The organism is Pseudomonas sp. NFPP28 (assembly GCF_900115535.1).
In the GTDB taxonomy this organism is placed as follows: Bacteria; Pseudomonadota; Gammaproteobacteria; order Pseudomonadales; family Pseudomonadaceae; genus Aquipseudomonas; species Aquipseudomonas extremorientalis.
The window spans coordinates 168,730-282,356 of sequence record NZ_FOWT01000001.1; the positions used below are offsets into that span (position 1 = coordinate 168,730).

Below are 113,627 nucleotides of genomic sequence, written 5' to 3' on the forward strand. Positions count from 1 at the left end.
AGACCTTTGAAAAGTACTACGACTCCAAGCTCAATTTCGTCGAACTGGACTGCCTGCACGGCCAGTACCAGCTCACCCATAATCTGAAGGCCGAAGGCTACAAGACCGCCGAAAAACTCTGGATGACCGGCAAGTCTCAACCGGCTGCCTGCGATGTCACCTTTGGCCAATGGGCGGCTGACGGCCAACTCACCGAACAGAAGATCTGGGACCGCGCCAAGCTCGCCGCCGAAGCACGCAACTACGCGCTGGCCAACAGCCTGGTAAAAACCCTGCGCACGCTGGGCCCTCAAGGCCGCCTGATGGTGGACGTGGCGCAAAAGCCCGACATGCTCAGTGACCCATCGCGCTTCCTGCCGGCCACCGAGGCCATGTCTGACGCCGTGGGCCTGGGCCTGCGTCGCCTGGCACGCCAGGATCCGGACAAGGCCATGGCCCTGCTCGATGGCTACGCCAGCAGCATGCACTTCTCCCGTGACGAAAAAGTGTCGATCGCCCGGGAAATCGGTCTCACCCTGGCCAAGCGCTATGACCCGCGCGCCCTGGAGGTGATGACCAAGTACGATCCCGAGTTGCGCGACAACACTGTGTCCGAGTGGCGCCTGCGCCTGCTGCTGCGCCTGGCCCGCTGGGAAGACGCCTACCAGTTGACCCGCAAACTGCCACAAGACCTGGCCACCACCAATCGCTGGCGCTACTGGCAGGCCCGCAGCCTGGAACTGGCCGAGCCGAAGAACCCGCAAGCGCTGGTCCTGTACAAGCACCTGGCGCAGGAGCGTGACTTCTATGGGTTCCTGGCCGCTGATCGCTCCAAGGCGCCGTACCAGTTGAAGAACAAACCGTTGCTGATGAGCCAGGCGCTGGTCAACAAGGTACGCAATACCCCGGGCGTGCGTCGTGCACTGGAGTTCTACGCACGTGGCCAGGTGGTGGATGGCCGCCGTGAGTGGTACCACGTCAGCCGTCACTTCAACCGTGACGAAATGGTCGCCCAGGCCAAGCTGGCCTACGACATGAAGTGGTACTTCCCGGCCATCCGCACCATCAGCCAGGCGCAGTACTGGGACGACCTGGACATCCGCTTCCCGATGGCCCACCGCGATACCCTGGTGCGTGAAGCCAAGGTGCGCGGCCTGCATTCCAGCTGGGTGTTCGCAATCACTCGCCAGGAAAGCGCCTTCATGGACGACGCCCGCTCCGGCGTCGGCGCCAGCGGCCTGATGCAACTGATGCCCGGCACCGCCAAGGAAACCGCACGCAAGTTCAGCATCCCCCTGGCCTCCCCGGCCCAGGTGCTGGACCCGGATAAAAACATCCAGCTCGGCGCCGCCTACCTGAGCCAGGTGCACAGCCAGTTCAACGGCAACCGCGTGCTCGCCTCCGCCGCCTACAACGCCGGACCGGGTCGCGTACGCCAGTGGCTGCGCGGCGCCGATCACCTGAGTTTCGATGTGTGGGTGGAGAGCATCCCGTTCGACGAAACCCGTCAGTATGTGCAGAACGTGCTGTCTTACTCGGTGATCTACGGGCAGAAGCTCAACTCACCGCAACCGCTGGTGGATTGGCATGAGCGGTACTTTGATGATCAGTAACAGGAGAAGCTTCAAGCGGTAAGATTGAAGTTTCGATAGAAATGCCCGCATTGAGAGATGCGGGCATTTTTTATGGGGCGCCAGGACGTTCACTTTGCACAGCTTCGGCTAAAGCCAGGTTCAACGCCTGCAGCATGAACTCAACGAACGGGGTCGCTTCCGCTTGCTGGTCGGCTGCCGACAGCGCGGCGTAGTAAGCATCCTGTTGTTCCCGAATCACAGCTTCCACCGGCAGGTAAGCCAATACAGGACGCCACTGGCTAAGAATCAACGTTTGCCAGAGTCGTCCCATCCGCCCATTTCCGTCGGCAAATGGATGGATAAACTCGAATTCATAATGAAATACGCAACTGGCGATCAACGGGTGCCAATTGGAAACAGCCAGCCATTGCAGCAAATCGTCCACAAGATGTGTGACACGGCTGGCGGGCGGTGCCATATGAACCAATTGCTCACCACGATAGATGCCGACTCCTGACTGCCGGAATCGACCCGCATCATCGATCAATCCAAACATCAGCAATTCATGCGCCTTGAGAAAGTCAACTCGATCGCTCGGACTCCACTGCGTCATAGCCTCGTAAGTGGCAAATGCATTACGCACTTCCTGGATTTCCCGAGGCAGGCCCAACACTCGTTTACCTTCCAGAACGGCAGTCACTTGCTCGACGCTGAGAGTATTGTTCTCGATAGCCAATGAGGCCTGGATGGTGCGAATGCGATTGCCACGCCTGAGCTGAGGCGTTTGGCGATTATCATCACCGACTGAAAGTTGACCTATCTGCTCACTGATATCGGCTACCAGGGTGAGCATCTTTGTAGTCAGGGTCAACGGAGGTTGATAACGGCTCATGTCCTCATCCAGCTCAATCACGAAAAAACACATGATGCCTCAAGGGCGCCGCATTGCGCAGCTTCAATCAATTTCCACCCCATCATTGAACTGCAACGCCGCCAACCTTGCATACAACGCATTGCTCGCAATCAACTGCTGATGCGTCCCCACTGCCACCAGCTTGCCCTGGTCCATCACGGCAATGCGGTCGGCGTTCTTCACCGTGGCCAGTCGATGGGCGATCACGAGGGTGGTGCGCCCTTGCATCAGTTGCGGCAGCGCTTGCTGGATCAGGTGTTCACTCTGGGCATCGAGGGCGCTGGTGGCTTCGTCCAGCAGCAGGATCGGTGCGTCCACCAGCAAGGCGCGGGCGATGGCCAGGCGCTGGCGTTGACCGCCGGAGAGGCCCATGCCGCCGTCGCCCAGGTGGGTCTGGTAGCCGTCGGGCATTTGCAGGATGAAATCGTGGGCGTGGGCAATGCGCGCCGCCGCTTCGACCTGTTCCTGGGTGGCCGTCGGGTGGCCGTAGCGGATGTTCTCTTCGACGCTGCCAAAGAACAGCGCCGGGCTCTGGGACACCAGGGCGAAGTGGCGGCGCAGGTCCATGGGGTCGAGTTCGGTCAGCGGGTGGCCTTCAATCAGGATGCGGCCTTGCTGGGGGTCGTAGAAGCGCAACAGCAGGTCGAAGATCGTCGATTTGCCCGCACCGGATGGGCCGACCAACGCCAGGGTTTCACCAGGATTGATGGTCAGGTTCAGGCCGTCGATGGCGTAGCTGTCCGGCCGTGAAGGGTAGGAAAAGCGCAGGTCCTGCAGTTCCATGCGCCCGCTGACCCGGGCCGGCAGTCGGACAGTACCGGCGACCGGCGCCTGGATGTCGTTGCTCGACTGCAGCAACTCGCCAATGCGCTCGGCGGCACCGGCGGCACGTTGCAGCTCGCCGAGCACCTCGCTGAGGGTGCCGACCGCACTGCCGACGATCAGGCTGTAGAACACAAACGCCGCCAGTTCACCGCCGGAAATGCGCCCGCTGATCACGTCCATGCCGCCGACCCACAACATCACGCCCACGGCACCGAGTACCAGCATGATCACCAGGGTAATCAGCCAGGCCCGCTGGGTGATGCGCTTGCGCGCGGTGGTGAAGGCGTCTTCCACGGTCACGGCGAAGCGCTGTTCGTCCTGCACCTGGTGGTTGTACGCCTGCACGGTCTTGATCTGGCCGAGGGTCTCGGACACATAGCTGCCCACATCGGCGATGCGGTCCTGGCTCTGACGCGACAGACTGCGCACCCGGCGGCCGAAGATCAGGATCGGCGCCAGCACCAGCGGCAGCGCCACCACCACGATGCTGGTGAGCTTGGGATTGGTGACAAACAGCAGCACGATACCGCCGATGACCATCAAGGCATTGCGCAGGAACAACGACAGCGAGGAACCGATCACCGATTGCAGCAGCGTGGTATCAGTGGTCAGCCGCGACTGGATTTCCGAACTGCGGTTGTTCTCATAGAAGCCCGGATGCAGGTAGATCAGGTGGTTGAACACCTGCCGGCGAATATCCGCGACCACCCGTTCGCCGATCCACGACACCAGGTAGAACCGCGCAAAGGTGCCGACCGCCAGGCCCAGCACCAGGATCATGAACAGCCCGATGGACTGATTGAGCAGGTGCGGTGACTGCGTCATGAACCCCTGGTCCACCAGCAGGCGGATGCCCTGCCCCATGGACAAGGTGATGCCAGCCGTGACGATCAGCGCCAACAGGGCGCCAAGCGCCTGCCAGCGGTAGGGCGCGATGAAGCGACTGGCCAGGCGAATGGCACGGCGTTGGCGGACTGAGAACATGGAGGGCATCACCGATAAGGAGTCTGTATACCTACATGGGGGGAACTTGGGCGAATAGCAATGAGTCAGGTTAATTATGCCCGCCGATGCTGATCCCTAGAGGCTATCGGTCTAACCCCCGGCTGGAAATATGTATCGGTTTCTGGTGGACTGGGTGTTCGAACCGCTGACCTGGCAGGGAGTTGTAACAGCCTGGTCACGCGCGGGTTTTAGAATAGGTACACAACCTGATGAGGAGACAGGCCATGACCTTGCAGAACAGCAGCGATGCCAAGATTGAAGTGATCCGCCAGCAGCAGCAGTTGCCTTGCTCGTACATCGATGCCCAGGGCCGCGAAGTGCAGATCACCGAAAAGATGATCCAGCAAGCGTGCAGCGAACTGGAACAGCGACTGGTCAAGCCTGCACAGCAAGGCTGAAGCGCCCACGCTCGTTCAAACCCGGCCCTGGTGGCCGGGTTTTTTATCGGGTATCTAAACCGCTACTGCGCCCAACGCGGACACGATGCTGGACAACACCGCCGACTCACCCTGGATGCGCACCTTCAAACCATCGATCTCGCGGCGCTCGGGGTAGTGCTTGCGCAGCAGGTCAAACGCCTTGCGCTGCTCGTCCACCGTTCCTACGAGGCTGCGGCGGAAATCCGCATCATCCCGGCGTGGGTCGTACACGCTGCGGCACAGGGCCGCCAGTGCCCACGCGGGGTCGGTGGAAGCATTCAACTGCACCTCGGCCAACCACGGTGGCGGCAGCAGGTCACTCAAGTGAATGCTCGGTTCCTGGCCCAGGTGCGCGCAGAACGCCTGATAGATCTGCGCCGTGCCGCGCTGCTTGCCGTCCAGGCTGTAGCCGGCGATATGCGGCGTGGCCAATACACACAGGTCAGCCAGGTCGACGTCCACCTGCGGCTCGCCCTCCCACACATCCAGCACCGCTTGCAGGTCTTCGCGGTCCAGCAGCACTTCGCGCAGGGCGGCATTGTCGACCACCGGGCCACGGCTGGCGTTGATCAGCCAGGTGCCAGGCTTGAGCTGCTCAAGACGCTGGCGGTCGAACAGGTGCCAGGTGGAGCCGTTGCCGGACTTGGTCAGCGGGGTGTGCAGGCTGATCACGTCGCATTGCTCGATGATCTGCGCCAGGCTGACGTAATCGCCGTCTTCGGCGATTTGCCGGGGCGGGTCGCAGACCAGCACGTTCCAGCCCAGGGCCTTGAGTACCTTGACCAGTCGCCCGCCGACTTCACCGGCACCCACTACGCCATAGGTGCGCTGGTTGAGGTCAGCGCCCTCGATCTCGGCCAGGGTCTGCAGGCTGCCCAGCACATAGTCCACCACACCGCGGGCGTTACAGCCGGGGGCGCTGGACCATTGGATGCCGGCCTGCTGGAAGTAGTCGAGGTCCAGATGATCGGTGCCGATGGTGCAAGTGCCGACAAAGCGCACGTTGGTGCCATCGAGCAAGGCACGGTTGACGTTGGTCACCGAGCGCACCAACAACACGTCGGCCTGCTCGACCGTCGCACGGTCGATGGAACGGCCAGGCACACGGCGAATCTCGCCGAAACCCTGGAAGAAGGCATCGAGCAGCGGAATATTTTCGTCGGCAACAATCAGCATGGCAGGCTCCTTAGGCGGACCCGCAGTGTACAGGGATCGCAGCCCTCGCTTACAAATCGCTAACACAGGTTTTTTCCTGACCGATGCGTCAGCGCGTAGAATCCGCCGTCCTGCGCTTGCTTCGACTGGACACCTGCACGTGAACACTGCCGCCGCCCCCCTTACCCGCCCCGCCCGCATCCGCCGGGAAGTGCGCGGCCTGCTGACGCTCGCCCTGCCGATCATGATCGGCCAACTGGCCACCACGGCGATGAGCTTTGTCGATGCAGTGATGGCCGGACGCGTCAGCCCCCAAGACCTGGCGGCGGTGGGCCTGGGCAACTCGATCTGGATTCCGGTGTACCTCTTGATGACCGGCACACTGCTGGCCACCACGCCCAAAGTCGCCCAGCGCTACGGTGCCGGGCAGTTCAGCGAGATCGGCCCGCTGGTGCGCCAATCACTGTGGCTGGCGCTGGTGGTGGGTATCACGGCAGCGCTGTTGCTGCTCTGCGCCGAGCCCATCCTGCATGCCATGAAAGTCGAACCCGACCTGATCAAACCGTCCATGGGCTACCTGCACGGCATCGCCGCGGGCATGCCGGCCATCGCGTTCTACTACGTATTGCGCTGCTTCAGTGATGGCCTGGGCCGCACCCGGCCCAGCATGGTCATGGGCCTGTGTGGTTTGGCGCTGAACATTCCACTGAACTACATCTTCATCTACGGCCACCTGGGCGTACCGGCCATGGGCGGCGTGGGCTGCGGCTGGGCCACGGCCATTGCGATGTGGGTGATGATGCTCGGCCTGGCCGGATGGACCCGCTGGGGACCGGCCTACCAGAGCAGCGAACTGTTCAAGCGTTTCGACTGGCCGCAGTGGGCGGTGATCAAGCGCGTGCTTGGGATTGGCTTGCCGATTGGCATCGCGATCTTTGCCGAATCGAGCATTTTTGCGGTCATCGCCCTGCTGATCGGCAGCCTCGGCGCCACGGTGGTCTCGGGCCATCAGATCGCGCTGAACGTCAGCTCGCTGGTGTTCATGATTCCCTACTCCCTGAGCATGGCCGTGACAGTGCGTGTCGGCCAGGCCCTGGGCCGTGGGGAACCGCGTGAAGCGCGTTTTGCCGCAGGGGTCGGCATGGGCACGGCGCTGGCCTACGCCTGCCTGTCCTGCAGCCTGATGTTGCTGCTTCGCGAACAGATTGCCGCGATCTACACCCCGGACCCGATCGTCATCCACCTGGCCTCCACGCTGATCGTGTTTTCAGCGCTGTTCCAATTCAGTGATTCGATCCAGGTCACTGCTGCCGGTGCCTTGCGTGGCTACCAGGACACCCGTGTCACCATGGTGCTGACCTTGTTCGCCTACTGGGGGGTGGGCCTGCCGGTGGGTTATGCCCTGGGCCTGACCGACTGGCTCGGCGAACCGAGTGGCCCGAGCGGCTTGTGGCAGGGGCTGATCGTGGGCCTGAGCTGCGCGGCGGGGATGCTGCTGGTGCGCCTGGCGCGCAGTGCACGCCGGCGCATCCGCGCAGAAAAAGCGCAGGGTTAAGCAGACTTCTTACGGATCCAGTACAGGTACGTACCCGCCTGTTCCTGCTGATCCACCAGTTCGTGGTCCAGGAACACGCAGAACTTGGGGATATCGCGACGCGTGGACGGGTCGGTCGCGATCACCTTGAGCAGGCCGCCGGGCGGCAGGTCGCGGATATGCTGGTGCAGCATCATCACCGGCTCCGGGCAGTTGAGGCCGGTGGCGTCGAGGGTGGCATCGACGGGCAAATCGAGGTTCATACATCACTCCTGAAACGGATGCCGCTCCAAAGGTGGGAGCGGGCTTGCCCGCGAAGACACGGGCACATTCAACATTAGTTTTGACTGTTATACCGCTTTCGCGGGCAAGCCCGCTCCCACAGGGGTCCTGTGGTGATTTCAACTGTTCAGCGAGCCTTGGGTTTCTTCGCTGTTTCCAATCGACGCAAATGGCAGGTCACTTCCTCACGGTCGTGGTACAGCTGCTTGCAGCCGATCTCCACGCGAATGCCACGCGCCTTGAAGCCGTCCTCGATGCGCTCCAGCAAACGCTTCACTTCGGCGTAGCGCTGCTTCATCGGCAACTTCAGGTTGACCACCGCCTCGCGGCAATGCCCTTCGCCGATCCAGGTTTCCAGCAGCGCGGCGTTACGCGCCGGCTTCTCGACGATGTCGCAGACCATCCAGTCCACCGGCTGTTTGGGCACGAAGGTGAAGCCGTCGGCCATCAGGTGCTGGACCAGGCCGGTGTCCATCAGGCTTTCGGCCATGGGGCCGTTGTCGATGGCGGTCACCAGCATGCCGCGGTTGACCAGTTGCCAGGTCCAGCCGCCTGGCGCCGCGCCGAGGTCGACACCGGTCATGTCGCCGTGCAGGCGCTCGTCCCACTGGTCGCGGGGGATGAAGTGGTGCCAGGCCTCTTCCAGCTTCAGGGTCGAGCGGCTGGGCGCCTCGCGGGGGAACTTGAGGCGCGGGATGCCCATCGGCCACATCGCCGAGTTATTCGACTCGGCCAGGCCCATGAACACTTCGCGGCCGCTCTTGAAGGTCAGTAGCAGGCGCGGTTTGCTCGGGTCGTCCACCAGCTTGCCAGCGTTGAGCAACGCCTTGCGCAAGTGCACTTCGAATTTCTTGCAGAAGTTCGACAGCTCCTTGCCGTCGTTGGTATCGACCATCTCCAGCCACAGGCTGCCGCACACCGGGAAGTCGCGCAGGTGGGCGAGGATCACGCTGATGCGGTCGGTTTCCGGCAGGTCGATGAATACCCCGCGCGCCCACTGCCTGGGGAAGATCAGCTCGGCAAAGCGCTGGCCGTGCATCAAGCGCTGGGCGCCGTCTTCTTCGGTGCAGACGAATTCGGCGCAGGCGCTGCCGGTCTTGGCCTTGGCGTAGCCGGAAACGTTCAGGCGCGCGGCGTGTTCCGCGATCTCGGAACAGACTTCGCCTTCAAAACCCGGGCGGCAGTGCATAAAAAGGGTGTTCATTGAATCTCCTGGCAACTGGCTTGCGCTATCGCAATACCTGTCATGAAAACCCGCGCATGATAACGGAGTTCGGAACCTTGGACTTAACGATAGAGTCCAGTTATTAGCCTGCTAATGAAAACAGGGCTAAGTTGATAGCTCTGTTCGTCCCGTCGGGTCCGTAGCCGTGCGGACCATAAGGAGTTGTGTCATGTCATCGCTTGATAGCCTGAGAACCCTTAAAACACTGCAAATCGACAACAAGACCTATCACTACTTCAGTTTGCCGGAGGCCGCCAAGAGCCTGGGTGACCTCGACAAGCTGCCGATGTCGCTCAAGGTGCTGCTGGAAAACCTGCTGCGCTGGGAAGACGACAAGACCGTCACCGGCGCCGACCTCAAGGCCATTGCCGCGTGGCTCAAGGAACGCCAGTCCGACCGCGAGATCCAGTACCGCCCGGCCCGGGTATTGATGCAAGACTTCACCGGCGTACCCGCCGTGGTCGACCTGGCCGCCATGCGCGCCGCCGTGGCCAAGGCCGGGGGCGACCCGCAGCGCATCAACCCGCTGTCCCCGGTGGACCTGGTGATCGACCACTCGGTGATGGTCGACAAGTTCGGCAGCACCAGTGCCTTTGAGCAGAACGTCGACATCGAGATGCAGCGCAACGGCGAACGCTACGCCTTCCTGCGCTGGGGCCAGAGCGCCTTCGACAACTTCAGCGTGGTGCCGCCGGGCACCGGCATCTGCCACCAGGTCAACCTCGAATACCTGGGCCGCACGGTGTGGACCAAAGACGAAGACGGCCGCACCTATGCCTTCCCGGACACCCTGGTCGGCACCGACTCCCACACCACCATGATCAACGGCCTTGGCGTACTCGGCTGGGGCGTGGGCGGGATCGAGGCGGAAGCGGCGATGCTCGGCCAACCGGTGTCGATGCTGATCCCGGAAGTGATCGGCTTCAAGCTCACCGGCAAATTGAAGGAAGGCATCACCGCCACCGACCTGGTGCTGACCGTGACCCAGATGCTGCGCAAAAAGGGCGTGGTGGGCAAGTTCGTCGAGTTCTACGGCGACGGCCTGGCCGACCTGCCGTTGGCCGACCGCGCCACCATCGCCAACATGGCCCCGGAATACGGCGCCACCTGCGGCTTTTTCCCGGTGGATGAGGTGACACTGGACTACCTGCGCCTGTCCGGGCGCCCGACAGAAACCGTGAAGTTGGTCGAGGCGTACACCAAAGCCCAGGGCCTGTGGCGCAACGCCGGCCAGGAACCGGTATTCACCGACAGCCTGGCCCTCGACATGGGCAGCGTCGAAGCCAGCCTGGCCGGGCCGAAGCGCCCACAGGACCGCGTAGCCCTGCCGAATGTGGGCCAGGCCTTCAGCGACTTCCTCGACCTGCAATTCAAACCCACTACCAAGGAAGAAGGTCGCCTGGAAAGCGAAGGCGGCGGCGGCGTGGCCGTGGGTAATGCCGACCTGGTGGGAGAAGCCGACTACGAATACGAGGGCCAGACCTATCGCCTGAAAAACGGCGCGGTGGTGATCGCCGCGATCACCTCCTGCACCAACACCTCCAACCCCAGCGTGATGATGGCCGCCGGGCTGGTGGCGAAAAAGGCCGTGGAAAAGGGCCTGACCCGCAAGCCGTGGGTGAAAACCTCGCTGGCCCCCGGCTCCAAGGTGGTCACCGACTACTACAAGGCCGCCGGCCTGACCCAGTACCTGGACAAGCTCGGCTTCGACCTGGTCGGCTATGGCTGCACCACCTGCATCGGCAACTCCGGACCATTACCGGAGCCGATTGAAAAAGCCATCCAGAAGGCGGACCTCGCGGTGGCATCGGTGCTGTCCGGCAACCGCAACTTCGAGGGCCGGGTGCACCCACTGGTGAAAACCAACTGGTTGGCGTCGCCACCACTGGTCGTCGCTTATGCCCTGGCCGGCACCGTGCGCATCGATATCAGCAGCGAACCGCTGGGTAACGACCAGCAAGGCAACCCGGTGTACCTCAAGGACATCTGGCCGAGCAGCAAAGAAATCGCCGACGCCGTGGCCCAGGTCAGCACCGGCATGTTCCACAAGGAATACGCCGAGGTGTTTGCCGGTGACGCGCAATGGCAAGCGATTGAAGTGCCACAGGCCGCCACCTACGTGTGGCAGAAGGACTCCACCTACATCCAGCATCCGCCGTTCTTCGATGATATTGCCGGCCCCCTGCCGGTGATCAAAGACGTCAAGGGCGCCAACGTGCTGGCCCTGTTGGGCGATTCGGTGACCACCGACCACATCTCCCCCGCCGGCAATATCAAGACCGACAGCCCCGCCGGCCGTTACCTGCGCGAACAAGGCGTTGAGCCTCGCGACTTCAACTCCTACGGCTCACGCCGTGGCAACCATGAAGTGATGATGCGCGGCACCTTTGCCAACATCCGTATCCGCAATGAAATGCTCGGCGGTGAGGAAGGCGGCAATACGCTGTACATCCCAACCGGCGAGAAAATGCCGATCTACGACGCCTCGATGAAATACCAGGCGTCGGGCACGCCGCTGGTGGTGATCGCCGGCCAGGAATACGGCACCGGCTCCAGCCGCGACTGGGCGGCCAAGGGCACCAACCTGCTGGGGGTGAAGGCGGTGATCGCCGAGAGTTTCGAGCGTATCCACCGCTCCAACCTGGTGGGCATGGGCGTGCTGCCATTGCAGTTCAAGCTGGACCAGAACCGCAAGTCGCTCAAGCTGACCGGCAAGGAGAAAATCGACATTCTCGGGCTGAGCGATGTGGAGATCGTGCCGCGCATGAACCTGACGCTGGTGATTACGCGGGAGGATGGCAGTACGGAGAAGGTTGAAGTGTTGTGCCGGATCGATACGTTGAATGAAGTGGAGTACTTCAAGTCGGGTGGCATCCTGCACTATGTGCTGCGCCAGTTGATCGCCAGCTAAAGATCAAAGATGATCAAATGTGGGAGGGGGCTTGCCCCCGATGGCAGTGTGTCAGGCTAAGCATTTTTGCCTGATCCACCGCTATCGGGGGCAAGCCCCCTCCCACATTTCGACCACGTTTAACGTTTCAAATCAGCCGAACAACCACTTCCACAGCAGCACCAGCACGACTACAGCCAACACCGGCCGCGCAATGCGGTAAGCCTTCGGATGCTTGCGCTTCCACTGCTTGACCACGCCACTGAACTTGTCGCTGAAGGTCTTGCTCCAGGCATACGCCTGGTTGATCCCGCCCACGCGCTCGTCATCCAGGTTCTGCGGCGCAGTCGCGCGGCCCAACTGCTTGCTGACCCAGCGATTGACCCGGGTCATCAGGCGGTTACTCAGCGGTCGCTCGATGTCGCAGAACAGGATCACGCGGGTCTGTTCGGTTTCGTTCTTGACCCAGTGCACGTAGGTCTCGTCGAACATCACGTCTTCACCGTCGCGCCAGGCATAGACCTGGCCGTCGACGAAGATGCGGCAGTCGTCGGAGTTCGGCGTGGACAGGCCCAGGTGGTAACGCAGGGAACCGGCAAACGGGTCGCGGTGCGGGTTGAGGTGGCTGCCGCCCGGCAACAGCGCGAACATCGCGCCTTTCACATTGGGAATGCTGCTCACCAAGGCCACGGTTCTGGGGCACAGCGCCTCGGCCGATGGCAGGGGTTTGTCGTACCACTTGAGGTAGAAACGCTTCCAGCCCTTCTTGAAAAACGAGCCAAAACCGGCGTCGTTGTTCTTTTCGGCGGCGCGGATGTAGCCCTCGTCGAACAGGTGCATGGCCTCTTCGCGAATCACTTCCCAGTTGTCCTTGAGCACGTCCAGTTCCGGGAACTTGCTGCGATCCAGGTACGGCTTGGACGGCACGGCCGAAAACAGATACATCAGGGCGTTATAGGGGGCGAACAGCGCCGAATGGTTGACGAACTGGCGCAACATCGGCAAACGCGCCTTGCCGCGCAGGTGCACATACAGCGTGCTGCCGATAAACAACGCCAGCACCGACAGCTTGGCGGCCAAAGAAAAGGTCATGCAGCAACTCCTGGAAATAAGCGCCTGGCCAACAGCAGACGTAGCAGCCGGCCATGATAAACAGTTGGGCCAGTATGCAGAAGGCCTAAGGTATTGGCGCTGACATACATCAAGCCTGGTTTTCCTGCTCGGTAAACAAATCGCTGAACAGCATGCTCGACAGGTAGCGCTCACCGGAGTCCGGCAGGATCACCACGATGGTCTTGCCCTGCATTTCCGGCTTCTCGGCCAGGCGCACGGCCACGGCCATCGCCGCGCCGCAGGAGATACCGCACAGAATCCCCTCCTCCTGCATCAGGCGCAGGGCCATGGCCTTGGATTCGTCGTCGGTCACCAGCTCCACACGGTCAACCATCGACAGGTCGAGGTTCTTCGGCACAAACCCGGCGCCGATGCCCTGGATCTTGTGCGGGCTGGGCTTGATCTCTTCACCGGCCAGGGCCTGGGTGATCACCGGGGAGACCATCGGCTCGACCGCTACCGACAGGATCGGCTTGCCCGCGATGTTCTTGATATAGCGCGACACCCCGGTGATGGTGCCACCGGTGCCCACGCCCGCCACCAGCACGTCCACGGCGCCATCGGTGTCATTCCAGATTTCCGGACCGGTGGTTTTCTCGTGGATCGCCGGATTCGCCGGGTTTTCGAACTGAGCCGGCATAAAGTAGGTGGCCGGATCGCTGGCGACGATTTCGCCGGCCTTTTCGATTGCACCCTTCATGCCCTTGGCCGGCTCGGTCAGCACCAATTCAGCGCCGAGGGCCTTGAGTACCTTGCGACGCTCGATGCTCATGGATGCCGGCATGGTCAGCAGCAACTTGTAGCCACGGGCAGCGGCGACAAATGCCAGGCCGATGCCGGTGTTGCCGGAGGTGGGTTCGACGATGGTCATGCCCGGCTTGAGTTTGCCGGTGCTTTCGGCGTCCCAGATCATGTTGGCGCCAATGCGGCACTTCACCGAGTAGCCCGGGTTACGTCCTTCGATCTTGGCCAGGATGGTCACGCCACGCGGTGCGATCCGGTTGATCTGCACCAGGGGCGTATTACCGATGGAGTGCGCGTTGTCTGCAAAGATGCGGCTCATGACGGGTCCTATTGGCGGTATTCAGGAAGGCAACAAGGGTATGCCTCGTGCTGCAAAGCGTCCAGTCGGAGGAACGTTGCGCCCATCGCAAGAGTCCATCCCCTATACGGAAAGAGGACCCCTCTCATGAAACGTCGCTACAGCTGGCCACTATGGACCGTTGCCGGAGTACTGGTGGTACTGGTCGCCTTGAGCATTGCCCTGCCCTATCTGGTGCGCAACTACCTGAATGACAAGCTCGCTGACATGGGCGACTATCGCGGCCACGTCACCGACGTCGACCTGGCCCTGTGGCGTGGCGCCTACAAGATCAACGGTTTGGAGATCATCAAGGTCGACGGCAAGGTGCCAGTACCGTTCGTCAAGGCGCCGCTGATCGACCTGGCAGTGAGCTGGCACTCGTTGTGGTACGACCATGCGGTAGTGGCCAAGGTGCTGTTCATCAACCCTGAGGTGAACTTCGTCGACGGCGGCGCCAACCAGCAGGCCTCCCAGACCGGTAAAGGCACTGACTGGCGCGAGCAGTTGAGCAAGCTGGCGCCCATCACCCTCGATGAAGTGCGCATCGAAGAGGGCAAGATTGCCTTCCACAACTTCAGCTCCAAACCACCGGTCAATCTCAATGCAACGTCGGTCAACGCCAGCTTCTATAACCTGACCAATGTGGTCGACGTCAAGGGCAAGCGCGATGCCCGCTTCGACGGCAAGGCCCTGCTCCAGGGCCAGGCGCCGCTGGAAGCCAGCGCCACCTTCGACCCGCTGAGCAACTTTGAAAACTTCGAATTCCGCTTCCGCGCCAAGGACCTGCAGCTCAAGCGCATGAATGACTTCGCCTCGGCCTATGGCAAGTTCGACTTCAAGGCCGGCACCGGTGATGTGGTGATCGAAGCCCAGGCGGATAACGGCCAGTTGACCGGCTATATCAAGCCGCTGCTGCGCGATGTCGAAGTGTTCGACTGGCAGCAGGACGTGGAAAACAAAGACAAGAACATCTTCCGCTCGATCTGGGAAGCCGTGGTCGGCGCCAGCGAAACCGTGCTGAAAAACCAGCACAAAAACCAGTTTGCTACCCGTGTCGAACTCAGTGGCAGCGTGCACCAGCAGAATGTCAGCGCGTTCTCGGCGTTTTTGGCGATTTTGCGCAATGGGTTTATCCAGGCGTTCAATGCGCGGTATGAACAGCCCAAACCTTCGGCGGATTGAATGTGACCGGTCATTCAAAGACTGAATATTCCACCTGCGTTCACAGTCGCTGGGGCTGCGCGGTATAGTCCCGGCATTGATGAATGCGAGGAAGCACCGATGAAGTTCGAAGGCACCCAGGCCTATGTGGCTACCGATGACCTGAAACTGGCCGTCAACGCCGCCATCACCCTGGAACGGCCGCTGCTGGTCAAGGGCGAACCGGGCACCGGCAAGACCATGCTCGCCGAGCAACTGGCCGAGTCCTTCGGTGCCAGGCTGATTACCTGGCACATCAAGTCCACCACCAAGGCCCACCAGGGCCTGTACGAGTACGACGCGGTGAGCCGCCTGCGCGACTCGCAACTGGGCGTGGACAAGGTGCACGACGTGCGCAACTACCTGAAGAAGGGCAAGCTCTGGGAGGCCTTCGAGTCCGAAGAACGAGTGATCCTGCTGATCGACGAAATCGACAAGGCCGACATCGAGTTCCCCAACGACCTGCTGCAAGAACTCGACAAGATGGAGTTCTACGTCTACGAAATCGACGAGACCATCAAGGCCAAGAAACGCCCGATCATCATCATTACCTCCAACAACGAAAAAGAACTGCCGGACGCGTTCCTGCGCCGCTGCTTCTTCCACTACATCGCCTTCCCCGACCGCACTACCCTGCAGAAGATCGTGGATGTGCACTACCCGGACATCAAGAAAGACCTGGTCAGCGAAGCGCTCGACGTGTTCTTCGACGTGCGCAAAGTGCCCGGCCTGAAGAAAAAGCCCTCCACCTCCGAACTGGTCGACTGGCTCAAGCTGCTGATGGCCGACAACATCGGCGAAGCGGTGCTGCGCGAGCGCGACCCGACCAAGGCCATCCCGCCGCTGGCCGGTGCGTTGGTGAAGAACGAGCAAGACGTGCAGTTGCTGGAACGTCTGGCGTTCATGAGCCGTCGCGGTAATCGCTGATGTTGCTCAACCTGTTCAACGAGATGCGCGCCGCCAAGGTGCCGGTGTCGGTGCGCGAGCTGCTTGACCTGATCAATGCGCTGAAGCAGCGCGTGACCTTTGCCGACATGGACGAGTTCTACTACCTGGCCCGGGCGATCCTGGTCAAGGATGAACGGCATTTCGACAAGTTCGACCGGGCCTTCGGTGCCTATTTCAACGGCCTGGAAAAGCTCGACGACCACCTGCAGGCGCTGATCCCCGAAGAGTGGCTGCGCAAGGAGTTCGAACGCTCGCTGACCGATGAGGAACGGGCGCAGATCCAGTCCCTCGGCGGCCTCGACAAGCTGATCGAGGAATTCAAGAAGCGCCTGGAAGAACAGAAAGAGCGCCATGCCGGCGGCAACAAGTGGATCGGCACCGGTGGCACCAGCCCGTTTGGCTCCGGCGGCTACAACCCGGAAGGCATTCGCGTCGGCGATGCCGGCAAGCGCCAGGGCAAGGCCGTCAAGGTGTGGGACCAGCGCGAGTACAAGAACCTCGATGACCAAGTGGAACTGGGCACGCGCAATATCAAGGTCGCCCTGCGCCGCCTGCGCAAGTTTGCGCGCCAGGGCGCGGCGGAAGAGCTGGATATCGACGGCACCATCGACCACACCGCCCGCGACGCCGGCTTGCTGAATATCCAGATGCGCCCGGAGCGGCGCAACACCATCAAGCTGCTGTTGCTGTTCGATATCGGCGGTTCGATGGACGCCCATGTGAAGATCTGCGAAGAGCTGTTCTCTGCGTGCAAGACCGAGTTCAAGCACCTGGAGTACTTCTACTTCCACAACTTCGTGTACGAATCAGTGTGGAAGAACAACCAACGCCGCACCTCGGAACGCACCTCGACCCAGGACCTGCTGCACAAATACGGCGCGGATTACAAAGTGATCTTTATCGGCGATGCCTCGATGGCACCGTATGAGATCACCCAGGCCGGCGGCAGCGTCGAGCATTGGAACGAGGAGCCTGGGTATGTGTGGATGCAGCGCTTCATGGCCAAGTACAAGAAGCTGATCTGGATCAACCCGTATCCCAAGGACACTTGGGGGTATACGGCGTCAACGGGGATTGTGCGGGAGTTGGTGGAGGATCAGATGTATCCGCTGACCTTGCGCGGGCTTGAAGAAGGGATGCGTTTCCTCTCCAAATAAACGCCCCCCCTAATACTGTAGGAGATCCAATGTGGGAGGGGGCTTGCCCCCGATAGCAGAGGCCCAGTCACTGATGTGTTGACTGAGACACTGCCATCGGGGGCAAGCCCCCTCCCACATTTTGACCTCAGTGTTTTTCAGGTCGTGGTGAACCGCTTCAGAAAGTCGATGTGCTGCTGGTGCGCCGTCTCCTGCACCACCGGCGCCAACCGCACCGTCTCCCCCGGCAAGCATTGCGCCAGCCGCGCCAGCGACAACGGCGTCAATGCACCCAGGCGCGGATAGCCACCGATGGTCTGTCGATCATTGAGCAACACGATCGGCTGCCCATCCGGCGGAACCTGGATCGCGCCCAGCGGAATGCCTTCGGAAATCAGCGACGGTCCCTGGTATTGCAACGGCGCGCCCAGCAGGCGCATACCCATGCGGTCGGCGCGGCTGTCGAGGGCCCATGCGGTGTTGAAGGCGTCGAATAGGCTCTGGCCGCTGAATTGGCCAATCTGTGCGCCAACGATCACATCCAACGGTTTACCGGATTGCAAATCCGGTGCACTCAGCACCTTCATTGCACCACCTGTACCGGAGTAGACCAAGCGCCCTCCCTCGGCCAACGCCTTGCCGAAACCGTCCACCCCGCCCAACTCTTCACGCACAACCGTGGCGCAACTGCCAAGCACAGCCGGCGCATCAAAGCCGCCCGGTGCCGCAAGATAGGCCCGCGCACCGCTGAACGGCTGGGTGAAGCGCAAACGCTGGCCCTTTTGCAGGATAAAACTGCGGCCCGGGCTGATGGCGCGTTCATCGATGTACGCGCCCAGGTCTGCACCGGCCAGGGCCAGCAGGCAATAATCCTCGGCCTGCACGGTGAAACCGCCCAGGGTGATTTCCACCACCGGCGCGTCCAGTGCATTGCCCAGCAGCCAGTTGGCCCAGGACATCGACACCCAGTCCAGCGCCCCGCCCTGGGTCACGCCCAGGTGGCGTACGCCAAAGCGACCGGCGTCCTGCAACAGGCACAACGGCGTGCTGGCCTCGATCAGTAAGCGACTCATGCCTGCGCCTCCAACGGCGTGTCATCGCCACCCAACTTGATGAATTCAGCACGCTCGACCGCTTCGAAGCGCACCGTGTCGCCGGGCTGCATCAGGCTGTAGCCGTCGCGCCCGCGGTCGAAGAGCCTGGCCGGCGTGCGGCCGATCAGGTTCCAGCCGCCCGGCGACACCACCGGGTAGGCGGCGGTTTGTCGTTCGGCGATGCCGACGCTACCGGCCGCTACGCGTTTGCGTGGGGTATTCAGACGCGGCGTGGCAAGAACTTCATCCACCAGCCCCATAAAGGCGAAGCCGGGCGCGAAACCGAGGGCAAACACCTGGTATTCGTGGGCACTGTGGCGGCGGATCACTTCGTCTATAGCCAAACCGCTGCGCTGGCTGAGCAAGGTCAATTCCGGGCCGACGCTCAAGTCGTACCACACCGGCAGCACATGGCACTGGCCGCCGCCCTGGGCTTGCGGCTGCAGGTCGGCAAGGGCCTGCTCGATCAGTGCTCGCGCCTGGGCCGGGTTCACGCCGCCGAGGTCGTAATGCACCATCAAAGTGGTATAGGACGGCACCAGGTCCACCAACGCCGCGCCGAAGCCACTGCGCAGGCGCTGGGTAGCGGCGAGCATCCACGGCATGTTGGTTTCGGCGATAGCATCAAACAGGCGCACCATCAGGCAGTCGATGGCGACCACTTCAATCCGTGGCTTCATGCTGGCTTCAATGCCTCGCGGATACGCTGTACCGCCGCGACCGAGCTTGCATTGTCGCCGTGCACGCACAGGGTATTGGCTTGCAGGAGCAGCGGGCTGCCGTCGCTGGCAATCAGCGCCTCACCACGGGCAAGGGTCAGGGCTTGCTGCACGATGGTGTCGGAATCATGGTGCACGGCACCCGGCAACTGCCGCGACACCAGGTGCCCGTTGTTGTCATAGGCGCGGTCGGCGAAGGCTTCGAACCACAGGGTGACACCGTATTCGGCGCCCAAGGCCTGGGCCGCACTGTTGTCACGGGTGGCGAGCAGCATCAGCGGCAGTTCGCCGTACGCCGCCACGGCCTGGATCACTGCGCGCAATTGCACGGGGTTGGCCATCATGTCGTTGTACATCGCGCCATGGGGCTTGACGTAGCTGACCCGCCCGCCCTGGGCACGGCAGAGACCATCGAGCGCACCGATCTGGTAGTGCAACAGGTCCTGGATTTCCTGCGGGGTATAAGCCATGGAGCGACGGCCAAAGCCTTGCAGGTCCTGGTACGCCGGGTGTGCACCGATTTGCACGCCATGCTTGAGCGCCAGGCTGACGGTCTTGCGCATGATGCTCGGGTCACCGGCATGGAAACCGCAGGCCACGTTGGCGCAATCGATGAACGGCATGACCTCGGCGTCCAGACCCATGGTCCAGTTGCCAAAGCTTTCGCCGATGTCGCAATTGAGTAAAAGACGGCTCACGGACTGTCGCTCCTGTAGGCTTTGTTTGCTTGTAGTGTGGGATTTTTTACGCAGAACTCGCAACTTGTCCTGACACCCCAACGGCGCTTATCGTGCAATGGCTCGATTTTTGGCGCTGGCCCGGTGCGGCGTCCAACTAATAAAAACCGATCCATGCATAAGAAAAAGTTGATCCCATGAATTTGAAGTTCCTCGAAACCTTCGTCTGGGTGGCCAAGCTCAAGAGTTTCCGCCTGACCGCCGAGAAGCTGTTCACCACCCAGGCCTCGATCTCCAGCCGCATCGCGGTGCTGGAAAGCGAGTTGGGGGTGAAGTTGTTTCTGCGTGACTCACGGGGCGTGAGCCTGACCCCGGAAGGCTTGAAGGTGCTGGATTACGCCGAGCAGATGATGGTGACCATGCAGGGCCTGAAGCAGTCCCTGGAGACCACCAGCAGCAAGGTCGGGCGCATCCGCATCGGTGCGATGGACACGGTGATCCATACCTGGCTCAGCCCCTTGGTGGCGGAATTGATGGACCACTTCCCCCTCGTGGAAATCGAATTGGTCGCCGATACTGCACTGAACCTCAGCGATCAGCTGCAAAAAGGCTTCCTCGACCTGATCCTGCAAACCGACCTGCTGCGCCTGGAAACCGTGCGCAGCCTGGAACTGGCCAGCCACCCCATGGCCTGGATCGTCGCCAGCCAGTCGATCTACAACCGCGACTACGCTTCCCTCGCCGAACTGGCCCAGGAGCGCATCATCACCTACTCGAAAAACTCCCACCCGCACCAGGACGTGATCAGCCTGATGCAAGCCAACGGCGTGGCCGCGCCACGCATGAACTGTGTGAACTCGGTGTCGGCCATCACCCGCCTGCTGCGCGATGGCTTCGGCATCGGCGCACTGCCGCCGGTGCTGGTCAGCGAGGAACTGGCGCGTGGGGAGTTGGTGATGTTGCCGATGGCGCAGAAGCTGCCGAACTTGCAGGTGGTGGTGTCGTGGCGCGTGGGGGTGGAGTTGGTGGAAGAGATTGTGGGGCTGTGCCAGAAGGTGGTTGCACGGTATGCCGAAGAGGTTGGCGTAGAGCGGATGCTACTGAGCACACAACCTCACTGAAGACACAGGATTAAAACTGTGGGAGGGGGCAAGCCCCCCACATTTTGTCTCAGAGGCCCTTGAGGTCGCGCTCTTCGATCGGCCGGCTCTGGCGCAGGCGCTTGCCGCCCAGCACCACCCAGTCGATCAGGCGGAACAGGCATTCCAGACCAAACGACAGCAGCATCGCCCCGCCCAGCCCCCAACCCATGGCCTCGGGCGTCAGCAGGATCTGGTAGCTGTAGCCGTTCCAGGTTTCCAGGCGGATATCCGGGTCAGCCGCCACCGCCACCTGCAGGGCGCGGATGTACCACGGGCCTTGCATGGCCTGGAATTGCTTGTCCAACGCCACCTGGCGGTCAAGCATGGCGCCCAGGCTGTTGGCATCGCTCTGGAACACCGGGTCATCACTGGCGCGGTAATGCGCCACCAACGCTTTCAAATCGCCGTTGAAGAACTGGCGTGCGGTGTTCTCAAACCCGCTGAGGCCGGTCTGGGCCTCGATCAGGTGCGCTTCGACGCGCTTGGCATAGTCGTTGATAAACCCCGGGACTTGCACGCCGATCAGCAGGCCAATCGCAAACAGCACCAACCGCAGATAACTGAGCAACATGGGCGATATCCTTACTCGGTAATGCCCTGGCTGACGCATTCACCGCGTCGCCACAGGCTCCATTGGCCCGGTTCGTAGCGGGTCCAGTTTTCGTTGTCGGTCAAAGGTTCAGTGGCAATCACCGTCACCACATCGTTAGGTGTGGTTTCGGCCTGAAAGTCGACGATCACGTCGACATCTTTCAGGCGCGCCGGGCCGAACGGCGCACGCCGGGTAATCTGTGCCAATTTGGTCGAACAGTAGCAGAACAGCCAGTCACCATCGCTGAGCAGGCAGTTGAACACGCCCTTGCTGCGGTATTCGGCACAGGCGGCGATCAGGTCCGGCAGCACTTTTTCGATGTCCACCGGCTCGGGGAAGGCTTCACGCACGCGGTTGAGCAGGTCGCAGAAGGCCGCTTCACTGTCGGTGTCGCCCACCGGGCGGTAGAACGTGGCGCGGGGATTGAAGTCCGCCAACTGGCCGTTATGGGCGAAGCACCAGTTGCGGCCCCACAGTTCGCGCACGAACGGGTGGGTATTGGCCAGGCTGACCTTGCCGACATTGGCCTGGCGGATATGGCCGATGACCACTTCGCTTTTGATGGGATAACGCTGCACCAGCAGCGCGACTTCCGACTCACTGCTGGCGGCCGGGTCCTGGAACAGACGCAGGCCACGGCCTTCGTAGAACGCGATGCCCCAACCGTCACGGTGGGGGCCTGTGCGCCCACCGCGCTGCATCAGCCCGGTGAAGCTGAACACGATGTCGGTGGGGACGTTGGCACTCATGCCCAATAATTCACACATGCCAGGGCTCTCGCTGCAGGGCGGACGACGTTAAAGGCGCGGTTCGACGCGCATACCGCTCACGGGTGCAGGACGGCGGAAGGGCACGTCGTCTTCATCTTGATCCGGCTCGGCGGCCAGGGCCGCATCGGCGGCGGCCTTGCGCTCGCGACGGGCCTTTGCGGCACGCTCGATGGGCCAGCGGATCAACACGAACACGAGGTACACGCCAAAGGCGATCATGGTGTACATGAACAGATCGGAGATGGCCCGCCAGGCGTTATTGCCGACCTTGAGCACCAGATCGAGGGCGGTGATGGCCACCGCCGGCGCGAACTGGGTCTTGACCGGGTCGACGATGGTCGGGCTCAACAGCAGCACCGCCATCAGCAATTGCAGCGGCTCGCGCAACCAGCGCCAGATCCAGCGGGTCATGCGCCACCACACCAACAGGCAGCCCAAAGCGGCGAAGGCGTAGAGGCCCCAAGCGGTCAGATAGTCGTTCTCGGTCATGGTGTCCATGGCAAGGTTGGCAAACAGGCGGCTATGATAACGGCTTTTGCGTGTCGCGGCTGCAATGCCTGCCACCGTCTGCCAGATAGAGATCAATCCTATGCCTGTATCGACTGCTCCGATTGCCCGCAAGGCCCAAGGCCCCGATCCGTACGCCTGGCTGCAAGAGCGCGACAGCGCCGAGGTGCTCGATTACCTCAAGGCCGAGAATGCCTGGCAGGAAGCGCAACTCGCCGACCAGAAGGCGCTGCGCGACAGCCTGTTCGAAGAGATCAAGGGCCGCATCCTCGAAACCGACCTGTCCCTGCCCTCGCCGTGGGGGCCGTACTTGTATTACACCCGCACCACCGCCGGTGACGAGTACGCCCGCCACTACCGCTGCCGCCGCCCGGCGGATGACAGCAACCAGGTGGATGACAGCAGCGAAGAGCTGTTGCTGGACCCGAACGTACTGGCCAATGGCGGTTTCTTCTCCCTCGGCGCGTTCAGCATCAGCCCCGACCACCAGCGCCTGGCCTACAGCCTCGATACCAGTGGCGAAGAGATCTACACCCTGTACGTGAAGGAACTGGCCACCGGCAAGGTCAGCGAGCTGGAGTTTGAAGACTGCGACGGCAGCATGACCTGGGCCAATGACAGCCTGACGCTGTTCTTCGGCGAACTGGACGACACGCACCGCCCGCACAAACTCTATCGCTATCGCCTGGATGGCACGGCGGCGCAGGAAGTGTTCCACGAGCCCGACGGGCGTTTCTTCCTGCATTGCTACCGTTCCAGCTCCGAACGCCAGTTGCTGCTGTCGCTGGGCAGCAAGACCACCAGCGAAGTCTGGGCGCTGGATGCCGACCAACCGCAGCTGGCGTTCACCTGCCTGGCACCACGGGTCGAGGACCATGAGTACGATGTCGATCACGGTCAGCTTAATGGCGCGTGGACCTGGTTTATCCGCAGCAACCGGGATGGCATCAACTACGCGCTGTTCGTGGCCACCGACATTGGCGACGTGCCGACCGAAGGCGAATGGCAGAACCTGATCCCTCATCGTGAGGACGTGATGCTCGACGGCGTCAGTCTCAACACCAGCGCCATGACCCTGAGCCTGCGCATCGGCGGCCTGCCGGTGATCGAGGTGCACCCGGAAGGATTGCCGGTGTATCGCGTGGAATTGCCCGACGCAGCCTATAGCCTCTACGTACAGAACAGCCTGGAGTTTGTCAGCGACAAAATCCGCCTGCGCTACGAGGCCCTGAACCGCCCGGCCCAGGTCCGCCAGTTGGAACTGGCCAACGGTGCACAACAGGTGCTCAAGGAGACCCCGGTACTGGGCGTGTTCAACGCCGACGACTACGTGAGCCAGCGCCTGTGGGCCACCTCCGCGGACGGCACCCGGGTGCCGATCAGCCTGGTGGTCAAGCGCGACCAGCTCGGCAAGCCCACACCGCTGTACCTGTACGGCTACGGCGCCTACGGTTCGAGCCTCGACCCTTGGTTCTCCCACGCCCGCCTGAGCCTGCTGGACCGGGGCGTAGCGTTTGCCATCGCCCACGTGCGCGGTGGTGGCGAGCTGGGCGAGGCCTGGTATCGCAACGGCAAGCAGGAACACAAGCAAAACACCTTCAGCGACTTTATCGCCTGTGCCGAACACCTGATCGCCGAGGGCCTGACAACATCCAGGCAACTGGTGATCAGCGGCGGCAGCGCCGGCGGCCTGTTGATCGGCGCCGTGCTCAACCAGCGCCCGGCGCTGTTCCAGGCGGCGATTGCCGAAGTGCCGTTCGTCGACGTGCTCAACACCATGCTCGACCCCGAGCTGCCGCTGACCATCACCGAGTACGACGAGTGGGGCAATCCGCAAGAGCCCGAAGTATATGAGCGCATCAAGGCCTACGCGCCTTACGAAAACGTCAGCGCCCAGGCCTACCCGCACCTGCTGGTGATCGCCGGCTACAACGACAGCCGCGTGCAATACTGGGAGGCCGCCAAATGGGTCGCCAAGTTGCGCGACACCAAGACCGACGACAACCTGCTGCTGCTCAAGACCGAACTGGGCGCCGGCCACGGTGGCATGAGCGGTCGTTACCAGGGATTACGTGACGTAGCGCTCGAATATGGATTTGTGTTCAAGGCGCTGGGGCTGGTTTAAGGAACTTAGCCGGGCGGTCCTGTCTGACCACAGGACCGCCTACTGATTGATGGATCAAGATTGCAGCCATGGCACTACCGACATTAATGAATACCGAAATCCGCGACATGCTCATGGATTGCGGCCTGTTCGACCCGCTGTTGCCGGAAGACTTTCACGTCGCCGCCGGCTACTTCAACATCAGCAGCATCGCCCGTGACGAAGCGATCTTCCTCGAAGGGGACGCCGGCACCTTCATGTGCATCATCCACAGTGGCCAGGTGGCGGTGCAGAAAACCAATCATGACGGCCAGCGCCTGACCATCGCTACCCTGCGCAGCGGTCGGGCCTTTGGTGAAATGGCGGTACTTGACGGCGAGCGGCGTTCCGCCAGTTGCGTGGCGGCCAGTGACTGCGTGCTGCTGAACCTGGGCCGGGATTCCCTGGAAAAGATGCTCAACGAAGCGCCCAGGATCGCCGCCAAGATCATCCGCGCGATAGCCATCGCCTTGTCCAAGCGCCTGCGCATGGCCGACGGGCAGTTACTGTCGCAACAGTTTTAACCGCCCGGCGACTTCGGCTTGCTGTCGTTTTGCAGCAGGCCGGGCACCGTCTGGTCCTTCGGCGGCGTGGGCAGCACGATAGGCACCAGTGGTGGCGAACCGTTGGTCTTGGGCACGGCAGGCGGGGTGACCTGCGGGTACAACGTCGGCGTCGGGGTGCCCGGCGCGCCTGGCGTCGGGGCGGGCGCGACCGGTACGGTTTGCAACTCCTGAGCCTGCGTCGCACCACAGGCGAGCGCGCTCAACACAATGACCGTTAGAATGCTGCACTTCATCGATGGCTCCATGGCCTGACCGGAATGTCACAAGGCTACTCCCAACCGCGCAAGAATGCCCTTCCCAATGAGATTTCCATGAAACGTTTCGTTCTGCTCGACACCACCCCGATCCCCGACAACGGCGGTGCCTTGTGCCTGTTCGAATACGGTGAAGATTTTGTCATCAAGATCCAGGGCGGTGACGGCGGCCAATTGATGAACACGCGCATGCATGGCTCCGAAGATGCGCTGGCGGAAATTCCCTGCCGCAAAGTTGCCGGGCGTCCGGATTCGCGGGTGCTGATCGGTGGCCTGGGCATGGGGTTCACCCTGGCTTCGGCGCTCAAACACCTGGGCAAGACCGCCGAGGTGGTCGTGGCAGAACTGGTGCCGGGGGTCGTGGAATGGAACCGTGGGCCGCTGGGAGAAAAATCCGGCCGGCCGCTGCTGGACCCACGCACGGTGATCCGCCTGGAGGATGTCGCCAAGGTGCTGCAGGCCGAACCTCAGGGTTTTGACGCGATCATGCTGGACGTGGACAACGGCCCCGAAGGCCTTACGCAAAAGGCCAACAGCTGGCTTTACTCCGCCGGTGGCCTGGCCGCCTGCGCCAAGGCCCTGCGCCCCAAGGGCGTGCTGGCCGTGTGGTCGGCCAGCGCCGACAAGCTGTTCAGCGACAAACTGCGCAAGGCCGGTTTCAAGGCCGAGGAAGTCCAGGTGTTTGCCCATGGCAACAAGGGCACGCGGCACACCATCTGGATTGCACAGAAGGTGTGATCGGTCAGCGCAGGGAATTGCGGTAATCGATCACGTACGGCACTTTTTTGTCGAAGATCTTTTCCAGTTCGTTACGGTCGAGCCTGGTCATGCCGCCCAGTTGATGGGCGGTAAAGCCGCTGTCGCCGACCTGTGAGCCGGGCGCCAGGCTGACCATGCGCTTGGCGACGGCTTCGATGGCGTCCTTGTAACCACCCTTCTTGTTCAGGTTGTACTTGCCCAAGTCAATTTGAGTGCGCAGCCAATTGCCCCAGTAGAACTCCAGGAACTCCGGTGCGACCTCGCCAGCCTCAGGTTTGCCATAGGCGGCCTTGCGGGTGAAATACACCAGGCTGCGGAACGTGTCGTCCTGCAGGTTCTTGAAACCCAGGTGTGCCGGCAACTGCTCGGGCGGCAGGGTCTGGCCCTGGCTGTCCTTGAGCCAGACCTTGCGCGCCGCTTGCATGCGCAGCCAGAAGCTCTTCATATCCGGGCTGCTGCTGAAGTCATCCGTGACCTTGACCCACATGTTCAAGCGAGGGCCGCCACCAGGGACTTCCCACAAGGTGGTGAAGCTATGGTGACCATCGGTCAGGTACAACTGGCCGCCGGGGCCGACTACCACGGTTTTCATGTCGTCGGGATGGGTGCCGACCGGGTCCTGGCAGGTAAAACTCGACGGCTGGTGCAAGTCCGCGCCCTTGGGCACCTTGTCGGCTTCGCCCTGGCCGTTGGTCTCGCAGTATTCATCGAAGACCTTGGCGGGTTTGTCCGCGAACAGCCCCAGGCTGTAGTAAATCTGGTCGAAGCCCACCACGGCCTGGGTCGGGTGCAGTTGTTCGAGGGCCACCTCGATCACTTGTCCGGGTTTTGGCGTGGAGAACGCTTCGGCGTGGGCAACTACCCCACACAACAACAGTGCAACAGTCCATGGATGCAGACGCATGAGTTTCAGATCCTTATGAGTAAAGTGAAGCGGTTATTTACGTCGCGAGCGGCTAGAATCAACCCTATCCGTGAACCACAAAATAGCCAGGAGCCATGATGAGCTCGACCAACCCGCCCTCCCACACCGCCAAGCTGGATCGCATCCTTGCCGATGCCCAGCGCGACCGGGAAATGGGCTACCGCGACAAAGCCTTGAAGATGTACCCCCACGTGTGCGGCCGCTGCGCCCGTGAGTTCTCGGGCAAACGCCTGAGCGAACTGACGGTACACCACCGCAACCACAATCATGATGACAATCCCCAGGACGGTTCCAACTGGGAATTGCTGTGCCTGTACTGCCACGACAACGAACACTCGCGCTACACCGACCAGCAGTACTTCGGCGAAGGCTCCACCAGCAGCCCGACGATTGCCAAGGCCACGCATAACCCGTTTGCGGCGTTGGCGGGGTTGATGAAGAAAGACGACTGATAGTCCATTGTTGTTAGCACCGGCCTCATCGGGGGCAAGCCCCCTCCCACATTCTGACCGGCGTACGCAGGCCTAGTGTGGGAGGGGGCGTGCCCCCGATGGCGATCGTCCAAGCAACACATCCCCCCAAGGCCGTATAATCGCCGTTTTTCTCCAAGGCACCCTTCCCCGTGGGCAATAAACGCTACAGCTGCATCGGTCTGTACAACCCCAAATCCCCCGAAAACGTCGGCTCGGTCATGCGCGCCGCCGGTTGCTACGGCGTGGCCTCGGTGTTCTACACCGGCGTGCGCTACGAGCGCGCCCGGGATTTCATCACCGACACCAAGAAGGTCCATCACGACATTCCGCTGATCGGCATCGATGACCTGAAAAAGATTCTGCCCCTGGATTGCATCCCGGTCGCCGTGGAGCTGGTGGAAGGCGCCCGCCCGCTGCCTGAGTACACCCACCCCGACCGTGCGCTGTACATTTTCGGCCCCGAAGACGGCTCGCTGGATAAAGAGATCCGCGACTGGTGCGAAGACGTGGTCTACATCCCGACCACCGGTTGCATGAACCTCGCCGCCACGGTCAACGTGGTCCTTTACGACCGCCTGGCCAAGGGCAACAACACCCGTTCAGGCCCCAAGTACTGATATTTCGGGAACATCCGGCGTCTGCGGGCAGTCAGCTAATTATCAATAGCCCTTGTTGGAGACAGATCATGAGCGACAGCAAAACCTTGCGACCTATCATCGAACACACCCCCTTCGAGACTCAGCCAAGGCAGAACGTGCACGGTTGGGAACGCATCGGCTCGGTGGCCGGTGGTGTGATGATGGTGGGCAAAGGCCTGCGCCGGGGTGGGATTTTCGGCCTGATCCAGGTGGCGATCGGCGGCGTGGCGCTGGCCCGTGGCTTCACCGGGCACAGCTCGCTCAAGGACAAGCTGGAACAGGGCCGCAAGGAAATGAACAGCGTGCGTACGAAGATCGAGCGGGCCGGGGCCGAGTTGAAAAACTTGAAGACCAAGGCCGAAGTGGCGGCCGAGAAGGCCACCAAAACCAGCGTCTAACGTAGCAGCTTGCTGTCCAGCACCACCGACGACTCGCCGATGATGCTTTCAGCCAACTGCACAAACTCCGCCGTGGTGATGCGGCTGGCCCGCATCACCGCTTGCGTCAGGTCATCCAGCGACCGCTTGTTATGAGTCTTCACGCGGATCTCGCGATCCAGCTCCTGCAGCAGCACCACCGCCCGTGACACTGTCGCGCCGCTGACGTGCTCGCCACGCAGGCTGGTCACGTCCTTGCCTTCCTTCGCCAAGCGCGCCTGTATCGCCTGGTAACGCTCATCGGTGATGCCGCCGGCGCGGCGCAGCAACTCGATTGCGTAATATTCGCCCAAGCCCTCGCTGATCCAATCACTGGTGTCGTGATCGTTGAAACGCCCTATCGCCTGCACCACTTCACGAATCAGCGGGCTGCCGCCGTTTTCGCTGACCAGCGGCGTGCGGCTGTTGAGGTAGATCGAGTCATGCGCCGAAAACACACCACGGCGCATCGGGTCGCTGGCACCCACCACCAGCAGCTTGGCCGGGTGACGCGGGAACGCCGTTTCCACCTGCGGCCAGACGAAGGTCAGCAACGTCAGCACATCCATACGGCGCATGGCCTGGCCCTTGGGCGAAGCCACGGTGACGTCGGTTTCGCCCAGGCGTACGCGACGACTGCCAAGGTTGCCGGCAAGCATCCAGCCGGTGGGCCGGTCGAACAGGCGCGACACATTGTCGATGCGGAACTTGTTCTTGCCGATCCGGGGCCAGGCGGTTTCGACGCTTTTCCAGCCGGCCGGCAGTTCAAACACCAGGCGCGAGACCAACTCAACGCCGTCCTGCTGGTCAAGCCGCGCCGTCGGCACCAGGTCATCGCCGCGAAACAGCGCCCAGCTTGGTGTCATCCGCGCTTCATAGATACCCGGCTTGCGCGCGTGGGTGAGGCGCACGCGGTAGGTCAGGCTGGCCTTGTCGGCGCTGGGTTGCCACAGGCCACGGTGTTCCTTGACGCTCCACTGGCCGTCGGCCTTGAAGTCGCTGTAGTCACCGTCGCGACCCAGGTCGAAGTTCAGGCTGCGCACCGCCGAGCCCTGGGACAGGCTCAGGCGTACCTCGGCCTGATCGCTCTGGGGCAGCAGTTTGACGTGATAATCCAGGTCGACTTTGTTCGCGCACCACCCAGGCTGACTCAGTAGCAACAACACCAGGCTCGCCGCCAGCTTGGTTCCCACCCTCATACACACTCCCCTTTCAGCCCGCGCGGAAAATCAGGTAATCCTCCCAGTCGTCCTCGGGCACGCTGCCTTCGCTGAGCATGCGCCCGGACTGGGAAATGCGTTCATGGTGCACGGCATCACGGTCGCCGCACACCAGGTGGTGCCACAGCGGCAAGTCCTTGCGCTCGCTGACCAGGCGGTAACCACAGGTGGGTGGCAGCCATTTGAACTGGTCGGCCTGGCCCGGGGTGAGCTGGATGCAATCGGGCACCGATGCACGACGGTTGGGGTAGTCGGTGCACTGGCAGGTCTTGAGATCGAGCAGTTTGCAGGCGATACGCGTGTAATAGACGCTGTTGTCGTCTTCATCTTCAAGCTTTTGCAGGCAGCACAGGCCACAGCCGTCGCACAACGACTCCCACTCCTCCTGGTCGAGGTGTTCGAGGGTTTTGCGTATCCAGAAAGGTTCGACTTTGGCGGCCATGGCTCTACATCAGTATCGGTAGGTGAAAAGGCCGCCAGTCTAGTGCCCACGGCTGCGGGATCCAAGCGCTTACGACTGGCGGCGTTACAACACTTGTCAGTCTAGTGGCTGCGCAGTAGCTTTGAGGGCCGAATTGACGATCAGGAACTGCTCCATGACACGTGTTGCCGACTATCCGATCCACACCCAGTTCACCGACCGCTGGTCGCCTCGCGCCTTCACCGGCGAGAGCATCTCCAAGGAAACCCTGCTGAGCTTCTTCGAAGCCGCACGCTGGGCCCCTTCCGCCTACAACTCGCAACCCTGGCGTTTTCTCTATGCGCGCCGCGACACGCCGGACTGGGAGCGCTTCCTGGGTTTGCTGAATGAATTCAACCGTGGCTGGGCGCAACATGCGTCGGCCCTGGTGATCATCGCCTCGAAAACCGACTTCACCGCCCCCGGCGCCACGGAGGAAACCCCGGCGCTGTGGCACACCTTCGACACCGGTTCCGCCTGGGGCCACCTGGCGCTGCAGGCCAGCCTCAGCGGTTGGCACACCCACGGCATGGCCGGCTTCGATCAGGAACTGACCCGCAAAGAGCTGAAGATCCCGGAGGGCTATGCGCTGCATGCTGCCGTGGCGGTTGGCAAGCTGGGGGACAAATCGAGCCTGCCGGAGTACCTGCAAGGCCGTGAAGCACCGAGCCCACGCAAGCCACTGAGCGAGTTGGTGTCCGAAGGTGACTTCAGCCTGTAGCGCCCGGTGAACACTGCCCCCGAGGGGGCAGTTGTGCGATCTACGCGATCAGCTGACGGAACTGCGCCCTGAGCTTGTCGGCGTCACGCAGGAAGTCATCCCGGTGTATCGCAAACGTCGACTCATCAAAGTGCAGGACATCCTTGGGCGGAAAGTCGAAATCCACGGGGTAGACTTTGTTTTCCTTCGCCGAATACATGAAGTTGGACAACTGCACATCGTTGGGAAACATCTCTTTCTTCTGCAGGTCCGCCAACATCTCATCGAGTGCCTGCTGTGCTTTTTTCGGCAAACTGCGCGGCGCAATGGCATCCAGCGCGACTCCGTCGATCTTTTTCATTTTTATATAGCCGCGGCCGTTTTCGAACAGCGTCATGGCAAACCCTTCGCCGTGATACTCATTCAGGCAAGCCGCTTGCCGCTCGAAGTAATCAGGCACTTTTACATGACCCGGCTCCCGGTTTTCCTTATAGACATGAATGCCGTCGAGACTTTCATAAAGACGGCTCTCGGAGCCCCCGCCCATCATCCGCCCCAGGTCTGATGCAACGCTGGGCGGGTTCCCACCCCTTGCCCCCAAGCGCATCCACTGGTCGCCCTGCACATGCTGCACCAGCAGCGGGGTCTGCCGATTGGCACTGTAGATGCGCGCCTGGACCACGCCTTCAGGCGTGCGGGTGACTTCACGCACTTCATAGACCGCCGCCTGGCCACTGCTGTCGATATGCCGGATATGCGCGGTGTGCCCATCCGCCGCCCTATACACGCCCTGGCTGTTGCGCGTGCGCCCGGCAAGGTTGGATTCAGACACCCTGTACTCGCGAAACAGCGTGTTGCTCAGCTCACGGCCAGGCGCAACTTCAACGGTGGCAATAGCACCGTCCACAGCGCGCGCTTTGGCGGCGAAGTCTTCCAGCGGGCTGCCATAGGCCTGCATCCGGTCCGCATCAAAGCTATACCACTTGCCGTCCTTGAGCACCGCGCCGCCTTCCACTGTCTGGCCGGCCACCTTGAATGTCCCGGTGGCGGCCACGCCATGCTGTTGGCTCGCGGCCTTCAGCACGTCATAGCTTGCGCTGCGCCCCGTAAGCTTATTGAGGCCCCGTAATCCCAGGCGGCCGCCCTTGTACAACAGCCAGCCGCTTCCCACCACCAGATCCCCAAGCCCCGCCGCCGGGTTGAAGGCTTCAATGGCTGTCAGGCCAACAAAACGCAGCGCTTTCGATAGTCCGCGAATGCTGGTCACCCCCTTGGAAAAAGCTTTGCCGGCCTGGGCGGCCTTGCCGGCCCCCAAGGTCAACAGACCGACCACATCCAGCGCCAGGTCAACGGCTCCCTCACCATAGTTACCCTTGATGAAGTTGGCGATGGCCGACCTGAACGGGATCAGGTTCAAGAAGAACTCCCCGACAGCCTGGTTGGTGGCGCGGTTTTCATCGTAGGAGGTGACACCTCTGGCATACGCCAACACGTCTTCGTTTTTCAAGTCCAGGGACCTGGCGAACACTTCGCCGATGGCATCGAATCGGTTGCCACTGGTCCCTTGTCCCGGACTCAAGGTGTCAAAGAGCACGGTTTTACTGACGACGTTCGCGGTCCTGGACTCCATGTTCCTGGCGGTGTAGGGCTCCGTATAGCGCCCCCTCAAGTGGTTCTGTTTTTGTATCGTGCCGCTGCGCGTATCAATCTCATAGACGTTGACCTCCCCACTCCGCGTTGTCTTGACATGCAGGGTATGCCCGCGCGTCTTGAGGGCCAGCGGGGTAAGGAAATCCGTGGCCATGGTGTATTCGTTGGTATGGAAGAACTCGAGCTTGCCGTGCTTGAAGTTGTTCCTGTCTTCCTGCGCCAAGGTGGAAACGAGGTAACTGGCCAGGCCCTTGTGCCCGTCTTCATGGGCTTGGATAGCCAGGTCATACTGGCGCTTGAAATCCTCGGCCACCTTGAAGGTACCGCCTTCATACAGGTGGCAGAACCGTTTGACCGGGATGCGGGCATCCTTGGAAATCCAATGCTCTTCGTGGCCCAGCGGCGCACCCTCCATCACGATATCGAGCATGGAATGCATGCCCGGAAAGAGCCCAGGACGTCCCGGCCTCAGCCAGGCTTTCTGGATATCACGGATCTCGAACACACTCGGGTCCACACCGGGGAAGCATTCCTGGAGTCGAGCCAGGGCCATCGCCCGGCGACTGGGAATCTCGGTCTGCACGGCGGCGCTGGCTTTCATCAGCGTGCTCAATTGGCTGTTGTAGGCGTTGCGCGCGCGTTCCAGGTCACTGTCGGTCAACGTCGATGAGGCATCGAGCACGCCGTTGGCCAGTGCCCAGTCGGTCAACGCCTTACGCTGCACATGCTGGGTATCCAGGCCGTCAGAACCGGTCTGGCCGGCCTTCGCCAGGACTTCGGTATAACTCATAGCGGGCGTGGCCCCAGGCGAATCGGCTTCGACCCTGGCGACCGCCATCGCCAGTTGCGCCCAGATGAGGCTGCCGTAAGTCACATTGGCGGGGATGTCCTTGACCAGAAACTCGGGAGCCCTCAAGGCAAGGAGCAAGCGCGCCGCAAATGTCGCGGTTTGAGGCGTGGCCCGCCCTTGTTCGACCAGATGGGCACCCACGCCTTCGATCACCACTGAAGCTGGCTGCCCCCGGTAGCCGCTTTGCCCCCGGATAAATCCGTGGATCGAGTTCAGCGGATCCAGCCCTAGCTGGAGAGCGGCGATCACGTAATCCTGGTTGCTCGCGTCTGTCGGCAAACCACCGAGTTCACTCTGGATGACCTGCTTCAGTGCCTGAGCTTTGGGTGAAGCCAGCAGTTTTTGCAGGGCAAGTGCCAGGGTTTTCAAGTCGGCGTCGGTCACCGCGCTACCGCTGAGCAAATCCCCCAGCACGCCTTTGCGACTGTCCGGCATCAGGTCGAGGATGGCTTGCCGCTGCGATTCAGTCAGCGGAACCGGCCAGGACAGCGCCCCGCCGAAATTACCCAGTACGGGAGCAGGTGCCGGTGCAGCCGTGGCTGTTTCACTTGGACCGGTGACGGCCGGGAGGGGAGTATTCACATTGCCCGCTTGAACAAGCGGGGCGGAAACGCGGTGAGCAGCGTCGATAGCGGTCATGGTGTTCAGCGTCCGTGGCCAAGGAGTCACTCTTGGTGCTGGAACCTGGCAAAACGGTTCCAGCGGGACGGTGAGGCGTGATCAGTAACCGCGGTCGAAATCCACTTCCCCGCGCAATGCGTTCTTGGCCTGGTACGCCCGCAGGTTTTGCACAAACAGTTCCACCATCAATTCCGGCGAGGTCGGCGCGGAACTGTGCCCGGTCAGCAACAGCCCCCAGGCGGTCCAGAACGGATGCCGTTGCGGCAATGGCTCCTGGCGGCAAACATCGATCACTGCACCGGCCAGGTGTCCTTCCTTCAAGGCTTCGACCAGGTCGGCATCCACCACCGCCACCCCGCGTCCGACGTTGATAAACAGCCCGGTCGGCTTGAATTGCTTGAACAGCGACGCGTCGTACAGGTCGTGGGTGCTCGGCGTGTTGGGCAGCAGGTTGATCACGTAGTCCACCTCGCCCACCAGACGGCCCAACTGGTCGAGCCCGGCCACCTCGATAAACGGCGCCTGCTCACGTGCAGTACTGGCGATACCGTACAGTTTCACGCCAAACGGCACGAGAAACTCGGCAACACGCTGGCCGATATCGCCGGTGCCGACAATCAACGCCTTGCGCCCGGCCAGGCTCTGGCCCATGCGGTTGTCCCATTTGCGCTCGACCTGACTCACCAGGCGCGCCAGTACTTCGCGCTCGTGGCCGAGCATGTAGGTGAGCACGAATTCAGCCATGACCTGGCCAAAGATACCCACGGCACGGGTCAGTCGATAATCCCGCGGCAGGCCCTCGGCCAGCAGCGGGGTGATACCGGCCCAAGTCGATTGCAGCCATTGCGGGTGATGGCCCTGGCGCAGCAGCGTCGCCAACAGGTCCGGCTGGCCCAGCCATACCGGGCAATCGGCGGCCAGGCGCGACAACTCGGCCGAGTCGCCGCTGGTCAGCACTTCAAGGTCCGGTGCCGCTTCGCCGAGCAATTGGGCGTAGAGCGGGTGATCCTGTTCAGCAATCAGAACACGCATGCATAAAACCTTTCAAAAACAGTACGGACGGCCGCCCGCATCCTTACGGCCACCGCCCACTTATACGATTCCATTGAAGCGAGTGCCCCGGATGGGGCACCGGTCGATCACATCGGGTCGTTGCGGCGCAGCAGCTCTTCGGGCAAGTGTTCGATGTACTCGTCCTCGGCCGGCGGCATTTGCAGGTGGTAGCCCTGTTTGTCGAGGTTTTCCAGGACTTGCACGATGTCTTCCTGTTGCAGCTTGCGCTCGGGCGTCAGCACCAGGTCAAACGCGTGGGCCGGCTTGCCGAAAATCGTGATCAGCGCTTCAGGCACACGTTCAAGGGCATCGCTCTTGAGTACATAGAGGTACATACCGGTGCGTTTGGAGCTGCGGTAGATGGAGCAAATACGTTTCAAGGCTGTTCTCCGGCGGTGGCCAGGCTGTCGAGCAGCGCCTGGCCCATCAACTCGCGGCGCCAGCCACGCAGCGAGTCTGGCAATTGGTAAGGCCCATCGGGGTAGCCACTCTTGACCAGGGCTTCGAGGGTTTTCTTGCGCAGCATCAGTTCCGGCGCCATGTCCAGGCGTTCGGCCTCAGCCTGGCCAAGGGCGCGCAGTTGCTTGATCAGTGCGGCGGCATCCACCGGCAAAGGCTCGGCAACGGCGGGCGGCCATTGGTCCATGGGCACGCTGCCGGCACGCTTGATCAGGTCCAGCAGGAACTGGCCGTCCTGACGCACGGTACGCGGGTGCATGTCTTCGATCTTGCCCAGGGCGGCGAGGTTATCCGGCTGGGATTTGGCCAGGGGCCACAGCGAGTGTTCGCGAATGATGCGGTTGCGCGGCAAGTCACGCGCGCGGGCTTGCTGCTCGCGCCAGGCGCACAGTTCACGCAGCACGGCGAGCTGGGCGCGGGACAGTTTCCACGCCAGCTTGGCGTCGCGGTACACCTCGTACGGGTCGACTTCGCGGCGCAGGTTGGCGACCAGCTCGGCACCGTCTTCCAGGACCCAGGCGTACTTGTCGTCGGACAGTTGCGGACGCAGCCGCGTATAGACCTCGGCCAAATGCACCGCGTCTTCGGCGGCGTAGCTGACCTGGGTCTCGGACAACGGCCGCTGCAGCCAGTCCGAACGGGTCTCGCCCTTGGGCAGCTCAATGTCCAGCACGGCTTGCACCAGGCGCGAGTAGCCCATGGAGAAACCGAGGTTCAGGTAAGCCGCCGCCAATTGGGTGTCGAACAACGGCGCGGGCAGGCTGCCGGTCAGGCGCAGCAATACTTCGAGGTCTTCGCTGCAGGCATGCAGCACCTTGATCACCGCCGGGTTCTCCAGCAGCGCAGCCAGGGGTTGCCAGTTGTCGATGGTCAGGGGATCGATCAGGTAAGCGCGCACGCCATCACCGATCTGGATCAGCCCGGCAATGGGGTAAAAGGTGTCGACCCGCATGAATTCGGTGTCGAGGGCGACGAATGGCAACTGCTGCCATTCGGCGCAATGCTGGCCGAGGCTATCGTTGTCGCAGATCCAGTGAATATCGATGGCCACACGGCTCTCCCTTGAAGAATGGCGCGCAGTATATATCGCGAAAGGGGCTAGCGAGCATCCGCAGTGCACAGCCGACCATGAAAACTCAGACAGGAGATGAAGAATAGTCCGACAGGCGGGAGTTATCCTCTCTTACGAAGAACGTAGACCCGCCACAGGTTGGAGCCCGGCATGAACTCGTGATGGCTCAGGACCTTGAAACCGGCCTGGCGGAACTCGTCCTCAACGCTTGTACGAGAAGGCACAGAGACAATCACCGAGTCGCGGCTGACCCGATGAAACTCGCGCAGCAACGCCTGGCGCCCTTCACTGCCGGGCACATGGCGAAACAATTCCAGGCAGAAAATGCAGTCCACCGCATTCGCCGACAAGCCGATGGAAAACGCCGACCCCTGGAATGTCTTGACCCGCTTGAGCAACGCCGCCGCGTGGTGGGTAAGCGCGTGGTCGAGCATGTCCTGGGAGTTGTCCGACGCCAGGATAACCCGGTTGACGTGTTCGGCCAGCACCGGCCAGAAGCGCCCCGACCCGCAGGCCAGGTCGAGGATAAGGCCCGGCTCACCCGCAACCTTCAAGGCCTGACGCACCAACCACTCGCTGCGCCAGGCCGCCAGGCGCTGCGTCAGCCCGGGCGGGCGCGTGTCGCCGCAGACCCTGGCGTGCTCACGACCGCAGCGCTCGGCGTATTCAATCTCGATGGAGGAAGGCGTGTGTGGCGACATCGCGGGCTCATATGGGTGAAACGGCTGTGAACGACCTTGATTTGCAGCTTAACCAGCGCAACGTGAAAAAAAGGTCGAAACCGTGATTGCCACCCGATCGATCACGCCTGATGCAAATACCACCGCCAGTCTTGCTCCCCGACCTCGCCCATGAACTGGCGGTATTCGGCGCGTTTTACCGCCAGGTACACGCCAAGGAACTCACTGCCAAACGCTTCCCGTGCCCAACTGGAAGCCTCCAGTGCGCGCAGGGTGGTCAGCCAGTCGGTGGGCAGCAGCGTCTTGGCCTGGGCATAGCCGTTACCTTCCACCGGGGCGCCGGGGTCACGTTGCTCGCGGATGCCGCGATGGATCCCGGCCAGGATCGCGGCAGCCGCCAGGTAGGGATTGGCGTCGGCACCGCAGATACGGTGTTCGATATGCCGCGAATTGGCCGGCCCGCCCGGCACCCGCAGGCTGACGGTGCGGTTGTCCACTCCCCAGGTGGCGGCCAGCGGCGCGTAGCTGTTGGTCTGGAAACGCCGGTAGGAGTTGGCGTTGGGACAGAACATCAGCAATGAGTCGAGCAAGGTACTGAGCATGCCGCCCACTGCCTGGCGCAACAGCGGCGTGCCATCAGCGGCCTCGCTGGCGAACAGGTTATGGCCCTCGGCGTCCGCCAGGCTCACGTGCATGTGCATACCGGTGCCAGCCAGGTCGTCGAACGGCTTGGCCATGAAGCACGCGGTCATCCCGTGTCTATGCGCCACGCCCTTGACCAGGCGTTTGTAGCGCACCGCTTCGTCCATGGCTTGCAGGGCATCGGTGCGATGTTCCAGGGTGATCTCCACCTGGCCCGGCGCGTATTCGGAAATGGCGGTGCGCGCCGGAATACCTTGCAGCTTGCAGGCGCTGTAGAGGTCGGCCAGGAATGGCTCGATCTGCTCCAGTTCGCGCAGGCCATAGACCTGGGTCGAGCGCGGTCGCCCGCCGTCCACATCGCGTGCCGGTTGCGGATGGCCATTGGCGTCAGGCTTCTGGTCCAGCAGGTAGAACTCCAACTCGGCCGCCATCACCGGGTAGTAACCGTCGGCCTTGAGCCCGTCGATCACCTTGGCCAGCAGGTGCCGTGGGTCGGCCACGGTGGCAGGCAGACCTTCGGTGGGGTGCATGCTGACTTGCACCGCCGCAGTGGGGATCAGCCGCCACGGCATGCGCTGCAGACTGCCACCGATCGGGTAGGCGCGGCAGTCGATATCGCCCACCTCCCAGACCAGGCCGGAGTTTTCCACATCGTCGCCGTTGATGGTCAGGCCGAGGATGGTGCTGGGCAAAGGCCGTCCGCTCTCGTACACCGCCAGCAGTTCGTCGCGGTGCAGCCACTTGCCGCGTGGCACGCCATTGTTGTCGAGGATAAACAGCTCGAACATCTCGATGTCCGGGTGTTGTTCAAGGAAAGACTGGGCTTCCTGCAGGCAGGCAAAGACACTCATGGGCATTCTCATACGTAGGGGTCGGGCAGGCGCGCAGGTGCACGCCATCGAACAGGATGGATCAACGTAGGAATGCGGTATCTGGTGGGCGGGCGTGCCGGCAGTGGAACAGGGCCCAGAACGCGAGGGCAGACGGCAGTATCGCGGAGTGAGTGTCGGAGGAGCCGTCCATGCGGGGGTCACAGTGCAAGAGATAACTACCAGCGTCACACGCCGGCGCAGGGCAATTAAATTCAGGGTTGACGGAGTTTGGTTGCAACTTGGCTAAACATTCAGCGTGCCTTGCCACCCTGCCCCACGCTGGAAATAATGGCCGCCCCGACCATGCCCCAAGGACTCGACCGCATGAAAGCTCTTTTCGCCCTGTGTGTACTCGGCCTGGCCACCAGCGCCGTGGCCGACACCGCGCCCTCGCGCCTTGACCAGGTGCTCGAGCGCGGCACACTCACCGTCTGCACCACCGGTGACTACAAGCCCTACACCTCGCTACGCGCCGACGGCACCTATGAAGGCATCGACATTGCCATGGCCGAATCCCTGGCCAAGAGCCTCAACGCCAAGATCCACTGGGTGCCCACCACCTGGAAAAGCCTGATGCCGGACTTCCTCGCCCAGCGCTGCGACATCGCCGTGGGCGGCATTTCGGTGTCCCTGGAGCGCCAGAAAAAAGCCTTCTTCAGCCAGGCCCTCGGCGTCGACGGCAAGATCCCCCTGGTGCGCTGTGCCGACGTGCAGCGTTACCAGCGTGTCGAGCAGATCAACCAGCCGAATGTGCGCGTGATCGAACCGGCGGGCGGCACCAACGAAGTGTTTGCCCGTGCCCATCTGGGCCAGGCGCAAATCCGTTTGCACGACAACGTGACCATCTTTGACGAACTGCTGGCCGGCAAGGCCGACGTGATGATCACCGACGCCAGCGAAGCGCGTTACCAGCAAAAGCTCAAGCCCGGGCTATGCGCGGTCAACCCGGAACGGCAGATGCAATACAGCGAGAAAGCCTTCCTGCTGCCCCGCGATGACGTGGCGTGGAAGAGCTATGTCGACCAATGGCTGCACCTGAGCGTCGCCACCGGCGTGTACGACGGCATCGTCAATCAGTGGCTGGCGGCGCCTTGATCAACGCGACAAAGGTCCGGCACGCGGCGCTGCGATAGGCGCCCCGGCGACTGAGCAGTGCCACGTTGCGTTGCGGTAACGCAGGTTCAAGGGCGACCGCGCGCAACTCCGGCTGGGCCTGGGCAATCGCACTGGGCAGGATGGTTACCAGGTGGGTGTTGCGCACGATTTCAATGATCGCACTGATGGAGTTGGCCTCCATCGCAATCAACGGCTTTACCCCTTGCTCGCGGCAATAGCCATCGATGTAGCGCCGCGTCGCAAAGCCTGAGTTGAGCAATACCATCGGCTGCTCCAGCCACTGCCGGTCTTCCACCCCTGGATGGCCAGCCCCCACCACCACGCTCAACGCTTCGGCAAACAGCCCTTCGCACTCGATGTCCGGCAGATGCTCGCCGGTAAAACCGATGCCGATATCCAGCAGGTCCTCGGTGAGCGCGGTTTCCATGCGATCCTGGGTCAATTCTTCGATGCTCAGGGTGATTCCCGGATACAGGGCGTTGAACCGCGCCAACAAAGGGCCGATCAGGTACGCGGTGAAGGTCGGCGTCATCGCCAGGCGCAGGCTGCCCCGGCTCAAGTCCTGTACGTCATGCATGGCCCGCGTGCCGGCCTGCAGGTCCTGCAAGGCCAGGCGCGCAAAGCGCACATAGGCGGCGCCGGCATCGGTGAGGCTGACACTGCGCCCGGAGCGGTCCAGCAACGGCGCGCCGAGGGTGTCTTCCAGCTGTTTGATCTGTTGCGACAAGGTCGGCTGCGACACGTGCAGCGCCTCGGCAGCGCGGGTGAAATTACGGTGCTCGGCAACGGCCAGCAGGTAACGGATATGGCGCAACAGCATCGGCGGCCCTCCAGCTATAGGCATGACTTATAGAAACCATAATAAGCCGGTCTTGGACGCTATAGCTGAAAACTTCCATCCTTGCCCCATCAGCGACGCAAGGAGAACCCCATGCAAGACCTCATCAACGGCTTTCGCAAGTTCCAGTCAGAAGTCTTTGGCCAACGCAGCGACCTGTTCAAACACCTGGCCACCACCCAGAACCCCGGCACGTTGTTCGTGTCCTGTTCCGACAGCCGGGTGGTCCCGGAACTGCTGACCCAGCAGGAACCCGGCGATCTATTCGTGATCCGCAACGCCGGCAACATCGTGCCGTCCTACGGCCCGGAGCCGGGCGGTGTGTCGGCCACGGTCGAATACGCAGTGGCGGTGCTGGGGGTGCGCGACATCGTGATCTGCGGCCATTCCGACTGCGGCGCCATGACCGCGATCTCCACCTGCAAATGCCTGGACCACCTGCCGGCCGTGGCCAACTGGTTGCGCCACGCCGAGTCGGCCAGGCTGGTCAACGCCGCCCGCGAGCATGCCTCGGACGCCGCCCGCCTGAGTTCATTGGTGCGCGAAAACGTGATCGCGCAACTGGCCAACCTCAAGACCCACCCTTCGGTCGCCCTGGCGCTCGGGCAAGGCCGGCTGACCCTGCATGGCTGGGTGTACGACATCGAGAGCGGTGCCATCGACGCCCTGGACGAACGCAGCGGTGGCTTTGTGTCGCTGCTGGATCAGATTCACGCTGCCTGACCTATTCCAACCAAAGAGGACACCACCATGTTGCAATCCCACTTCGCCCAAACCCCACGCCTGGCCCTGGCCGATACCGTGATCGAACTCAAGGCGCGCAAGAACCTGTCCTGGCAGGACCTCACCGACGGCACCGGGCTGAGCCTGGCATTTGTCACCGCCGCCCTGCTCGGCCAGCACCCGTTGCCCAAGGAGGCGGCTGATGTAGTGTGCGACAAACTCGGCCTGGACCAGGACGCCAGCCGCCTGCTGCAAAGCGTGCCCCTGCGCGGCAGCTTCCCCGGCGGTGTGCCGACGGACCCGACGATGTATCGCTTCTACGAAATGCTCCAGGTCTACGGCTCGACCCTCAAGGCGCTGGTCCACGAGCAATTCGGTGACGGCATCATCAGTGCGATCAATTTCAAGCTGGACATCAAGAAGGTCGAGGACCCGGACGGCGGCTCGCGCGCTGTGATCACCCTGGATGGCAAGTACCTGCCGACCAAACCCTTCTGAGTGGCCCGCGACCGTCTACGCTCTTGTCACACCAACAAGATCGAGGGACGGGTAATGAAGGCACTGCTTCGAACCACCTGGCTGCTGCTGTTGTGTTTCAGCCAGGTGCACGCCGCGACGGCTCAGGATGAGGACGCCCAGGCCGCCAAGGCGCTGCTGGAAAAAGCCTTGGCTTACTACCAGGGCAATGGCGACAAGGCGTTTGCCGCCTTCAGTCGCCAGGGCGAGTTTGTCGACCATGACCGCTATGTGTTCGTGGTCGACACCCGGGGCGTGCTGCTGGCCAGTGGCGGGCCCTCTTCCGCCTTGATCGGCCGCGACGTGTCCGAGGTGCTCGGGCCGGAGTTGCGCCAGTCATTCAAGGACGCGCTCAAGGTGCCGGAAGGCCAGGGCATCCAACAGGCCGATTACCGCTGGCAGAACTGGAACGACGGCAAGGTCGAGCACAAGCACGTGTTTTATCAACGCGTGGGCGAACGCATCCTGGCGGTGGGTTACTACCTGCCCCGGGCCACTCCGGAACAGGCCCGCGCCCTGCGCAACAAGGCGGTGAACGCACTGCTCAAGGATGAAACCGGCACGCTCCAGGCCATCAATTCCTTGCAGGGCGGTTTCCTGCAGGATGACCTCTACGTGTTCGTGGTCGACCTCGATACCCAGCGCTATGTGGCCCATGGCACCAACCTGCGCCTGATCAACACCGACTTCAGCAAGATCAAGGACCCCGATGGCAGGCCGGTGGGCGAGCCGATCCTGAAGCTGATGGCCGAGCAGGACCAGGGCGAATACAAGTACCGCTGGAAAAACCCGGTGACCGACAAGGTCGAGAACAAGCATGCGTATGTGCGCAAGGCCGGGCATTTCATGGTGGCGGTGGGTTACTACAGCCCGTGAATGGTGTCCTGCCGGCTACTTAGCTTTGTCTTCACGGCCGCGCAGTACCCGGTTGGGCATTGCGACAGCGGCCGCGAGCCCCAGCAGCGACACCGCTGCGCTCACCATCAACAAATGCCGGAAGGTCACCGCCAGTTCCCCGCGCAGGGCGTCCTGCGCCGGGCCGGGGGCTGCGTTGAGACCGTCGAGCAGCACGTTGCCGGAACTGCCCTCGGCCACCAGCGCACCGCTGGCCAGGTGGGCGAAGCTGGAGTCCTGCAATAGCGCCAGCAACAGCGCCGACATGCACGCCACCCCTACCGCCCCGCCCAGGGAACGGAACAGGTTGGTGGTGCTGGTGGCGACGCCGATGTCGCGTTGTTCCACCGAGTTCTGCGTGCCCACCAGCGAAGTGGGGAATTGCATGCCGGCCGCAATCCCGCACAGCAACATGAACATCGCCGTCAGCCCCACCGCCTGGGGCGCGCTCAAGGCCATGCCAAGAATCGCAAAGGGGCTCAGCAAGGCGCCACTGAGGATCATCGGTTTATAGCGGCCGGTCACCGAGGTCATGCGCCCGGCAAAATAGGCGCCCATCGGCAAGCCCATCGCCAGGGGCAGCAGGTGCAGGGCCGCGCTGTCAGCGCCTGAGCCTGTCACCGTCTGATAGCGCAGCGGCATCAGCACCGTCAGGGAAATCGCCTGGAAGCTGGTGAAGAAAATCGTGCACCAGCACAACACCGCGCTGCGGTTGGCGAACAGATGCATCGGCAACAACGGCTCCCGGGCGCGCCGTTCATGCCAGACAAACACCGTTAACGCCACTAGCGCACACGCCAGCAAGCCGAGCACCTGATCGTCGCGCCAATGATGGCCCTGACCGATTTCGGTAATGCCCAGCAACAACGCGGTCAGGCCGATGATCATCAGCAACGTGCCGAGGTAATCGATGATCGGCTTGCGCTGCGGCACCGGCAGCCCCACCAGCGTGCGATGGGCCACGTACCAGGCGCCGGCGCCCAATGGCAGGTTGATCAGGAATACCCAGCGCCACGACAGGTACTCGGTCATGTAGCCGCCGAGCACCGGCCCGGCCACGCTGGCCACCGCGTACATGCTGCTGAAATAGCCCTGGTAGCGCCCGCGTTCGCGGGGCGGGATGATGTCGCCGATGATCGCCTGGCTCACCGAGATCATGCCGCCCGCGCCGATGCCCTGGAGGATCCGCGCCAGCACCAGTTGCTCCATGCTTTGCGCCATGCCGCAGAACAGCGAGGCCAGGGTAAACAGGCCCATGCCGATCAGCATCATCGGCCGCCGCCCGTACAGGTCGCCCAGCTTGCCGTAGATCGGCACCGCCACGGTCATCGCCACCATGTAGCCGGAGATGACCCAGGCCAGCAGGTTGACGTCATGGAATCGAGCGGAGATCGCGGGCATGGACACGGCGACAATCGTCTGGTCCAAGGCCCCCAGGAAGATCGCCATCATCAGTGAGGCGAGGATGCTGCGCACGGCGGGCAGCGGCGGAACGGTCTGATTGAGGTGCGTCACGGCAAGACCTTCGAACAGGGCCCGCGGGAAAAGGCGGCCCGCGGAAATGCTCGATACGATAGCAGGCTATTCGATAGCTTCGTAAGGAAGCCCGACGTAATTTTCGGCGATGGTCTTGCGCCCGGCCTCGGAGTGGATGAAGTAATCGAGTTCACTCTCGGCGATGCGCTGGCTGAAGCCATCCGCCTCGGGAAACTGATGCAGCATCGAGGTCATCCACCAGGAAAACCGCTCGGCCTTCCACACCCGCCGCAGGCAGATGGCGGAATAGCGCTCCAGCAAATCCACCCGTCCTTCACCGTAGACCTTCAGCAGAATCCGATAGAGGGTGCTCACGTCACTGGCCGCCAGGTTCAAGCCCTTGGCCCCGGTGGGCGGCACGATATGCGCGGCATCGCCGAGCAGGAACAGACGCCCGTACTGCATCGGCTCCACCACAAAGCTGCGCAGCGGCGCGATGCTCTTCTCGATCGACGGACCGCTCACCAGGTCGGCTGCCAGGTGGCTGGGCAGACGGGTTTTCAGTTCGTCCCAGAAGCGCGCATCGGACCATTCATCAAGCGGCTCTTGCACCGGCACTTGCAGGTAATAACGGCTGCGCGTCGGCGATCGCATGCTGCACAAGGCGAAGCCACGCGGATGTTTGGCGTACACCAGTTCAGGGTGAACCGGCGGCGTATCGGCGAGGATACCGAGCCAGCCGAAAGGGTAGACCCGTTCGAAGACGTTCAGTGATTCAGCCGGGATCGATTGGCGCGCAACACCGTGGTAACCATCGCAACCGGCGATATAGTCGCACTCCAGGCGAAAGGCTTCGCCCTGATGTTCGAAAGTCAGCCAGGGTCGATCACTTTTGAGGTCGTGCGGTTGCACGTCATGGGCTTCATACAGGGTGATGGCGCCCGCGGCAGCACGGGCGGCCATCAGGTCGCGGGTGACTTCGGTCTGGCCGTAGATCATGACCGTCTGGCCGCCGGTCAGCGCCTTGAGGTCGATGTGGGTCAGCTGGCCATTGAGCGCCAGCTCGAAGCCCTCATGCACCAGGCCTTCGTTGTCCATGCGCTGGCTGACGCCCGCCTGCCGCAGCAGGTCGACCATGCCTTGTTCCAGCACCCCGGCACGGATGCGGCCTTGTACGTAATCGGCGCTCTGGCGCTCCAGGATCAGAGTCTGGATACCGGCGTTGTGCAGCAGTTGGCCGAGCAACAGTCCGGAGGGACCGGCGCCAATAATGGCGACTTGGGTTTTCAGCGTTTTCATTATTTTTATGGTCCGCAAGTTCCACTCGAACGGATTGAGTGAAAGAGTTGTCATTGGTCTTGTTGCTGACATTTTTCACTTGAGTGGCCGGCATAAGAAGGTGAAAACTGAGCCAAAGCCTGCGCTTTTTGCCAATCGGGGCGATTACCGCACCACTCTCCTGAGTATCGGATTGAAACCATGATCAAAACCGCGATTCCGGTCTTCAAGCTTTACGGGGAAAACCAGCAATGGCCAACCCCCGATTTGTTGCACTGCGAAACCATTTCCCGGCGCAGTCGGGAATACCAGTGGGAAATCCAGCCCCACCGGCACGCGGATCTGTGCCAGTTGCTGTATGTGCACAAAGGTCAGGCACAATTGGAAATCGAAGGGCAGCGCACCACGCTGAACGAAGCGACGCTGCAAGTCCTGCCGCCGCTGTGTGTGCACGGTTTTCGGTTTCCCGAGGATGTCGAAGGCTACGTGGTAACCCTCGCGGCGCCGCTGGTCAGCCACCTGCAGACACAACTGGGGGCGACGGTGGACGGTTTGCAGTCCCTGGGCAGTTACCCGGCGGGCAAGGACAGTGATTACCTGAACAGCCAGTTCGCCCGCTTGCAGGATGAATACGCCGACGCACAACCGGCCAGGGACATGATGATGCACGCGCTGGTCAGCGTGCTGCTGGTGTGGATCAGCCGCCAGGCCATCCAGAAGCGCCACCCACGGGCGCCGAGGGGGCGTGAATACTTCCGCCGCTTCACCCAACTGGTCGAGCAGCATTACCGTGAACACCCGAAGATCGAGGATCTGGCCCACAAGCTGGGCATCTCGGTGTCACACCTCAACGGCACATGCCGGGAACTGGGTGGGCAGCCTGCGCTGCAGATCATGCACGACCGCCAATTGCTGGAAGCCAAGCGCCTGCTGACCTACACCAGCATGACCATCAATGAAATGTCGGAAGTGCTGGGTTTTTCCGACCCGACCAACTTCTCGCGGCTGTTCCGCCGACGGGTCGGGTTCTCACCCAAGGCGTTTCGCGAGCAACTCAAGGCTCAACAGCCGATTACCTGAGCGCACTGAAACTGCCGGTATGCGGCACGCATTGGTCCTGATGGCAGCTGATCGCAAAAGTCGGCTGCATGCGGGTCAGTTCAACACGGTAGGCAGCGGTCCCGTAAAGCGCGCTGGCGATGGCGCACAGGGTGACAATCATCAGGTACTTTCTGGTTTTAATGCTCATGGCACAGACCTCTGCGGATCTAAACGGTGCTGTTTAAAGCATAGGTCAACCAGGGCGAGTTGCCATTATCGGGCGACATTCAACAGGTTTATGTCGCCCTACAGACCGACGTCCCACGCAGGCTCCTCCGGGAACCTCAGCACCAGAAAATCCAACAGGCTGCGCAGCGCCGATGGCATGTGCTTGCGCGAGGCGTACACCGCGTAGATGTTCATCTGCCGGGGCTCGGCGTCGGGCAGCAGGCGCACCAGTTCGCCACGGCGGATGTAATCACCGGCCTCGTAGCTAGGTAGCAACGACACCCCCGCTCCGGCAAGCGTCACGCGCAACAAGGTGCTCGACTCATTGCCGGTGATATTGCCGTGAACCGGCACCGAGACAGGCTCACCGCCCTCTTCGAAATGCCAGAGGCTTTTGCCGAAGTAGGCGTGAGTCACGCAGTTGTGCCCGGCCAGGTCTTCGACTTTCTGCGGGGCTGGATGCTCCAGCAGATACGCCGGCGAGGCGCACACCACCGAGCGACACAGGGTCAGGCGGCGCGCAATGAGATTGGGATCCAGGTCGTTACTGGTGCGGATGGCCAGGTCAATGCGCTCATCCACCAGGTTCACCGTGCGGTCGAGCATTTGCAGATCGACGGTTACCAACGGGTAACGCTTGACGTACTCGGCGATGGCCGCGGCCAATTGCGCCTGGCCGAACGAGGTGCTGACGCTCAGGCGCAGCAGGCCACGGGGCGCGTCATCCGGCTCGCTGACGGCGGCTTGCATATCGCAGCACAGCTCCAGCAATTGTCGGCAGCGCGGCAAGGTTTCGCCGCCGGCCGCCGTAAGGCTGAGCTTGCGCGTGGTGCGGTGCAGCAGGCGTGCGCCGACCCAGTCTTCCAGCTCGGCCAGGTAGCGCGACACCACCGGGCGCGACAGGTCCAGATGATCGGCGGCGGCGGACTGGCTGCCCAGGTCCACCACGGTGACAAACACGCGCATTGCTTGGAGACGGTCCATGATTTGCCCGATTTCAGAAACAAACTATGTCCCAGCATCGCATTTTTAGTCTGGTTTTGTGCAACTAAGCTCTGTGCATCCTTTACCGATGCTGGAGCTGCCCGATGTTCTCCCCCCTCAAGCGCCTGACCCTGGCCACCGCCGCCCTGGCCTTCGCCGCCCACGCGGCCGCCGCCGAGCTGAAGCTGGAGGTGTACAACCCTGGCGACGCCGCGATCTTCCCGGTCACCTCGGTGCTGGTCAGCGGCGCCAAGGATGCGGTCCTGGTCGACGCCCAGTTCGGCAAAGGCCAGGCCGAACAACTGGTGCAGAAGATCCACGCCAGCGGCAAACACCTGACCACCATCTACATCAGCCACGGCGACCCGGACTACTACTTCGGCCTCGACACCCTCACCACCGCCTTCCCCGACGCCAAGGTACTGGCGCCGCAACCGGTGGTCGATCACATCAAGGCCACCGTCGCCGGCAAGCTTGAGTTCTGGGGCCCGAAAATGGGTGCGGACAAGCCGGCCAACACTATCGTGCCGCAGGTCCTCGAAGGCCACAGCTTGAGCCTGGAAGGCCAGCAACTGGAGGTAATCGGCCTGGACGGCCCACAGCCGGATCGCAGTTTTGTGTGGATCCCTTCGATCAAGGCCGTGGTCGGTGGCGTGGTCGTCGCCGAAAACATTCATGTGTGGATGGCCGACACCCAGAGCGCGCAGTCCCACAAAGACTGGCTGGCCACCCTGCAACGCATTGAAGACCTGCAACCGCGCACCGTGATCCCTGGCCATTACCTGGGTACGCCATCTGTTCAATCCGTGAAATTTACCGCCGACTACATCAAGGCCTTCGACGCCGAAACCGCCAAGGCCAAGGATTCCGCGACCCTGATCGCGGCCATGAAACAGCGTTACCCGACCCTCGCCGACGAAAGCTCGCTGGAACTCAGCGCCAAAGTCGCCAAGGGCGAAATGAAGTGGTGAACCGTTTCAAACCTTAACCGTACTGGAGAACGTCATGAGCAAGATCGCAATCATTGGAGCCACCGGCCGTGCCGGTAGCCAACTGCTGGAAGAAGCCCTGCGTCGCGGGCATAGCGTTGTGGCCATTGCACGTAACACCGACACGCTGGCGGCGCGCCCTGGCGTCACCGTCAAGCAGGTTGATGCCCTGGACGCAGAGGCCCTGCAACAGGCCATCAGCGGCAGTGACGTGGTGATCAGCGCCGCGCACTTCGCCACCCTACCGGCCAGCGCCGTGATCGGGCCGGTAAAGAAAGCCGGGGTGAAACGCCTGCTGGTGGTGGGCGGTGCCGGTTCGCTGTTGTTGCCGGGTGGCGGTCGGGTGATCGACAGCGCAGGTTTCCCGGCTGAGTACAAAGCCGAAGCCAGTGCAGGTGCCGCGTTTCTCGACACGCTGCGTCAGGAAAAGGAACTGGACTGGACGTTCCTGTCGCCTTCGGCGGAGTTCGTCGAGACCGAGCGCACCGGTCAATTCCGCGTGGGCCAGGACGATCTGCTGGTGAGCAGTGAAGGTCGCAGCTGGATCAGCTTTGCCGACTACGCCATCGCCTTGATCGACGAAGTCGAAACACCCAAGCACCCGCGCCAGCGTTTCACTGTCGGCTACTAACATGTGGGAGGGGGCTTGCCCCCGATACCGGTCGATCAGTCACACCTGTATTGACTGGCACACTGCAATCGGGGGCAATCCCCCTCCCACATTTGATAGATGAATGTCAGGAGATTTTGGCTTGGGTGACCAACCAATCCATCAACGCTTCAAGCCCCGCCGAAGGCTCGGTGCCCGGTGGATACACCAGGTAATAGCCCATCCCCGTCGGCACCCGCAGCTCAAACGGCGTCGCCAACCGCCCGGCCTTCAAATCGTCGCCAATCAACGCGCGGTCGCCTATCGCCACACCGGAGCCTTGCGACGCCACCGTCATCGCCAAATCCAGCGTCTCAAAATGATGCCCCTGGCTCAGGTTACTCAGTCGCGTCTTCGCCGCTTTCAGCCACAACGCCCAGTCCCGTTCATCCCGCGTGGGGTGCAGCAGCACCTGTTGCTGCAAGTCTGCCGGGCTGTGCAGCACACCGAGCAGCGCGGGCGTGCAGACCGGGGTGAGTTGTTCATCGAACAGATGCCGCGCCTCGGCCGACTGCTCGGCGATGGGCGCATAGATCACCGCCGCATCGAATTGCTCGCGGCGAAAGTCCACGGTGTAGGCCACGGTGGTAGTGAGCGCTACCGGCACATCCGGACGCTCCTTCTGCCACTGCATCAGGCGTGGCAACAACCAGCGCATCACACAGGTGGAGGCCTTGAGTTGCAGGACCTGGCGGCGACTGCCGATCTGCTCCACCGCCTCGCCGATCAGACCGAAGACCTGCTGGGCGCGCAACGACCACTCACGCCCCTCCTCGGTCAGGCTCAAGCCCCGCGCCTGGCGTTGGAACAGCGCGTAGCCCAGGTGGCTTTCCAGCCCGGCAACCTGCCGGCTCACGGCACCCTGGGTGATGTGCAGTTGCTCGGCGGCGCGGGTGAAGTTGCAGCATTGGGCCGTGACCCAGAAGGTGTGCAACGCGGGCAGCGGCGGGAGGCGTTTCATCGGGGCGCAGCCATGACGTGAGGACATGGCTAGTATGACTTTTTATCGATTGTTGCCGCTACCGGCCAGCCGGTCCAATAACGCCTTATCTCAACAACAAGAGCGACGTTTATGGCGACCTGCGGCGAAGTATTGGTCAACCTCCTGGAAGGCTATGGCGTGGACCAGGTGTTTGGCATCCCCGGCGTGCATACCGTGGAGTTGTATCGCGGCCTGGCCCGTTCCAGCATCCGCCACGTCACCCCGCGCCACGAACAGGGCGCCGGCTTCATGGCCGACGGTTATGCGCGCACCAGCGGCAAGCCCGGCGTGTGCTTCATCATCACCGGCCCCGGCATGACCAATATCACCACCGCCATGGGCCAGGCCTACGCTGACTCGATCCCGATGCTGGTGATCTCCAGCGTACAGTCGCGCAGCCAATTGGGCGGCGGGCGCGGCAAGCTGCATGAGCTGCCGAACCAGGGCGCGATGATCGCCGGCGTGGCGGCGTTCTCCCATACGCTGATGTCGGCGGCCGAGTTGCCCGGCGTGTTGGCGCGTGCCTTTGCGTTGTTCCAGGCCGGACGACCACGCCCGGTGCATATCGAAATCCCGTTGGATGTATTGGTAGAAAACGCCGACGCACTGCTGGGCAGTGAACCGGTCAGCGTGGCGCGCGCCGGTGCCGCGCCATCGGCGATCAAGCAGATGAGCCAGTTGCTCGCAGCGGCCAGGCAGCCCTTGATCCTGGCCGGTGGCGGCGCCATCGATGCAGCCGCAGAACTCACGCAACTGGCCGAAGCCCTCGGCGCGCCGGTGGCCCTGACGATCAATGCCAAGGGCATGCTGCCTGCCAACCATCCGCTGTTGATCGGCTCGACCCAGACCCTGGTCGCCACCCGCGCCTTGGTCGCCGAAGCGGACGTGGTGTTGGCCATCGGCACCGAGCTGGCGGAAACCGACTACGACGTCACCTTCGCCGGCGGCTTCGGGATTCCCGGTGCGTTGCTGCGCATCGACATCGACCCGGACCAGACCGTGCGCAACTATCCGCCGCAGGTTGCCTTGGTGGCCGATGCACAAATCGCCGCCGAAGCGCTGCTGGTCGAGTTGAACAGCAAACCCTTGCCGCCCCGCAATCGCGCGTGGGGCGCGGCGCGTGTTGCACGCTTGTGGGCCGAACTGAACCCCGGCTGGGACGCCGCCACCCGCGCACAAACCCGGTTCCTCGACACCGTCCTGGAGGAGTTGCCCAACGCTGTGCTGGTCGGCGACTCGACCCAACCGGTGTACAGCGGCAACCTGACCCTGAACCTCGACCACCCGCGCCGCTGGTTCAACTCGTCCACCGGCTACGGCACCCTGGGCTACGCCCTGCCCGCCGCTATCGGGGCGTGGCTGGGGCGTGGCGACGGGCAACCGGTGGTGTGCCTGATCGGTGACGGCGGCCTGCAATTCAGCCTGCCGGAACTGGCCAGCGCCGTGGAGGCGCGCACGCCGATCATCGTGCTGCTGTGGAATAACCAGGGCTATGAAGAGATCAAGAAATACATGGTCAACCGCGCCATCGAGCCGGTGGGTGTGGACATCTATACGCCGGACTTTATCGGCGTAGCCAAGGCGTTGGGCTGTGCCGCTGAAAGCATCCAGGGCATCGCGCATCTGCGGACGGCACTGCGCAGCGCCGCTGATCGCCAAGGGCCGACGCTGATCGAAATCGACCAAGGCCTGTGGATGAAGGAGGTGGCGGTATGAGCGCGGTGTCGAACGGGATCTACATCGACGGCGCGTGGCAAGCCGGCCAAGCCGTACTCGAGGTGATCAACCCGGCCACCGAGGCGGTATTGGCCCGGGTCAGCGTCGGCGATGCGACGGCGGTGACCCAGGCGGTCGACGCCGCCAGCGCGGCCTTCAGCGAATGGTCGAACAGCACCGGCCGTGATCGCGCCGCCCTGCTGCGCAAGATCGCCCAGGGCGTGAGCGAGCAGCGCGAACAGTTGATGCACCTGCAATCGAGCAACAACGGCAAGCCACTGTTTGAAGCCGCAATTGATGTGGACGATGTGATCGCCACGTTCGAGTACTACGCCAGCGTTGCCGAAGAAATGGACGCCGCTCAGGACCAGCCGGTGGCGTTGCCCGGCGATGACTTCAGCGCACGTATGCGCCGCGAGCCCTGCGGCGTGGTGGGGCTGATCGTGCCGTGGAATTTCCCGATGGTGACCACCGCCTGGAAACTCGCCCCGGCCCTGGCCGCCGGTTGCTGCGTGGTGCTCAAGCCCTCGGAAGTCACGCCGTTGGCCGAGTTGCAGTTGGCGCGGATCATCGCCGAGGCAGGCTTGCCCGCTGGCGTGTTCAACCTGGTGTGCGGCACAGGCCTGGATGTCGGCGCGCCGTTGGCGGCGGACCGTCGAGTAGCGAAGATTTCCTTTACCGGCAGTAACGCCGTTGGCGTGCAGGTGATGCAGCGCGCGGCCGAAACCATCAAGGGCGTGAGCCTGGAACTGGGCGGCAAGTCTTCGCTGCTGGTAATGGCGGATGCCGACCTGGACCTGGCGGTGGAACTGGCCTGTGGTGGCGGTTTTTTCAACGCCGGGCAGATGTGTTCAGCCACCAGTCGCGTGTTGGTGGCTGACACGCTCGCCGATGAATTCCTGGTGCGTGTGCAGGCGCGGGCCGAAGCGATTCGCGTGGCGGACCCGTTTGCCGATGACGTGGAAATGGGTGCGCTGATCAACCGTACCCAGTATCAGCGGGTGCTGGGACATATCCAGCGCGCAATCGCGGACGGCGCCCGCTTGCTGTGCGGCGGTGAACGCCCGGCGGACTTGCCCAAGGGCTTTTTCATTCGCCCCACAGTGTTCACCGACGTGCCGCTGGACAGTGCGTTGTGGAACGCAGAGATCTTTGGTCCGGTGCTCTGTGTCCGGCGTTTTACCTGCGAGGCAGAAGCGATCGCCCTGGCCAACGACAGCGACTTCGGCCTGGTGGCGAGTGTGGTCAGCGGCCATGCCGAAACCGCCGAGCGTGTGGCGAATGCCTTGCAGGCCGGGCTGGTATGGATCAACGCGCCGCAAGTGATCTTCCCGCAGACCGCGTGGGGTGGTTACAAGCAGAGCAGCATCGGCCGCGAGCTGGGACCGTGGGGGCTGGCGGCTTTCCAGGAGATCAAGCATGTGATCCGGTCTATCTAATGTGGGAGGGGCCTGACCCCTCTCACATTTTGACCAGCGCAATTTTTAGATAGACCTAGCGACTTTCTCATTTGCCCCCTGCTCCCACCCGTGGCCTGATTCGCCCTTGATCACTCAAGGGCCTCCCATGGAAACCGTTCACGCAAAACCCACCACCGCCCTCTGGCTGATGACCAGCGTCGTGCTGGTCGCCCTCAACCTGCGTCCGTCGATGGCGGCGGTCGGCCCGTTGTTGTCATCGATTCGCGGTGATGTGTCGCTGAGTTTCAGCAGCGCCGCGTTGCTGACCATGTTGCCGGTGATGGCCATGGGCTTGGCGATGTTCTTCGGCATGGGCCTGGCCAAACGCTTTGGCGAGCACCGCAGCATCGTGGTGTCCCTGCTGGTGATCGGCGTGGCCACGCTGTCGCGGTTGTTCCTCGATTCGGCGCTGGAGTTGATCGTCAGCGCCATCGCGGCCGGCGTGGGGATCGCGATGATCCAGGCGTTGATGCCGGCGCTGATCAAGTCGCGGTTCAGTGACAATGTTTCGCTGTTCATGGGTGTGTACGTCACCGCGATCATGGGCGGCGCAGCACTGGCGGCGTCGTTCTCGCCGTTCGTGCAAGTGCAGACCGGCAGTTGGCGCATCGGCCTGGCGATCTGGGCGGTGTTGGCAGTGCTGGCGCTGGTGTTCTGGTACGCGCAACGCTCGGTACTGCCACCGTTGCCGCAAGCCGGCACAGCTCAACAGGCGTCGTTTTTCGGCAATGGCCGGGCCTGGTTGCTGGCGGTGTTTTTCGGCCTGGGTACCGCGTCCTACACCTGCGTACTGGCGTGGCTCGCGCCGTACTACGTGGAGCAAGGCTGGAGCGAGCAGAATGCCGGCCTGCTGCTGGGCTTCTTGACGGCCATGGAAGTGGTGTCCGGCCTGGTCACTCCCGCCATCGCCAACCGTCGCCAGGATAAACGCGGTGTGGTGGCGGTGCTGCTGGTGCTGATCATCCTCGGTTTCTGCGGCCTGATTCTCAGCCCGCACCACCTGAGCCTGTTGTGGCCGTGCCTGCTGGGCCTGGGCATTGGCGGTCTGTTCCCGATGAGCCTGATCCTGTCCCTCGACCATTTGGACAACCCGCGCCGCGCCGGTGGTCTCACCGCCTTTGTGCAGGGTATCGGCTACCTGATCGCCGGGCTGTCGCCGCTGATCGCCGGGATGATCCGCGATCAACTGGGCAGCTTCGAATGGGCCTGGTGGTCGCTGACAGCGGTGATCGGGGTAATGCTGCTGATCGTCACGCGCTTCAACCCCAGGCATTACGCACGACATATCCGCTGACGTCGTATTGCAAACAGTATTTGTCTCAAGCCAAACATAGAAACGCCCTACAGAGCTTTCTAATGGCACGTTCGTTCCGTTAAGCTTTTGTGCTGTCTTGTACTGAGTTCGGTACAAAGGGTTTACGGACGAAACCGATGCTAAACAGTAACTTGCTCAGAAAGCTCGATATGCAGGACTTGATGGTGTTTATCGCCGTCTACGACCAGAGCAGTGTTACCGAGGTGTCCGAAACGCTGTTTGTCAGCCAGTCCACTGTGAGCTACAGCCTGAAGAAGCTGCGCACCAGCTTTGAAGACGAGTTGTTCATCAACACCCGGGCGGGCATGCGCCCAACGTACAAGGCCACCACCATGTACGGGCATGTGCAGAAGATCCTCGAATGCATCAACCTGTGCCACGCCGGTGGCCAGGCCTTCGACCCGACCCAGAAGGCCGTGACCTTCAACGTGTGCGCGCCGGAATACTTCGAACAGTTGATCCTGCCGCGCCTGTTGAAGCACTTCGACCGTGCCGACCTGCCGGTGATCGTCAACGTGCAAAAGCTGGAAACCGACATCCCCGCGGACGACCTGCGCGAAGGCCGCCTCGACCTGGTGATCTGTTTCGGCCCCAACTTCCACCGCGCCCACAAGGACTTGCGTACCCAGATGCTGCTCGAAGACGACCTGGTGTGCGTGTTCGATAAACGCTCGGCGCCACGGGAACCGGCGTTCAGCCTGCAGTCCTTCGTCGAACGGCGCCACGTGTTCCCCACGCCGTGGACCTCCGACACCAACATGATCGACGGCTGGCTGGCGCGCCAGGCCCACAAGCGCCAGGTGATCGCCCGCGCCAACAGCTACAGCGCAGCGTTGAAGATGATCACCGGCACCGACTTCATCGTCACCCTGCCGCGTCGCGTACAAAAGTTGCTGGCGCCCGCCACGACGTTCGGCCACTGCGAAGTGCCCAACGGGTTGCCGGGATTCACCCTGGAGATGCAGTGGAACGAAACCAGCGAACAGGACAGTGCCAATACCTGGTTTCGTGAGCAGGTGGTGAAGGTGTGCGCGGATCAGGGTTTGTTGTAAACCTCAGCCGATGGCGACTTTGCTGTAGCAGTCGCGATCCATGTCGACCAGTTGGACGCTGAGTTGAACCTGGATACCCTCCGGCCAATCGCCCATGTCCTGCAGGGCTGCCAGCAGGCTGTCCGACAGCTGTTTCTTGACCTGGGGTGGGCGCCCGCTGAGCAGCGACAGCTTCACCGCGATAAACCCGCGTGCTTCGAGGGAGGTGCCCACCTGGAACGTCTCGACCTTGACCACACGACTTTTGATGTCCAACTCGGAACTGAACTGCCCGGACGCCATCAGCACGTTGTTGAGCCGCAACAGGGTCTTCTCGACAGCAAGGCCCGTCAGGTTGGCGGTGTATTCCAGGTGCAGGTGCGGCATGGATGGCTCCGAGTCTTTGGTAGGAAGATTTCTAGATATACCACGGATAAAAGCATCAGGCTTTGCTGGCCAGCCCTCTGTCGCTCATAAACGCTTCGAGCCGCGAACGTACCCAGCGCTCAGCCGGGTCGGTGTCCACGTGGCTGAGCCAGACCATCGACAAATCCAGGGTTGGCGTTTCGAACGGGAACGGCTCACAGAACAGGTGGCCCGACACTGCCATGGCCTCGGCGGTGTAGTCCGGCAGGCTGGCGATCAGGTCAGTGCCGGCGAGCAAGGCCGGCAGCGCGCTGTATTGCGGCACCGACAGCACCACATGGCGTTTGCGGCCAATCTCCGCCAGCCACTCATCGGCAAACCCCGACACGTTGGCGGTGTGGGACACCAGCACGTGGGGCCGTGAGCAATATTCATCGAGGGTCAGCGGCGTTTCAGACGCATCGGCGCGCAGGATACGCGGACGGATATGGCGCAGCAGCTTGCGCTTGGCATTCGCCGGCAGGCCACGGGTCTGGGTGATGCCGACGGTGATATCGCCGGAGGCCAGCAGGTCGGGAATGCGCCAGTAGTCCACATGCTGCACCACGAATACCACTTGCGGCGCTTCCTGGCGCAAGGCGCGCAGCAAGGGCGGCAACAGGCCGAACTCCACGTCATCGGAGAGGCCGATGCGAAAGGTCATGGTGCTGATCGAGGGGTCGAAATCGTGGGTCAGGCTCAAGGCCGATGACAACGAATCCAGGGCCGGCGACAGGTGCTGAATGATCTCCTCGGCCCGCGCGGTGGGCTCCATGCGGTGGCCGACGCGAATGAACAGCGGGTCGTTGAACAAGGTACGCAAGCGGTTGAGGGCCGAGCTGATGGTCGGCTGGCCGAGAAACAGCTTCTCCGCCACCCGCGTCACGTTGCGCTCCAGCATCAACGCTTCGAACACCACCATCAGGTTGATGTCGGCTTTGCGTAGTTCATTGCGATTCATCGGCGCCTGCCCTTTTCCCAAGACAAGCCGCAGTTTAGAAAGCCCCGTAGCCGGCGTCTACGTGTAGGACGCTTCGCTGGCCTGCGCACCACGCTCAGGTTCGTGCCCCATGCGCAAGCGCAGGGCCGCCACGGCCGCCACCACCAGCACCAGCGCAATGACTTTCAAGCCGTTCATTGCATTGCCGGTGCTCATCTCGATCGCGCCCATCACCGACGGCCCGACAAAGCCGCCCAACAGCCCGCAGGCGTTGACAAATCCCAGCCCGCCGGCCAGCGCAACGCCCTTGAGGCGCGAAGCCGGGTACAGGAAGATGATCGACTGCACCACAAAGAACATCACCGCCGACAGGCAAAAACCCAGCAGGCTGAACACCGGCCCCGACACCGAGGCAATGCCCAGGCCCAACGCCATGGTCAGCAGGCCGGTGACCAGCAAGCGACGGCAGCGCCCGGGTGTGGTGGCAAAACGCGGAATAAACAATGCCCCGAGTGCCGCCGCGATCCACGGTAATGAAGTCAGCAGGCCGACGTTCATGGTGCTCAGTTCGCCATACTTGCTGATGATGCTCGGCAGGAAAAAGATCACGGTGTAGAGGGTGATCTGGTGACAGAAGTACACGAAAATCGCCAGCAGGATCTGCGGGGTCAGCCAGTTTTTCAACGAGTGACCGTCCTCGCCCGCGCCCTCCTCGACTTCCCGGGCAATGCGCTGCTCGATACCGCGCGCTTCCTCGGCCGACAGCCACGGCGCCTTGCTCGGACGATCCGGCAGTTTGCGCCAGACCACCCAGGCAAACGCCACGGCTGGCAAGCCTTCGAGCAGGAACATCCACTGCCAGCCGTGCCAGCCGAGCAGGCCGTCCATGCGCATCAGGGCCGCACCCACCGGGCCACCGATGATGTTGGCAAAGCACACGCCGAGCAGGAAATACCCGGTGGCCCGCGCCCGTTGCTCACGGTTGAACCAGTAGGTCAGGTACAGCATGACCCCAGGAAACAGCCCCGCTTCGGCGATGCCCAGCAACAGGCGCAACACGTAGAACGAGGTTTCGCCCTGCACAAAGGCCATGGCCGCCGAGATCAGGCCCCAGGTCACCATGATCCGCGCGATCCAGAATCGCGCGCCGACCTTGTGCATTATCAGGTTGCTGGGGATTTCCGACAGCGCATACGTCAGGAAAAACAACCCCGCGCCCAAGCCATAGGCGGCGGCTGAAATGCCCAGGTCGACGTCCAGGTGATGCTTGGCCAGGGCGATGTTGGTGCGGTCCAGGAAGCTCAGGATGTAGGCGATGATCAGCAAGGGCATCAGCTTGACGAACATCAGTTTGTTCAACGCCTGCGGTGTGCGGGCGGCGGTGGCGGTAGTCATCGGCAGTTCCTCTTGGCGCCCCGCCAGGCGGGCTGGGGGGCGCATCGGTGTTGTTCTAGGAGTCGAGTTGCAGCGCCAACGCCTGGGGGCGATGGGAAAACAGTTGCAGCAGCGCGCCGCCGAGGGCACAGCCGGCCATCACGAAGAAACACACGGTGTAGCCGTGCAGCGTGGTCCAGCCGCCGCCCATGGCGATCAGGCTGCCCATCAGCACCGGCGCCAGGCCGCCGCCGATAAACATCGCGGTGGTGATGATGCCGTTGGCGGTGGACGTCGCCGACGGCTCGGCCGAGTCGCAGGCCACCGCGTAGTAGATCGGCCACACCGCGTTGGCCACCAGGCCGAACAGCAGTTGCACGACGATGATCAGGGTCAGGGTGTTGGCGAAGTAGAACGCGCCGACACTCGCCGCCATCCACACCCCGCAGATGATCAGGGTGGTGCGTCGGCCGATGATGTCCGACAGCGACGGCCACACCAGTTGCCCGAGGATGCCGGTGAGGGTGAACACCACGCTCATCCCCGCCGACTCGGCCAGTGACAGTCCGGCGATGTTGTAGAGGTAGGCCGGCAACACGATGTTGACGCCCATGTACACCACCTGGGTGAGCATCGTATTGCCCGCCGTGAGGGCGATATTGCGGTTGCGCAAGGTGGCGACGAAAGTGCGCCAGGCCTCGCCCTTCACCGAACTGGCCGGCGCGTTGTCCGGTGGCGTCATGCCCTTGGCGGCGATGTCGACGTACAACGCGGTGATGCGTTCGGCGGTGGAATAACGCGCCCAGAAAATCATCAGCGGCAACGCCACCACGAAGGCGAAGAAGAACACGTAGCGCCAGTTGTCCTCGCCAAACACGGTGATGACGAAACTGGCGACGATACCGCTGAGCATCGCACCAATCGGATAGCCCGTATGGTGCGCACCCAGGGCGAAGCCGCGCCGCTCCACCGGCCACCATTCGGCGGTGTTGCTCACCCCCACCGGCTCACCCCAGCCGGCGCCGAGGTTGACCCCGACGCGCAGGGCAATGAAAGTGGCGAGGTTGCCGCTCAGGGCCTTGAAGCCGGACAGAAACGAGATCGCTGTGTAGCCCAGCACCAGCGGCACCTGGAAACGTGCACGTTTCCAGCCGCCGCCGTAGCGGTCGCTCCACATGGAGCCGGGTATATCCAGCAACGCCAGGGCCAGCATGACCACCTTGGCCACGGTGCCCCATTGGTCGGCGGATAAATCGAAGTGCTTGGAGATGGTCGGCCCCAGGCGCAACACGATCTCACGGTCGTAGGCGTTGAGAATCCAGATCATCCAACAGACCAGCAGCGACACCCAGGAATGCCGGTGAATGCTGCGCAGCGACGCTTTTTTGATAGTTGCCATGGGCCTCTCCAGGCGCGCGAGGGCGCGCACTGACACAAGGTTGCGAAGGAATATGCCTTGTCACACACACGCGCTAGCTGGCGAACCGTCGCTCGGCTATTCCTTGCACGCCCAACCCGGTAATGGCGAACAGCGCTCCGCGCTGCTGGCCGTCCGCCGGAAAACGCGGCAGCGGCGGCTTGGCCATGGAAGTCACAAACAGGGTGTCCAGGTTCGGCCCGCCAAAGGTCAGGCTGGTGACCTTTTTCACCGGCATCTGGATGATGCGGTCGACGTGACCGTCGGGGGTGTAGCGCACCAGTTTCCCGGCGTAGACCAAGGCTTGCCACAGGCAGCCCTCGGCATCCACCGTGCAGCCGTCGGCAGCGCCGCCGCCCGAGGTGTCGACCCTGGCGAAGGTGCGGCGGTTGCTCACATTGCCGGTGGCCAGGTCATAGTCGTAGGCCCAGATCTCGCCGGACCAGGTGTCGCAGAAATAGAAGGTGTCACCGGACGCGCTCCAGCACGGGCCGTTGGACACGATGATGCCTTCGTCCAGGGTGTGCAGACTCAGGTCGGCGTCCAGGCGGTAAAGCCTGGCGCTGGCGTTGTCCTCCAAGGTGTCCATGGAGCCGAAGATGAAGCGGCCCTGGCGGTCGACCTTGCCGTCGTTGAGGCGGTTATCCGGCAGGTGCGGTTCCGGGTCGATGACCAGGTTGAGCTCACCGCTGTTGAGGTCGAGGGTGTGTACGCCGTTTTGCAGGGCGACAATCGCCGACTCACCGCTATGGCGCAGGGCCATGGAGCCGATTTTCTGGCCGACCTCCCAGGCACGCAGTTCGCGGCCGTCGTCGGTGCAGCGCAGGATGCGGCCGTCGGCGCTGTCGATCCAATACAGGCGTTGTTGTTCGACGTCCCACACCGGGCCTTCGCCCAGGGTGGTCTTGACGTCGACGAGCACTTCGATACGCATGGTGTGATCCCCTTATTGTTGTTGTGCGGGATGCAGGCCGCGCCGTGACGCGGCAGTTGGTCGGGTTAGAAATTGACCTGATCGCGCCCCTTGAGCCCGAGGATTTCCCGCGCTTCATCCGGCGTGGCGACGCGATGGCCGAGCGCCTCGATCACCGTGCGGATACGTCGCACCTGGTCGGCGTTGGACGCGGCCAATTTGCCCGGGCCGTCCCACAGCGAATCCTCCAGACCGACACGCGCATTGCTGCCCATGGACAGGCCCATGGTCGCCAGCGGAATCTGCCCACGCCCGGCGCCGAGGATCGACCACACATAGTCGTCGCCAAACAGGCGGTCGGCAGTACGCCGCATGTGCGCCAGGTCTTCGGGGTGCCCGCCGATGCCACCACGCAAGCCGAACACTGACTGGATAAACAACGGCGGCTTGAGCAGGCCGCGTTCCAGGAAATGCGCGGCGGTGTACAGGTGGCCGATGTCGTAGCACTCGATCTCGAACCGCGTGCGGTTCTCGGCACAGGAATTGAGGATATGGGTGATGTCACGGAAGGTGTTGCGGAAGATCCGGTCGTCACTTTCTTCCAGGTACGGCCGCTCCCAGTCGTGCTTGAAGTCGGTGAAGCGGTTGAGCATTTCGTACAGGCCGAAGTTCATCGAGCCCATGTTCAGCGAGGCCAGTTCCGGCTTGAACTGCATCACCGGTTGCAGGCGCTCTTCCACGCCCATGGTCGGCGCGCCGCCGGTGGTGATGTTGATTACCACGTCGCTGGCGGCCTTGATCTGCGGCAGGAATTCGGCGAACAGCGCCGGGTCCTGGCTTGGGCGACCATCGTTGGGATCGCGGGCATGCAGGTGGACAATCGCGGCGCCGGCTTCGGCGGCACCGATGGCGGCATCGGCGATTTCCTGCGCAGTGATCGGCAAATGCGGCGACATCGACGGCGTATGAATCGCACCGGTAACGGCGCAGGTGATGATGACAGGACGATTTTTGGGCATGACGACTCTCCGACTTTTATTCTTATGAAAAAAATCCTGGGTGCAGCGCGCTGTGTTCTTGCGTGGCTTACAGGTACTCGACGTTACCGTCGACGCTGATCGCCTGGCCGGTCACGTTGCGTGCGGCGGGCGAACAGAGGAACAACGCCATGGCAGCCACGTCTTCGGCGGTGACCATGCGTTTGAGGGAAATTTTGTTGAGGTATTCCTGGCGCATCTCGGCTTCGGGCACGCCGACCTGCTCGGCACGGGCACGAATCACGCCGTCCATGCGTGGGCCTTCGACAATGCCGGGCAGCAAGGCGTTGACGCGGATATCGCTCTCGCCCAGCTCCGAGGCCAGGGATTTCATCAGGCCGACAATCGCCCATTTGGTCGCCGCGTACGGCGTGCGCCACGCGTAGCCCAGGCGCCCCGCCACCGAGGCGATATGCAGCAGGTGGCCGTGGGACGACGCCTTGAGCATCGGCACCGCATGGTGGGCAAAGCGGTATTGCGCGGTGAGATTGATGTTGATGGTGGCCTGCCACTCGGCGTCGCTGATCGCATCGATGCCGCCGGTAGGCCCGGCGATCCCGGCGTTGTTGACCAGCACATCGAGACCGCCGAAGTGCTCGCGCTGCACCTTGAATACCGCCTCGATCTGCACGGCATCGCTGACGTCGGCGCGGGTGGCGACGGTGCCCGGGTACTTGTCGCGAAACGCGGCCAGGGCCGGCTCGCTGACGTCACACACATGCACCTGGGCACCGGCTTCCAGATACGCCGCCGCCAGCACTTCACCAATGCCGGCAGCCCCGCCGGAAATCAACACACGTAACCCAGGATAGGGCTGCAGCCGCTGTAAGACACTCATGCACGTTTACCTCCTGAAGCAGACGGCCGCGAACGGTCGTTCTTGACGAGCAGGCGCGCCAGGGAATCGGCGGCCTGCATGATGTCATCGGTCACCGCTGCGCGTGCACCGGCGCCATCGCGGGCCGCCAGGGCTTCGACGATGCGCGTGTGCGCCTCCATCGAGCGTTGCAGGTGAGCTTTATCCGGGGCGACCAGCGCAAAGCACGGGCCCATGTGCAGCCAGAAGTTTTCCACGGCGGCCATGGTCAACTCGGCCTGGGCCACGGCGTAGATCCGCCGGTGAAACGCAAAGTTGGTCCACAGGTAGCGCGACACGTCGACTTCGTCGGCGGCGTGCTGCATTTGCTGGCAGAGGTCGGTGATTTCGTCGAGGTCGGCCTTTTGCAGGCGCAGCACGGCTTTTTCCGCCAGCAGCCCTTCGAGGGCGACCCGTGCATCACGAATTTCACGCAGGCGTTCGACCGTCATCAAGCGCACGCGCAGACGAGAGGTTTCGGTGACTTCAAAGGCGTTTTCGGCGCTGAGGCGTTGCAGGGCTTCGCGCACCGGCATCGGGCTGGAACCGAGGGCTTCGGCAAGGCCGCGGATGGTGAGTTTCTGGCCAGGCTGGAAACGGCCACTCATCAGCGCTTCGCGGATCTGGCGGTAGACCTGGTCTTGCAAGGTATCGCGGGACACCTGGCGCAGGGTGGGCAGGAGGAGCGGACCATCTGTCATGAGGCAAAACCTGTGTTGTCGTTCTTATGGCCTCAATATGTGATCACAAATCAAATATGTCAAATAGTTTCCTGATTTTGGGAGTTGCACATACAACTGTGGGAGTGGGCTTGCCCACTCCCACAGTTGCAGCGCATTTAACCTGATATCAGGGTTTTAGCGGACGCTCCTGATCCCGCTCTGAAAGCTCGGTGCCATCATCGGGATGTTTCCAGGTCTGCGGTTTTTCTTCCTCCCGCCGCTGGGGCTGCTCACGTTCCGGCTCGTCGCGCCGTTTCTGTTGATCCGTCATTGCCACCTCCCATCCGTAAGAATTGGTCACATCTTCAGCATAGACAGCGAACGCATTTCCGACTGCATTACCGATTGATAGCCAACGAACATCAATCTATCCAAAATTGTCACTTAACATTTCTAAATGTGTCAGCCACTATTCCAGGTCTTAAGCGAAACAAGCACATTCAAAAAGAACGCTGGAGACATAAAACCATGACTAGCCCTACCCGGCCCGACTCTACCCGTTCGAAAGTGGGGGCGGTATTTCGCGTTACTTCGGGCAACTTCCTCGAACAGTTCGACTTTTTTCTGTTCGGTTTCTACGCCACCTACATCGCTGCCGCCTTCTTCCCCGCCGCTAATGAGTTTGCGTCATTAATGATGACCTTCGCCGTATTCGGCGCAGGGTTTCTGATGCGTCCGTTGGGCGCGGTCATCCTGGGTGCCTATATCGATGACGTCGGTCGCCGCAAAGGGCTGATCGTGACCTTGTCGATCATGGCCAGCGGCACCCTGCTGATCGTGCTGGTGCCCGGTTATCACACCATCGGTTTGTGGGCACCGCTGCTGGTGCTGCTCGGTCGTTTACTGCAAGGCTTCTCGGCCGGTGCGGAACTGGGCGGTGTGTCGGTGTACCTGTCCGAAATGGCCACGCCAGGCCGCAAAGGCTTCTACACCAGCTGGCAATCCGGCAGCCAGCAGATCTCCATCGTGGTCGCCGCCGCACTGGGTTATGGCCTGAACGTGTGGATGGAGCCGGCCGTGGTGGCCGATTGGGGCTGGCGCATTCCGTTCGCCCTCGGCTGCGTGATCATCCCGTTCATTTTCATCCTGCGCCGCAACCTGCAGGAAACCGAAGAGTTCGCCAACCGCAAGCATCGCCCGACCATGCGCGAAGTGATGGCGACCCTGGTGAAAAACTGGACCGTGGTCATCGGCGGCATGCTGATGGTGGCCATGACCACTACCGCGTTCTACCTGATCACCGTGTATGCGCCGACTTTCGGCAAGACCGTGCTGCAATTGAGCACGTCCGATGCGCTGCTGGTGACCTTGCTGGTAGCCGTTTCGAACTTTGTCTGGCTGCCGATCGGCGGCACCTTGAGCGATCGTTTCGGTCGCAAGCCGGTGCTGATCGCGATGACCGTACTGACCGTTCTCACGGCTTACCCAGCGCTGTCCTACGTGGTGAACGCGCCAAGCTTCGCCCATATGCTGGAAACCCTGCTGTGGTTCTCCTTCCTCTATGGCATGTACAACGGCGCGATGATCCCGGCCCTCACCGAAATCATGCCGGTGGAAGTGCGCGTGGCGGGCTTCTCCCTGGCCTATAGCCTGGCCACCGCGATCTTCGGCGGTTTCACCCCGGCGATCTCCACCTGGTTCATCCACATCACCGAAGACAAGGCCTCGCCGGCCTACTGGATGATGTTCGCCGCAGCATGCGCGCTGTGCTCGACCCTCGCGCTGTATCGTCGTGCCAACGCCCGTGGGCAAGTGATGCAGGGGGCCGCACAATGAAGGCTCTGCTCAAGACCCTGACGGCCCTGGCCCTGGGCGCACTGGCATTGTCGGCCCAGGCCGAGCAGTTGAAGGTAATGACATCGGGTGGCTTCACTGCCGCCTATAAACTGCTTGGCCCGCAATATGCCAAGCAAAGCGGCGATACCCTCGACACTATCCTCGGCCCGTCGATGGGCAAGGCGCCGGAAGCGATTCCCAACCGCCTGGCCCGAGGCGAACCCGCTGACGTGGTGATCATGGTCGGCTACGCCCTGGATGACTTGATCAAGCAAGGCAAGGTCGACCCGGCCTCCCGCGTGGAACTGGCAGACTCGCGCATCGGCCTGGTGGTAAAAGCCGGCGCCGTCAAACCGGCCATCGGCACCGATGCCGAATTGAAAGCCACCCTGAGCAAAGCCAAGTCGGTCGCCTATTCGGACAGCGCCAGCGGTGTATACGTCGAGAAAGAGTTGTTCAAGAAGCTCGGCATGCCCGCCAAAGGCACCATGATCGAACGCCAGCCGGTGGCCGAACAGGTGGCCAAGGGTGACTACGAAGTCGGCCTGCAACAGGTGGCGGAATTGTTGCCGGTGCCAGGTGTGACCTTCGTCGGCAAGATCCCGGAAGATGTGCAATCGGTGACGCGCTTTGCCGCCGGCATTCCGGTCAACGCGCAACACCCGGAGCAGGCCAAGGCGTTGTTGCAATTCCTGGCCTCACCCCAGGCGCAACCGGTGGTGCAATCCACCGGCCTGGACTCGGTGTCACGCTGAGCGAAACGGCATCTCCCGCAATAACCGCTCCAACTCCAGCGCCGCTGGCGGCAATGTCCGCCCGCGGCGTTTTATCAAGCCCACGTTGCGCATCACCTGCGGTCCCACCAGCGGCACGCCGACCAGGATCGGGTGCTCCAGGGCCGGCATCGCAATCGATGGCACCATCGCCACGCCCAATCCCGCCTCCACCAGGCCGATCATGGTAGTCACATGGTGCGTTTCGCAGACACTCGGCTTTTTCACCCGTATGCCGCGCAAGGCCTGGTCAAGCAGGAGGCGGTTGCCGGAGGTCTTGTCCAGGGTGATGTAATCATGTTCGCAGGCCTCGGCCCAGCTCACGCTGTCGCGCTGGGCCAGCGGGTGATCGCGGCGACAGGCCAGCACGTAGCGCTCCTGCAACAACAGTTCGAATTCCACTTCCTCGGCCAGGCTGCCGCTGAAACTCAAGCCGAAATCCGCTTCGCCACTCTCCACCGCGCTGCACACCTCGCCGGCACTGGTATCCAGCACCCGCAAGCGGATCTTCGGGTACAGCTTGCGGAATTCGGAGATCACGTGGGGCATGAAGTAGTACGCGGTGGACGGCACGCAGGCGACAGTGACATTGCCCATGCGCGTGGACGCGACGTTGCTGATGCCCATCAGCGCCACGTCGAGGTCGTCAAGCATGCGTTCGACTTGTGGCAAAAACGTACGGCCCACCATGGTCAGGCTGACCCGCCGGGTAGTGCGTTCGAACAGCTTCACATCAAGGGCGGTTTCGAGCTTTTCGATGCGCCGGCTGAGGGCCGGTTGCGAGATGCGGATGGCCTCGGCGGCGCCACGGAAACTGCCCTTGTCTACCACGGCGCGGAAGGCCTGGAGGTCGTTGAGGTCGAAGTTGATGATCACGGGAGGGCCAATATGGTCGAAGTGGCGGGCATTATCGTACGCGAGCCGCAGGGTCGCCATCTGTGCGTGACCGATACGCCGTTAAATGACCCGCGTCACTGGCCAAACAGAAGGCCCAAACTATAGTCCCCCAGGGCACTTTTTAAAGTGACGCCCCCCCCGAACGAATCCGCTTGAAACAATTCCAAACAGCTCAATTTAGTATAGATTGCGCGCACCGCATCAATGGCATTCAAGGAGGTTACCGTGGCAACTCTGCAAACGAACACAATCCAGGCCCTGCAAGCTAATCACAGCTCTCTCCTTGACCAATGGAAAGCCCGTCTCGAAGCCTCGGGGGCCACGCGCAATATCAAGCCTGACGACGTGCAAACACAGACCGCCGAGTTCCTGGCTCTGCTGACTGAAGCCCTGCAAAATGGCGGTTCGCAGCACATCGATCATGAAAACTGGGCACAAACCCGCCTATTCCTGGAAAAGCTCTCCCACACCCGCGCCCTCGCCGGCCAGGACTCCCAGCAGACCGCCAGCTTCATTTTTGTCCTCAAGGGCCCGCTGTTCACGCTGTTGCAGCGTGAATATGCCGACCAACCGGCACAATTGGCCGAACAACTGCTGACAGTCTCCGAGCTGCTCGACGCCCTGGGCATGCACACCATCCGCACCTTCCAGAAATCCCGCGAGTCGGTGATCAAGCGCCAGCAGGAAGAGTTGCTGGAGCTGTCCACGCCGGTGGTCAAGTTGTGGGAAGGCGTCCTGGCCCTGCCGATGATCGGCACCCTGGATTCGCAACGCACCCAAGTGGTGATGGAATCGCTGCTGCAACGCATCGTCGACACCGGCGCGGAAATCGCGATCATCGACATTACCGGCGTACCGACCGTCGACACCCTGGTCGCCCAGCACCTGCTCAAAACTGTCACGGCCATCCGCTTGATGGGTGCCGACTGCATCATCAGTGGCGTACGCCCGCAAATCGCGCAGACCATCGTGCACCTGGGTCTCGACCTGCAAGGCGTGGTCACCAAGGCCAACCTGGCCGATGCGCTGGCACTCTCCCTCAAACGCTTAGGCGTTACCGTCACCAAGGCCGTTTAAGCATGGAACGCATCCCTATTTTGCAGATGGGCGAGTTCCTGCTCGTGACCATCCAGGTGGACATGCACGACCAACTCGCGCTGACCCTGCAGGACGACCTGTCCGAGCGCATCAGCCGTACCTCCGCCCGCGGTGTGCTGATCGATATCTCGGCGCTGGACATGGTCGACTCGTTCATCGGACGCATGATCGGCACCATCTCCGGGCTGTCGCGCATCATGGATGCCCAGACGGTATTGGTCGGCATGCAGCCCGCCGTAGCCATTACGCTGGTGGAACTGGGCATGACCCTGCCTGGCGTGGCGACGGCGTTGAATGTCGAGCGCGGCATGAAACTGCTGCGCGACCGGGTAGAACACTCATGACCCAAGCCAGCAATGGCACCCACCCGGTGCTGATCGAACAGGACGTCGTGCTGGCTCGACAACTCGTACGCAAACTGGCCCAGGACTGCGGCATGCGCCTGATCGACCTGACCAAGCTGGTCACGGCGGTCAGCGAGTTGGCGCGCAACACAGTGGTCTATGGCAAGGGTGGCTACATGGACTGGGCGGTGGTCGAAAAAGACCACCGACCCGGCCTGCGCCTGACCTTTCGCGATGAAGGCCCGGGCATTCCCGACCTGAAACTGGCAATGACCGACGGCTGGACCTCCGGCAGCGGCCTGGGCCTGGGGCTCACCGGGGCCAAGCGCCTGGTGGATGAATTTGAACTGGAGACCGCGCCAGGCCAGGGCACCCGCGTGACGATCACCCGATGGGCCTGAATATTCCCAGTGCCTTGACGCATGTGCTGCTGATTGAAGACACCAGCCAGGTCGGCCACGCCCGCCGCACGGCGCAGCAACTCGCCGAGCAGTTGGGCTTCGACGACACCGATGCCGGGCGCGTGGCCCTGGTGGCCACCGAACTGGCCAGCAATGTCCTCAAGCATGCCGAACATGGCCAACTGCACCTGCGCACCACCGGTAATGGCGGCCTCGAACTGGTCGCCATCGACCGTGGCCAAGGCTTCGACCTGAATAGCTGCCTGGTGGACGGTTACTCTACCGGGGGCACCCAAGGGATTGGCCTGGGTGCGATTTCGCGCCTGGCCCAGGTATTCGATGCCTACGCCAATCCACGCGGAACGGCGATCCTGGCCAGGCTGTATCCACGCGGCTCAGTGGCAAAGGACATTCGCTACGGGGTCAGCCAGCACTCACTGCATGATGATCCGCATTGCGGCGATGCCTGGCACCTGGCAATCGAACCCGGTGGTTTCAGTGTGATGGTGGCCGATGGACTGGGCCATGGCGAATATGCCGAGCAAGCCGCCCGGGCAGGTGAGGTGGTATTTGCCCAGAATGCCTTCCTGGATTCGACGGTGCTGATGAACGATCTGCACATTGCCATGAACGGCACCCGCGGTGGCGCCCTCGCCGTGGCCCAATACGATGCCCAGGCCGATAACCTGAGGTTTACCGGCGTGGGCAATATTGGCGCCAGCCTGATCGGGCCGGAAAAGTCCCGTGGCCTGGCCTCCCATCCCGGGATCGTCGGCGTGCAGTTTCGCAAGGCACATGCCTTCGACTACGCTCAAGTGGGCGGCCAGTTGCTGATCCTCTACAGCGACGGCCTGCAGTCACGCTGGAACCTGTCGGACTACCCCGGGCTCGTCCACCGCCACCCTGCCCTGATCGCCGCCGTCCTGCACCGTGACTTCTGTCGCGGCCGGGATGACGTCACGGTCTTCGTGATTGCCCTGGAGGCCATTGATGGCTGATACCCCTGCCGCGCTCGCCGCTGAAATACAACGCCTTCGCCTGGAGGCGGACGCCCTGCGTGCCGAGCTGGACGAAACCAACCAGGGCGTGCTGGCACTGTATGCCGAACTGGACACCCAGGCCGACCAACTGCGCCAGGCGTCGGACCTCAAGAGCCGCTTCCTGTCCTACATGAGCCATGAGTTCCGCACGCCGCTGGGCTCGATCCTGAGCATCACCAGCCTGCTGGCCGATGAGCTGGATGGCCCGTTGAGCGAGGAACAGCACACCCAGGTCGGCTTCATTCGCAACTCGGCCCGCGAACTGCGCGAGATGGTCGATGACCTGTTGGACCTGGCGAAGATCGAGGCCGGACGTATCAGCATTTCCCCGGCCTGGTTCGATATGTTCGACCTGTTCTCGGCGTTGCGCGGCATGTTCCGGCCGATTGTCGATGCGTCCTCGGTGGACCTGATCTTCGAAGAGCCCTCCGGCTTGCCCAAGCTCTACACCGATGACAAGAAACTGGCGCAGATCCTGCGCAACTTTATCTCCAACGCGCTGAAGTTCACCGCGCAGGGCGAAGTGCGGGTGTCGGCGCGCATGGAGAATGAACACGAGATACGCTTTGCGGTGCAGGACACCGGCCTGGGTATACCGGGTGAATTGCACAGCAATCTGTTCGAAGACTTTTCCCAGATCGATTCGCCGTTGCAAAAGCGCCTGCGCGGCACCGGCCTGGGCCTGTCCTTGTGCAAGCGTTTCGCCGAACTGCTCGGTGGCCGGGTAGGCGTGGAAAGCACACCCGGTGTGGGCTCGCTGTTTTTTGTGGTCATTCCCTTTTCCATCGCCAGCGAGACCGTCGATGAAACGTGACATACAACTGCTGATCGTCGACGACAACGCTGCCACGCGCTATGCCCTGCGCCGACGCCTGGAGCGCCATCATTACCTGGTACTGGAAGCCGGCACGGGCCAGGAAGGGCTCGACCTGATCGCGAGGGGCAAGATCGACGCACTGATCCTGGACGTCAACCTGCCGGACATGAGCGGCTTCGACATCGTGCGTGGTTTGCGTGCCAACCCGGCCACGGCCTTGCTGCCGGTGGTGCACGTTTCGGCGGCGTCCATCGAGACCGGCGACATCATCACCGGCCTGGACGCAGGCGCCGATGCCTACCTGATCCACCCGGTAGACCCCGAGGTGCTCCTGGCGACCCTGCGCACCTTGCTGCGGGTACGCGACACCGAATACGCACTGCGCGAAAGCGAGGCGCGCTTCCGGGAAATCTTCTTCAATATCAGCGCACCGATTGCGGTGATGGACGCGCAGTTGAAGGTTCACGAGTGCAACCACGCCTTCGCCCAACTGATCCACGACAACCTCAACCCGGACGCCCTGCTCGAATGCTTCGCCAGCGATCAATACAGCGTCATCCAGGAGCTGTGCCTGCGCCTCGCGGCGGGTGAACGCTGGAAGGGCACGCTGCAGATGAAGGTCGATGGGCAACTGCGCGAAACCGAATGGCAGATTTCGCCCTATGACCGCGCCGAATTGAGCCTGGTGTTTGTCGAGGACGTGACCGAACACCGCCATCGTGAACGCCACCAACAGGCCGAGCTGGCCAACGCCGCCACCCAGTTGGCACGTACGGAAGCGCAACTGCTCCAGGCCCAGAAAATGGATGCCCTGGGCAAGCTCACCGGCGGTATCGCCCACGACTTCAACAACCTGCTGACGGGCATCATCACCAGCCTGGAACTGATCAAGAAGCGCGTCGAAAGCCAGCGCACCGACAAGGTCCTGGGTTATGCCGACGCGGCGCTCAGTTCAGCCCTGAGCGCCGCCGGCCTGACCAACCGTCTGCTCGCCTTCGCCCGCCAGCAGCCGCTGGACACCCGGCCGACCGATATCAACGCACATATCCGCTCGCTGGAAGAGTTGCTGGTGCGCACCATCGGCGAACACATTGCCCTGAAACTGGAGCTGACCACCAACCCCGCCGTGGCGATGGTGGACCCGATCCAACTGGAAAGTGCGGTACTGAACCTGGTGATCAACGCGCGGGATGCACTGCCCCAGGGCGGGATTATCTGGGTGACGACTTACCCGTCGTATTCCAACGGCAACCTCAAGCTGGAAGATGGCCCGTACGTTGCACTGTCGGTACGGGACAACGGTGTGGGCATCGAGCACAGCGTGATCGATAAGGTGTTCGACCCCTTCTTCACCACCAAACCCGTCGGCCAGGGCACCGGCCTGGGTCTGTCGACCATCTATGGCTTTGCCCGCCAGTCCGGCGGTGATGCACAGATTCGCAGCGTGACCCGCCAGGGCACCGAGGTGACCCTCATGCTCCCCGCCGCCGACGGCCCCGCCACCTTTGCCACCAAGACCGTGGCGGTGCCGGGCAACAGCAAGGGCGAACACATACTGATCGTGGAAGACATGCCCTCGGTCCGCAGTTTTGTCGCCGAGGTACTGGCGGATGCCGGCTACCGCTGCAGCCTGGCGGCCGATGGTGACGAAGCCATCGTCATCCTGAAAGCCAATGCGGGCATCGACCTGCTGCTGACGGATGTCGGCTTGCCGTACATGACTGGCCGGGAGCTGGCCGACCACGCGCGAGCCCTGAACCCCAACCTGCCGATCCTGTTCATGACCGGCTACGCCGAGAATGCGGCCAACCGCCAGAACTTCCTGGGCGAACGCATGGACCTGATCACCAAGCCTTTTCATATCGATGAGCTGCTGGAAAAGATCAGACAGGGCGTAGGGGAGCAGGGCTAGGCGCCGATAGACCGGGACACCTAACAGGGCAGGAAGCCTATCTGCTGGCGGAAGGCGGCAGCGATCCGGTGCTGGAACGCACGCGTGCCCGGGCCTCAGAAATTTTCACCGTAAAACTGCGCAGTATCACTCAATTGATCGAGCCGCGAACCTGTCAGGAATGACAGTACCGCTGGTCTTGCAACGCGTTGACGGGTGGCCGCTTCGGGACTTTGCTTAGGCATACCGCTACCGGCAATGTGTCGGCGTACAGCGGGAGACATGGGTTTGCGAGGATACGAAGAATGAGCGGAAGACAAAACGGTACGGTGAAGTGGTTCAACAGCGAAAAAGGGTATGGGTTCATTACTCCGGAGAGCGGGCCTGACCTTTTCGTTCATTTCAGAGCGATTCAGGGGGATGGATACAAAGAATTGAAAGAGGGGCAGAAAGTCACTTTCGTAGCCGTGCAAGGTCAGAAGGGCATGCAGGCGGATGAAGTGGCCGTGCAGGTCTGATCTCCTTCGGATCAACGTTTGAGGCCCTCACTGAAGTCGCTATGTTGCACTGAAAAAGGAGAACGGCCATGCCCTGTAAAGCTCTGCGGACTGCAATCACCACCAGCAGCGAGACAGCGACCTACGATGACCAGGATATCTTCTTCCACAGCCCGTCCTTCGCCAGGGGAGGCCAGTTGCTACGCGAAGGGCAAACCGTGACCTACGAGTTGAGAAGAAGAAGCGACGGTGTGCTGGAGGCATTCAACATTCGCGTTGAGGAAGAACCCAGTACGCATTAGTGCAGCCTACGGCGTGCCATGAACCGCGTTCGCGGCACGCCTTTCACTCTTTCCTCCCCCGTACGGCCAACGCCCCACCTGCGCACGGACTGCTGCCTCGTAATGCAGTGCGTGCCAGAGCGTCGCATCGATAGCACTGATGATTACTATCGAAACGAGCGCCTGCCCGATTTTCAGTACCGGTTCCTATAATCGCCTCCAATTTCCCTCCCCCGCGCCTGGCTTCAGGCGACATTCACCCTGGAACCCAACACCATGCCAAGTGCCAGCCAAGCCCCCAGCGGCCTCCCCGAACATAATCAACAGAGCGTCAAACAGCAGTGGCTGGCGATTCTCTCGGTCGCCGTCGGTGCCTTCGCCCTGGTCACCAGTGAGTTTCTCCCGGTGGGCGTGCTCAACGACGTCGCTGCCGACCTCGGCATCAGTGCCGGCCACGCCGGTCTGATGGTGACCCTGCCCGGCATCATGGCGGCCCTCGCCGCCCCATTGCTGTCGGTGATCATTGGCGCCATGGACCGCCGCTACCTGCTGATCGGCCTGACGCTGATCATGATCATTGCCAACATGGTCGTGGCGTTCGCCAGTGACTTCAGCCTGCTGCTGTTCGGCCGCGTCTTGCTGGGCATCAGTATCGGCGGCTTCTGGGCGACGGCCATCGCCCTCAGCGGCCGCCTGGCGCCCAAGGGTGTGGACGTCGCCAAGGCCACCTCGATCATCATGATGGGCGTGACCCTGGCCACCGTACTGGGCGTGCCGGTCGGTACCTGGCTCAGTGGCTTGATGGGTTGGCGCATGACGTTCCTGGTCACCGCGCTGGTGGGTATCCCGGTGTTGTTGGCGCAGGTCCTCCTGCTGCCCCGGCTGGACCCGGAGAAAGCCATTCTCGTGCGCGACCTGCCCGCCTTGTTCATCAACCCACGGGCTCGGGTCGGGTTGATCGCGGTATTGCTGATCGGGTTGGCACACTTTGCTGCGTACACCTATGTCGCACCGTTCTTTAAATACAGCTCCGGTTTCGACGGCCCAACGATTGGTTCACTGTTGCTGCTCTTTGGCGTGGCTGGGGTATTCGGAAATATTTTTGCCGGTTTTGCCGCCAACCGCAGCGTACGCCACACCTTGATGCTGGTTGCACTGATGATCGGCACCAGCACCGCCCTTTTCCCTTACTTCGCCACCGGCATGACCGGCGCAGCGATGCTGATCGGCCTGTGGGGCTTTGCCTTCGGCGCCTTCCCGGCCTGTGCAAGTATCTGGATGTTCGTGGTCGCGCCCAAGGATGTCGAACGCGGCATGCCGCTGTTCGTCGCCTTGTTCCAGGTGATCATTGCCCTGGGTTCGTTCTTTGGCGGGCGGATCGTCGACCAGATGGGCAGCTCGGTGTTGTTGAGCCTGGCCACGGCCTTGGTCGGCGTCGGTTTTATGACCGTGCTGGTGCTGGGGCGGAATGTAAGCAATAGCCTGGCAGCCCAACCCGCCTGAGCGAAGAGTGCCCACCCAAAAAGCCTGCTGAGCCTTAAGCCCAGCAGGCTTTTTTATTTTCAATGTCGCAACGACCGTCACAGCGATGGAAAAGCCTGGTAATGAGAATTCGCACAATGAATCTTGTGCCCCCGGGCCCCTGGGCTAGCCTGAAAAAGTCGCCGCCGTGGCGACAGACTGCCAAGGAGGTTATATGCCAGCTAGATATCGTGATGCGGTCACAGGGGAGTACGTGACAGAGGCTGAGGCAAAGAAGAGGCCTAGGGAGACGGTGAAGGAGACGGATAAAAAGCCGCCGTCAAAGCCCAGGGGCAAGAAGCAGGGTCACGCTTGAAGGCTTGCTGGCTACAGCGAAGGAACGATTACATTCCAAAATGAAAAAGCCCCGTAGCTTACTCGGCTACGGGGCTTTTTCTATGTAATGGCGGAGAGATAGGGATTCGAACCCTAGGTACCGGTGAAGGTACAACGGATTTCGAATCCGTCCCATTCGGCCACTCTGGCATCTCTCCAACGGCGCGCATCATAACAGCATGATTCGTGGATGCAAAGCGCCGAAGCGATTTTTTTCCGTGCTATCAGATGCTTGCGTCGATTAAAGCGGTACGCCGAGACGATTGGCGACTTCTTCGTAGGCTTCGATCACGTCACCGAGGCCCTGGCGGAAGCGGTCTTTGTCCATCTTCTTCTTGGTGTCCTTGTCCCACAGGCGGCAGCCGTCCGGACTGAATTCGTCGCCCAGGACGATGGAGCCGTCGTGGAACACGCCGAACTCGAGCTTGAAGTCCACCAGCAGCAGGCCGGCGTCGTCGAACAGCTTGCTCAGCACGTCGTTGACCTTGAGGGACAGCTCCTTCATGCGCGCCAGTTGCTCAGCGGTACCCCAGCCGAATGCCACGACGTGGGATTCGTTGATGAACGGGTCGCCCTTGGCGTCGTCCTTCAGGAACAGTTCGAAGGTGTACGGATTGAGCTTGAGGCCCTCTTCCACGCCCAGGCGCTTGACCAGGCTGCCGGCGGCGTAGTTACGCACGACGCATTCAACCGGGATCATGTCGAGCTTCTTGACCAGGCACTCGTTGTCGCCCAGCAGTTTGTCGAATTGGGTCGGGATGCCGGCCGCTTCGAGCTTCTGCATGATGAAGGCGTTGAACTTGTTGTTCACCATGCCTTTGCGATCAAGTTGTTCGATGCGTTTGCCGTCGAACGCCGAGGTGTCGTTGCGAAACAGCAGGATCAGGCGGTTGGCGTCGTCGGTCTTGTACACCGACTTGGCTTTGCCGCGGTAGAGTTCTTCACGTTTTTCCATGATGGGCTCCGCTTGCTAAATGGTGGGCTAGGCGATGTGTCGCCAGTCGAGCCCTGAATCTTGATCGGCCAGTTGCAGCCAGTCCGGGTCGCACCCGAGGGTGTCGACAAAACATTGCCGGGCCAGCTGCGGCAGGTTGTTCTTGCTGCTCAGGTGGGCCAGGACCAGGTGTTGCAAGTCTTGCCAGCCCAACTCATACACCAGGTACGCCGCCTGGTGGTTGTTCAAATGTCCCAGTTCGCCGCCCACCCGCTGCTTGAGGAAGTAGGGGTAATGACCACGGGCCAGCAGGTCTCGGCAATGGTTGGACTCGATCATCAAAGCATCGAGGTTCCGGTAGCCGTCCAACACCTTAGCGCAGTAGGAGCCCAGGTCGGTCAGTACGCCGAAGCGCCGCTCACCGTCACTGAAGACATACTGCGTCGGCTCCTGGGCGTCATGCGCCACGGCAATCACGTCGATGCTCAAGGCGCCGATTTGCAACTGCTCGCCACCGGCCAGGAAACCTGCGGGTTCAATGGGTTTGCGCATCCCGCGCAAGGTGCCGCGACTGAGGTACACCGGGAGATTGTAGCGCCGAGACAGCAAACCCACGCCATGCACGTGGTCGGCATGTTCGTGGGTTACCAGAATCGCGCTCAGCTGCGCGGGGTGAACCCCCAGGCGCAGCAGGCGCCGCTCGGTTTCTTTTAACGAGAAACCACAATCCACCAGCACATACGTGTCGTCATGTGCGACCAGCGTGCCGTTCCCTTGGCTACCGCTGCCGAGAACGGCAAAACGCATCGGATCAGCCCAGGTTGTCCTGAATCACGCCCAACACTTTGCGCGCTGTTTCAGCTGGCGCAACGGTATTGATGTTCTTCTCGACGGTGACCTGCACGCTGTCGCCCACCTTGCTCAAACGAACCTGGTAACGCTCGGCGCGGGTCTCGATCTCTTCCTTGGTCGGCTTGCTGCCGAACAGTTTGCCGAAGAAACCAGGCTCGTCGTCTTTACGCTCGGCCTTTTCCGCCACGTTGATGTAGTACAGGCCCAGGCTGCGGTTGATGTCTTCAACGCGCCAAGGGCCCTGCTCCAACGCGCGGCCAACACTGGCCCATGCACGGTCGAGGTCTTCACCCAGGTTCAGCACCACGTTGCCGCTGCCGTCTTCGGTGAGGCTGACGCGGCTCGGGGTGTCGTAATCACGGGCGGCGAGCAGGGAAACCGAACCACCCTTCTCGGAGATACGGCTCATGCTGGCCAGCATCTCGTCGACCAGCGCCGAGTCGATACCGGTGTTAACCGAGCGGTTGGTGAAGTCAACGTTGGCGGTGCTGCCGGCCGGGCGCTCGGCGCTGACCACGTAGACCTCACTGGTATTGCGCTGTACGCCTGGCTCGATGCGCACACGCACGCGGGCTTCGCTGTCGGCGGCTACGCCACCGGCCTGCAAGCGCTTGGCCATGGTGGCGGACAGCTCGCTGCCCTGCTGCCATGCGGTGGTGAACTCACCGGTCTGCGGGCGCTGCTCGTCCAGGCGGAAACCGTTGTCCTGGAAGAACTGCACGGCCACCGGCCAGACTTCGGCAGGTGGGCGTTGTGCCACGATCCAGCGCGAGTCGCCGCTCTTCTGCAGGCTGTAGTCGCTGGCATCCGCCACCGCCGAGATCGGCTGTGGACGCGGCACCACGTATTCACCCTTGGTGGTGTCGTCGGCGACGTTGCGCGGGATCGGCAGCAACGGGTCAAGGCGCTTGGCGACGTTGACGCCCGGCGGCAATTCCATCGGTTTGGTGGGTTGTGCTTCCAGGTAATCGCTGCCGCGGTCACGGAAGTAGCCTTCCGGGCCCCAGATCCAACCGCAGCCACTGGTGCTGGAGATAATCAAGGCAAGTGCGGAAAGTCCGGCCAATCGCTTCATGCGTAGTGCTTCCTCAATTAAACCAGGACGCCGGACTGGCGCAGGGCCTGTCGCAGCGGTTCGTGACAGGCTTCGCTGAGACGGGTGAGCGGCAGACGTATACCGCCCGGCATCATGCCCATTTCAGTCAGTGCCCATTTCACGGGAATAGGGTTGGATTCGATAAACAGTGTCTTGTTGAGCGGCATCAGCTTCTCGTGGATCGCGCGGGCGGTCACGGCGTCGCCTGCGATGGCGGCGGCACACATTTCGCTCATGGCGCGGGGGGCCACGTTGGCGGTCACGGAGATGTTGCCCTTGCCGCCCAGCAGGATCAGCTCGACAGCGGTGGCGTCGTCACCGGAATACACCAGGAAATCGCTGCTCACGCCGGCCAGGATGTCCTTGGCGCGCTGCAGGTCACCGGTGGCTTCCTTGATACCGATGATGTTCGGCACGGTCGACAGGCGGATCACGGTCTCGGCCTTCATGTCGCACGCGGTGCGACCCGGTACGTTATAGAGGATCTGCGGGATATCGACCGCTTCGGCAATGGCGCGGAAATGCTGGTACAGGCCTTCCTGGGTCGGCTTGTTGTAGTACGGGGTCACCAGCAGGCAGGCGTCGGCGCCGGCCTTCTTGGCGTTTTTGGTCAGCTCGATGGCTTCACGCGTCGAGTTGGCGCCCGTACCGGCGATCACGGCAATACGGCCGGCAACACGCTTGACCACGAATTCGATGACCTGGATATGTTCTTCCACGTCGAGGGTAGCCGATTCACCGGTGGTGCCGACCGCCACGATGGCATTGGTGCCTTCTTGCAGGTGGAAGTCCACCAGTTTGCCCAGGCTGTCCCAGTCGAGATGACCTTGTGCATCCATGGGTGTGACCAGTGCCACCATACTGCCCGCAATCATGCAACCGCTCCTGCCGGAAAAAGAGAGCCGTAATGGTACTGGCGCCAAGATGCTTGCACAAGCGAAGTACCGCCTGAGGATGCGTTCTGCCGCAACTAAACGACGGGCAATGCCATCATTGGACGAAAGCATGCCCTGAAGCACGCTGAAATCGGACTGATCACGCAATGAAAACGCCACCTCCTATCCCTTGGCGACGGTTTTCGCTACCCTTCATCCTTTGATCGATACAGCCCACACGGTATCGACCGCTCATCGTTTTAGGAAGGCTGCATGTCCACCCCCACAGTTCGCGAACAATTCCTTGTTATCAGTGCCCTCGGCGCCAACCCCATGGAGCTGACCAACGTCCTGTGCCGCGCCAGCCATGAAAACCGCTGCGCCGTCGTGACCTCCCGCCTGACCCGCCACGGCGAGTGCAGCGCGCTGGTCCTGCAGATCTCCGGCACCTGGGATGCCCTGGCGCGCCTGGAGACCGGCCTGCCAGGCCTGGCCAAGAAGCATGACTTCACCGTCAACGTGGTGCGCAGCGCAGCCCTGGAGAATCGTCCCCAGGCCCTGCCGTATGTGGCTTACGTCAGCTCCGCCTACCGCTCGGACATCGTCAATGAGCTGTGCCAGTTCTTCATCGACCACAACGTCGAGCTGGAGAACCTGACCTGCGACACCTACCAGGCCCCGCAAACCGGCGGCACCATGCTGAACGCCACGTTTACCGTGACCCTGCCGGCCGGCGTGCAGATCAGCTGGTTGCGCGACCAGTTCCTGGATTTCGCCGATGCCTTGAACCTCGACGCCTTGATCGAGCCATGGCGCCCACAGAACCCAATGTAAGGAAGTTTTCATGGCGGTAGTCATCGACAAACCCGTAGCCGATTTCGAAGCCCAGGCCACCAGCGGCCAGACCTTCAGCCTCGCCGCCCTCAAGGGCAGGCAAGTGGTGATCTACTTCTACCCGAAGGACAGCACGCCGGGCTGCACCACCGAAGGCCAGGGCTTTCGTGATCAGTACGCAGCGTTCAAGGCGGCCAATACCGAGGTGTTTGGCGTGTCGCGTGACAGCGTGAAGTCCCACGAGAACTTCAAGGGCAAACAGGAGTTTCCCTTCGAGCTGATCAGTGACAAGGATGAAGCGGTTTGCCAGCTGTTTGATGTGATCAAGTTGAAGAAGCTGTACGGCAAGGAATACCTCGGCGTGGATCGCAGCACCTTCCTGATCGACAAGGATGGCGTGCTGCGCCAGGAATGGCGTGGTGTGAAGGTGCCGGGCCATGTGGATGCCGTGCTGGCGGCGGCGCAGGCCTTGAACAAAGCCTGAGACGCAGCAGACTTTTGTATGAGCGGGCTTGTCCCGCTCACTACAGAAGCGGCGCCACGACAGGCTCCTGCCGCGGCCACGCGTCCAGCACCGCCTTGAACAGCGTTGCCAGCGGGATCGCAAAAAACACGCCCCAGAATCCCCATAACCCACCGAACAACAGCACCGCGCAGATGATCGCCACCGGGTGCAGGTTGACTGCCTCTGAGAACAACAGCGGCACCAGCACATTGCCATCCAGGGTCTGGATAATCCCGTAAACCGCCATCAGGTAGATGAACTGGTCGCTCCAGCCCCACTGGAACAAAGCGATCAAGGTCACGGGCACCGTCACCACCACGGCGCCGACGTAGGGCACTACCACCGAAATCCCCACCAGCAAGGCCAACAAGGCTGCGTAGTTCAGGTCCAGGGCGATGAAGGCGATGTAGGTCACGCCCCCGCAGATAATGATCTCGATGACCTTGCCGCGAATGTAGTTGGCGATCTGCCGGTTCATTTCCTCCGCCACCCGGGTGATCAGCGCGCGCTCGCGCGGCAGGTAGCCTCGCACCCAGCGACCGATCATGGCGCGGTCCTTGAGGAAGAAGAACACCAGGATCGGCACCAGCACCAGGTAGATCATGATGTTGACCAGCAGCGGCAGGCTGGACAGAGAAAAGGTCAGCGCCCATTGCCCGAACTTTCCGATCTCGCCGCGCGCCACTTCGATGGCTTGCAGCACCTGTTCGTCCGACACCAGATGCGGGTAGCGCTCCGGCAACAACAGCAACAGCGACTGCCACTTGGCGAGCATGCCGGGCAGTTCATTGAACAGGGTGATCAACTGATGCCATAGCAACGGCAATACCACCACGATAAACAGCACCAACAAGCTCATGAACAAGGCGAACACCAGCCCTACCGCCGCCCCACCCGGCAGGTGCAGGCGCTCTAGCGTAGTGACCAGGCCCTGCATCAGGTAAGCCAGCACCATCCCCGCCAATACCGGCGCCAGCATGCCGCCCAAGGTGAGTACGGCCGTAAAGGCCAGAAACAGCAGGACTGCCAGCACCACCGCCTCCTCATCGGAGAAGTAGCGCTGGATCCAGTCTCGTAACACTTTGAACATCAATCAACCTCGGGTGATAGGGCAAACGATTCAGGCCTTGCGCAACCAGTAACGGTACACACCGGCGGCGTCTTCTTCATGCAGCAGCGTGTGGCCGGCCAGCTTGGCAAACGTACGGAAATCACGCTGGGAGCCGGCGTCCGTAGCGATCACCTTGAGCACTGCGCCACTGCTCAGACGGTTGAGTTCCAGCTTGGCCTTGAGCAAAGGCAGCGGGCAATTGAGGCCGCTGGCATCGAGTTCGGCATCAAAGGCTACAGCGTTGGTCATGGTTTACTCCGGGCAAGCGTTGAGAGTGCTTAGAATATCTGGTCCGAAGCTCAGTGTCCGGCTACAGTAAGCTCTTTGTCGAAAGGCTCTGTGCATGACTTTTTTGCGCCCCACCCTGCTGACGCTGGCTTGCCTGCTGGCCTCCCCAGGCTTCGCCGACGACCTGCCGTCACTTGGCGACGCCAGTTCTGCCATTGTCTCGCCGCAACAGGAATACCAACTGGGCCGCGCGTGGCTGGCCTACCTGCGGGGCCAGGTCTCGCAACTCAACGACCCGCAGCTCAAGGACTACGTCGAAACCAGCGTGTACAAGCTGGTGGAGACCAGCCAGGTCAATGACCGGCGGCTGGAATTCATCCTGATCAACAGCCCGCAACTGAACGCTTTTGCCGCACCGGGTGGCATCGTCGGGGTCAACGGCGGCCTGTTCCTCAACGCCCAGACCGAAGGGGAATATGCCTCGGTACTGGCTCACGAACTGGCGCATTTGTCCCAACGCCACTTCGCCCGTGGCGTTGAAGCGCAACAGCGCATGCAGATTCCGATGATGGCCGCCCTGCTCGGCGGCATCATTGCTGCTGCGGCGGGTGCAGGCGATGCAGGCATTGCCGCGATTGCCGGCACCCAGGCCGCGGCGATCCAGGAACAACGTCGGTTCTCTCGCCAGAACGAACAAGAGGCAGACCGTATCGGCATCCTCAACCTGGAAAAAGCCGGATATGACCCGCGCTCCATGCCGACCATGTTCGAACGCCTGATGCGCCAATACCGCTTCGACGCCAAACCGCCGGAGTTCCTGTTGACGCACCCGGTCACCGAATCGCGGATCGCCGACACCCGCAACCGCGCCGAGCAATCCAAGCCTGGCGGCAAGGAAGACAGCCTGCGTTATCAGCTCATCCGTGCGCGCGTGCAATTGCAATACGAAGACACCCCTGGCCTCGCCGCCAAGCGTTTCCAGGCGCAGCTGGACGAAAACCCGAAGAACGATGTAGCGCGCTACGGCTTGGCTATCGCCCAGATCAAAGGCTCCCAATTCAAGCAGGCTCGGGAAAACCTCGCGCCGCTGCTGGCCAAGGCGCCCAACGACATCACCTACAACCTGGCGCAGATCCAGCTGGACATCGACAACAGCCGCCTGCCGGATGCCCAGCAACGCACGGATCGGATGCTCACCCAGTACCCAGGCAACTATCCGTTGAATCAGGTGCGCGTGGACCTGCTGCTCAAGCAGAACCGCACGGCGGATGCAGAAAAGGCACTGGACGGTTTGCTCAAGTCTCGCCCGGATGACCCGGACGTGTGGTACCAGGTCGCTGAGACACGCGGTTTGTCGGGCAACATCATCGGTTTGCATCAGGCCCGCGCCGAGTACTTTGCGCTGGTCGGTGATTTCCAGCAGGCCATCCAGCAATTGGATTTTGCCAAGCGTCGCGCCGGCAGCAACTTCCCGCTGTCGTCGCGCATCGATGCACGCCAGCGTGAGTTGATCGAACAGGAACGCCTGGTCAAAGGGATGATGAGCTAAACCAATCAGGCACAAAAAAGCCCCGCCCTCGTTAAACGAAGGCGGGGCTTTTTGTTATTACCGACTTACTCAGCCAGTTTGAAGGTAATGAAGCTGGCGCGGCCCTGACGCAACACACGCATCGACACCGAGCGGTTCTTCGGCAACGCCTTGGCGATGTCGGTGAACTGCTTGGTGGTCTCGATCGCCTGGTTGTTCAGGTGGGTGATGACGTCACCCGGCTGTAGGCCGATCAGAGACGCCGGGCCATCCTGCACTTCCTTGATCACGACGCCGCTCTTGAGGTCAAAGCTCTTTTTCTGCTCAGCGGTCAGCTCGGCCACGGCGATGCCCAGGCGGTTGCTGCTGCGCTCGGCGCCCGGCTTGGTATTGCCCAGGGCATCCAGGGTGGCGCCTTCTTCAGGGATTGCGCCCACGGTCAGCTCAACAGTCTGGCGCTTGCCTTCGCGGATCACTTCCAGCTTGGCTTTGCTACCCGCCTTGAGCGCACCTACGAGATGCGGCAGGTCGGCCGACATGACGATTGGCTGGCCGTTCATGCTCAGGATCACATCGCCAACTTGCAGGCCGCCTTTGGCAGCCGGGCCGTCGTCCTGGATCTGTGCAACCAGTGCGCCGGCCGGCTTGTCGAGGCCGAAGGACTCAGCCAGGTCTTTATTCACTTCCTGGATCACTACGCCCAACCAGCCGCGGCTGACCTTGCCACCGCTTTTCAGCTGGTTGGAAACGTCCATGGCCACGTCGATCGGAATCGCGAACGACACCCCCATGAAGCCACCGGAACGGGTGTAGATCTGCGAGTTGATGCCGACCACTTCGCCCGCCAGGTTGAACAGCGGACCACCAGAGTTACCCGGGTTGATCGGCACGTCGGTCTGGATGAACGGTACGTAGTTTTCGTTCGGCAGGCTGCGGCCGATGGCGCTGACGATGCCTTGGGTCACGGTATGGTCAAAACCAAACGGCGAGCCGATGGCGACCACCCACTGGCCGGCTTTCAGGTCCTGGGATTTGCCCAGCTTGAGCACAGGCAAGTCCTTGCCGTCGATCTTCAGCAAGGCCACGTCGGAACGTGGGTCGGTACCGACGAGCTTGGCTTTCAACTCACTGCGATCGGCCAGGCGCACGAGAATCTCGTCAGCGTCGGCAATCACGTGGTTGTTTGTAAGGATGTAGCCGTCCGACGAAATGATGAAACCCGAGCCCAGGGACTGGGCCTCGCGCTGACCACCGCCACCACGGGGTGCGCGCTGTTGCGGCATGCCGCGCTCGAAGAACTCGCGCAGCATCGGCGGCAGGCCTTCCAGGTCCGGCATCTGCTGGTTGGAGACTTTGCGATCCGGCAGTTTCTGCGTGGTACTGATGTTCACCACGGCAGGTGAGGCTTGCTCGACCAATTGGGTGAAGTCAGGCAGCTCGACTGCTTGCGCAGGCAGGGCCTGACCCAGCACCAACACCGTGGCGACTATGGATAGGTAAGACTTCAAACGTGGTATCGACATACAGCTCCCGTTACGACGAGCAGGGTTGAGCGACAGGGTTCAAGAAACGCCGGAAACCGCGACCGACATCTTTGTTCCGCGAATAAAACAAGGCCAGAGCCGACAAGCCCTGACCTATAAAAAACATGGGGGATTTTTGCAAGTGAAAATGCTGATCCAGACATTTCATGCTCTCGGCAGCCAACCTGGCATGGGAATACAGTGAAACGTCAGGATGAACATAGGATTAACGACTCACGGCTGGGCGGCTGGCTTTTTTTCACCGCGCACCGATAGGGCGATACGCTCTGCGGTGCCGATGGGTATTTCACCCACCACCGTTACCATCATCTCACCGTCTACCGTATTCAGCCGACGCGATACCGCGACTGTAGGGCCCAACTGAGTGCGGGTCTCCGTCATGCTTGCATCGCTGATCGGCTCCAGGAATACCGAGAACCGCGCCAGCCCGTCTTCATACATCAGGCTGTCGACGGTCGCCTTGGTCTGGGTATCTTTGCGGGCACTGGTGTTGGTCAATTGAAAACCCGGTGGCAACCATTCCATATGCCAAGTCTCGGTAGATTGCACCTCGGGCGCTTTGCTATTAACGACGGCGATAGGTGTGCAGTCGTTGCTGGGTTGCAGTTCCCGGTCATCAGGCACGACGGAAGTATTCAACCGCGTGAACTGGAAGCGCTCCAGCAACTGCCCTTGATCATTGAGCAACAGGGACTTGAGCGGCAGCGCGGTTTCCCGATCCAGGTGCAGTTCAAAGCCATAACGGTACTGGTCACGCGGCGTGATCGATACGATGACCGCATTTCGACCGGCCACGCGGGACTTGCCAATGACGGCCAGTTCGTAGAATTGATTGAGTTTTTGCGGATCAAGCGCACGTGATGGTGCATCACGCGAATTGCCAAGGCCTGCGACAAGAGTGCCGCTGACGCATTGCGTCCGGCCATTCAACCGCACGACTTCCTGGGCAGAACCATCGAGCTGCAAGAGCCGCTCACGTACCTGACCGTCCTGGACACGATGCCAGATGTCATGGGTAGAAAAACTGCCGTTGCGTTCGTAGACGAACGTACCTTGAAAGCTTTGCTGTTGCTCTGCACGCCCAAGTCGAGTCAGCCAGTCTTGGGCTTCATCGGCGTGGGCGGGGAGTGCAAACCAGCCACTGAGCAAAAGCGTAAGGAGCGGTATGGCTCGCATAGAGCTCCTTACGGATTAGCGGTTTTCCAGGCTTGCTGCACGAGCATAAGGCAGAGCGCTTTCAGTGCCCTTCAGAGCCGATTCCTGTGCGTGTTGGCGCAGGTAGCCTGGAAGACGCTGGTCTTGCCAACCGGATTGCCCTTGCAGTACACCGTTGGCCATCGGGCCTGTGGTGTCAGCGCTTTCCTTGTAGCCGGCCAATACCGCTGGGCCTTTGACCTGCGGACCCGCCATTACCGGCTGCTGGGTCTGCTGAGCCAGTTCGGCACCGGCGATCTCGTCCTGGTTGTACAGGCGAACACCCGCCAGCACGGCGACAGTCACCGAGGCAGCAACCGCCAGGCGACCCAGGCTACGCCATGGACCACGAGCAGCCTTTGCCGGAACGGCTTCATCAGCCAGTGCAGCAGAAACGGCCGCAGCAATATCCAGACGAGGGATTAGAAGATCCTTGTGCATCACCGCCCGAGCGACTTGGTAACGAGACCAGGTATCACGGGTTTCGGCGTCATCAAATGCGTTGAGCACTCGACGAAGTTCCAGTTCATCCGCTTCGTTATCCATCACTGCGGACAGCGATTCCTGCAGGGCATCACGACTCATGGCGGTTCCTCTCTTGGCTGTCGCCGCTGTCTTTAGTTCTCTTGCAACAACGGTTGCAAGGCTTTATCGATGGCTTCCCGGGCCCGGAAAATCCGCGACCTTACAGTCCCCACCGGACACTGCATGACGCTCGCAATGTCTTCGTAACTCAGACCATCGAATTCACGTAAAGTTAACGCCGTACGCAAATCTTCTGGCAGTTGCTGAATTGTGCGATGAACGGTGCCTTCGATCTCGTCGCGCAGCAATGCACGCTCCGGCGACTCGAGATCCTTGAGGCCGTGATCACCATCGTAAAATTCCGCATCTTCTGAACTTACATCGCTATCCGGTGGGCGGCGTCCGCGAGACACCAGATAGTTCTTCGCCGTGTTGATGGCGATTCGGTATAGCCACGTGTAAAACGCACTATCACCGCGAAAGTTACCAAGTGCACGGTACGCCTTGATAAAGGCTTCCTGTGCAACGTCCTGCGCTTCATGGGTGTCGTGCACAAACCGCACGATCAACCCGAGAATTTTGTGCTGGTATTTCAGCACTAGCAGATCAAAAGCTCGCTTGTCGCCGCGTTGAACGCGCTCGACCAGCTGCTGATCCTCTTCCTGGGTTAGCATGAACACTCCTCGTAGTACTTGAAGGAGGCTTGCATAACTAAACGATCAGGCTTGCAAACATAGACTCGGTCTTTTCGCAAAAGTTCTCCCCCTTCAAGCAAGTTTCCGGCACGCACTGATTTGGCACACACGAAAAACGCAGCACGGGCAACGCCGACTGCGCGAATAATCTTGTCGTCGGTTTTCTGACGCGTCCAATGCTCCCGACGGGCCAATAAACTCAACGTTTTCCCAGCTTTCGGGCAACCTGCTATTGAGTCGGGGGCCATGCAAAAAGTTCCCGCCTCAATAACCAGCTGATTTTACCCGAGCCGTGCACCGTAATCTCACATTGCCACGAATGCCCGGCTATTGTGCCGCTCCACCCCTCTATATACTAGTAGCCCGTGTGACCCTTTGATTCGCCGATCCAGGCGTCCTGTTTGCGCCACCTCTTCGGATCGCTTTTTGCGGAATCCTTCAAATGAGCCAACAGTTTCAACACGATGTCCTGGTGATCGGCAGCGGTGCGGCCGGCTTGAGCCTTGCGCTGACCCTTCCCAGCCACCTGCGCATTGCGGTTCTGAGCAAAGGCGACCTGGCCAACGGCTCTACGTTCTGGGCCCAGGGCGGTGTCGCCGCGGTGCTGGACGACACCGACACCGTGCAATCCCACGTCGAAGACACCCTCAACGCCGGCGGCGGCCTGTGCAATGAAGAAGCGGTGCGTTTCACCGTCGAGCACAGCCGCGAGGCCATCCAATGGCTGATAGACCAGGGCGTCCCCTTTACCCGCGATGAACACGCAGGCAGCGACGACGGTGGTTTCGAGTTCCACCTGACCCGCGAGGGCGGCCACAGTCACCGCCGCATCATCCATGCCGCCGATGCCACCGGCGCGGCTATTTTCAGGACACTCCTCGACCAGGCCCGCCAACGCCCCAACATCGAATTGCTGGAGCAACGCGTCGCCGTCGACCTGATCACCGAAAAACGCCTGGGCCTGGACGGCGAGCGCTGCCTCGGCGCCTACGTGCTCAATCGCGGCAGCGGCGAGGTGGACACCTACGGCGCACGCTTCACCATCCTTGCCTCCGGTGGCGCGGCCAAAGTCTACCTCTATACCAGCAACCCCGATGGCGCCTGCGGTGATGGCATCGCCATGGCCTGGCGCTCCGGCTGCCGGGTGGCCAACCTGGAATTCAACCAGTTCCACCCCACCTGCCTGTATCACCCACAGGCCAAGAGTTTCCTGATCACCGAAGCGCTGCGTGGCGAAGGCGCGCACCTGAAACTGCCCAATGGCGAGCGCTTCATGCAGCGTTTCGACCCCCGTGCCGAACTGGCCCCGCGCGATATCGTCGCCCGCGCGATCGACCATGAAATGAAGCGCCTGGGCATCGACTGCGTGTATCTCGACATCAGCCACAAGCCCGAAGCCTTCATCAAGACCCACTTCCCCACCGTCTACGAGCGCTGCCTGGCCTTCAATATCGACATCACCAAAGGCCCAATCCCCGTAGTACCGGCCGCGCACTACACCTGCGGCGGCGTGATGGTCGACCAGCACGGACGTACCGACGTACCCGGCCTTTATGCGATTGGCGAAACCAGCTTCACCGGCCTGCACGGTGCCAACCGCATGGCCAGCAACTCGCTGCTCGAATGCTTCGTCTATGCGCGCTCTGCAGCGGCGGACATCCTTGAACAACTGCCGCGCATTCCGGTGCCCGCCGCCCTGCCCCGCTGGGACGCCAGCCAGGTGACCGACTCGGACGAAGATGTGATCATCGCGCACAACTGGGACGAGCTGCGCCGTTTCATGTGGGACTACGTGGGGATCGTGCGCACCAACAAGCGCCTGCAACGGGCGCAGCACCGGGTGCGGCTGCTGCTGGACGAGATCGATGAGTTCTACAGCAACTACAAAGTCAGCCGCGACCTGATCGAGCTGCGCAACCTGGCCCAGGTCGCCGAACTGATGATCCGCTCGGCCATGGAACGCAAGGAGAGCCGGGGCCTGCATTACACCCTCGACTACCCGCAGATGCTGCCCGAGGCCCGCGACACTATCCTGGTGCCAACCACCTACGGCGGCTGAACTTCAGGCGCACACGCAGGCGCCGATGCACATCGGCGGCCTGCGCGTCCCTGGGCACACAGGCTGAACGTACCCGCCATTCGCCCTGCACCCGATAACGCAGCACCACGATCAACGGCAACGCCAGGCTGTCGGGACGCAATTGCACGGCGTGCCAGCCCCGTGCGGCGCTCCATAGCTGCCAACCATCTTCATCGCGTCGCAGGCCACGAATCGACGAACGGTGAGTCAGCAAGATAGAACGCGGCAAAACCCAGGCGGCGTGCGCCAGGCACACCAGCATGCCCAGGCTCGAAAAAGGAAGTTGCATAAACATCAAGGCGCCCAGCGCAAACAGCTGGGCAAGCAGGTACGCCGCCAGCAACAGCCGCGAGGCCTGCCAGCGGCATTCAAAGCTATTACTTGGGCTGGACACGATCCAGGATCATGCGGACCATGCGCTGCAGCTCCGGGTCTTGCGACTCGGCGCGCTCCATGAACCAGCCGAACATGTCCTGGTCTTCGCACGTCAGCAGCCGCACATAGAGGTCGCGATCCACTTGATTGAGCGTCGCGTAGACCTCTTTGGTGAAAGGTACCAGCAACACATCCAACTCCAGCATGCCGCGACGGCTGTGCCAGTAGAGGCGATTGATTTCTACATCTTCGACCATGGAGCGCTCCTCAAATAGGCGGCAAGTATACAGACCCGACGGCACCGGAACAGTCGGCTTTGGTCGCCCCATACGGAAACTATCCATTTGCCGGGCGCCCCTCTATGATGCACCCATGACTTTTTTTGACCTGCGATGACCCATGGCCGACTCTGCTTTCTTCTGCCCCCTGTCCCACGAAGGCGTTCTCGCCGTCCGCGGTTCCGACGCTGCCAAATTCCTTCAGGGCCAACTGACCTGCAACCTCAATTACCTGAGCGACACCCAGGCCAGCCTCGGCGCGCGCTGCACGCAAAAAGGGCGCATGCAGTCGAGCTTCCGCATCCTGCTGCAAGGTGACGGCGTGTTGCTGGCCATGGCCAGCGAGCTGCTGGAGCCGCAACTGGCGGACCTGAAAAAATACGCCGTGTTTTCCAAGTCCAAACTCACCGATGAAAGCGCCGCCTGGGTGCGCTTCGGCCTGATGAATGCCGACCCGGCCCTGACGGGTCTTGGCCTTGAGCTGCCTGCCGAGACCGACAGCGTCGTGCGCAACGATACGTTGATCGCCATCCGCGTCTCCCCTGGCCGCGCTGAACTTTGGGTACCTGCCGAGCAAGGCGACGCCGTACGCAGTCAATTGGCTGCAACCCTTGAACAAACCGATCTGAATGAATGGCTGCTGGGACAGATCCGCGCCGGCATCGGCCAGGTCATGCCCCAGACCCGCGAACTGTTCATTCCACAGATGCTCAACCTGCAGGCCGTGGGCGGCGTCAGCTTCAAGAAAGGCTGCTACACCGGCCAGGAAATCGTCGCGCGCATGCAGTACCTGGGCAAACTCAAACGTCGCCTGTACCGCCTGAGTCTCGATACGTCTGAAATGCCCGCGCCAGGCACTCCGTTGTTTTCTCCCAGCCATAACAGCTCGATCGGCGAAGTGGTAATCGCCGCAAAAGCTGACCAGACCGTTGAACTTCTGGCCGTATTGCAAGCCGAAGCTGCCGATAGTGAAGATGTGCACCTGGGCGCGCTGGAGGGTCCCCGCTTGCAACTGCTCGACCTGCCTTACACGCTCGACCGCGATCGAGAGATCCAGCGCTGATCGCCGTACCTTTGTTGCAACACCCTAGAGAGCATGAATGAACAAGCTGGCGGAAAAAGTCCAACAGGCTTTGGTGAGGGCCATCGATAACGATGACCTGGTTCTGCCGACATTGCCGGAAGTGGCCCTGAATATTCGTCAGGCCGCCGAAGACCCGGAGATCAGCATCAGCCACTTGAGCAAAGTAATCGGTCGCGACACCGCACTGTCGGCACGCCTGATCAAAGTGGTCAACAGCCCGTTGCTGCGCGCGACCCAGGAAGTCACCGACCTGCACACCGCCATCACCCGGCTGGGTACCAACTACAGCAGCAACCTGGCGATCGGCCTGGTCATGGAGCAGATCTTCCACGCGCGCTCCGACGTGGTCGAACAAAAGATGCGTGATGTGTGGCGCCGCAGCCTGGAGGTCGCGGGTGTGAGTTATGCCCTGTGTCGCAGCCATTCCCAACTCAAGCCGGACCAGGCGGCCCTTGGCGGCCTGGTGCACCAGATCGGTGTGCTGCCGATCCTGACGTACGCCGAAGACCACTATGAGCTGCTCGCCGACCCGGTCAGCCTCAACCACGTCATCGAGAGCATCCACCCGCTGCTGGGCGACAAACTGCTGGGCGGCTGGGACTTTCCGGAAATGCTGGCGAAACTGCCGGGCCAATACCTGGACCTGGAGCGCGATTCAGCCCGCCTCGACTACATCGACCTGGTACAGGTCGCCGTGCTGTATTGCCATCGCGGCACCGATCATCCATTGGCAAACGTTGCGGTCTCCACCTTGCCGGCGATCAAGAAACTACGGGTCGACCCTTACAGCGACGCCTTGCGCGCCGAGCTGGATGAAGCGCGCTCGATGTTCTATTGATCAACCCGCGATAAAACTCACGCGCACCTTCAAGCCGGCGTGCTCGCCATCGTGCAGGCTAATCTGCGCCAGGTGCGCCCGGCAGATTTCGCCGACGATCGCCAGCCCCAGGCCTGAGCCCATGCCCTGCTGGCTGCGCCGGTAGAAACGCTCGAACACCCGGTCCCGTTCATCCAGCGGGATGCCCGGCCCGTCATCTTCCACTTCCAGCACCGCCGGCGCCGTCACCCGCAGGATCACATTGCCGCCCGGTGGCGTGTGGGCCAGGGCGTTGTCCACCAGGTTGCTCAACAACTCGTTCAATAGGGTAGGCTCGCCACGCAGCCACACCGGCTCGTCGGCTTCCAGCGCCAATGCCACACCGCGCGCATGGGCCAGCGGTGCCATGGCCATGCCCAACTCACGGGCCAGTTGGCTGAGGTCGAGCAACTGCGCGCCGCCTTCGGCAATGGCACGCGCCCCATTTTCGATGCGCGCCAGGGACAACAGTTGATTGGCCAGGTGGGTCAGGCGGTCAGTGCCCTGGGCGGCGGCTTCGAGGGTGCTGCGCCAGGTGGCGGGGTCCTCGGCGCGCAAGCCCAGTTCCAGCCGGGCCTTGAGGGCTGCCAGTGGCGTGCGCAGTTCATGGGCCGCATCGGCAATGAACTGCGCCTGGCGTTCGAACTGGCCGCGCAGGCGTTCGGTGAAATGGTTGAGGGAACGCACCAATGGGCCGAACTCATGCTGCACTTCCACCAGGGGCAACGGCCGCAGGTCGTCAGGCTGACGCTCCTCCACTGCCGTACGCAGGCGCTCGAGCGGCCGCAACGCCGCACTCACGGCAAACCACACCAGCAACAGTGCGCCGACGGCGAGCATGCCCAGGCGCAGCAGGGTATCGGCCATGAGGCTGCGGGCCATGCTCACGCGCGCTTCATCGGTTTCGGCAACGCGGATTTCGGCCATGCCGTTCATGTTCGGTTCGGAAACGGCCTTGAGCAGGCTCACCACGCGTACCTGCTGGCCCTGGTAGATGGCGTCGTAGAAGCGCGCCAATGCCGGATAGTCATCGGTGCGTGGCGTACCCGGCGGTGGACCGGGAAGGTTTTCGTAGCCGGAGATCAGCTTCTGGTCGATGTCGTTGACCTGGTAGTAAATGCGCCCGGCACTGTCATAGGCAAAGGTGTCCAGGGCCACGTAGGGCACGTTGGCGCTCAGGGTGCCATCCACCTGGGTCAAGCCGGCGGCGATGGTACGCGCAGAGGCCAGCAGCGTGCGGTCGTAGGCGGTATCGGCGGCCTCGCGACCGTTCCAGTAGGCGCTCATGCCACTGGCCAGCATCAACAGCACCAGCAACAGCGCCAGGTTCCACAGCAAGCGCCAGCGCAGGCTGCTGGGCTTATGCATCGCGGGCTTCCAACAGGTAACCGAGGCCACGGAAGGTCACGATGGCGATGGGCTGGCCATCGAGTTTCTTGCGCAGGCGATGCACATAGATTTCGATGGCATCGGGGCTGGCCTCCTCGTCCAGGCCGAACACCTGGGAAGCCAGTTGTTCCTTGCTCATCACCCGACCCGGGCGGGCAATCAGCGCTTCGAGTACGGCTTGCTCGCGGGAGGTGAGTGTCATCAGTTCACCCCCTACGGTAAAGCGCCGGGTGTCGAGGTCGTACACCAGCACGCCGCAGGCCTGCTGACGCTCTCCGCCCAGCACGCTACGCCGCAGCAGCGCCTTGACCCGCGCTTCCAACTCCGTGAGTTCGAACGGTTTGGCGAGATAGTCGTCCGCCCCAAGATTGAGGCCGTGCACGCGGTCTTTCACATCACTGCGTGCCGTCAGCATCAGCACCGGCAGATTTTTCCCACGGGCACGCAGACGTGCGAGCACCTCGAAACCATCCATGCGTGGCAGCCCCACATCGAGGATCGCCGCCGCGTACTCCTCGCTGCTCAGGGCCAGGTCCGCCGCCACGCCATCGTGCAGCACGTCAACGGTCAGACCCGTGCTCTTGAGCGCTTGCGCAACACTTTCGGCGAGTTGCAGATGGTCTTCAACCAGCAAGACACGCATGGATTGCTACCTCATTCAGGGGTGGTCGGTGCCACGCTTTGGCGGGCAGTTTACAGGCGCCGACCGGCCTGTGAAGCCCGAAAACATTGAAAGCCGACTGAAAGGTTAGTGAAAGCTTCGCCCTTTAGCATCCAGCCTCGGTGGTCTATGCCCGCCAAGCTGCCTTATCCGCAGCGCCCGAAAAACGCCTCGAAGCGTTTTCGCCAAAAATAAGAACAATAACGGAGTACACAACGATGCTGTCGACACAGCCCCAGGCCTCCTCGCCTGTTCGTTTTTCTCGCCTGACCCAGACCGCCCTCGCCAGTGCTGCTACCCTTGCCGGCTTTTCGCCGCTTAGCCAGGCTGCCTTCTTCGAAGACAGTAGCGCGACCCTGGAAACCCGCAACATGTACTTCAACCGCGACTTTCGCGATGGCACCAGCGCGCAGCAATCCAAGCGCGACGAGTGGGCCCAGGGCTTCATGCTCAACCTGCAATCGGGCTACACCGACGGCACCGTGGGCTTCGGCGTGGATGCGCTGGGCATGCTCGGGGTCAAGCTCGACTCCAGCCCCGACCGCACCGGCACCGGCCTGCTGCCCACCCATGACGATGGCCGCGCCGCCGACGAATATTCCAAGCTGGGCCTGACCGGCAAAGTGAAGATCTCGGCCACCGAGCTGAAGATCGGTTCGCTGATCCCCGAGCTGCCGATCCTCAAGCCCAACGACGGGCGCATCCTGCCGCAAACCTTCAACGGCGGCCTGATCACCTCCAGGGAGTTCAAGAACCTGGTGTTCACCGGCGGGCGCCTGGACAAAGCCAAGGACCGTGACGACACCAATTACGAGGACATTGCCCTCAACAACAAGAACAGCCGCTTCGTCAGCGGCGCCACCGGCAAGCATTTCAATTTTGGCGGGGCCGACTACAAGTTCGCCGACAAGATCACCGGCAGCTACCACTTCGCCCAACTCGACGATGTGTACCGCCAGCACTTCCTCGGCCTGGTGGCTGCGCGCCCGATGGGTCCCGGTACGTTCGGCACCGACCTGCGTTTGGCCATCAGCGATGACACTGGCGCCGCCCGTGGCGGCAAGATCGACAACACCTCCCTCAACGGCCTGTTCAGCTATGCCCTCAACGGCCACAAGCTCAGCGCCGGTTACCAGCACATGTCCGGTGACAGCGCCTTCCCCTATGTGGATGGCAGCGACCCGTACCTGGTCAACTTCGTACAGATCAACGACTTTGCCGGCGCCCAAGAGCGTTCCTGGCAGGCGCGCTACGACTTCGACTTCGCCAAGCTGGGCATTCCCGGCCTGAGCTTCATGAGCCGTTACCTCTCAGGTGACAACATCAAGCTCAAGAACGGCGAGACCGGCAAGGAGTGGGAGCGCAACACCGAGATCAAGTATGTGGTGCAAGCCGGCACGTTCAAGGACGTGGCCGTGCGCCTGCGCAACGCCACGTACCGCTCCAACTACTCGGCCCGTGATGCGGACGAAGTGCGTCTGCTGGTCAGCTACAGCGTTGCACTTTGGTAAGTAGTGCCTGGTAAGCCATTCATAACAACAACGACGGAGATAACCATGACCCTTTCACTGCGTAAACTGGCCCTCGCCGCCGGCTGCATGCTGTTCGCCGGCCAACTGCTGGCCGCTGACGAACCCAAGCGCCCAGAGTGCATCGCCCCGGCCTCGCCGGGTGGTGGTTTTGACCTGACCTGCAAACTGGCGCAAAGCGCGCTGGTCAACGAGAAGCTGCTGAGCAAGCCGATGCGCGTGACCTACATGCCCGGTGGGGTGGGCGCGGTGGCCTACAACGCCGTGGTCGCCCAGCGTCCTGCGGATGCCGGCACGCTGGTGGCCTGGTCCAGCGGTTCGCTGTTGAACCTGGCCCAGGGCAAGTTCGGCCGCTTCGATGAAAGCGCCGTGCGCTGGCTCGCGGCGGTCGGCACCAGCTACGGGGCTATCGCGGTGAAAGCCGATTCGCCCTACAAAACCCTCGACGACCTCGTCAAAGCCTTGAAGAAAGATCCGGGCAGCGTGGTGATCGGTTCCGGTGGCACCGTCGGCAGCCAGGACTGGATGCAAACCGCGCTGATCGCCAAGGCTGCCGGAATCAACCCGCGCGAACTGCGTTATGTCGCCCTTGAAGGCGGCGGTGAAATTGCCACCGCCCTGCTCGGCGGCCATATCCAGGTGGGCAGTACCGACATTTCCGACTCCATGCCGCACATCCTGAGCGGCGACATGCGCCTGCTGGCGGTGTTCTCCGAACAGCGCCTGGACGAGCCGGAAATGAAGAACATTCCGACCGCCAAAGAGCAAGGCTACGACATCGTCTGGCCAGTGGTGCGTGGCTTCTACCTCGGGCCAAAAGTCAGCGATGCCGACTACGCCTGGTGGAAAGAGGCGTTCGACAAACTGCTGGCCTCCGAGGAGTTCGCCAAGCTGCGTGACCAACGCGAGCTGTTCCCGTTCGCCATGACCGGGCCGGAACTGGACACCTACGTGAAGAAACAGGTGGCTGACTACAAAGTGCTGGCCAAAGAGTTCGGCCTGATCCAGTAATCGCCCCTCTTTTGTGCGGCCACGCCCTTTAGCCAAGCGGCGTGGCCCAGGAGTTCCACATGCTCTTACAACGCATTTTCGCCGCCGCGCTGCTGCTGGCCTGCGCCGGCCTCGCGCTGATGGCCTGGCCGTACCAGGCGTCGTTTTCCTACGAGCCGGTGGGGCCGCGCGCCTACCCGCTGCTGATGCTCGGGCTGATGAGCCTGGCACTGATCTACATGCTGTTTCGTCCACAGCCGACCAAACACACCGAAGAAGAACCCGCGCTGGACCGCGAAACCCTGATCAAGATCGGCGTGTGCGTCGCGCTGTTGATCGTGTTCGCCGGCACCTTCGAACCCCTGGGCTTCATCCTCAGCAGCATGCTGATCGGCATTCCCATGGCGCGCTTGTACGGTGGTCGCTGGTTGCCCAGCGTGGTGATCGTCACGTTGATGGCCATCGGCTTGTACCTGCTGTTCGACAAAGCCATGGATGTACCGCTGCCCCTCGGCCTGCTCGACGTACTGGAGAACTGACATGGATACTTTCGGCTACCTGGGCCAGGGCTTCGGCGTTGCACTGTCCCCTTACAACCTGGTGACCGCGTTGTGCGGCACCCTGATCGGCACCGTGGTCGGCCTGTTGCCGGGCCTGGGCCCGATCAACGGCGTGGCGCTGTTGATCCCCATCGCCTTCGCCCTGGGCCTGCCGCCTGAATCGGCGCTGATCCTGCTGGCAGCCGTGTACCTGGGCTGCGAATACGGTGGGCGCATCAGCTCGATCCTGCTGAACATCCCGGGCGAAGCGTCCACCGTGATGACCACTCTCGACGGCTACCCCATGGCCCGCAAAGGCCTCGCCGGTGTGGCGCTGTCGCTGTCGGCCTGGAGTTCGTTCATCGGCGCGTTTATCGCCACCTGCGGCATGGTGCTGTTTGCGCCGTTGCTGGCCAAATGGGCGATTGCCTTCGGCCCGGCGGAATATTTCGTACTGATGGTGTTCGCAATTGTCTGTCTCGGCGGCATGGCTGGCGACAAACCGCTGAAGACTTTTGTGGCAGCACTGATCGGCCTGTTCCTCTCGGCGGTCGGCATCGACGCCAACAGCGGTGTGTATCGCTTCACCGGCGACAACATCCACCTCACCGACGGCATCCAGTTCGTCGTGCTGGTACTGGGCCTGTTCTCCATCAGCGAGATCCTGTTGCTGCTGGAGAAAACCCACCGTGGGCAGGAGGCAGTCAAAGCCACCGGGCGCATGATGTTCAACCTGAAAGAAGCGGGCGCGGTCTTCGTGGTGAATATCCGCTGCGGCCTGCTCGGCTTCATCATGGGCGTATTGCCGGGTGCCGGCGCTACCTTGGCCTCGGCCGTTGCCTACATGACCGAAAAACGCCTGGCCGGTGCCAGCGGTAAATTCGGCCAGGGCGACATGCGCGGCCTCGCCGCTCCGGAAACCGCCATCGGCGCGTCCGCCTGCGGTGCCCTGGTGCCGATGCTGACCCTCGGCGTCCCCGGTTCGGGCACCACCGCGGTGATGATCGGCGCACTGTCGCTGTACAACATCACCCCGGGCCCGCTGCTGTTCCAACAGCAACCGGACATCGTCTGGGGCCTGATCGCCTCGTTGTTCATCGCCAACATCATGCTGGTGATCCTCAACATCCCGATGATCCGCATCTTCACGCGCATCCTCGCCGTGCCGAACTGGGCGCTGGTACCGGTGATCGCAATCATCACCGCCATCGGGGTATACGCGGTGCACGCCACCACCTTCGACCTGTTCCTGATGGTCGGTATCGGCATCTTCGGCTACATCCTGCGCAAGCTCGACTTCCCGCTGTCGCCGGTGCTGCTGGGTTTTATCCTTGGCGGCCTGATGGAGCAGAACCTGCGCCGTGCGCTGTCGATCTCCAACGGTGACTTGCAGATCCTGTGGTCGAGCCCGATCACCTTTGGTGTGTGGGTACTGACCGCGCTGATGCTGGCTTTCCCGTTGCTGCGCATCTACCGTAAACGTGCCCTGCAGCGTCGTGCCGTGGCCGATGTCTGAGGTCACCTTTAAACATTGGTGGGGCACACCGCTGGTCGGCCTGGCCGGCGGATTCCTGGCCAGCCTGGTCGGCTGGCCTTTGCCGTACATGGTCGGTTCGCTGCTGGCGATCATCCTGGTGCGCTGCCTCACGCCGTGGCAGCTGGCGGAGATTCCCGGCGGGCGCAAATGCGGCCAATGGGTGGTGGGCATCGGCATCGGCCTGCACTTCACCCCGGTGGTGATCGAACAGGTGATGAGCCACTTCGGGCTGATCTTCTTCGGCGCACTGGTCACCAGCCTGTCGAGCGTGGTGGGCGTGTGGTTGATGCGCCGTAGCGGTGAAGACCGCGCCACGGCGTTCTTCTCGAGCATGCCCGGCGGTTCCGGTGAGATGGTCAACCTCGGCGCGCGTAATGGTGCGGTGCTCAGCCGTGTTGCGGCAGGGCAGAGTCTGCGGGTGCTGATGGTGGTGTTGTGTGTGCCGGCGATTTTCAAGTACTTGCTGGAAGGCGGTACACCGCAGTTTCATCCGGCGCCGGTGAACTGGCCGTGGCTGCTGGCGCTGTTTCCGCTGGGCGCCTTGGTCGCCTGGGGTTGGCAGCGCTTGCGCCAGCCCAACCCTTGGTTGTTCGGGCCGTTGCTGGTGAGTGCCACAGCCAGCGTGGTCTGGGACCTGCATATCGGCCTGCCCGATGGCGGCAGCCAGATTGGCCAGTGGTTGATCGGTAGTGGCCTGGGTTGCCACTTCAACCGGCAGTTCTTTCGTCGGGCGCCGTCGTTCATGGGGCGCACCTTGATTGGCACCGCGTTGACCATGGCGCTGGCGACGTTGGCGGCGGTGGGGCTGAGTGCAGTGACTCACTTGGATTTACGCTCGCTGACCCTGGGCATGATGCCCGGTGGCATTGCCGAGATGAGTCTCACGGCCGAGACCCTGCAACTGTCGGTACCGTTGGTGACGGCGATGCAGGTGATGCGGTTGTTGTTTGTGCTGTTTCTGGCGGAGCCGTTGTTCAGGCACTGGAACCGGCAACCGTAATCCACCTGTTTCAAGTAGCCCGTCCTGGGCCGCTACCGCTGGTCGGCACTGTCATTTCTCACAGCTTGTCGCCGCACTGCCCCTGGCTTTGAATGAAATCCGAACTCCCCGCATGCGCGATGAGCCAGCGTTCTATTTCAATCAGGGATCACGATCATGACAACCGTTACCGGTACACCAATCACAACCAACTTCGGCACTCCCAAAACGCAGGATGAAGAGGTCTACGAATTCGACCTCAGCAAACCCGAGCATATCCCCCCTGTCGCGTTCGAAGAATTATCATTAAATATACCCGGCCTCAGGCAGCCCTATACTGAGTACGATGGCGGGATCAATAAAGCAGCGAAAAATCTCCACCCTGAAAAAGGTCTCTTGTGTATTCTGAATCCATACTTGGATATGATAGAAAATGATTTCGTCGAGCTGTTCTTCGGAAGTGCTATTGAGCCAGCTGCCTTTACGACAGTTTCTGCTACCCAAGCTTCGGCGGGGTTATCGATTTCCTTGTATGTGTCACTCGCATGGCTTGAATACGGTCCCGTTTTTCCCTGTTTTTTCAGGGTCACGCGCGCTGGCGGAGGCGACGCGGAGACGAAAAAATTCAGGTTCTTTGTTGACGATGTTGAACCTGCCGGGCCCAACCCAGACGATGCAACTTATCACGACTATATAACTGCACCGCAATTGGAGAAACACATCATCGAAAATGGCGTGCAGCCAGAAGATGCTCAGATGGGTGTCAAGATACAGATCCACAAGTACCCAAATAGACAAGGTCTGAACCCGCTTTATGATTGGGCCGCACAAGATACAATTTGGCTAAGACTCAACGGCCATGTTGTGAGACACGAAGTAACAGAGGACGAAGCGAAAGGTACGGCCCCAATCACCATCACCGTCTACGATGCCAAATGGAAAGAAGTCGGCTACGGCGCCGTGATCATTCAACATTATGTGATAGACAAAGCTGGGAATAAAACAGTTTCCCCCTCCCCGCTGACAATTGTCGAGTCTTTTGTCGGCAACCCACATCCTCTTTTAGCTCCACCTTTTATCGCTGAGGTTAACGATGAAGGGAAGGTAGATATTGGCCTACTGGACGGTGAAGATGCGACCATCGTTATTAATGTCCCTGGCAACGACTTCCTAAAATTCGATGTAATAAAAGTAATTGCAGTGGGATATACCGCCGCAGGAACCCGTGTCGAAAAGGAATATACCGGCACCATCGACTCAGTCTTTACTAACAAGTATATTTCCCTGCCTTTCAAGGATTTAGAAACACTGGTCGGCGGAACCCTGCGTATTCACTTCGAACGTATGCGCGAAGGGGTCACACCTCATCGTCGTTCGAGAGTCAATGTATATGACATCATTGGCCACGCGATCCCGGTCGAGCTTCCTCCGGCGATAATTCTTCAGGCACCAGATGGCAATATACCGGCAGACTCTGCATCGATTACCGTCTGGATCAATCACTATCCAGGACAAGACCCGTCCGACGCGGTGATGTTGATTTTAATTGGGACCTACGCTAATGGAGCCGGTTACTATCGAGAAGTAGGGCCGCGACCCGCCGGAACAGGCAACATTATCTTCAACATCACAAACGGTCCCAACGGCGACATTGCCGGTCTTGAAGGAGGCACACTGGACGTTCATTACTCAGTCACGAATGAGGCCGGAACTCGTCCGTCCGAACCTGCCACCTTTGATGTAGGCGAACTTGTCCCTTCATTTGATCCTGTTGAGATTGAGGAGGCCCCGAAACCAGATTATGTGTTTGATCCATCCGTGAGCCTTTTTGGTGCAACCGTTTTTGTCAAGCGCAACTCGGCCTTTACTCAAGGCAGTACCGTTACATTGCATTTTGAAGGTTCGGCAGCGGGTGGCAGCACCACTAAACCTTTCCTCATTATTCCCATCTGGGTGGGGAGAGACCTATACTTCGATATCGAACGTTCTGTCGTGGTAAAAAACCTCGACAAATCAGCCAGGCTTTATTACACACTGACCAAGGCAAATGAACGTACGCGTATTTCCCATGCAGTGGATATGCGAGTTGGGGCGCCGCTGAATCTTCCAGTGCCGCAAATATTGGAGTCGACTGTTATAGAGCAAGGCAAAAGTGCGACGATGAATCCTGTTCACGTGCTAAATCCACCCGTAGCTACGTATCGCGTGCGTTATAAAATGCTCAACAGCGACCTGATTCAACCCTATTTTACAGGCAAGCCAGGTTTGGGAACGCCGACGATTACGCCGAAGTATGGAAACGCGGCGGATGGTTTTGTTGACTTTCAGATAAGCAATTCAGTGATCGCCGCCAACTTGGAAAGACACGTTATCGTACAATACAGGGTAACTCGGGGAAATGCGAAGTTACTGTCAGACCCATTGGACCTGGAAATACAAGCACTCCCTAACTCCGCCGCGAACGTGGTGAGCATTCCCCAAGCGTCAGGAGGTCAAGTCGACGCCAATACTGCCAACACGGTACAAGTGCTCGAATACCCCTTTATGCAGCGAGGTCAGCCCGTTTGGATATCTTTTGAGCATGATGATGGAACACCGGATTATCTGGTGCGTGACGGCGACCCGGTAACGCTCACAGAGTACAACTCCAGAAAAATCGTCACCTCTATCCCCAACGACTACCTGAAATCACGCCCAAATGGGAGCCTCCTTCGCATTAAAACACAGGTCTCAATGGATGGACTCAATAGCCAAAACTCTACCGTGCGCTTGTATGCACCACCCTACAGTATTAAAAGACAGGCGGGGATTGTTGCTCACATTGATGTAGGTGCAACCCCTAGGAGATTGGTACTCAGCCCAGATGGAAGCAGGGTCTACGTGACCAACCATGATTCTCACACCATCTCGGTAATCTCAACAGCCTCCCACAAGGTAATTCACACCATCACTGGATTAAACAGGCCCTATGCAATCACTGTAAGTCCAGATGGCGGAAGATTGTACGTGTGCAACTTAGGTTCACAACGTGTAACAGTCATCAACACGACCAACTATGCCTTCATCAATCAGATACCGGGGTTTGCCGCCCCCTATTCTATTCTATTGAACAAAGATGGCTCACGCCTATATGTGTCCTGTAATGCTTCACACGCTGTGTATACCCATGACGCGCTCGATGGCAGGCGCCTACATACGTTATCAGGGTATACCAACGCTGCCGGGCTGGCTTTCAACCCAAGCCAAACCCGACTTTATGCAGGCACCAGAAACACACTTTTTGTTATTGACCCACAGTCCAATGCCGCAGTAGCATCAATTTCAGGATTCACTAACCCTCGAGACATGGCTTATAGTCCGCACAACACCAGCACAAACCCTACGCTGTACGTGGCTAATAGCAGCGGCGCGAGTGTTCATATAATTAATGCGGGCTCCAATACCAGACGCAGTATCCTTTCCGATTTTTCCAATCCATTCGGCATCGTCATGCACCCTACCCAGCCACTCGCCTATGTTACCGACTACAATAATAATACGGTAAAAATAATAGATACCATTCAGGAAAGGGTGATCGATGCCATCTCGGGGTTCAATGGTCCCTACGGAGTGGCTATCAGCAATGACGGTTCCACCCTTTATGTGATCAATGGCGTGGGTGGCACAGTAGCGGTTTTAAACACCTGAGTTTTAATCACCCAGAAACAAAATGCCCCGTGCGTTACAGCCCGGGGCATTTTTCATTTATGCGCTCTCAAAAGTCATACCGCACCCCCACATTCACCCCCCACGGCTGGTCAACGCTCTTGCCCATGCTGCGCTCTACATCGGCGTGGACCTTCCAGTTCTTCGACACGGCCATGGCCAGTCCGGCTGCCATTTCAACCCGGGTACCCGACAGGTCGTTGTTGAAGCTGTTGCCGTTCACCGACACCTTGTTGCTCTGGTTGAACTCATGGGCGACGGCAGTCCGCAAGTACGGCTGCAGCACACTGCCTCCGTCCAGTTGGATGTCACGCCCGGCGGTCACACCGGCCTTGCCCACCACCGAAGCGGTACGCGCGCCCTTGGCTTGCAGGCCATTATCCAGCTCGTAGCTCTGGCGCTGGATGATCGCCGTGGCCAATTGGCCGTAAGGTTCCACGAAGAAGCCGTCGTCCAGCTTGATGTGGCGGCCCACTTCGGCCGAGGCGGTTACCGCATTCTGCGTGTAGTTGCCCTTGGCTTTCTTACCGTCACTCATTGCCACGTTGGACTCGTTGTGCAAGCGGTTGAACTTGAGCACGCCATCGAAGTAGAAGCCGCTCTCAGCGTCCAGCCACGTGGCGTAACCACCGGCGTAGTAGCTGTTGACGGTGGCTTTGCTGCCACGGTTCAGGTCCAGGTCGGAGGTGCTGTGACCGGCCAGGAAGCCTGCCAGCCATTGGCCGTCGCCGCCGGACAACGGTACGTCGGCACCCAGGGTGAAGCCACGCTGGACCTGGTTGTACTGCACACCTTTATCGCGGTTGTTCACTTCAAACTTGTTGCCGTACGTACGGCTCCACAAGCCGCTGGACTTGCCATCGCTGTGACGCAACTCCCCCATGCGGGTACGCAGGTTGGTCATTTCACCGTAGAGCACGCTCGGCGCTGCGTTGGCCAGAGCCAGAACGGAGTGGGTACTCGGGCTGATGACCTTGCTGTCCGGGTCCAGCAGCCAGTCTTTGCCTTCGTTGTCGTTGACCAGGCTGTAGGAGTAGGTCCCCACGTCCACGCGTTCACCCAGCAGGCTGAACTTGGCACCGCCATCTGCGGTGTGTACCACGTGCAGGCGGTCATCGCTCAAGGGGTCGGCACCGCTGCTGGCGATCAGCAGTTTGTGGTCACCCGACGACGTCCCGGTGACGTTAAGGAAGTCACCGGTCAAGGTGGAGAAATCCGCCGTCATGATGAAGGTGCCGTTGCCCGACAGGTTTTCCACGTCCAGTTGATAGAACACGCCCGGGTCGCCGAACTTGACGTTGCCGCCGCTCAGGGACAGGTCGCCCACTTGCTGGTTGTCGACCATCACCCAGGTCGCGTCGCTGTTGATCGCCAGCTTGTCGACGTTCTCCAGGCGACCAGTGAGGATCGAGCCGTTGCTCAGGCCAACGCTGGCGCTGCCGCCGTTGTTGATCACGTCGCCGTTCATGATGGCGTGGTCGAGGCTCAGGTCCAGGGCGCTGCCGGTGCCCACTTGGATGTTGCCGGTCAGGGCGCTGTTGTTGACGCGCATGTTGGCGTTGCCGCCCCCCGTCAGCTCGAGCATGTTGCCGTTGCCGCCGACCAGGGTGGAGCCATTGCGCACGTCGATTTCAGCAGTGAACGGTCGCTCTACGCTGATTGCCGGACCATTGAGCCCAACCACCCGCGAACCGTCCAGGGTCAATTGAGGCGTCGCAGGCACGGTCAGGCTTTCACCCGTCATTACCACGCCACTGGTAGCCCCTGTAATTTCACTGCCGGTCGCAATCGCCGCCCCCCCCTGCAGCACCAGGCCCTGCTGGCTTTGCCCTGTCAACGTAGAGTTATTCAGTTCCAGCAGGCTATGGGAGGTGACGTTGGCTCCCCAGGTCGCACCGATGACTTCGCTGCCATTGACCTGTGCGTAGGAACCAGTCGTCGTGCCCGTCTGGCGAGCCACGTTCAAGCCGCCGCTGAAATGGCTGGTAATCTTTGTGCCGGTGATGACTGCGTTCGAGTTGGCCAGGGTAATCGCCGCCTGGGAGGCGTGTGCCGAGGTCACGGTGGCACCGGTCATGGTCAGATTGGAGCCGGTCGTAGCACGGATTTCCTTGACCGTCGCGCCGTCGTGGACAGTGAGCGTCGCACCGTTCCGGGCAATGTAGTCGGTAGCGCCTGTACCGGGATAGACGTCATGTTTGCCGCTACCGACGTTACCGTCTACGACGATCGCGGAGAGCGCTTGCTCGCTCAGTAGGTAGAGCGGAGCAACCGCCATGAGTTTGATGATTGACGATAAACGCGACAAGCGAAAACGATGGGAAGCAATAGAAGTCATGCCATGTAGCCTCAGAAGTAAATACCAGTTCGAATCCGGATCCCGTATCGAATAGGTTTCCGTTTTCTTCGGCGCAGAGACTAAAGACCTGACTTCCCGAGTCCTGTAGGACTTTCCTTAAGGTCACACAGGTAGCGACTAAAGGTCATTACACAAAAAAGCCTCACCCTTTCAATCAGAAAGGATGAGGCTTCATCGTTGCTTCAAAGCGTACCGCTGCGACGTGACGCCCCCGGAACGCAACTACCCGGCACACCACCGCCAGTACCGACGAGGTCCCAGGCCGCCCTGACCTCATCGGAGATGCCCCTATCGCCTGTCGAGGGGCGATAAAGTTTCCAGCGCACGCCGACATAGCCTCGACCTGTAGTACCCGTGTGGTCTTCGAACCAGGCTCTCAAATCCATTGGCACAACCAGACCAAGATTGACATCTGAACTGTTGAGTTTGAACCACGCACTCTCTATGGGCGGACCGACAGGCACACCGATCGGTGCAGTAGGTAGGACATACACATACCTGACCGCCTCAATCATCACTTCATCGCCGATCTGGAGCAATCCAGGATCCAGGACCTGGATGGGCACACCCATCCAAGGACTTCTTGTGCAATTGATGTAGTAGCTGAAGTTCGTCTGGCCGGTAACAGGCTGGGCGTTACTAAAGATCGCATCGGCCAGGCCGCTTAGATTGAAGACTTCTACGACGACGTCTCGATGTGGCGAATGTTTGTAATTGACCGCATCACGGATGAGGCAGAAAAGGGGAATAGTACCGTTCCCCGTCACATCGATGTCATCCCAGTCCACGGTAACCGTCACGATAAACCCTGGGGCTTCGGCCCCCGTCACAGGATAGGTGGCGACAACATTGCCCGCATAGACAAAGTCAATGAAATCACCTGTCTCCAGGCCGGGTGGCAACAAGAAGGTTGCGGTGGCATCAAATCCACGGTCTTTTTCCGAGAGACGATTGAGTGGCCTTGGCAGCGGTCCTCCGCCAATCAGATCAGGCTTGGCCAGGTTGGAGTCTACCGGGCCTGGGTCCGGGTTGGTGACGCCCGGCTCACGCAGGTCGACGTCTACCTGCGTGTCTGGCCCTGGGTAAGTGCTACCGTCCTCGCGTTCAACGGTGAGTTTAATGTCCGCAGTGTAAAAGTCCCCACCTGCCGCAATGGCCGCAAACTCTGCGGGAATGTCCAGCGGGAAGACGCCCATGCCGATGCGTTCCCGGTAGATCACATCCGCTCCCCAGCGAACCACCAAGAAATCGGAGGGCAGATGGCCGGTAAGGTTTGCCAGGCGCACCGTCGCACCGTTGCGGGCTTCCTCTTTATCGATGAGAGGAGCTTCCAACACCGAGACAGCACCGAATTGCGGTGGATCGTTGAGTCTGACCCGCACATAAGCCGCAAGGGAGAGGACTGTGGCGTTACCAGAACGATCCTCCAGGATGTACTGCACGGGGATTTCGCCTGACTTTGCCAGGATCATCGCGGGGGGAATGGTCCCCGTAATGGCTCCTGTCAACGGAACTTTATTCTCCAGCGGGTGTGCGATCGTCCCGACATGAACCCTATAAATATCTCCCCCGCGACGATCGGCAGGATCAGGAATAGTGAATTCCAGACCGTCTTTTCCGTCCAAGTCGGCAGGAGTCAGTTCCGAACCGTAATCTTCCAGTGTGATCAAACCAGGTTGGTTGTTGTAGTTAGGGTCCTGCTTATCCACATAGACCCGGATGATGTTGTAGTCAACGTCATTGGCGCCGAAATTGACTACATGCACCTGGATGTCCTTGATGCCATGAGTCTGCAACGCGGATTTAGGCCCTAGATCCACCATCACAGGGTCTGTCAGAGCGTCGGTGCGGTCATAGGTCCTGATCTCTATAGGCCTGCCGTTAACGAATACGGTGAGTGTTTCAAAGAGATTGAGAAAGCCACTCCGATCCCACAGCCGGATGGACAGCACCACGCCCCGCAGTTGCATGTCCCTGTCCACAATATTCTTATGTGAGTCCCCAGGAATAGCGGGTAACAACCCGTCGATCAAAGGGGCAGGCTCAAGTGTGGGATCAATGACGGGGTCTTCCCAATCTTCCATGGGAAACTGCGGTTGCGCGGACGTTTTTTTATTGATGATGTTTTGGGGCTTGTTGGACATGGTGCACACTCCTGGTAGGAACAAGTTTTCACCCCGGTCAGCCCGGGTCGTCTATCGGGAAGAACGAACTACGACCGACAACTACCTGGTCTTGCGAACCTGCTGATCTCGTGCCCATTAAATGTGAGTTTTCGATCACCCGTAACTGTCAAACTTAACAGGTGCCGAGCGTTTGAAGCGCGCACGGGTGTAACGCCAGTGCGCGCGGCTTCAATCATCCGAAAGGCAAGGCGGCCGGCCACCAGGACGGATCAACGTAATGGCCACCAACCTGTAAGGAGACCACCCCATCCCGCCTCCTGCGGGTTTCATCACCCGGTACCGCGCTTTGGCTGAACCATATCGAGGATTTGTTTGCCCGGTAGGTGGTTTCACCAACCCTGGGTGCAGGATGTAGGGGTCGAAGGGAACTCTGAACTCATAACCATCCCGAGCCTCTGTGGAACTCAACGTATGGGAAAATGTGTCAATCGTTTCGGGCATGACGCCACTCGGATGACCGTTGGGGTTAGCGTAACTGGCCCATTCGAGAACCACCTGGTCACCGCCTTCCAGCAAGCTAGCGTCCCCCGGAATGAAGACGCCTACACCGTTAACCCAAGGCCTCAATGGGCAACTGATAAACCCTGCATCAGGCCCCGGTCCATAGGTGACACCAACGTACTCCAGGTCCTGCAACCCGACGATGGGCACAGTGTTGACAATCACCGGGGTGTCCTCTGCACGTTGGCGGTTCACACCATTAAAGGTCCAATAGAAGAAAGCGAAGATGCCGCCGCTACCAACAATGGGTGCCAAATCAGCCCAGTCGACGAAAAACTCGATCTCCTGCCCGGCGACGTCGGTGAGCTGCACGGTGTAGGTGGCCAACGGTACCGGATGGGTACCTACCATCAGCTCCAAGGTTTCGTTGGCATTAGGCTCGTCGAACAGCAAGGTCACGACCCGAACAGGGAGGCCCACGTCATTGGGGGTCAGCAGGTTGTCGCCGTCTCGCCCCTTGACCGTGACTGTCTCCAGCAAGCGGTTGATCGGGTGCGGATTGTCTGGGTTGACAGAGCCGGCAACCGTCAAGTTGACAGGGACAAATCGAGGTTGCGAGTCCCTGGGCGCCGCCGGAACTCGCTCCCATGTGTAACCCGCCCGAATCGTCCCCGGCGTCACCTCAAAACCACCTGTGGCGAGGACCGAATACGGGATTCCCACGGGGATGGGCCAAGTCTGAATAGCCGCAATCTCAATTACAGGCAAAGGAATCAGGTTCCAGAGAGGACGCAGAATGTCCCCCGGTGCAGAGCCGAATATTTCAGGAATATTCATGAACACACCACCGGGCTCGCGGGCATCGCTCAGTGTGATGAGTCCGTCGTTCAACTGAGGCAGGTCGACCGGGCGCAGCTCAACAGGTGTTACAGGCAAATTGATATACAAAATGCTGGTAAATGACGGACCCGATTCGCGTTCTGCCCGGTCTCGCAGCCAGTAGTATGCGTTGTACTCTCGATTGGACGCCAGACCACGCAGGACGTCCCCGGGGAAAATCACCTCAACGGGCGCTCCGTCCTTGTGTGCTTGGGTGATGGTGGTCTTGGCAACAATATCCTGTTGCCGTGGATGCCTGTGCAAGGGCCGACGCATAGGCAAAAGAGCCAGGTAGGCTTCGACCACATCGCCTAATCGCATATCCAGCCAGGCAGGCGTGGTCGAAGAAACGATGGTGCCCACCACTTGATCGTTATGGGCGGGGTCATTCAGGTAATCATCAGTGACCCCGTTTTGTTCAATTTCAGGTGGAAATCGCAAGCGTGGGCCACGCTGCCCCTGATTAGGCCCGACCTTGTCACTGTCCAGCAGGGTTACAAAAGACGACTCGCCGGGGTTCCCACTGCTTTCCCTGAGCAACACTTCGTAGTGCAAGTTATGCAAGCCAGCGGCATCCATCAGAGTGGACGGTACCACCGTGTCAACGAGAGGCAAGTCGGTGGCATCGTAAGGTGCCTCCAGCCGCTTGGTGTCAAACGGTACGCCATCCCAGTACCAGACAACGGCAGTTATGTCGCCAGGGAGCAGAATGCCAGTCCCCCCCCACAGGGCGGGTACCTGGACTCGCAACCCCGTACTTTGAAAGGGCACCGAGATCTTGAAACCAACATCGTCAGGCATCAGAGTCAACGCATCCGGCGCCACCGGGGCAACCGCTTCCAGTACCCCAGGAGTCCTGGAATTAACGGGCATTGGCGTCGTTACAGTGGGTTTAGTCATATCTAATCTCCTTGGCAATCAGCAGTAAGCCGCCGTCGACCAAGGGGTGGTATGCACTAGCCCCCACGGCCGAGAAGAGTAGTTAATACGTTTGAACTGACTACGAATACTGTCAGAACTAACAGGTATCCCTGCATTCTGAAGCGTGCAAGAAAAGTGAAGCCCGTGTAGAAACAACGAGTAGTGCCGTACAGGCGGCGTTGCACCGCCCTTTTCAATCAGACCAGCGGCAATCGCCACTCAATCGGCGTCTCACCATTCTGCTCAAGAAACTTGTTGGTCCGGCCGAAATGCCCACACCCCAAAAACCCGCGATACGCCGACAACGGTGACGGATGCACAGAGGTCAGCACCAGGTGCTTGGTCGCGTCGATCAGCTTCTGCTTGCTCTGGGCATGGGCGCCCCACAGCAGAAACACCAGGTGCGGCTGATGTTCGCTGACCACTTCGATAATCCGATCGGTAAAGAACTGCCAGCCCTTGCCCGCATGGGCGTTGGCATTGGCGCGCTCGACGGTCATGGTGGTGTTGAGCATCAGCACGCCCTGATCGGCCCAGCTCTGCAGGTAGCCGTGGTTGGGGATGTCGATGTTCAGGTCGCGCTTGAGCTCTTTGTAGATATTGACCAGCGACGGCGGCGTCGGTATGCCCGGTTGCACCGAGAAGCACAGGCCGTGGGCCTGGCCGGGGCCGTGGTACGGGTCCTGGCCGAGGATCACCACCTTGACCTTGTCCAGTGGCGTGGAGTTGAGCGCGTTGAAAATCAGCGGGCCGGGCGGGTAGATCTCTTTGCCGGCGGCATGTTCCTGGCGCAGGAACTCGCGCAACTGGGCCATGTACGGCAGCTCGAACTGATCCCGCAGGGCGTGTTTCCAGCTGGGTTCGAGTTTGATACGGTCGTCGTCGGTCATGGTGAATGGTCTTGTCAAAAAGAATGAGGCGAACCCTAGGAAAGCCGACCCCGCTTGTCAATTGATCTGACACATCGACGCCACTTTCCTGCGAAGCGATCATACTCATCCTTCACCTTCTCGATTGAGGTCACGATGAACCTGCACTTCGAAGAGCTGACCGGCAGCGACGGCGCCCGCATCGGCATCGCCAGCCTCGACGCTGAAAAGTCCCTCAATGCCCTTTCCCTGCCGATGATCCTCGCCTTGAGCAGTCGCCTGGACACCTGGGCCAAAGACCCGAATATCGTCTGCGTGCTGTTGCGCGGCAACGGCCCCAAGGCCTTTTGCGCCGGTGGCGAAGTGCGCAGCCTGGCGCAGGCTTGTCGCGAAGAGCCCGGTGTGGTGCCGGCGCTGGCGGCGCAATTTTTTGCGGCGGAGTATCGCCTTGATTACCGGCTGCACACCTACCCGAAACCGGTGATTTGCTGGGGTCACGGCTATGTGCTGGGCGGCGGCATGGGTCTGCTGCAAAGTGCCGCGATCCGCATCGTCACCCCCAGCAGCCGGCTGGCCATGCCGGAGATCAGCATCGGCCTGTACCCGGACGTCGGCGCCAGTGAGTTCCTGTCGCGCCTGCCGGGCAAGCTCGGGTTGTTCCTCGGACTCACCGGTGCGCATATAAACGGGCGTGACGCGTTGGACCTGGGCCTGGCCGACCGTTTCCTGCGTGACGACCAGCAGGACGAATTGCTTGATGGCCTGCTGCAACTGAACTGGCAGGAACAGACCCCGATGCAGCTCAACAGCCTGCTCAAGGCGCTGGCCCAGGAAGCCGCCAGCCAGCAACCCGAAGCGCAATGGCTGCCGCGCCGGGCACAGATCGACGAATGGCTGGATGTGGGCGACGTGCGGTGTGCCTGGCGCGCCTTGAGCCTGCTGAGTGAGCATACCGATCCACTGTTCAGCCGTGCCGGCAAGACGTTGAGCGAAGGCTGCCCACTGACCGCCCATCTGGTGTGGGAACAGATCCAGCGCGCCCGTCACCTGTCCCTGGCCCAGGTGTTCCAGATGGAATACACCCTGAGCCTCAATTGCTGCCGTTATCCTGAATTCAGCGAAGGGGTGCGCGCGCGTCTGATCGACAAGGACCAGGCGCCCCATTGGCATTGGCCGGATATCAACGCCGTTCCTGAGGCGGTGGTGCAGGCCCACTTCGACAAGGCCTGGGAAGGTCGCCACCCGCTGGCCGACCTGTCCGATTACTGACGGCTGCGCCCAAAAAAAAGCGGCGCTTCATGCGCCGCTTGCCGTACAGGCCCGTCAACGGTGACCGCCGCGGCCACCTCCATGGTCGGAGCCGCGACCGTGTCCACCACCATTCCCCCAATGACCTCCGCCCCAGCCCTGGTTTGGATACGGCCGGTAACCGGCACGCGGCCCGTAGTAACGCGGGGCCGGCTGGTAATAACGCGGGGCCGAGTAGTAGCGCGGTTGTGGCGCGTAGTAGCGCGGCGCGGGGTAGTAATCACGGCGGTACTGATACGCCGTGCCGCCGCCGTAGTAATACACCGGTGCCGGTGAGGTATAGACCTCGGATCGATAGTAGCTCTGGCCTCCATCGTAATAGGGCACGCAAGCGGAAAGGGTCAGACCGAGTAAAGCGCTGAGCAGCAGTCGTCGATACATGGCGGCCTCCTGGACCGCGGAAGAGCGCCTCCAGCGACGCTGGAGGGCGGCACTCAACTTTCATTGAATGACGAAATATCTGACATCAAAAACTGAATCTGGTGCGTTTTCGTAATAGGTTGAAACATCTACGTGCGCTTTATCGATTCAGTAAATTTATCTGGCTCGCAACTTTCTCAATTGCGATGATGTCACTATGACATCGCCAAGGGCCAGGGAGGCTCTAGCGTGCACCCTTCGCTACCCTGCCCGGACCTGACTCATGAAAATCTCAACCAAACTGCTGCTCTCATTCCTACTGTGCGCGCTGGTCACCCTGGGGGTGGGCCTGCTGGGGATCAAAGGCGTGGTTCGCCTCTCGTCAGCGCTGGAGCTGACGTTCTCCAACAACCTGGTCTCGGTCAGCAACACGGCCGCCACCCTCAATGGCATAGTGGCCCATAACCGTGGCTTGTATCGCTTGCTGGATGCCAGCAAGGGCGACGTCTCCCCACAGGATCGCGACCGTGTGCGCCAGGATATCGCCCAGGAACTCAAGCGCAGCCAGGCTGC

109 protein-coding genes, 1 tRNA gene and 1 pseudogene (2 of these 111 only partly in view) are annotated in these 113,627 nt (G+C 61.3%); 52 read left to right on the forward strand and 59 right to left on the reverse strand.

All coding sequences use genetic code 11. The features are described from left to right. Positions 1–1,592 carry the 3' portion of a transglycosylase SLT domain-containing protein gene (locus BM110_RS00870; RefSeq protein WP_071489003.1) on the forward strand. It extends 337 nt beyond the left edge of the window, so 1,592 of the gene's 1,929 nt are visible here — the last part of the coding sequence; its start codon lies off the left edge, out of view; it ends in the stop codon at positions 1,590–1,592. Between the two features lie 88 nt (positions 1,593–1,680). On the opposite strand, the pseudogene BM110_RS00875 reads toward BM110_RS00870, so the two are convergent. Next, positions 1,681–2,445, reverse strand: a pseudogene (locus BM110_RS00875) (Fic family protein); the annotation flags it as partial. Positions 2,446–2,508: 63 nt separating this feature from the next. Continuing rightward, on the reverse strand, positions 2,509–4,284 hold the full coding sequence (locus BM110_RS00880; protein ID WP_175486702.1) for an ABC transporter transmembrane domain-containing protein: 1,776 nt from the start codon (positions 4,282–4,284) through the stop codon (positions 2,509–2,511). Between the two features lie 236 nt (positions 4,285–4,520). Here BM110_RS00880 and BM110_RS29515 point away from each other — a divergent pair, with 236 nt between their 5' ends. Then, a complete protein-coding gene (locus tag BM110_RS29515) occupies positions 4,521–4,694 on the forward strand; it encodes a PA1571 family protein (RefSeq protein WP_170856100.1) in 174 nt (57 codons plus the stop codon). A 54-nt stretch (positions 4,695–4,748) separates the two neighbouring features. Here BM110_RS29515 and pdxB read toward each other — a convergent pair whose 3' ends face one another. Next, positions 4,749–5,891 (reverse strand): 4-phosphoerythronate dehydrogenase PdxB, encoded by a 1,143-nt coding sequence (gene pdxB / locus BM110_RS00885; RefSeq protein ID WP_093512008.1) that lies wholly within the window; start codon positions 5,889–5,891, stop codon positions 4,749–4,751. Between the two features lie 139 nt (positions 5,892–6,030). On the opposite strand from pdxB, the gene BM110_RS00890 reads away from it, so the two are divergent. Further along, the gene (locus BM110_RS00890) at positions 6,031–7,425 is read left to right on the forward strand and encodes an MATE family efflux transporter (RefSeq protein WP_093512010.1); all 1,395 of its coding nucleotides are present in this window, start codon (positions 6,031–6,033) and stop codon (positions 7,423–7,425) included. Here the strand turns inward: BM110_RS00890 and tusA are convergent. Next, a complete protein-coding gene (tusA, locus tag BM110_RS00895; protein WP_058425075.1) occupies positions 7,422–7,667 on the reverse strand; it encodes a sulfurtransferase TusA in 246 nt (81 codons plus the stop codon). The two genes, BM110_RS00890 and tusA, sit on opposite strands and share 4 nt — an antisense overlap. Before the next feature lie 146 nt (positions 7,668–7,813). Further along, complete coding sequence (gene rlmM, locus BM110_RS00900; protein ID WP_071488999.1) at positions 7,814–8,890, reverse strand: 23S rRNA (cytidine(2498)-2'-O)-methyltransferase RlmM; 1,077 nt, start codon at positions 8,888–8,890, stop codon at positions 7,814–7,816. 190 nt (positions 8,891–9,080) lie between these two features. Here rlmM and acnA point away from each other — a divergent pair, with 190 nt between their 5' ends. Continuing rightward, positions 9,081–11,822 carry an aconitate hydratase AcnA gene (gene acnA, locus BM110_RS00905; protein ID WP_093512012.1) on the forward strand — a complete coding sequence of 914 codons (2,742 nt, stop codon included), beginning with the start codon at positions 9,081–9,083 and terminating at the stop codon, positions 11,820–11,822. 132 nt (positions 11,823–11,954) lie between these two features. On the opposite strand, the gene BM110_RS00910 is transcribed toward acnA, so the two are convergent. Further along, positions 11,955–12,893, reverse strand: coding sequence for an aspartyl/asparaginyl beta-hydroxylase domain-containing protein (locus BM110_RS00910; protein WP_071488997.1), 939 nt, complete (start codon positions 12,891–12,893; stop codon positions 11,955–11,957). A 109-nt stretch (positions 12,894–13,002) separates the two neighbouring features. Then, the gene (cysK, locus tag BM110_RS00915) at positions 13,003–13,977 is read right to left on the reverse strand and encodes a cysteine synthase A (RefSeq protein ID WP_071488996.1); all 975 of its coding nucleotides are present in this window, start codon (positions 13,975–13,977) and stop codon (positions 13,003–13,005) included. A gap of 126 nt (positions 13,978–14,103) precedes the next feature. Here cysK and BM110_RS00920 point away from each other — a divergent pair, with 126 nt between their 5' ends. The 3 genes from BM110_RS00920 to BM110_RS00930 all read left to right on the forward strand — a co-directional run bounded on the left by BM110_RS00920 (position 14,104) and on the right by BM110_RS00930 (position 17,303). After that, positions 14,104–15,180 carry a DUF748 domain-containing protein gene (locus tag BM110_RS00920; RefSeq protein WP_093126164.1) on the forward strand — a complete coding sequence of 359 codons (1,077 nt, stop codon included), beginning with the start codon at positions 14,104–14,106 and terminating at the stop codon, positions 15,178–15,180. A 99-nt stretch (positions 15,181–15,279) separates the two neighbouring features. Beyond that, on the forward strand, positions 15,280–16,125 hold the full coding sequence (locus BM110_RS00925; RefSeq protein WP_003189627.1) for an AAA family ATPase: 846 nt from the start codon (positions 15,280–15,282) through the stop codon (positions 16,123–16,125). Further along, complete coding sequence (locus tag BM110_RS00930) at positions 16,125–17,303, forward strand: vWA domain-containing protein (RefSeq protein ID WP_071488994.1); 1,179 nt, start codon at positions 16,125–16,127, stop codon at positions 17,301–17,303. The genes BM110_RS00925 and BM110_RS00930 overlap by 1 nt, the downstream gene beginning before the upstream one ends. A gap of 137 nt (positions 17,304–17,440) precedes the next feature. Here BM110_RS00930 and BM110_RS00935 read toward each other — a convergent pair whose 3' ends face one another. From BM110_RS00935 to BM110_RS00945, 3 genes are read right to left on the reverse strand one after another with little or no spacing between them, the layout of a single operon-like run. Beyond that, positions 17,441–18,355 (reverse strand): 5-oxoprolinase subunit C family protein, encoded by a 915-nt coding sequence (locus BM110_RS00935; protein WP_093512015.1) that lies wholly within the window; start codon positions 18,353–18,355, stop codon positions 17,441–17,443. Then, entirely contained in the window at positions 18,352–19,056 is a 705-nt protein-coding gene (locus BM110_RS00940; protein ID WP_093512017.1) for a 5-oxoprolinase subunit B family protein, read from the reverse strand. The genes BM110_RS00935 and BM110_RS00940 overlap by 4 nt, the downstream gene beginning before the upstream one ends. Then, on the reverse strand, positions 19,053–19,793 hold the full coding sequence (locus BM110_RS00945; RefSeq protein WP_093512019.1) for a 5-oxoprolinase subunit PxpA: 741 nt from the start codon (positions 19,791–19,793) through the stop codon (positions 19,053–19,055). Before BM110_RS00945 ends, BM110_RS00940 begins: the two co-directional genes overlap by 4 nt. A 176-nt stretch (positions 19,794–19,969) precedes the next feature. Here BM110_RS00945 and BM110_RS00950 point away from each other — a divergent pair, with 176 nt between their 5' ends. Further along, entirely contained in the window at positions 19,970–20,893 is a 924-nt protein-coding gene (locus tag BM110_RS00950) for a LysR family transcriptional regulator (protein WP_093126149.1), read from the forward strand. Between the two features lie 49 nt (positions 20,894–20,942). Here BM110_RS00950 and BM110_RS00955 read toward each other — a convergent pair whose 3' ends face one another. Genes BM110_RS00955 through BM110_RS00965 form a run of 3 tightly spaced genes read right to left on the reverse strand, consistent with a single transcriptional unit; the run spans position 20,943 to position 22,840 of the window. Beyond that, positions 20,943–21,485, reverse strand: a complete 543-nt coding sequence (locus BM110_RS00955) for a DUF2937 family protein (RefSeq protein ID WP_071488989.1) — start codon at positions 21,483–21,485, stop codon at positions 20,943–20,945. Between the two features lie 11 nt (positions 21,486–21,496). Beyond that, positions 21,497–22,273, reverse strand: coding sequence for a class II glutamine amidotransferase (locus BM110_RS00960; RefSeq protein WP_071488988.1), 777 nt, complete (start codon positions 22,271–22,273; stop codon positions 21,497–21,499). 30 nt (positions 22,274–22,303) lie between these two features. Beyond that, a complete protein-coding gene (locus BM110_RS00965) occupies positions 22,304–22,840 on the reverse strand; it encodes a hypothetical protein (RefSeq protein WP_058425328.1) in 537 nt (178 codons plus the stop codon). Between the two features lie 25 nt (positions 22,841–22,865). Between BM110_RS00965 and BM110_RS00970 the strand changes: the two genes are divergently transcribed. Together BM110_RS00970 and BM110_RS00975 are read left to right on the forward strand one after the other, a co-directional pair. Then, a complete protein-coding gene (locus BM110_RS00970; protein WP_093512021.1) occupies positions 22,866–24,908 on the forward strand; it encodes a S9 family peptidase in 2,043 nt (680 codons plus the stop codon). A gap of 68 nt (positions 24,909–24,976) precedes the next feature. Then, positions 24,977–25,450 (forward strand): cyclic nucleotide-binding domain-containing protein, encoded by a 474-nt coding sequence (locus BM110_RS00975; RefSeq protein WP_093126142.1) that lies wholly within the window; start codon positions 24,977–24,979, stop codon positions 25,448–25,450. On the opposite strand, the gene BM110_RS00980 is transcribed toward BM110_RS00975, so the two are convergent. After that, the gene (locus BM110_RS00980) at positions 25,447–25,725 is read right to left on the reverse strand and encodes a hypothetical protein (RefSeq protein ID WP_071488985.1); all 279 of its coding nucleotides are present in this window, start codon (positions 25,723–25,725) and stop codon (positions 25,447–25,449) included. The genes BM110_RS00975 and BM110_RS00980 overlap by 4 nt on opposite strands. Before the next feature lie 78 nt (positions 25,726–25,803). On the opposite strand from BM110_RS00980, the gene BM110_RS00985 reads away from it, so the two are divergent. Next, positions 25,804–26,484: a spermidine synthase gene (locus BM110_RS00985; protein ID WP_071488984.1), complete on the forward strand. Its 681-nt coding sequence runs from the start codon at positions 25,804–25,806 to the stop codon at positions 26,482–26,484. A gap of 4 nt (positions 26,485–26,488) precedes the next feature. On the opposite strand, the gene BM110_RS00990 is transcribed toward BM110_RS00985, so the two are convergent. Further along, a complete protein-coding gene (locus BM110_RS00990; RefSeq protein ID WP_093512023.1) occupies positions 26,489–27,409 on the reverse strand; it encodes a ParB/Srx family N-terminal domain-containing protein in 921 nt (306 codons plus the stop codon). A 98-nt stretch (positions 27,410–27,507) separates the two neighbouring features. Here BM110_RS00990 and BM110_RS00995 point away from each other — a divergent pair, with 98 nt between their 5' ends. The 3 genes from BM110_RS00995 to BM110_RS01005 all read left to right on the forward strand — a co-directional run bounded on the left by BM110_RS00995 (position 27,508) and on the right by BM110_RS01005 (position 28,939). Further along, positions 27,508–27,882, forward strand: coding sequence for a YajD family HNH nuclease (locus BM110_RS00995; protein WP_025858458.1), 375 nt, complete (start codon positions 27,508–27,510; stop codon positions 27,880–27,882). A 170-nt stretch (positions 27,883–28,052) separates the two neighbouring features. Next, positions 28,053–28,520 (forward strand): RNA methyltransferase, encoded by a 468-nt coding sequence (locus tag BM110_RS01000; protein WP_093512026.1) that lies wholly within the window; start codon positions 28,053–28,055, stop codon positions 28,518–28,520. A 68-nt stretch (positions 28,521–28,588) separates the two neighbouring features. Further along, a complete protein-coding gene (locus BM110_RS01005; protein WP_093512028.1) occupies positions 28,589–28,939 on the forward strand; it encodes a YgaP family membrane protein in 351 nt (116 codons plus the stop codon). On the opposite strand, the gene BM110_RS01010 is transcribed toward BM110_RS01005, so the two are convergent. Next, positions 28,936–30,156, reverse strand: a complete 1,221-nt coding sequence (locus BM110_RS01010; RefSeq protein WP_093512030.1) for a hypothetical protein — start codon at positions 30,154–30,156, stop codon at positions 28,936–28,938. The two genes, BM110_RS01005 and BM110_RS01010, sit on opposite strands and share 4 nt — an antisense overlap. A 13-nt stretch (positions 30,157–30,169) precedes the next feature. Further along, complete coding sequence (locus tag BM110_RS01015; RefSeq protein ID WP_003172524.1) at positions 30,170–30,619, reverse strand: YcgN family cysteine cluster protein; 450 nt, start codon at positions 30,617–30,619, stop codon at positions 30,170–30,172. Between the two features lie 154 nt (positions 30,620–30,773). Here BM110_RS01015 and BM110_RS01020 point away from each other — a divergent pair, with 154 nt between their 5' ends. Then, positions 30,774–31,358: a nitroreductase family protein gene (locus BM110_RS01020; protein WP_058425096.1), complete on the forward strand. Its 585-nt coding sequence runs from the start codon at positions 30,774–30,776 to the stop codon at positions 31,356–31,358. A gap of 40 nt (positions 31,359–31,398) precedes the next feature. Here the strand turns inward: BM110_RS01020 and BM110_RS01025 are convergent, their stop codons facing one another. From BM110_RS01025 to BM110_RS01050, 6 genes are all read right to left on the reverse strand, one after another. Further along, a complete protein-coding gene (locus BM110_RS01025) occupies positions 31,399–34,419 on the reverse strand; it encodes an OspG family effector kinase (protein ID WP_139220305.1) in 3,021 nt (1,006 codons plus the stop codon). A gap of 138 nt (positions 34,420–34,557) precedes the next feature. After that, a complete protein-coding gene (locus tag BM110_RS01030; RefSeq protein WP_093512035.1) occupies positions 34,558–35,490 on the reverse strand; it encodes a D-2-hydroxyacid dehydrogenase in 933 nt (310 codons plus the stop codon). Between the two features lie 107 nt (positions 35,491–35,597). After that, on the reverse strand, positions 35,598–35,891 hold the full coding sequence (locus tag BM110_RS01035; RefSeq protein ID WP_071488977.1) for a YcgL domain-containing protein: 294 nt from the start codon (positions 35,889–35,891) through the stop codon (positions 35,598–35,600). Then, complete coding sequence (rnd, locus tag BM110_RS01040) at positions 35,888–37,021, reverse strand: ribonuclease D (RefSeq protein WP_092247314.1); 1,134 nt, start codon at positions 37,019–37,021, stop codon at positions 35,888–35,890. The genes BM110_RS01035 and rnd overlap by 4 nt, the downstream gene beginning before the upstream one ends. A 122-nt stretch (positions 37,022–37,143) precedes the next feature. Further along, positions 37,144–37,743, reverse strand: a complete 600-nt coding sequence (locus tag BM110_RS01045) for a class I SAM-dependent methyltransferase (RefSeq protein ID WP_093512037.1) — start codon at positions 37,741–37,743, stop codon at positions 37,144–37,146. A gap of 101 nt (positions 37,744–37,844) precedes the next feature. Then, positions 37,845–39,215 carry a glutamine synthetase family protein gene (locus BM110_RS01050; RefSeq protein ID WP_092247308.1) on the reverse strand — a complete coding sequence of 457 codons (1,371 nt, stop codon included), beginning with the start codon at positions 39,213–39,215 and terminating at the stop codon, positions 37,845–37,847. A 345-nt stretch (positions 39,216–39,560) separates the two neighbouring features. Here BM110_RS01050 and BM110_RS01055 point away from each other — a divergent pair, with 345 nt between their 5' ends. Beyond that, positions 39,561–40,331 (forward strand): transporter substrate-binding domain-containing protein, encoded by a 771-nt coding sequence (locus BM110_RS01055; protein WP_093126116.1) that lies wholly within the window; start codon positions 39,561–39,563, stop codon positions 40,329–40,331. Here BM110_RS01055 and cynR read toward each other — a convergent pair. Beyond that, a complete protein-coding gene (gene cynR, locus BM110_RS01060; protein ID WP_093512039.1) occupies positions 40,306–41,172 on the reverse strand; it encodes a transcriptional regulator CynR in 867 nt (288 codons plus the stop codon). The two genes, BM110_RS01055 and cynR, sit on opposite strands and share 26 nt — an antisense overlap. A gap of 111 nt (positions 41,173–41,283) precedes the next feature. Between cynR and BM110_RS01065 the strand changes: the two genes are divergently transcribed. Genes BM110_RS01065 through BM110_RS01075 form a run of 3 tightly spaced genes read left to right on the forward strand, consistent with a single transcriptional unit; the run spans position 41,284 to position 43,305 of the window. Further along, on the forward strand, positions 41,284–41,913 hold the full coding sequence (locus BM110_RS01065; protein WP_093512041.1) for a carbonic anhydrase: 630 nt from the start codon (positions 41,284–41,286) through the stop codon (positions 41,911–41,913). Positions 41,914–41,940: 27 nt separating this feature from the next. Further along, a complete protein-coding gene (gene cynS / locus BM110_RS01070) occupies positions 41,941–42,411 on the forward strand; it encodes a cyanase (protein ID WP_071488970.1) in 471 nt (156 codons plus the stop codon). 54 nt (positions 42,412–42,465) lie between these two features. Then, a complete protein-coding gene (locus BM110_RS01075; protein WP_093512043.1) occupies positions 42,466–43,305 on the forward strand; it encodes a cache domain-containing protein in 840 nt (279 codons plus the stop codon). A 15-nt stretch (positions 43,306–43,320) separates the two neighbouring features. Here BM110_RS01075 and BM110_RS01080 read toward each other — a convergent pair whose 3' ends face one another. Then, positions 43,321–44,838 (reverse strand): MDR family MFS transporter, encoded by a 1,518-nt coding sequence (locus tag BM110_RS01080; protein WP_093512045.1) that lies wholly within the window; start codon positions 44,836–44,838, stop codon positions 43,321–43,323. Between the two features lie 66 nt (positions 44,839–44,904). Further along, positions 44,905–46,089 (reverse strand): 4-hydroxybenzoate 3-monooxygenase, encoded by a 1,185-nt coding sequence (pobA, locus tag BM110_RS01085; protein ID WP_175538835.1) that lies wholly within the window; start codon positions 46,087–46,089, stop codon positions 44,905–44,907. 189 nt (positions 46,090–46,278) lie between these two features. On the opposite strand from pobA, the gene BM110_RS01090 reads away from it, so the two are divergent. Continuing rightward, positions 46,279–47,157, forward strand: a complete 879-nt coding sequence (locus BM110_RS01090) for a helix-turn-helix domain-containing protein (protein ID WP_093512050.1) — start codon at positions 46,279–46,281, stop codon at positions 47,155–47,157. On the opposite strand, the gene BM110_RS29520 is transcribed toward BM110_RS01090, so the two are convergent. Further along, positions 47,150–47,326, reverse strand: coding sequence for a hypothetical protein (locus BM110_RS29520; RefSeq protein WP_165447907.1), 177 nt, complete (start codon positions 47,324–47,326; stop codon positions 47,150–47,152). The genes BM110_RS01090 and BM110_RS29520 overlap by 8 nt on opposite strands. Positions 47,327–47,424: 98 nt before the next feature. Further along, entirely contained in the window at positions 47,425–48,330 is a 906-nt protein-coding gene (locus tag BM110_RS01095; RefSeq protein ID WP_093512052.1) for a LysR family transcriptional regulator, read from the reverse strand. Positions 48,331–48,434: 104 nt separating this feature from the next. Here BM110_RS01095 and BM110_RS01100 point away from each other — a divergent pair, with 104 nt between their 5' ends. Further along, complete coding sequence (locus BM110_RS01100; RefSeq protein WP_093512055.1) at positions 48,435–49,301, forward strand: MBL fold metallo-hydrolase; 867 nt, start codon at positions 48,435–48,437, stop codon at positions 49,299–49,301. A gap of 34 nt (positions 49,302–49,335) precedes the next feature. Continuing rightward, positions 49,336–49,950 carry an NAD(P)-dependent oxidoreductase gene (locus tag BM110_RS01105; RefSeq protein WP_093512057.1) on the forward strand — a complete coding sequence of 205 codons (615 nt, stop codon included), beginning with the start codon at positions 49,336–49,338 and terminating at the stop codon, positions 49,948–49,950. Positions 49,951–50,056: 106 nt separating this feature from the next. On the opposite strand, the gene BM110_RS01110 is transcribed toward BM110_RS01105, so the two are convergent. After that, a complete protein-coding gene (locus BM110_RS01110; protein WP_093512059.1) occupies positions 50,057–50,929 on the reverse strand; it encodes a LysR substrate-binding domain-containing protein in 873 nt (290 codons plus the stop codon). Positions 50,930–51,040: 111 nt separating this feature from the next. Here BM110_RS01110 and BM110_RS01115 point away from each other — a divergent pair, with 111 nt between their 5' ends. The 4 genes from BM110_RS01115 to BM110_RS01130 all read left to right on the forward strand — a co-directional run bounded on the left by BM110_RS01115 (position 51,041) and on the right by BM110_RS01130 (position 56,493). Next, positions 51,041–52,666 (forward strand): 5-guanidino-2-oxopentanoate decarboxylase, encoded by a 1,626-nt coding sequence (locus BM110_RS01115; RefSeq protein WP_093126091.1) that lies wholly within the window; start codon positions 51,041–51,043, stop codon positions 52,664–52,666. Then, positions 52,663–54,105, forward strand: coding sequence for an aldehyde dehydrogenase family protein (locus BM110_RS01120; RefSeq protein WP_093512061.1), 1,443 nt, complete (start codon positions 52,663–52,665; stop codon positions 54,103–54,105). The genes BM110_RS01115 and BM110_RS01120 overlap by 4 nt, the downstream gene beginning before the upstream one ends. A 127-nt stretch (positions 54,106–54,232) precedes the next feature. Then, the gene (locus BM110_RS01125) at positions 54,233–55,420 is read left to right on the forward strand and encodes a cyanate transporter (RefSeq protein ID WP_093512062.1); all 1,188 of its coding nucleotides are present in this window, start codon (positions 54,233–54,235) and stop codon (positions 55,418–55,420) included. 137 nt (positions 55,421–55,557) lie between these two features. Further along, entirely contained in the window at positions 55,558–56,493 is a 936-nt protein-coding gene (locus BM110_RS01130) for a LysR family transcriptional regulator (protein WP_093512064.1), read from the forward strand. A 3-nt stretch (positions 56,494–56,496) separates the two neighbouring features. Here the strand turns inward: BM110_RS01130 and BM110_RS01135 are convergent, their stop codons facing one another. The 9 genes from BM110_RS01135 to BM110_RS29525 form a co-directional block, all read right to left on the reverse strand. Continuing rightward, positions 56,497–56,859 carry a 5-carboxymethyl-2-hydroxymuconate Delta-isomerase gene (locus BM110_RS01135; RefSeq protein WP_092247261.1) on the reverse strand — a complete coding sequence of 121 codons (363 nt, stop codon included), beginning with the start codon at positions 56,857–56,859 and terminating at the stop codon, positions 56,497–56,499. A 55-nt stretch (positions 56,860–56,914) separates the two neighbouring features. Then, complete coding sequence (locus BM110_RS01140; protein WP_071488956.1) at positions 56,915–57,838, reverse strand: LysR substrate-binding domain-containing protein; 924 nt, start codon at positions 57,836–57,838, stop codon at positions 56,915–56,917. A gap of 57 nt (positions 57,839–57,895) precedes the next feature. Beyond that, positions 57,896–59,212 (reverse strand): MFS transporter, encoded by a 1,317-nt coding sequence (locus BM110_RS01145; RefSeq protein ID WP_092247639.1) that lies wholly within the window; start codon positions 59,210–59,212, stop codon positions 57,896–57,898. A 55-nt stretch (positions 59,213–59,267) separates the two neighbouring features. Beyond that, positions 59,268–60,590 carry an MFS transporter gene (locus BM110_RS01150; protein WP_093512066.1) on the reverse strand — a complete coding sequence of 441 codons (1,323 nt, stop codon included), beginning with the start codon at positions 60,588–60,590 and terminating at the stop codon, positions 59,268–59,270. 73 nt (positions 60,591–60,663) lie between these two features. Beyond that, positions 60,664–61,542: an SMP-30/gluconolactonase/LRE family protein gene (locus BM110_RS01155; RefSeq protein WP_093512068.1), complete on the reverse strand. Its 879-nt coding sequence runs from the start codon at positions 61,540–61,542 to the stop codon at positions 60,664–60,666. Positions 61,543–61,607: 65 nt separating this feature from the next. Continuing rightward, a complete protein-coding gene (locus BM110_RS01160; protein ID WP_071488953.1) occupies positions 61,608–62,540 on the reverse strand; it encodes a 3,5-dioxohexanoate:acetyl-CoA acetone transferase in 933 nt (310 codons plus the stop codon). 67 nt (positions 62,541–62,607) lie between these two features. After that, positions 62,608–63,396 carry an SDR family oxidoreductase gene (locus tag BM110_RS01165; protein WP_071488952.1) on the reverse strand — a complete coding sequence of 263 codons (789 nt, stop codon included), beginning with the start codon at positions 63,394–63,396 and terminating at the stop codon, positions 62,608–62,610. Continuing rightward, the gene (locus BM110_RS01170; protein ID WP_092247252.1) at positions 63,393–64,115 is read right to left on the reverse strand and encodes a GntR family transcriptional regulator; all 723 of its coding nucleotides are present in this window, start codon (positions 64,113–64,115) and stop codon (positions 63,393–63,395) included. Before BM110_RS01170 ends, BM110_RS01165 begins: the two co-directional genes overlap by 4 nt. A gap of 148 nt (positions 64,116–64,263) precedes the next feature. Next, positions 64,264–64,407 (reverse strand): hypothetical protein, encoded by a 144-nt coding sequence (locus BM110_RS29525; protein ID WP_165447906.1) that lies wholly within the window; start codon positions 64,405–64,407, stop codon positions 64,264–64,266. 197 nt (positions 64,408–64,604) lie between these two features. Here BM110_RS29525 and BM110_RS01175 point away from each other — a divergent pair, with 197 nt between their 5' ends. Together BM110_RS01175 and BM110_RS01180 are read left to right on the forward strand one after the other, a co-directional pair. Continuing rightward, on the forward strand, positions 64,605–65,912 hold the full coding sequence (locus BM110_RS01175; RefSeq protein ID WP_071488951.1) for an MFS transporter: 1,308 nt from the start codon (positions 64,605–64,607) through the stop codon (positions 65,910–65,912). Further along, positions 65,909–66,667, forward strand: a complete 759-nt coding sequence (locus BM110_RS01180; protein ID WP_092247250.1) for a substrate-binding domain-containing protein — start codon at positions 65,909–65,911, stop codon at positions 66,665–66,667. The genes BM110_RS01175 and BM110_RS01180 overlap by 4 nt, the downstream gene beginning before the upstream one ends. On the opposite strand, the gene BM110_RS01185 is transcribed toward BM110_RS01180, so the two are convergent. Further along, on the reverse strand, positions 66,659–67,561 hold the full coding sequence (locus BM110_RS01185) for a LysR family transcriptional regulator (RefSeq protein ID WP_093512599.1): 903 nt from the start codon (positions 67,559–67,561) through the stop codon (positions 66,659–66,661). The genes BM110_RS01180 and BM110_RS01185 overlap by 9 nt on opposite strands. 246 nt (positions 67,562–67,807) lie before the next feature. Between BM110_RS01185 and BM110_RS01190 the strand changes: the two genes are divergently transcribed. The 9 genes from BM110_RS01190 (at position 67,808) to BM110_RS01230 (ending at position 75,454) form a co-directional block, all read left to right on the forward strand. Further along, complete coding sequence (locus BM110_RS01190) at positions 67,808–68,659, forward strand: STAS domain-containing protein (protein WP_093512601.1); 852 nt, start codon at positions 67,808–67,810, stop codon at positions 68,657–68,659. Between the two features lie 2 nt (positions 68,660–68,661). After that, positions 68,662–69,024, forward strand: a complete 363-nt coding sequence (locus BM110_RS01195; RefSeq protein ID WP_017254285.1) for an STAS domain-containing protein — start codon at positions 68,662–68,664, stop codon at positions 69,022–69,024. Further along, positions 69,021–69,425 carry an ATP-binding protein gene (locus tag BM110_RS01200; protein ID WP_071488948.1) on the forward strand — a complete coding sequence of 135 codons (405 nt, stop codon included), beginning with the start codon at positions 69,021–69,023 and terminating at the stop codon, positions 69,423–69,425. Before BM110_RS01195 ends, BM110_RS01200 begins: the two co-directional genes overlap by 4 nt. Further along, on the forward strand, positions 69,416–70,423 hold the full coding sequence (locus BM110_RS01205) for an ATP-binding protein (RefSeq protein ID WP_092247245.1): 1,008 nt from the start codon (positions 69,416–69,418) through the stop codon (positions 70,421–70,423). The genes BM110_RS01200 and BM110_RS01205 overlap by 10 nt, the downstream gene beginning before the upstream one ends. Further along, positions 70,416–71,279, forward strand: a complete 864-nt coding sequence (locus tag BM110_RS01210) for a sensor histidine kinase (RefSeq protein ID WP_092247242.1) — start codon at positions 70,416–70,418, stop codon at positions 71,277–71,279. The genes BM110_RS01205 and BM110_RS01210 overlap by 8 nt, the downstream gene beginning before the upstream one ends. Next, positions 71,269–73,194, forward strand: coding sequence for a response regulator (locus BM110_RS01215; protein WP_093512071.1), 1,926 nt, complete (start codon positions 71,269–71,271; stop codon positions 73,192–73,194). Before BM110_RS01210 ends, BM110_RS01215 begins: the two co-directional genes overlap by 11 nt. Positions 73,195–73,478: 284 nt before the next feature. Continuing rightward, on the forward strand, positions 73,479–73,691 hold the full coding sequence (locus BM110_RS01220) for a cold-shock protein (RefSeq protein WP_092247236.1): 213 nt from the start codon (positions 73,479–73,481) through the stop codon (positions 73,689–73,691). Between the two features lie 68 nt (positions 73,692–73,759). After that, positions 73,760–73,972: a cold-shock protein gene (locus BM110_RS01225; RefSeq protein WP_093512073.1), complete on the forward strand. Its 213-nt coding sequence runs from the start codon at positions 73,760–73,762 to the stop codon at positions 73,970–73,972. A 255-nt stretch (positions 73,973–74,227) separates the two neighbouring features. Then, positions 74,228–75,454, forward strand: coding sequence for an MFS transporter (locus BM110_RS01230; RefSeq protein ID WP_071488945.1), 1,227 nt, complete (start codon positions 74,228–74,230; stop codon positions 75,452–75,454). A 422-nt stretch (positions 75,455–75,876) separates the two neighbouring features. On the opposite strand, the gene BM110_RS01240 is transcribed toward BM110_RS01230, so the two are convergent. The 5 genes from BM110_RS01240 to dapA all read right to left on the reverse strand — a co-directional run bounded on the left by BM110_RS01240 (position 75,877) and on the right by dapA (position 79,565). Continuing rightward, positions 75,877–75,966: transfer RNA gene (locus BM110_RS01240), tRNA-Ser, on the reverse strand. Positions 75,967–76,049: 83 nt separating this feature from the next. Continuing rightward, entirely contained in the window at positions 76,050–76,763 is a 714-nt protein-coding gene (purC, locus tag BM110_RS01245) for a phosphoribosylaminoimidazolesuccinocarboxamide synthase (protein ID WP_010212191.1), read from the reverse strand. Between the two features lie 27 nt (positions 76,764–76,790). Then, the gene (locus BM110_RS01250; RefSeq protein ID WP_012722776.1) at positions 76,791–77,549 is read right to left on the reverse strand and encodes an MBL fold metallo-hydrolase; all 759 of its coding nucleotides are present in this window, start codon (positions 77,547–77,549) and stop codon (positions 76,791–76,793) included. Between the two features lie 4 nt (positions 77,550–77,553). Beyond that, positions 77,554–78,669, reverse strand: a complete 1,116-nt coding sequence (gene bamC, locus BM110_RS01255; RefSeq protein ID WP_093512075.1) for an outer membrane protein assembly factor BamC — start codon at positions 78,667–78,669, stop codon at positions 77,554–77,556. Between the two features lie 17 nt (positions 78,670–78,686). Continuing rightward, positions 78,687–79,565 carry a 4-hydroxy-tetrahydrodipicolinate synthase gene (gene dapA / locus BM110_RS01260; RefSeq protein WP_092247226.1) on the reverse strand — a complete coding sequence of 293 codons (879 nt, stop codon included), beginning with the start codon at positions 79,563–79,565 and terminating at the stop codon, positions 78,687–78,689. A 273-nt stretch (positions 79,566–79,838) separates the two neighbouring features. On the opposite strand from dapA, the gene BM110_RS01265 reads away from it, so the two are divergent. Together BM110_RS01265 and BM110_RS01270 are read left to right on the forward strand one after the other, a co-directional pair. Next, positions 79,839–80,399, forward strand: coding sequence for a glycine cleavage system transcriptional repressor (locus BM110_RS01265; RefSeq protein ID WP_003172487.1), 561 nt, complete (start codon positions 79,839–79,841; stop codon positions 80,397–80,399). Positions 80,400–80,409: 10 nt separating this feature from the next. Continuing rightward, a complete protein-coding gene (locus tag BM110_RS01270) occupies positions 80,410–80,883 on the forward strand; it encodes a peroxiredoxin (protein ID WP_071488941.1) in 474 nt (157 codons plus the stop codon). A gap of 40 nt (positions 80,884–80,923) precedes the next feature. Here the strand turns inward: BM110_RS01270 and BM110_RS01275 are convergent, their stop codons facing one another. Together BM110_RS01275 and BM110_RS01280 are read right to left on the reverse strand one after the other, a co-directional pair. Beyond that, positions 80,924–81,994, reverse strand: coding sequence for an AI-2E family transporter (locus tag BM110_RS01275; protein ID WP_092247223.1), 1,071 nt, complete (start codon positions 81,992–81,994; stop codon positions 80,924–80,926). Between the two features lie 30 nt (positions 81,995–82,024). Next, positions 82,025–82,264, reverse strand: a complete 240-nt coding sequence (locus BM110_RS01280; RefSeq protein ID WP_092247220.1) for a sulfurtransferase TusA family protein — start codon at positions 82,262–82,264, stop codon at positions 82,025–82,027. A 94-nt stretch (positions 82,265–82,358) separates the two neighbouring features. On the opposite strand from BM110_RS01280, the gene BM110_RS01285 reads away from it, so the two are divergent. Next, positions 82,359–83,792, forward strand: a complete 1,434-nt coding sequence (locus tag BM110_RS01285) for a M48 family metalloprotease (RefSeq protein ID WP_071488938.1) — start codon at positions 82,359–82,361, stop codon at positions 83,790–83,792. Positions 83,793–83,857: 65 nt separating this feature from the next. Here the strand turns inward: BM110_RS01285 and BM110_RS01290 are convergent, their stop codons facing one another. Beyond that, positions 83,858–85,294 carry a DegQ family serine endoprotease gene (locus BM110_RS01290; protein WP_092247213.1) on the reverse strand — a complete coding sequence of 479 codons (1,437 nt, stop codon included), beginning with the start codon at positions 85,292–85,294 and terminating at the stop codon, positions 83,858–83,860. A gap of 25 nt (positions 85,295–85,319) precedes the next feature. On the opposite strand from BM110_RS01290, the gene BM110_RS29200 reads away from it, so the two are divergent. Then, the gene (locus BM110_RS29200) at positions 85,320–85,499 is read left to right on the forward strand and encodes a hypothetical protein (protein ID WP_102592614.1); all 180 of its coding nucleotides are present in this window, start codon (positions 85,320–85,322) and stop codon (positions 85,497–85,499) included. Positions 85,500–85,528: 29 nt separating this feature from the next. Here the strand turns inward: BM110_RS29200 and BM110_RS01295 are convergent, their stop codons facing one another. The 3 genes from BM110_RS01295 to rpoE are packed head-to-tail and all read right to left on the reverse strand — an operon-like array spanning position 85,529 to position 87,708. Beyond that, the gene (locus BM110_RS01295; protein ID WP_092247210.1) at positions 85,529–86,491 is read right to left on the reverse strand and encodes a MucB/RseB C-terminal domain-containing protein; all 963 of its coding nucleotides are present in this window, start codon (positions 86,489–86,491) and stop codon (positions 85,529–85,531) included. 15 nt (positions 86,492–86,506) lie between these two features. Then, on the reverse strand, positions 86,507–87,094 hold the full coding sequence (locus BM110_RS01300; RefSeq protein ID WP_071488935.1) for a sigma-E factor negative regulatory protein: 588 nt from the start codon (positions 87,092–87,094) through the stop codon (positions 86,507–86,509). A 32-nt stretch (positions 87,095–87,126) separates the two neighbouring features. Continuing rightward, on the reverse strand, positions 87,127–87,708 hold the full coding sequence (gene rpoE, locus BM110_RS01305) for an RNA polymerase sigma factor RpoE/AlgU (RefSeq protein WP_003172477.1): 582 nt from the start codon (positions 87,706–87,708) through the stop codon (positions 87,127–87,129). A gap of 463 nt (positions 87,709–88,171) precedes the next feature. Here rpoE and nadB point away from each other — a divergent pair, with 463 nt between their 5' ends. Continuing rightward, a complete protein-coding gene (gene nadB, locus BM110_RS01310) occupies positions 88,172–89,788 on the forward strand; it encodes an L-aspartate oxidase (RefSeq protein WP_058425145.1) in 1,617 nt (538 codons plus the stop codon). Here the strand turns inward: nadB and BM110_RS01315 are convergent. Together BM110_RS01315 and BM110_RS01320 are read right to left on the reverse strand one after the other, a co-directional pair. Further along, entirely contained in the window at positions 89,757–90,203 is a 447-nt protein-coding gene (locus BM110_RS01315; protein WP_071488933.1) for a protein YgfX, read from the reverse strand. The two genes, nadB and BM110_RS01315, sit on opposite strands and share 32 nt — an antisense overlap. Beyond that, positions 90,187–90,441, reverse strand: a complete 255-nt coding sequence (locus tag BM110_RS01320) for an FAD assembly factor SdhE (protein ID WP_071488932.1) — start codon at positions 90,439–90,441, stop codon at positions 90,187–90,189. The genes BM110_RS01315 and BM110_RS01320 overlap by 17 nt, the downstream gene beginning before the upstream one ends. Before the next feature lie 142 nt (positions 90,442–90,583). Here BM110_RS01320 and BM110_RS01325 point away from each other — a divergent pair, with 142 nt between their 5' ends. Both BM110_RS01325 and BM110_RS01330 read left to right on the forward strand, forming a co-directional pair. Next, complete coding sequence (locus tag BM110_RS01325) at positions 90,584–91,525, forward strand: CAF17-like 4Fe-4S cluster assembly/insertion protein YgfZ (RefSeq protein WP_092247204.1); 942 nt, start codon at positions 90,584–90,586, stop codon at positions 91,523–91,525. Positions 91,526–91,562: 37 nt separating this feature from the next. Beyond that, on the forward strand, positions 91,563–92,384 hold the full coding sequence (locus BM110_RS01330; protein WP_092247201.1) for an HDOD domain-containing protein: 822 nt from the start codon (positions 91,563–91,565) through the stop codon (positions 92,382–92,384). Here BM110_RS01330 and BM110_RS01335 read toward each other — a convergent pair whose 3' ends face one another. Together BM110_RS01335 and BM110_RS01340 are read right to left on the reverse strand one after the other, a co-directional pair. Beyond that, positions 92,385–93,770, reverse strand: a complete 1,386-nt coding sequence (locus BM110_RS01335; protein ID WP_071488929.1) for a sensor histidine kinase — start codon at positions 93,768–93,770, stop codon at positions 92,385–92,387. It lies immediately after the preceding gene. Next, positions 93,763–94,434, reverse strand: coding sequence for a response regulator (locus BM110_RS01340; RefSeq protein ID WP_010212220.1), 672 nt, complete (start codon positions 94,432–94,434; stop codon positions 93,763–93,765). The genes BM110_RS01335 and BM110_RS01340 overlap by 8 nt, the downstream gene beginning before the upstream one ends. 236 nt (positions 94,435–94,670) lie before the next feature. Between BM110_RS01340 and BM110_RS01345 the strand changes: the two genes are divergently transcribed. The 6 genes from BM110_RS01345 (at position 94,671) to BM110_RS01370 (ending at position 103,713) form a co-directional block, all read left to right on the forward strand. Beyond that, positions 94,671–95,963: an OprD family porin gene (locus tag BM110_RS01345; RefSeq protein WP_093512077.1), complete on the forward strand. Its 1,293-nt coding sequence runs from the start codon at positions 94,671–94,673 to the stop codon at positions 95,961–95,963. Between the two features lie 39 nt (positions 95,964–96,002). Continuing rightward, positions 96,003–96,992 carry a Bug family tripartite tricarboxylate transporter substrate binding protein gene (locus BM110_RS01350; RefSeq protein WP_170856104.1) on the forward strand — a complete coding sequence of 330 codons (990 nt, stop codon included), beginning with the start codon at positions 96,003–96,005 and terminating at the stop codon, positions 96,990–96,992. A gap of 59 nt (positions 96,993–97,051) precedes the next feature. Further along, on the forward strand, positions 97,052–97,510 hold the full coding sequence (locus tag BM110_RS01355; RefSeq protein WP_071488927.1) for a tripartite tricarboxylate transporter TctB family protein: 459 nt from the start codon (positions 97,052–97,054) through the stop codon (positions 97,508–97,510). A 1-nt stretch (position 97,511) separates the two neighbouring features. Beyond that, entirely contained in the window at positions 97,512–99,026 is a 1,515-nt protein-coding gene (locus BM110_RS01360; protein ID WP_092247192.1) for a tripartite tricarboxylate transporter permease, read from the forward strand. Then, a complete protein-coding gene (locus BM110_RS01365; protein WP_093512079.1) occupies positions 99,019–100,047 on the forward strand; it encodes an AbrB family transcriptional regulator in 1,029 nt (342 codons plus the stop codon). Before BM110_RS01360 ends, BM110_RS01365 begins: the two co-directional genes overlap by 8 nt. A gap of 156 nt (positions 100,048–100,203) precedes the next feature. Further along, complete coding sequence (locus tag BM110_RS01370; RefSeq protein ID WP_093512081.1) at positions 100,204–103,713, forward strand: YncE family protein; 3,510 nt, start codon at positions 100,204–100,206, stop codon at positions 103,711–103,713. Positions 103,714–103,780: 67 nt separating this feature from the next. Here BM110_RS01370 and BM110_RS01375 read toward each other — a convergent pair whose 3' ends face one another. From BM110_RS01375 to ung, 4 genes are all read right to left on the reverse strand, one after another. Next, the gene (locus BM110_RS01375; protein ID WP_093512083.1) at positions 103,781–106,069 is read right to left on the reverse strand and encodes an autotransporter outer membrane beta-barrel domain-containing protein; all 2,289 of its coding nucleotides are present in this window, start codon (positions 106,067–106,069) and stop codon (positions 103,781–103,783) included. A gap of 203 nt (positions 106,070–106,272) precedes the next feature. Next, entirely contained in the window at positions 106,273–108,234 is a 1,962-nt protein-coding gene (locus BM110_RS01380; RefSeq protein WP_093512085.1) for a hypothetical protein, read from the reverse strand. 210 nt (positions 108,235–108,444) lie between these two features. Then, positions 108,445–110,496: a hypothetical protein gene (locus BM110_RS01385; RefSeq protein WP_256575336.1), complete on the reverse strand. Its 2,052-nt coding sequence runs from the start codon at positions 110,494–110,496 to the stop codon at positions 108,445–108,447. Between the two features lie 218 nt (positions 110,497–110,714). After that, complete coding sequence (gene ung, locus BM110_RS01390) at positions 110,715–111,407, reverse strand: uracil-DNA glycosylase (RefSeq protein ID WP_093512087.1); 693 nt, start codon at positions 111,405–111,407, stop codon at positions 110,715–110,717. A 135-nt stretch (positions 111,408–111,542) separates the two neighbouring features. Here ung and BM110_RS01395 point away from each other — a divergent pair, with 135 nt between their 5' ends. Next, a complete protein-coding gene (locus BM110_RS01395; RefSeq protein WP_093512089.1) occupies positions 111,543–112,655 on the forward strand; it encodes an enoyl-CoA hydratase/isomerase family protein in 1,113 nt (370 codons plus the stop codon). A gap of 54 nt (positions 112,656–112,709) precedes the next feature. Here BM110_RS01395 and BM110_RS01400 read toward each other — a convergent pair whose 3' ends face one another. Continuing rightward, on the reverse strand, positions 112,710–113,075 hold the full coding sequence (locus tag BM110_RS01400; RefSeq protein WP_083351549.1) for a hypothetical protein: 366 nt from the start codon (positions 113,073–113,075) through the stop codon (positions 112,710–112,712). 262 nt (positions 113,076–113,337) lie between these two features. Here BM110_RS01400 and BM110_RS01405 point away from each other — a divergent pair, with 262 nt between their 5' ends. After that, a protein-coding gene (locus BM110_RS01405; RefSeq protein WP_092241366.1) for a methyl-accepting chemotaxis protein crosses the window boundary here: on the forward strand, positions 113,338–113,627 show its start. The gene runs 1,333 nt beyond the window's last position; only the first 290 of its 1,623 coding nucleotides appear in the window; its start codon is at positions 113,338–113,340; its stop codon lies off the right edge, out of view.

Excerpts from the sequence above, each read along its gene's own strand:
- BM110_RS00880 (WP_175486702.1), bottom strand. The coding sequence starts at position 4,284 with ATGCCCTCCATGTTCTCAGTCCGCCAACGCCGTGCCATTCGCCTGGCC.
- BM110_RS29515 (WP_170856100.1), top strand. The coding sequence starts at position 4,521 with ATGACCTTGCAGAACAGCAGCGATGCCAAGATTGAAGTGATCCGCCAG.
- pdxB (WP_093512008.1), bottom strand. The coding sequence starts at position 5,891 with ATGCTGATTGTTGCCGACGAAAATATTCCGCTGCTCGATGCCTTCTTC.
- tusA (WP_058425075.1), bottom strand. The coding sequence starts at position 7,667 with ATGAACCTCGATTTGCCCGTCGATGCCACCCTCGACGCCACCGGCCTC.
- rlmM (WP_071488999.1), bottom strand. The coding sequence starts at position 8,890 with ATGAACACCCTTTTTATGCACTGCCGCCCGGGTTTTGAAGGCGAAGTC.
- acnA (WP_093512012.1), top strand. The coding sequence starts at position 9,081 with ATGTCATCGCTTGATAGCCTGAGAACCCTTAAAACACTGCAAATCGAC.
- BM110_RS00910 (WP_071488997.1), bottom strand. The coding sequence starts at position 12,893 with ATGACCTTTTCTTTGGCCGCCAAGCTGTCGGTGCTGGCGTTGTTTATC.
- cysK (WP_071488996.1), bottom strand. The coding sequence starts at position 13,977 with ATGAGCCGCATCTTTGCAGACAACGCGCACTCCATCGGTAATACGCCC.
- BM110_RS00920 (WP_093126164.1), top strand. The coding sequence starts at position 14,104 with ATGAAACGTCGCTACAGCTGGCCACTATGGACCGTTGCCGGAGTACTG.
- BM110_RS00925 (WP_003189627.1), top strand. The coding sequence starts at position 15,280 with ATGAAGTTCGAAGGCACCCAGGCCTATGTGGCTACCGATGACCTGAAA.
- BM110_RS00930 (WP_071488994.1), top strand. The coding sequence starts at position 16,125 with ATGTTGCTCAACCTGTTCAACGAGATGCGCGCCGCCAAGGTGCCGGTG.
- BM110_RS00935 (WP_093512015.1), bottom strand. The coding sequence starts at position 18,355 with ATGAGTCGCTTACTGATCGAGGCCAGCACGCCGTTGTGCCTGTTGCAG.
- BM110_RS00940 (WP_093512017.1), bottom strand. The coding sequence starts at position 19,056 with ATGAAGCCACGGATTGAAGTGGTCGCCATCGACTGCCTGATGGTGCGC.
- BM110_RS00950 (WP_093126149.1), top strand. The coding sequence starts at position 19,970 with ATGAATTTGAAGTTCCTCGAAACCTTCGTCTGGGTGGCCAAGCTCAAG.
- BM110_RS00955 (WP_071488989.1), bottom strand. The coding sequence starts at position 21,485 with ATGTTGCTCAGTTATCTGCGGTTGGTGCTGTTTGCGATTGGCCTGCTG.
- BM110_RS00960 (WP_071488988.1), bottom strand. The coding sequence starts at position 22,273 with ATGTGTGAATTATTGGGCATGAGTGCCAACGTCCCCACCGACATCGTG.
- BM110_RS00970 (WP_093512021.1), top strand. The coding sequence starts at position 22,866 with ATGCCTGTATCGACTGCTCCGATTGCCCGCAAGGCCCAAGGCCCCGAT.
- BM110_RS00975 (WP_093126142.1), top strand. The coding sequence starts at position 24,977 with ATGGCACTACCGACATTAATGAATACCGAAATCCGCGACATGCTCATG.
- BM110_RS00980 (WP_071488985.1), bottom strand. The coding sequence starts at position 25,725 with ATGAAGTGCAGCATTCTAACGGTCATTGTGTTGAGCGCGCTCGCCTGT.
- BM110_RS00985 (WP_071488984.1), top strand. The coding sequence starts at position 25,804 with ATGAAACGTTTCGTTCTGCTCGACACCACCCCGATCCCCGACAACGGC.
- BM110_RS00990 (WP_093512023.1), bottom strand. The coding sequence starts at position 27,409 with ATGCGTCTGCATCCATGGACTGTTGCACTGTTGTTGTGTGGGGTAGTT.
- BM110_RS00995 (WP_025858458.1), top strand. The coding sequence starts at position 27,508 with ATGAGCTCGACCAACCCGCCCTCCCACACCGCCAAGCTGGATCGCATC.
- BM110_RS01005 (WP_093512028.1), top strand. The coding sequence starts at position 28,589 with ATGAGCGACAGCAAAACCTTGCGACCTATCATCGAACACACCCCCTTC.
- BM110_RS01010 (WP_093512030.1), bottom strand. The coding sequence starts at position 30,156 with ATGAGGGTGGGAACCAAGCTGGCGGCGAGCCTGGTGTTGTTGCTACTG.
- BM110_RS01015 (WP_003172524.1), bottom strand. The coding sequence starts at position 30,619 with ATGGCCGCCAAAGTCGAACCTTTCTGGATACGCAAAACCCTCGAACAC.
- BM110_RS01020 (WP_058425096.1), top strand. The coding sequence starts at position 30,774 with ATGACACGTGTTGCCGACTATCCGATCCACACCCAGTTCACCGACCGC.
- BM110_RS01030 (WP_093512035.1), bottom strand. The coding sequence starts at position 35,490 with ATGCGTGTTCTGATTGCTGAACAGGATCACCCGCTCTACGCCCAATTG.
- BM110_RS01045 (WP_093512037.1), bottom strand. The coding sequence starts at position 37,743 with ATGTCGCCACACACGCCTTCCTCCATCGAGATTGAATACGCCGAGCGC.
- BM110_RS01050 (WP_092247308.1), bottom strand. The coding sequence starts at position 39,215 with ATGAGTGTCTTTGCCTGCCTGCAGGAAGCCCAGTCTTTCCTTGAACAA.
- BM110_RS01055 (WP_093126116.1), top strand. The coding sequence starts at position 39,561 with ATGAAAGCTCTTTTCGCCCTGTGTGTACTCGGCCTGGCCACCAGCGCC.
- cynR (WP_093512039.1), bottom strand. The coding sequence starts at position 41,172 with ATGCTGTTGCGCCATATCCGTTACCTGCTGGCCGTTGCCGAGCACCGT.
- BM110_RS01065 (WP_093512041.1), top strand. The coding sequence starts at position 41,284 with ATGCAAGACCTCATCAACGGCTTTCGCAAGTTCCAGTCAGAAGTCTTT.
- cynS (WP_071488970.1), top strand. The coding sequence starts at position 41,941 with ATGTTGCAATCCCACTTCGCCCAAACCCCACGCCTGGCCCTGGCCGAT.
- BM110_RS01075 (WP_093512043.1), top strand. The coding sequence starts at position 42,466 with ATGAAGGCACTGCTTCGAACCACCTGGCTGCTGCTGTTGTGTTTCAGC.
- BM110_RS01090 (WP_093512050.1), top strand. The coding sequence starts at position 46,279 with ATGATCAAAACCGCGATTCCGGTCTTCAAGCTTTACGGGGAAAACCAG.
- BM110_RS29520 (WP_165447907.1), bottom strand. The coding sequence starts at position 47,326 with ATGAGCATTAAAACCAGAAAGTACCTGATGATTGTCACCCTGTGCGCC.
- BM110_RS01095 (WP_093512052.1), bottom strand. The coding sequence starts at position 48,330 with ATGGACCGTCTCCAAGCAATGCGCGTGTTTGTCACCGTGGTGGACCTG.
- BM110_RS01100 (WP_093512055.1), top strand. The coding sequence starts at position 48,435 with ATGTTCTCCCCCCTCAAGCGCCTGACCCTGGCCACCGCCGCCCTGGCC.
- BM110_RS01105 (WP_093512057.1), top strand. The coding sequence starts at position 49,336 with ATGAGCAAGATCGCAATCATTGGAGCCACCGGCCGTGCCGGTAGCCAA.
- BM110_RS01110 (WP_093512059.1), bottom strand. The coding sequence starts at position 50,929 with ATGAAACGCCTCCCGCCGCTGCCCGCGTTGCACACCTTCTGGGTCACG.
- BM110_RS01115 (WP_093126091.1), top strand. The coding sequence starts at position 51,041 with ATGGCGACCTGCGGCGAAGTATTGGTCAACCTCCTGGAAGGCTATGGC.
- BM110_RS01120 (WP_093512061.1), top strand. The coding sequence starts at position 52,663 with ATGAGCGCGGTGTCGAACGGGATCTACATCGACGGCGCGTGGCAAGCC.
- BM110_RS01125 (WP_093512062.1), top strand. The coding sequence starts at position 54,233 with ATGGAAACCGTTCACGCAAAACCCACCACCGCCCTCTGGCTGATGACC.
- BM110_RS01130 (WP_093512064.1), top strand. The coding sequence starts at position 55,558 with ATGCTAAACAGTAACTTGCTCAGAAAGCTCGATATGCAGGACTTGATG.
- BM110_RS01135 (WP_092247261.1), bottom strand. The coding sequence starts at position 56,859 with ATGCCGCACCTGCACCTGGAATACACCGCCAACCTGACGGGCCTTGCT.
- BM110_RS01140 (WP_071488956.1), bottom strand. The coding sequence starts at position 57,838 with ATGAATCGCAATGAACTACGCAAAGCCGACATCAACCTGATGGTGGTG.
- BM110_RS01145 (WP_092247639.1), bottom strand. The coding sequence starts at position 59,212 with ATGACTACCGCCACCGCCGCCCGCACACCGCAGGCGTTGAACAAACTG.
- BM110_RS01150 (WP_093512066.1), bottom strand. The coding sequence starts at position 60,590 with ATGGCAACTATCAAAAAAGCGTCGCTGCGCAGCATTCACCGGCATTCC.
- BM110_RS01155 (WP_093512068.1), bottom strand. The coding sequence starts at position 61,542 with ATGCGTATCGAAGTGCTCGTCGACGTCAAGACCACCCTGGGCGAAGGC.
- BM110_RS01160 (WP_071488953.1), bottom strand. The coding sequence starts at position 62,540 with ATGCCCAAAAATCGTCCTGTCATCATCACCTGCGCCGTTACCGGTGCG.
- BM110_RS01165 (WP_071488952.1), bottom strand. The coding sequence starts at position 63,396 with ATGAGTGTCTTACAGCGGCTGCAGCCCTATCCTGGGTTACGTGTGTTG.
- BM110_RS01170 (WP_092247252.1), bottom strand. The coding sequence starts at position 64,115 with ATGACAGATGGTCCGCTCCTCCTGCCCACCCTGCGCCAGGTGTCCCGC.
- BM110_RS29525 (WP_165447906.1), bottom strand. The coding sequence starts at position 64,407 with ATGACGGATCAACAGAAACGGCGCGACGAGCCGGAACGTGAGCAGCCC.
- BM110_RS01175 (WP_071488951.1), top strand. The coding sequence starts at position 64,605 with ATGACTAGCCCTACCCGGCCCGACTCTACCCGTTCGAAAGTGGGGGCG.
- BM110_RS01180 (WP_092247250.1), top strand. The coding sequence starts at position 65,909 with ATGAAGGCTCTGCTCAAGACCCTGACGGCCCTGGCCCTGGGCGCACTG.
- BM110_RS01195 (WP_017254285.1), top strand. The coding sequence starts at position 68,662 with ATGGAACGCATCCCTATTTTGCAGATGGGCGAGTTCCTGCTCGTGACC.
- BM110_RS01200 (WP_071488948.1), top strand. The coding sequence starts at position 69,021 with ATGACCCAAGCCAGCAATGGCACCCACCCGGTGCTGATCGAACAGGAC.
- BM110_RS01205 (WP_092247245.1), top strand. The coding sequence starts at position 69,416 with ATGGGCCTGAATATTCCCAGTGCCTTGACGCATGTGCTGCTGATTGAA.
- BM110_RS01210 (WP_092247242.1), top strand. The coding sequence starts at position 70,416 with ATGGCTGATACCCCTGCCGCGCTCGCCGCTGAAATACAACGCCTTCGC.
- BM110_RS01215 (WP_093512071.1), top strand. The coding sequence starts at position 71,269 with ATGAAACGTGACATACAACTGCTGATCGTCGACGACAACGCTGCCACG.
- BM110_RS01220 (WP_092247236.1), top strand. The coding sequence starts at position 73,479 with ATGAGCGGAAGACAAAACGGTACGGTGAAGTGGTTCAACAGCGAAAAA.
- BM110_RS01225 (WP_093512073.1), top strand. The coding sequence starts at position 73,760 with ATGCCCTGTAAAGCTCTGCGGACTGCAATCACCACCAGCAGCGAGACA.
- BM110_RS01230 (WP_071488945.1), top strand. The coding sequence starts at position 74,228 with ATGCCAAGTGCCAGCCAAGCCCCCAGCGGCCTCCCCGAACATAATCAA.
- purC (WP_010212191.1), bottom strand. The coding sequence starts at position 76,763 with ATGGAAAAACGTGAAGAACTCTACCGCGGCAAAGCCAAGTCGGTGTAC.
- BM110_RS01250 (WP_012722776.1), bottom strand. The coding sequence starts at position 77,549 with ATGCGTTTTGCCGTTCTCGGCAGCGGTAGCCAAGGGAACGGCACGCTG.
- bamC (WP_093512075.1), bottom strand. The coding sequence starts at position 78,669 with ATGAAGCGATTGGCCGGACTTTCCGCACTTGCCTTGATTATCTCCAGC.
- dapA (WP_092247226.1), bottom strand. The coding sequence starts at position 79,565 with ATGATTGCGGGCAGTATGGTGGCACTGGTCACACCCATGGATGCACAA.
- BM110_RS01265 (WP_003172487.1), top strand. The coding sequence starts at position 79,839 with ATGTCCACCCCCACAGTTCGCGAACAATTCCTTGTTATCAGTGCCCTC.
- BM110_RS01270 (WP_071488941.1), top strand. The coding sequence starts at position 80,410 with ATGGCGGTAGTCATCGACAAACCCGTAGCCGATTTCGAAGCCCAGGCC.
- BM110_RS01275 (WP_092247223.1), bottom strand. The coding sequence starts at position 81,994 with ATGTTCAAAGTGTTACGAGACTGGATCCAGCGCTACTTCTCCGATGAG.
- BM110_RS01280 (WP_092247220.1), bottom strand. The coding sequence starts at position 82,264 with ATGACCAACGCTGTAGCCTTTGATGCCGAACTCGATGCCAGCGGCCTC.
- BM110_RS01285 (WP_071488938.1), top strand. The coding sequence starts at position 82,359 with ATGACTTTTTTGCGCCCCACCCTGCTGACGCTGGCTTGCCTGCTGGCC.
- BM110_RS01290 (WP_092247213.1), bottom strand. The coding sequence starts at position 85,294 with ATGTCGATACCACGTTTGAAGTCTTACCTATCCATAGTCGCCACGGTG.
- BM110_RS01295 (WP_092247210.1), bottom strand. The coding sequence starts at position 86,491 with ATGCGAGCCATACCGCTCCTTACGCTTTTGCTCAGTGGCTGGTTTGCA.
- BM110_RS01300 (WP_071488935.1), bottom strand. The coding sequence starts at position 87,094 with ATGAGTCGTGATGCCCTGCAGGAATCGCTGTCCGCAGTGATGGATAAC.
- rpoE (WP_003172477.1), bottom strand. The coding sequence starts at position 87,708 with ATGCTAACCCAGGAAGAGGATCAGCAGCTGGTCGAGCGCGTTCAACGC.
- nadB (WP_058425145.1), top strand. The coding sequence starts at position 88,172 with ATGAGCCAACAGTTTCAACACGATGTCCTGGTGATCGGCAGCGGTGCG.
- BM110_RS01320 (WP_071488932.1), bottom strand. The coding sequence starts at position 90,441 with ATGGTCGAAGATGTAGAAATCAATCGCCTCTACTGGCACAGCCGTCGC.
- BM110_RS01325 (WP_092247204.1), top strand. The coding sequence starts at position 90,584 with ATGGCCGACTCTGCTTTCTTCTGCCCCCTGTCCCACGAAGGCGTTCTC.
- BM110_RS01330 (WP_092247201.1), top strand. The coding sequence starts at position 91,563 with ATGAACAAGCTGGCGGAAAAAGTCCAACAGGCTTTGGTGAGGGCCATC.
- BM110_RS01335 (WP_071488929.1), bottom strand. The coding sequence starts at position 93,770 with ATGCATAAGCCCAGCAGCCTGCGCTGGCGCTTGCTGTGGAACCTGGCG.
- BM110_RS01340 (WP_010212220.1), bottom strand. The coding sequence starts at position 94,434 with ATGCGTGTCTTGCTGGTTGAAGACCATCTGCAACTCGCCGAAAGTGTT.
- BM110_RS01345 (WP_093512077.1), top strand. The coding sequence starts at position 94,671 with ATGCTGTCGACACAGCCCCAGGCCTCCTCGCCTGTTCGTTTTTCTCGC.
- BM110_RS01355 (WP_071488927.1), top strand. The coding sequence starts at position 97,052 with ATGCTCTTACAACGCATTTTCGCCGCCGCGCTGCTGCTGGCCTGCGCC.
- BM110_RS01360 (WP_092247192.1), top strand. The coding sequence starts at position 97,512 with ATGGATACTTTCGGCTACCTGGGCCAGGGCTTCGGCGTTGCACTGTCC.
- BM110_RS01365 (WP_093512079.1), top strand. The coding sequence starts at position 99,019 with ATGTCTGAGGTCACCTTTAAACATTGGTGGGGCACACCGCTGGTCGGC.
- BM110_RS01370 (WP_093512081.1), top strand. The coding sequence starts at position 100,204 with ATGACAACCGTTACCGGTACACCAATCACAACCAACTTCGGCACTCCC.
- BM110_RS01375 (WP_093512083.1), bottom strand. The coding sequence starts at position 106,069 with ATGACTTCTATTGCTTCCCATCGTTTTCGCTTGTCGCGTTTATCGTCA.
- BM110_RS01380 (WP_093512085.1), bottom strand. The coding sequence starts at position 108,234 with ATGTCCAACAAGCCCCAAAACATCATCAATAAAAAAACGTCCGCGCAA.
- BM110_RS01385 (WP_256575336.1), bottom strand. The coding sequence starts at position 110,496 with ATGACTAAACCCACTGTAACGACGCCAATGCCCGTTAATTCCAGGACT.
- ung (WP_093512087.1), bottom strand. The coding sequence starts at position 111,407 with ATGACCGACGACGACCGTATCAAACTCGAACCCAGCTGGAAACACGCC.
- BM110_RS01395 (WP_093512089.1), top strand. The coding sequence starts at position 111,543 with ATGAACCTGCACTTCGAAGAGCTGACCGGCAGCGACGGCGCCCGCATC.
- BM110_RS01400 (WP_083351549.1), bottom strand. The coding sequence starts at position 113,075 with ATGTATCGACGACTGCTGCTCAGCGCTTTACTCGGTCTGACCCTTTCC.